At 57.0% G+C, this 114830-nt stretch carries 101 protein-coding genes, 2 tRNA genes and 3 rRNA genes (1 of these 106 running past the window's edge); 47 read left to right on the forward strand and 59 right to left on the reverse strand.

The annotated features are described in order from the left end of the window. The first annotated feature begins 35 nt into the window (after nt 1-35). Nucleotides 36-629, forward strand: coding sequence for an NAAT family transporter YhgN (gene yhgN, locus ACQG2Q_RS23885; protein ID WP_003861574.1), 594 nt, complete (start codon nt 36-38; stop codon nt 627-629). A gap of 105 nt (nt 630-734) precedes the next feature. Here yhgN and gntU read toward each other — a convergent pair whose 3' ends face one another. From gntU to ACQG2Q_RS23910, 5 genes are all read right to left on the reverse strand, one after another. Then, on the reverse strand, nt 735-2075 hold the full coding sequence (gene gntU, locus ACQG2Q_RS23890) for a gluconate transporter (RefSeq protein ID WP_017693851.1): 1341 nt from the start codon (nt 2073-2075) through the stop codon (nt 735-737). Between the two features lie 3 nt (nt 2076-2078). Continuing rightward, on the reverse strand, nt 2079-2606 hold the full coding sequence (gntK, locus tag ACQG2Q_RS23895) for a gluconokinase (RefSeq protein ID WP_003861569.1): 528 nt from the start codon (nt 2604-2606) through the stop codon (nt 2079-2081). Nucleotides 2607-2732: 126 nt separating this feature from the next. Next, nucleotides 2733-3728, reverse strand: coding sequence for a gluconate operon transcriptional repressor GntR (gene gntR, locus ACQG2Q_RS23900; protein ID WP_003861567.1), 996 nt, complete (start codon nt 3726-3728; stop codon nt 2733-2735). Nucleotides 3729-3819: 91 nt separating this feature from the next. Continuing rightward, on the reverse strand, nt 3820-4515 hold the full coding sequence (locus ACQG2Q_RS23905) for a pirin family protein (RefSeq protein WP_003861565.1): 696 nt from the start codon (nt 4513-4515) through the stop codon (nt 3820-3822). Between the two features lie 123 nt (nt 4516-4638). Next, a complete protein-coding gene (locus ACQG2Q_RS23910; protein ID WP_063152524.1) occupies nt 4639-5676 on the reverse strand; it encodes an oxidoreductase in 1038 nt (345 codons plus the stop codon). A 257-nt stretch (nt 5677-5933) separates the two neighbouring features. Here ACQG2Q_RS23910 and yhhY point away from each other — a divergent pair, with 257 nt between their 5' ends. Next, entirely contained in the window at nt 5934-6422 is a 489-nt protein-coding gene (gene yhhY, locus ACQG2Q_RS23915) for an N-acetyltransferase (protein ID WP_023298796.1), read from the forward strand. A gap of 100 nt (nt 6423-6522) precedes the next feature. Here the strand turns inward: yhhY and ggt are convergent, their stop codons facing one another. Next, entirely contained in the window at nt 6523-8268 is a 1746-nt protein-coding gene (ggt, locus tag ACQG2Q_RS23920; protein WP_074169659.1) for a gamma-glutamyltransferase, read from the reverse strand. Between the two features lie 122 nt (nt 8269-8390). Here ggt and ACQG2Q_RS23925 point away from each other — a divergent pair, with 122 nt between their 5' ends. Continuing rightward, on the forward strand, nt 8391-8762 hold the full coding sequence (locus ACQG2Q_RS23925; RefSeq protein ID WP_023298798.1) for a DUF2756 family protein: 372 nt from the start codon (nt 8391-8393) through the stop codon (nt 8760-8762). Here the strand turns inward: ACQG2Q_RS23925 and ugpQ are convergent. From ugpQ to livK, 10 genes are all read right to left on the reverse strand, one after another. Then, complete coding sequence (ugpQ, locus tag ACQG2Q_RS23930) at nt 8752-9492, reverse strand: glycerophosphodiester phosphodiesterase (protein WP_063850388.1); 741 nt, start codon at nt 9490-9492, stop codon at nt 8752-8754. The genes ACQG2Q_RS23925 and ugpQ overlap by 11 nt on opposite strands. Next, nucleotides 9489-10559: a sn-glycerol-3-phosphate import ATP-binding protein UgpC gene (locus ACQG2Q_RS23935; RefSeq protein ID WP_022649656.1), complete on the reverse strand. Its 1071-nt coding sequence runs from the start codon at nt 10557-10559 to the stop codon at nt 9489-9491. Before ACQG2Q_RS23935 ends, ugpQ begins: the two co-directional genes overlap by 4 nt. Nucleotide 10560: 1 nt before the next feature. Beyond that, a complete protein-coding gene (ugpE, locus tag ACQG2Q_RS23940) occupies nt 10561-11406 on the reverse strand; it encodes a sn-glycerol-3-phosphate ABC transporter permease UgpE (RefSeq protein ID WP_022649657.1) in 846 nt (281 codons plus the stop codon). Further along, complete coding sequence (gene ugpA / locus ACQG2Q_RS23945) at nt 11403-12290, reverse strand: sn-glycerol-3-phosphate ABC transporter permease UgpA (RefSeq protein ID WP_003861551.1); 888 nt, start codon at nt 12288-12290, stop codon at nt 11403-11405. Before ugpA ends, ugpE begins: the two co-directional genes overlap by 4 nt. 129 nt (nt 12291-12419) lie before the next feature. Continuing rightward, entirely contained in the window at nt 12420-13736 is a 1317-nt protein-coding gene (ugpB, locus tag ACQG2Q_RS23950) for a sn-glycerol-3-phosphate ABC transporter substrate-binding protein UgpB (RefSeq protein WP_022649659.1), read from the reverse strand. A gap of 246 nt (nt 13737-13982) precedes the next feature. Continuing rightward, the gene (gene livF, locus ACQG2Q_RS23955) at nt 13983-14696 is read right to left on the reverse strand and encodes a high-affinity branched-chain amino acid ABC transporter ATP-binding protein LivF (RefSeq protein WP_023298801.1); all 714 of its coding nucleotides are present in this window, start codon (nt 14694-14696) and stop codon (nt 13983-13985) included. A 1-nt stretch (nt 14697) separates the two neighbouring features. Then, nucleotides 14698-15465 (reverse strand): high-affinity branched-chain amino acid ABC transporter ATP-binding protein LivG, encoded by a 768-nt coding sequence (gene livG, locus ACQG2Q_RS23960; protein WP_022649661.1) that lies wholly within the window; start codon nt 15463-15465, stop codon nt 14698-14700. After that, nucleotides 15462-16739, reverse strand: a complete 1278-nt coding sequence (locus tag ACQG2Q_RS23965; RefSeq protein ID WP_063850385.1) for a high-affinity branched-chain amino acid ABC transporter permease LivM — start codon at nt 16737-16739, stop codon at nt 15462-15464. Before ACQG2Q_RS23965 ends, livG begins: the two co-directional genes overlap by 4 nt. Then, entirely contained in the window at nt 16736-17662 is a 927-nt protein-coding gene (gene livH / locus ACQG2Q_RS23970; protein ID WP_022649662.1) for a high-affinity branched-chain amino acid ABC transporter permease LivH, read from the reverse strand. The genes ACQG2Q_RS23965 and livH overlap by 4 nt, the downstream gene beginning before the upstream one ends. Before the next feature lie 46 nt (nt 17663-17708). Then, nucleotides 17709-18818, reverse strand: coding sequence for a high-affinity branched-chain amino acid ABC transporter substrate-binding protein LivK (gene livK / locus ACQG2Q_RS23975; protein WP_022649663.1), 1110 nt, complete (start codon nt 18816-18818; stop codon nt 17709-17711). 424 nt (nt 18819-19242) lie between these two features. Here livK and panM point away from each other — a divergent pair, with 424 nt between their 5' ends. After that, nucleotides 19243-19626, forward strand: a complete 384-nt coding sequence (gene panM, locus ACQG2Q_RS23980; protein ID WP_022649664.1) for an aspartate 1-decarboxylase autocleavage activator PanM — start codon at nt 19243-19245, stop codon at nt 19624-19626. Nucleotides 19627-19826: 200 nt separating this feature from the next. On the opposite strand, the gene livJ is transcribed toward panM, so the two are convergent. The 6 genes from livJ to ftsY all read right to left on the reverse strand — a co-directional run bounded on the left by livJ (nt 19827) and on the right by ftsY (nt 26796). Continuing rightward, entirely contained in the window at nt 19827-20927 is a 1101-nt protein-coding gene (livJ, locus tag ACQG2Q_RS23985; protein ID WP_015571474.1) for a branched chain amino acid ABC transporter substrate-binding protein LivJ, read from the reverse strand. Nucleotides 20928-21124: 197 nt separating this feature from the next. Then, nucleotides 21125-22390, reverse strand: coding sequence for a 4-aminobutyrate--2-oxoglutarate transaminase (locus ACQG2Q_RS23990; RefSeq protein WP_032626831.1), 1266 nt, complete (start codon nt 22388-22390; stop codon nt 21125-21127). 136 nt (nt 22391-22526) lie between these two features. Continuing rightward, a complete protein-coding gene (gene rpoH / locus ACQG2Q_RS23995) occupies nt 22527-23384 on the reverse strand; it encodes an RNA polymerase sigma factor RpoH (protein ID WP_000159624.1) in 858 nt (285 codons plus the stop codon). Between the two features lie 250 nt (nt 23385-23634). Next, nucleotides 23635-24690 (reverse strand): permease-like cell division protein FtsX, encoded by a 1056-nt coding sequence (gene ftsX / locus ACQG2Q_RS24000; protein ID WP_022649667.1) that lies wholly within the window; start codon nt 24688-24690, stop codon nt 23635-23637. Next, entirely contained in the window at nt 24683-25348 is a 666-nt protein-coding gene (ftsE, locus tag ACQG2Q_RS24005) for a cell division ATP-binding protein FtsE (RefSeq protein WP_006812284.1), read from the reverse strand. Before ftsE ends, ftsX begins: the two co-directional genes overlap by 8 nt. 2 nt (nt 25349-25350) lie before the next feature. After that, entirely contained in the window at nt 25351-26796 is a 1446-nt protein-coding gene (gene ftsY, locus ACQG2Q_RS24010) for a signal recognition particle-docking protein FtsY (protein ID WP_063850382.1), read from the reverse strand. A gap of 126 nt (nt 26797-26922) precedes the next feature. Here ftsY and rsmD point away from each other — a divergent pair, with 126 nt between their 5' ends. Together rsmD and ACQG2Q_RS24020 are read left to right on the forward strand one after the other, a co-directional pair. After that, nucleotides 26923-27525, forward strand: a complete 603-nt coding sequence (gene rsmD / locus ACQG2Q_RS24015; RefSeq protein ID WP_063850381.1) for a 16S rRNA (guanine(966)-N(2))-methyltransferase — start codon at nt 26923-26925, stop codon at nt 27523-27525. After that, nucleotides 27509-27790 carry a DUF1145 family protein gene (locus ACQG2Q_RS24020; protein WP_022649670.1) on the forward strand — a complete coding sequence of 94 codons (282 nt, stop codon included), beginning with the start codon at nt 27509-27511 and terminating at the stop codon, nt 27788-27790. Before rsmD ends, ACQG2Q_RS24020 begins: the two co-directional genes overlap by 17 nt. 95 nt (nt 27791-27885) lie before the next feature. On the opposite strand, the gene ACQG2Q_RS24025 is transcribed toward ACQG2Q_RS24020, so the two are convergent. Then, on the reverse strand, nt 27886-28245 hold the full coding sequence (locus ACQG2Q_RS24025) for a DUF2500 domain-containing protein (RefSeq protein WP_022649671.1): 360 nt from the start codon (nt 28243-28245) through the stop codon (nt 27886-27888). 129 nt (nt 28246-28374) lie between these two features. On the opposite strand from ACQG2Q_RS24025, the gene ACQG2Q_RS24030 reads away from it, so the two are divergent. Next, nucleotides 28375-29001 carry a lysoplasmalogenase gene (locus ACQG2Q_RS24030; protein ID WP_022649672.1) on the forward strand — a complete coding sequence of 209 codons (627 nt, stop codon included), beginning with the start codon at nt 28375-28377 and terminating at the stop codon, nt 28999-29001. Between the two features lie 76 nt (nt 29002-29077). Continuing rightward, nucleotides 29078-31249, forward strand: coding sequence for a Zn(II)/Cd(II)/Pb(II) translocating P-type ATPase ZntA (gene zntA, locus ACQG2Q_RS24035; RefSeq protein ID WP_063850378.1), 2172 nt, complete (start codon nt 29078-29080; stop codon nt 31247-31249). Nucleotides 31250-31338: 89 nt separating this feature from the next. Here the strand turns inward: zntA and ACQG2Q_RS24040 are convergent, their stop codons facing one another. The 4 genes from ACQG2Q_RS24040 to tusA all read right to left on the reverse strand — a co-directional run bounded on the left by ACQG2Q_RS24040 (nt 31339) and on the right by tusA (nt 34606). After that, on the reverse strand, nt 31339-32625 hold the full coding sequence (locus ACQG2Q_RS24040) for a TRAP transporter large permease (protein ID WP_022649674.1): 1287 nt from the start codon (nt 32623-32625) through the stop codon (nt 31339-31341). Between the two features lie 10 nt (nt 32626-32635). Further along, nucleotides 32636-33145: a TRAP transporter small permease gene (locus tag ACQG2Q_RS24045; protein ID WP_023298808.1), complete on the reverse strand. Its 510-nt coding sequence runs from the start codon at nt 33143-33145 to the stop codon at nt 32636-32638. Nucleotides 33146-33157: 12 nt separating this feature from the next. Beyond that, a complete protein-coding gene (locus ACQG2Q_RS24050) occupies nt 33158-34129 on the reverse strand; it encodes a TRAP transporter substrate-binding protein (RefSeq protein ID WP_063146801.1) in 972 nt (323 codons plus the stop codon). A gap of 234 nt (nt 34130-34363) precedes the next feature. Next, on the reverse strand, nt 34364-34606 hold the full coding sequence (gene tusA, locus ACQG2Q_RS24055) for a sulfurtransferase TusA (RefSeq protein ID WP_000130627.1): 243 nt from the start codon (nt 34604-34606) through the stop codon (nt 34364-34366). 169 nt (nt 34607-34775) lie between these two features. On the opposite strand from tusA, the gene ACQG2Q_RS24060 reads away from it, so the two are divergent. The 20 genes from ACQG2Q_RS24060 (at nt 34776) to acpT (ending at nt 51427) form a co-directional block, all read left to right on the forward strand. Continuing rightward, nucleotides 34776-35441, forward strand: coding sequence for a 7-cyano-7-deazaguanine/7-aminomethyl-7-deazaguanine transporter (locus ACQG2Q_RS24060; protein WP_045622192.1), 666 nt, complete (start codon nt 34776-34778; stop codon nt 35439-35441). A gap of 72 nt (nt 35442-35513) precedes the next feature. Next, the gene (locus ACQG2Q_RS24065) at nt 35514-36071 is read left to right on the forward strand and encodes a DcrB family lipoprotein (RefSeq protein WP_022649677.1); all 558 of its coding nucleotides are present in this window, start codon (nt 35514-35516) and stop codon (nt 36069-36071) included. Nucleotides 36072-36206: 135 nt separating this feature from the next. Further along, on the forward strand, nt 36207-37256 hold the full coding sequence (locus tag ACQG2Q_RS24070) for an AI-2E family transporter (protein WP_003861270.1): 1050 nt from the start codon (nt 36207-36209) through the stop codon (nt 37254-37256). 125 nt (nt 37257-37381) lie between these two features. Further along, the gene (locus tag ACQG2Q_RS24075) at nt 37382-38104 is read left to right on the forward strand and encodes a beta-ketoacyl synthase chain length factor (protein WP_023307137.1); all 723 of its coding nucleotides are present in this window, start codon (nt 37382-37384) and stop codon (nt 38102-38104) included. After that, on the forward strand, nt 38101-38916 hold the full coding sequence (locus tag ACQG2Q_RS24080) for a lysophospholipid acyltransferase family protein (protein WP_058677289.1): 816 nt from the start codon (nt 38101-38103) through the stop codon (nt 38914-38916). Before ACQG2Q_RS24075 ends, ACQG2Q_RS24080 begins: the two co-directional genes overlap by 4 nt. Further along, on the forward strand, nt 38897-39154 hold the full coding sequence (locus tag ACQG2Q_RS24085; protein ID WP_003861263.1) for a phosphopantetheine-binding protein: 258 nt from the start codon (nt 38897-38899) through the stop codon (nt 39152-39154). Before ACQG2Q_RS24080 ends, ACQG2Q_RS24085 begins: the two co-directional genes overlap by 20 nt. 11 nt (nt 39155-39165) lie before the next feature. Beyond that, nucleotides 39166-39417 carry an acyl carrier protein gene (locus ACQG2Q_RS24090; RefSeq protein WP_003861262.1) on the forward strand — a complete coding sequence of 84 codons (252 nt, stop codon included), beginning with the start codon at nt 39166-39168 and terminating at the stop codon, nt 39415-39417. Then, on the forward strand, nt 39389-39988 hold the full coding sequence (locus ACQG2Q_RS24095) for a hypothetical protein (RefSeq protein WP_058645921.1): 600 nt from the start codon (nt 39389-39391) through the stop codon (nt 39986-39988). The genes ACQG2Q_RS24090 and ACQG2Q_RS24095 overlap by 29 nt, the downstream gene beginning before the upstream one ends. Next, on the forward strand, nt 39981-41327 hold the full coding sequence (locus ACQG2Q_RS24100) for an AMP-binding protein (protein WP_063850376.1): 1347 nt from the start codon (nt 39981-39983) through the stop codon (nt 41325-41327). The genes ACQG2Q_RS24095 and ACQG2Q_RS24100 overlap by 8 nt, the downstream gene beginning before the upstream one ends. After that, nucleotides 41314-41664 carry a (3R)-hydroxymyristoyl-ACP dehydratase gene (locus ACQG2Q_RS24105; RefSeq protein ID WP_022649683.1) on the forward strand — a complete coding sequence of 117 codons (351 nt, stop codon included), beginning with the start codon at nt 41314-41316 and terminating at the stop codon, nt 41662-41664. Before ACQG2Q_RS24100 ends, ACQG2Q_RS24105 begins: the two co-directional genes overlap by 14 nt. Further along, entirely contained in the window at nt 41655-43346 is a 1692-nt protein-coding gene (locus ACQG2Q_RS24110; RefSeq protein WP_038416876.1) for a glycosyltransferase family 2 protein, read from the forward strand. Before ACQG2Q_RS24105 ends, ACQG2Q_RS24110 begins: the two co-directional genes overlap by 10 nt. A gap of 3 nt (nt 43347-43349) precedes the next feature. Continuing rightward, entirely contained in the window at nt 43350-43772 is a 423-nt protein-coding gene (locus tag ACQG2Q_RS24115; protein WP_096216871.1) for an acyl-CoA thioesterase, read from the forward strand. Then, nucleotides 43769-44374, forward strand: a complete 606-nt coding sequence (locus tag ACQG2Q_RS24120) for an outer membrane lipoprotein carrier protein LolA (protein WP_017384113.1) — start codon at nt 43769-43771, stop codon at nt 44372-44374. The genes ACQG2Q_RS24115 and ACQG2Q_RS24120 overlap by 4 nt, the downstream gene beginning before the upstream one ends. After that, nucleotides 44343-46664, forward strand: a complete 2322-nt coding sequence (locus ACQG2Q_RS24125; protein WP_063850371.1) for an MMPL family transporter — start codon at nt 44343-44345, stop codon at nt 46662-46664. The genes ACQG2Q_RS24120 and ACQG2Q_RS24125 overlap by 32 nt, the downstream gene beginning before the upstream one ends. Beyond that, nucleotides 46661-47239: a DUF3261 domain-containing protein gene (locus ACQG2Q_RS24130; protein WP_023307143.1), complete on the forward strand. Its 579-nt coding sequence runs from the start codon at nt 46661-46663 to the stop codon at nt 47237-47239. Before ACQG2Q_RS24125 ends, ACQG2Q_RS24130 begins: the two co-directional genes overlap by 4 nt. A 1-nt stretch (nt 47240) precedes the next feature. Further along, on the forward strand, nt 47241-48407 hold the full coding sequence (locus tag ACQG2Q_RS24135) for a beta-ketoacyl-[acyl-carrier-protein] synthase family protein (protein WP_063850369.1): 1167 nt from the start codon (nt 47241-47243) through the stop codon (nt 48405-48407). Then, on the forward strand, nt 48407-48880 hold the full coding sequence (locus ACQG2Q_RS24140) for a dehydratase (protein ID WP_022649690.1): 474 nt from the start codon (nt 48407-48409) through the stop codon (nt 48878-48880). The genes ACQG2Q_RS24135 and ACQG2Q_RS24140 overlap by 1 nt, the downstream gene beginning before the upstream one ends. Then, nucleotides 48874-49605, forward strand: coding sequence for a 3-ketoacyl-ACP reductase FabG2 (locus ACQG2Q_RS24145; protein ID WP_063850367.1), 732 nt, complete (start codon nt 48874-48876; stop codon nt 49603-49605). Before ACQG2Q_RS24140 ends, ACQG2Q_RS24145 begins: the two co-directional genes overlap by 7 nt. Further along, entirely contained in the window at nt 49602-50831 is a 1230-nt protein-coding gene (locus ACQG2Q_RS24150; RefSeq protein ID WP_063850365.1) for a beta-ketoacyl-ACP synthase, read from the forward strand. Before ACQG2Q_RS24145 ends, ACQG2Q_RS24150 begins: the two co-directional genes overlap by 4 nt. A gap of 2 nt (nt 50832-50833) precedes the next feature. After that, on the forward strand, nt 50834-51427 hold the full coding sequence (gene acpT / locus ACQG2Q_RS24155; RefSeq protein WP_022649693.1) for a 4'-phosphopantetheinyl transferase AcpT: 594 nt from the start codon (nt 50834-50836) through the stop codon (nt 51425-51427). Between the two features lie 59 nt (nt 51428-51486). Here acpT and ACQG2Q_RS24160 read toward each other — a convergent pair whose 3' ends face one another. After that, nucleotides 51487-51993, reverse strand: a complete 507-nt coding sequence (locus ACQG2Q_RS24160) for a phenolic acid decarboxylase (protein ID WP_022649694.1) — start codon at nt 51991-51993, stop codon at nt 51487-51489. 99 nt (nt 51994-52092) lie between these two features. Between ACQG2Q_RS24160 and ACQG2Q_RS24165 the strand changes: the two genes are divergently transcribed. The 3 genes from ACQG2Q_RS24165 (at nt 52093) to ACQG2Q_RS24175 (ending at nt 54570) form a co-directional block, all read left to right on the forward strand. Further along, complete coding sequence (locus ACQG2Q_RS24165; protein ID WP_023298821.1) at nt 52093-52974, forward strand: LysR family transcriptional regulator; 882 nt, start codon at nt 52093-52095, stop codon at nt 52972-52974. Between the two features lie 32 nt (nt 52975-53006). Continuing rightward, entirely contained in the window at nt 53007-53801 is a 795-nt protein-coding gene (locus ACQG2Q_RS24170) for an SDR family NAD(P)-dependent oxidoreductase (protein WP_022649696.1), read from the forward strand. A 106-nt stretch (nt 53802-53907) separates the two neighbouring features. After that, the gene (locus ACQG2Q_RS24175; RefSeq protein WP_063201337.1) at nt 53908-54570 is read left to right on the forward strand and encodes an HAD family hydrolase; all 663 of its coding nucleotides are present in this window, start codon (nt 53908-53910) and stop codon (nt 54568-54570) included. Nucleotides 54571-54653: 83 nt separating this feature from the next. On the opposite strand, the gene ACQG2Q_RS24180 is transcribed toward ACQG2Q_RS24175, so the two are convergent. Together ACQG2Q_RS24180 and ACQG2Q_RS24185 are read right to left on the reverse strand one after the other, a co-directional pair. Beyond that, entirely contained in the window at nt 54654-55679 is a 1026-nt protein-coding gene (locus ACQG2Q_RS24180) for a TerC/Alx family metal homeostasis membrane protein (RefSeq protein ID WP_023298822.1), read from the reverse strand. A gap of 87 nt (nt 55680-55766) precedes the next feature. Further along, a complete protein-coding gene (locus ACQG2Q_RS24185; protein WP_023307148.1) occupies nt 55767-56966 on the reverse strand; it encodes an NAD(P)/FAD-dependent oxidoreductase in 1200 nt (399 codons plus the stop codon). Between the two features lie 228 nt (nt 56967-57194). On the opposite strand from ACQG2Q_RS24185, the gene pitA reads away from it, so the two are divergent. Next, complete coding sequence (gene pitA, locus ACQG2Q_RS24190) at nt 57195-58694, forward strand: inorganic phosphate transporter PitA (RefSeq protein WP_022649706.1); 1500 nt, start codon at nt 57195-57197, stop codon at nt 58692-58694. Between the two features lie 54 nt (nt 58695-58748). Here the strand turns inward: pitA and uspB are convergent, their stop codons facing one another. Continuing rightward, entirely contained in the window at nt 58749-59084 is a 336-nt protein-coding gene (uspB, locus tag ACQG2Q_RS24195; RefSeq protein ID WP_003861224.1) for a universal stress protein UspB, read from the reverse strand. 283 nt (nt 59085-59367) lie between these two features. Here uspB and uspA point away from each other — a divergent pair, with 283 nt between their 5' ends. Continuing rightward, entirely contained in the window at nt 59368-59805 is a 438-nt protein-coding gene (gene uspA, locus ACQG2Q_RS24200; RefSeq protein ID WP_003861223.1) for a universal stress protein UspA, read from the forward strand. Between the two features lie 92 nt (nt 59806-59897). Here uspA and rsmJ read toward each other — a convergent pair whose 3' ends face one another. Continuing rightward, the gene (gene rsmJ / locus ACQG2Q_RS24205; protein ID WP_169809096.1) at nt 59898-60650 is read right to left on the reverse strand and encodes a 16S rRNA (guanine(1516)-N(2))-methyltransferase RsmJ; all 753 of its coding nucleotides are present in this window, start codon (nt 60648-60650) and stop codon (nt 59898-59900) included. 7 nt (nt 60651-60657) lie between these two features. Beyond that, nucleotides 60658-62700, reverse strand: a complete 2043-nt coding sequence (gene prlC / locus ACQG2Q_RS24210; protein WP_271079864.1) for an oligopeptidase A — start codon at nt 62698-62700, stop codon at nt 60658-60660. A gap of 208 nt (nt 62701-62908) precedes the next feature. On the opposite strand from prlC, the gene ACQG2Q_RS24215 reads away from it, so the two are divergent. From ACQG2Q_RS24215 to ACQG2Q_RS24225, 3 genes are all read left to right on the forward strand, one after another. Next, nucleotides 62909-63751, forward strand: a complete 843-nt coding sequence (locus ACQG2Q_RS24215) for a 23S rRNA (adenine(2030)-N(6))-methyltransferase RlmJ (RefSeq protein WP_045622206.1) — start codon at nt 62909-62911, stop codon at nt 63749-63751. Between the two features lie 71 nt (nt 63752-63822). After that, on the forward strand, nt 63823-65175 hold the full coding sequence (gene gorA / locus ACQG2Q_RS24220; RefSeq protein ID WP_063149597.1) for a glutathione-disulfide reductase: 1353 nt from the start codon (nt 63823-63825) through the stop codon (nt 65173-65175). 182 nt (nt 65176-65357) lie between these two features. Then, nucleotides 65358-67007: an alpha,alpha-trehalase gene (locus ACQG2Q_RS24225; protein WP_063850357.1), complete on the forward strand. Its 1650-nt coding sequence runs from the start codon at nt 65358-65360 to the stop codon at nt 67005-67007. Nucleotides 67008-67054: 47 nt separating this feature from the next. Here ACQG2Q_RS24225 and ACQG2Q_RS24230 read toward each other — a convergent pair whose 3' ends face one another. After that, nucleotides 67055-68641, reverse strand: a complete 1587-nt coding sequence (locus ACQG2Q_RS24230) for an STY4199 family HEPN domain-containing protein (protein ID WP_063850354.1) — start codon at nt 68639-68641, stop codon at nt 67055-67057. A gap of 146 nt (nt 68642-68787) precedes the next feature. On the opposite strand from ACQG2Q_RS24230, the gene ACQG2Q_RS24235 reads away from it, so the two are divergent. Continuing rightward, the gene (locus ACQG2Q_RS24235) at nt 68788-69327 is read left to right on the forward strand and encodes a GNAT family N-acetyltransferase (RefSeq protein WP_022649713.1); all 540 of its coding nucleotides are present in this window, start codon (nt 68788-68790) and stop codon (nt 69325-69327) included. 71 nt (nt 69328-69398) lie between these two features. Then, nucleotides 69399-69737 carry a lysozyme gene (locus ACQG2Q_RS24240; protein WP_022649714.1) on the forward strand — a complete coding sequence of 113 codons (339 nt, stop codon included), beginning with the start codon at nt 69399-69401 and terminating at the stop codon, nt 69735-69737. On the opposite strand, the gene ACQG2Q_RS24245 is transcribed toward ACQG2Q_RS24240, so the two are convergent. Both ACQG2Q_RS24245 and ACQG2Q_RS24250 read right to left on the reverse strand, forming a co-directional pair. Further along, entirely contained in the window at nt 69716-70318 is a 603-nt protein-coding gene (locus ACQG2Q_RS24245; protein ID WP_022649715.1) for a response regulator transcription factor, read from the reverse strand. The genes ACQG2Q_RS24240 and ACQG2Q_RS24245 overlap by 22 nt on opposite strands. Before the next feature lie 174 nt (nt 70319-70492). Further along, entirely contained in the window at nt 70493-71251 is a 759-nt protein-coding gene (locus ACQG2Q_RS24250; protein WP_063850352.1) for an SDR family NAD(P)-dependent oxidoreductase, read from the reverse strand. A 119-nt stretch (nt 71252-71370) separates the two neighbouring features. Here ACQG2Q_RS24250 and ACQG2Q_RS24255 point away from each other — a divergent pair, with 119 nt between their 5' ends. From ACQG2Q_RS24255 to ACQG2Q_RS24265, 3 genes are all read left to right on the forward strand, one after another. After that, the gene (locus ACQG2Q_RS24255) at nt 71371-72270 is read left to right on the forward strand and encodes a LysR family transcriptional regulator (RefSeq protein WP_032621978.1); all 900 of its coding nucleotides are present in this window, start codon (nt 71371-71373) and stop codon (nt 72268-72270) included. A gap of 50 nt (nt 72271-72320) precedes the next feature. Beyond that, on the forward strand, nt 72321-73346 hold the full coding sequence (yhjD, locus tag ACQG2Q_RS24260) for an inner membrane protein YhjD (RefSeq protein WP_022649719.1): 1026 nt from the start codon (nt 72321-72323) through the stop codon (nt 73344-73346). 260 nt (nt 73347-73606) lie between these two features. Then, entirely contained in the window at nt 73607-74929 is a 1323-nt protein-coding gene (locus tag ACQG2Q_RS24265) for an MFS transporter (protein ID WP_063850350.1), read from the forward strand. 93 nt (nt 74930-75022) lie between these two features. On the opposite strand, the gene ACQG2Q_RS24270 is transcribed toward ACQG2Q_RS24265, so the two are convergent. After that, nucleotides 75023-77065: an AsmA family protein gene (locus ACQG2Q_RS24270; protein ID WP_063850348.1), complete on the reverse strand. Its 2043-nt coding sequence runs from the start codon at nt 77063-77065 to the stop codon at nt 75023-75025. Nucleotides 77066-77130: 65 nt separating this feature from the next. Then, nucleotides 77131-77904 (reverse strand): cyclic-guanylate-specific phosphodiesterase, encoded by a 774-nt coding sequence (gene pdeH, locus ACQG2Q_RS24275; RefSeq protein WP_015571521.1) that lies wholly within the window; start codon nt 77902-77904, stop codon nt 77131-77133. A 230-nt stretch (nt 77905-78134) separates the two neighbouring features. On the opposite strand from pdeH, the gene ACQG2Q_RS24280 reads away from it, so the two are divergent. Further along, the gene (locus ACQG2Q_RS24280) at nt 78135-79064 is read left to right on the forward strand and encodes a sugar kinase (protein ID WP_022649722.1); all 930 of its coding nucleotides are present in this window, start codon (nt 78135-78137) and stop codon (nt 79062-79064) included. Nucleotides 79065-79371: 307 nt separating this feature from the next. On the opposite strand, the gene ACQG2Q_RS24285 is transcribed toward ACQG2Q_RS24280, so the two are convergent. The 9 genes from ACQG2Q_RS24285 to bcsR all read right to left on the reverse strand — a co-directional run bounded on the left by ACQG2Q_RS24285 (nt 79372) and on the right by bcsR (nt 95232). Then, nucleotides 79372-80862: a M16 family metallopeptidase gene (locus ACQG2Q_RS24285; protein ID WP_038416892.1), complete on the reverse strand. Its 1491-nt coding sequence runs from the start codon at nt 80860-80862 to the stop codon at nt 79372-79374. A 221-nt stretch (nt 80863-81083) separates the two neighbouring features. Then, nucleotides 81084-82370 carry a C4-dicarboxylate transporter DctC gene (gene dctA / locus ACQG2Q_RS24290; protein WP_022649724.1) on the reverse strand — a complete coding sequence of 429 codons (1287 nt, stop codon included), beginning with the start codon at nt 82368-82370 and terminating at the stop codon, nt 81084-81086. Nucleotides 82371-82529: 159 nt separating this feature from the next. Continuing rightward, a complete protein-coding gene (gene hmsP, locus ACQG2Q_RS24295; RefSeq protein WP_063850344.1) occupies nt 82530-84536 on the reverse strand; it encodes a biofilm formation regulator HmsP in 2007 nt (668 codons plus the stop codon). Between the two features lie 120 nt (nt 84537-84656). Continuing rightward, entirely contained in the window at nt 84657-88139 is a 3483-nt protein-coding gene (gene bcsC, locus ACQG2Q_RS24300) for a cellulose synthase complex outer membrane protein BcsC (protein WP_063151251.1), read from the reverse strand. Continuing rightward, nucleotides 88121-89227, reverse strand: a complete 1107-nt coding sequence (gene bcsZ, locus ACQG2Q_RS24305; protein WP_023298840.1) for a cellulose synthase complex periplasmic endoglucanase BcsZ — start codon at nt 89225-89227, stop codon at nt 88121-88123. Before bcsZ ends, bcsC begins: the two co-directional genes overlap by 19 nt. Nucleotides 89228-89233: 6 nt before the next feature. Next, a complete protein-coding gene (bcsB, locus tag ACQG2Q_RS24310; RefSeq protein ID WP_074169658.1) occupies nt 89234-91657 on the reverse strand; it encodes a cellulose biosynthesis cyclic di-GMP-binding regulatory protein BcsB in 2424 nt (807 codons plus the stop codon). A 10-nt stretch (nt 91658-91667) separates the two neighbouring features. Continuing rightward, complete coding sequence (gene bcsA, locus ACQG2Q_RS24315) at nt 91668-94283, reverse strand: UDP-forming cellulose synthase catalytic subunit (protein WP_023298842.1); 2616 nt, start codon at nt 94281-94283, stop codon at nt 91668-91670. Beyond that, complete coding sequence (gene bcsQ, locus ACQG2Q_RS24320) at nt 94280-95032, reverse strand: cellulose biosynthesis protein BcsQ (protein ID WP_023298843.1); 753 nt, start codon at nt 95030-95032, stop codon at nt 94280-94282. The genes bcsA and bcsQ overlap by 4 nt, the downstream gene beginning before the upstream one ends. 11 nt (nt 95033-95043) lie before the next feature. Beyond that, nucleotides 95044-95232, reverse strand: coding sequence for a cellulose biosynthesis protein BcsR (bcsR, locus tag ACQG2Q_RS24325; RefSeq protein WP_022649731.1), 189 nt, complete (start codon nt 95230-95232; stop codon nt 95044-95046). Between the two features lie 174 nt (nt 95233-95406). On the opposite strand from bcsR, the gene bcsE reads away from it, so the two are divergent. The 3 genes from bcsE to bcsG are packed head-to-tail and all read left to right on the forward strand — an operon-like array spanning nt 95407 to nt 98832. Continuing rightward, nucleotides 95407-96969, forward strand: a complete 1563-nt coding sequence (gene bcsE, locus ACQG2Q_RS24330) for a cellulose biosynthesis c-di-GMP-binding protein BcsE (RefSeq protein WP_063850335.1) — start codon at nt 95407-95409, stop codon at nt 96967-96969. Beyond that, nucleotides 96966-97160 (forward strand): cellulose biosynthesis protein BcsF, encoded by a 195-nt coding sequence (gene bcsF, locus ACQG2Q_RS24335; RefSeq protein ID WP_022649733.1) that lies wholly within the window; start codon nt 96966-96968, stop codon nt 97158-97160. Before bcsE ends, bcsF begins: the two co-directional genes overlap by 4 nt. Beyond that, nucleotides 97153-98832, forward strand: a complete 1680-nt coding sequence (gene bcsG, locus ACQG2Q_RS24340; protein WP_023298844.1) for a cellulose biosynthesis protein BcsG — start codon at nt 97153-97155, stop codon at nt 98830-98832. Before bcsF ends, bcsG begins: the two co-directional genes overlap by 8 nt. 33 nt (nt 98833-98865) lie before the next feature. Here the strand turns inward: bcsG and birA are convergent, their stop codons facing one another. From birA to pepQ, 11 genes are all read right to left on the reverse strand, one after another. Continuing rightward, nucleotides 98866-99828 carry a bifunctional biotin--[acetyl-CoA-carboxylase] ligase/biotin operon repressor BirA gene (birA, locus tag ACQG2Q_RS24345; RefSeq protein WP_003861169.1) on the reverse strand — a complete coding sequence of 321 codons (963 nt, stop codon included), beginning with the start codon at nt 99826-99828 and terminating at the stop codon, nt 98866-98868. After that, complete coding sequence (gene murB / locus ACQG2Q_RS24350) at nt 99825-100853, reverse strand: UDP-N-acetylmuramate dehydrogenase (RefSeq protein ID WP_063850333.1); 1029 nt, start codon at nt 100851-100853, stop codon at nt 99825-99827. The genes birA and murB overlap by 4 nt, the downstream gene beginning before the upstream one ends. A 134-nt stretch (nt 100854-100987) precedes the next feature. Next, nucleotides 100988-101103: ribosomal RNA gene (gene rrf, locus ACQG2Q_RS24355) — 5S ribosomal RNA — on the reverse strand. Between the two features lie 71 nt (nt 101104-101174). Beyond that, nucleotides 101175-104080, reverse strand: a 23S ribosomal RNA gene (locus tag ACQG2Q_RS24360). A gap of 170 nt (nt 104081-104250) precedes the next feature. Further along, nucleotides 104251-104326 (reverse strand) — tRNA-Ala (locus ACQG2Q_RS24365). A 105-nt stretch (nt 104327-104431) separates the two neighbouring features. Then, a tRNA-Ile gene (locus tag ACQG2Q_RS24370) sits at nt 104432-104508 on the reverse strand. Nucleotides 104509-104578: 70 nt separating this feature from the next. Continuing rightward, nucleotides 104579-106120: ribosomal RNA gene (locus ACQG2Q_RS24375) — 16S ribosomal RNA — on the reverse strand. The 16S, 23S and 5S rRNA genes sit together here with 2 tRNA genes alongside, the layout of an rRNA operon. Before the next feature lie 350 nt (nt 106121-106470). Beyond that, nucleotides 106471-107016 (reverse strand): menaquinone-dependent protoporphyrinogen IX dehydrogenase, encoded by a 546-nt coding sequence (hemG, locus tag ACQG2Q_RS24380; RefSeq protein WP_022649736.1) that lies wholly within the window; start codon nt 107014-107016, stop codon nt 106471-106473. A 10-nt stretch (nt 107017-107026) separates the two neighbouring features. Then, nucleotides 107027-108478, reverse strand: coding sequence for a Trk system potassium transporter TrkH (trkH, locus tag ACQG2Q_RS24385; protein ID WP_022649737.1), 1452 nt, complete (start codon nt 108476-108478; stop codon nt 107027-107029). A 41-nt stretch (nt 108479-108519) separates the two neighbouring features. After that, nucleotides 108520-109134, reverse strand: a complete 615-nt coding sequence (locus tag ACQG2Q_RS24390) for an IMPACT family protein (protein ID WP_063850297.1) — start codon at nt 109132-109134, stop codon at nt 108520-108522. Next, nucleotides 109134-110465 carry a Xaa-Pro dipeptidase gene (gene pepQ, locus ACQG2Q_RS24395; RefSeq protein WP_022649738.1) on the reverse strand — a complete coding sequence of 444 codons (1332 nt, stop codon included), beginning with the start codon at nt 110463-110465 and terminating at the stop codon, nt 109134-109136. The genes ACQG2Q_RS24390 and pepQ overlap by 1 nt, the downstream gene beginning before the upstream one ends. A 190-nt stretch (nt 110466-110655) precedes the next feature. Between pepQ and fadB the strand changes: the two genes are divergently transcribed. Beyond that, the gene (gene fadB / locus ACQG2Q_RS24400) at nt 110656-112845 is read left to right on the forward strand and encodes a fatty acid oxidation complex subunit alpha FadB (RefSeq protein WP_046620364.1); all 2190 of its coding nucleotides are present in this window, start codon (nt 110656-110658) and stop codon (nt 112843-112845) included. 9 nt (nt 112846-112854) lie between these two features. Beyond that, nucleotides 112855-114018 (forward strand): acetyl-CoA C-acyltransferase FadA, encoded by a 1164-nt coding sequence (gene fadA, locus ACQG2Q_RS24405; protein ID WP_000416981.1) that lies wholly within the window; start codon nt 112855-112857, stop codon nt 114016-114018. Between the two features lie 189 nt (nt 114019-114207). Here fadA and glyS read toward each other — a convergent pair whose 3' ends face one another. Continuing rightward, nucleotides 114208-114830: the 3' end of a glycine--tRNA ligase subunit beta gene (gene glyS / locus ACQG2Q_RS24410; RefSeq protein ID WP_063850295.1), read on the reverse strand. Its footprint extends 1447 nt past the window's final position; 623 of the gene's 2070 nt are visible here — the last part of the coding sequence; its start codon lies off the right edge, out of view; the stop codon is at nt 114208-114210.

Genomic DNA, 114830 nt, shown 5'->3' on the forward strand with positions numbered 1-114830 from the left:
GCAATGACCACAATAAGTATCAGGGATAATTTAAGATGAGTGAAATCATTTCCGCAGCGGTTTTATTGATCCTGATTATGGATCCGCTCGGTAATCTGCCGATCTTCATGTCGGTGCTGAAGCACACCGAGCCGAAGCGCCGTCGGGCGATCATGATCCGCGAGCTGCTCATCGCCCTGCTGGTGATGTTTATCTTCCTGTTCGCCGGTGAAAAAATCCTCGCTTTCCTGAACTTACGTGCCGAAACGGTCTCCATTTCCGGCGGGATCATTTTGTTCCTGATTGCCATAAAGATGATTTTCCCGAGCGCGGAAGGCAGCAGCAGCGGCCTGCCTGCGGGTGAAGAACCGTTTATCGTGCCGCTGGCGATTCCGCTGGTCGCCGGGCCAACGATTCTGGCAACGCTGATGCTGCTTTCGCATCAGTATCCGAATCAGATGAGCCATCTGGTCATTGCCCTGCTGATCGCCTGGGGCGGGACATTTATTATCCTGTTGCAGTCGTCGCTGTTCCTGCGCCTGCTGGGCGAGAAAGGGGTGAACGCCCTTGAGCGCCTGATGGGGCTGATTCTGGTGATGATGGCGACGCAGATGTTCCTGGATGGGATCCGGGCATGGATGAAAGGGTGAAGATGTAAAAAAGCCGGGTGGCGCTTACGCTTACCCGGCCTACGGGACCTGATTTTTTTGTAGGTCGGGTAAGGCGAAGCCGCCACCCGACAAAATACGGTCTCGTTAGCTCAGCAGCGTAAACGCAATCATCCCGACAACCGCACCCGTCGTGCCGAGGATAGTTTCCATCAGCGTCCAGGTTTTCAGGGTTTGCGCTTCGGTTGCGCCGGTAAATTTACCGAACAGCCAGAAGCCTGCGTCGTTCACGTGAGATACCACAATTGAACCGCCCGCGATACAGATAGAGAGCGCCGCCATCTGCGCGCCGGAGTAGTTCAGCTGTTCAATCACCGGCATCACCAGCCCCACCGCGGTTAAGCACGCCACGGTCGCGGAGCCCTGAATGATACGCACCGCCGCGGCCAGCACGAAGCAGGTGACCGCAATCGGCAGGCCCATTCCGGTCAGCGCTTCGCCCAGCGCCGGGCCAACGCCGGAATCCACCAGCACCTGCTTGAACACGCCGCCCGCCCCGATCACCAGCAGAATAATACCCGCCGGTTGTAGCGCGGCACCGCATATCTCCATCACGCGATCTTTTGGCATACCCTGACGCATCGCCAGCCCGTAAATCGCGACCAGACACGCCACCAGGATCGCAGTGAACGGATGGCCAATAAATTCGAACCATTCGTAAGCGGTTGACCCCACCGGCACAAAGCGGGCAGCGATGGTTTTCAGGCCCACCAGCACCAGCGGCAGCAGGATCAGCGACAGACTGAAGCCGAAGGACGGCATTTTGCCCTCGCCCAGGTGCGGCTCGGAGATGTCATCCGGAATGTGCAGCTCAACGTAACGGCTAATGAAGTTGCCCCACAGCGGACCGGCGATAATCATCCCCGGGATCGCCGCACACAGGCCAATCAGGATCATCCAGCCAAAGTCAGCATGCATCTGGGAAGCCAGCAGCATCGGCGCAGGCCCCGGCAGCAGAAACGCCGCCGCCGCCGCCACGCCCGCAAACAGCGGAATGACCAGCTTCACGAGGTTGGTACCGGTATGGCGTGCCATGGAGAACGCCACGCTAATCAGCAGCACCACCGCCACTTCAAAGAACAGCGGCAGCGCGCAAATCAGACCAGCCAGACCAATCGCGTAGTGCGCACGGCTGTGTCCGAAGGATTTCAGCATCTTGACGGCAATCTGATCGACCGCGCCCGTCTCGTGCAAAATCTTGCCAAACATCGCGCCGAGCGCGACTACGATGGCCAGGAAGCCGAGCGTGCCGCCCATCCCTTTTTCCATCGTCGCCGCAATTTTGTCGAGCGGCATTCCGGAAAAGAGACCGGCACCAATAGAAACTACCATCAAAGCAACGAAGGCGTGCATACGTGCCTTCATCACTAAAAACAGCAGCAGCAATACGGAACCCACTGCTGTCAAAACTAGCGTTAATGTACTCAAAACTTACTGCCTTTTATTAATAACCTCGATGGTGCTGGCAACAACACCTTCCAGCGGCTGATCGATATCAACCACTAAGACATCCTGTTCGTCAGCCCCCGGCTCCTGCAACGCTTCGAACTGCGTTACCAGCATCTGGGTTTTGAAGAAGTGGCCTTTACGCGCCTTCAGGCGGCTTTCAATTACCCCGAAATCGCCTTTCAGGTAGATGAAAGAGAGGTTCGGGTTGCCATCGCGCAGCAGGTCGCGATAGGTTTTTTTCAGCGCGGAACAGACTATCAGGGAGACTTTATTGGTGCGCTGCATCGCGAACGCGGCATCATTCAGCGCCTGCAACCAGGGTTTGCGGTCGTCGTCATTCAGCGGCTCGCCGGAAGCCATTTTCATGATGTTGCTGCGCGGATGGAGGAAGTCACCATCAAGAAACGCAGCCTGGAGTTGATGCGCCACTTCGCTCGCCACGGCAGATTTACCGCTACCGGACACGCCCATCAGGACGTAAACGTGGTGATCGTGATTAGTCGTGCTCAAAGGGTGTCCCTCAGTCAATTGTTACGGGTAACAGTTATCGGTAACATTGTCCTGCCGGGGCATAAGAGAAGCAATATCCAAACGTGCGCGAAGTGAATAAGTGTGAGCTACTTCAAATTTGTCGGATTAAATAGATCCACCCGGTGACAAGGTGAAACCTAAATCTAACATTTTAGGGGTAACTGCCTCACCACGAATGCGCGCCAGCAGGCGTTCTGCACCAATGCGGCCCATGCGTTCACGCGGGGTCAGGACGCTTGCCAGACGCGGCTCCATCACCTGGCCAATGTCGTGGCCGTGGAAGCCGGCAATCGCCATATCATCCGGGATTTTTAAACCCAGACGCTGACACTCAAACGCGGCGCCGACCGCAAGGTCATCGTTGGTACAGAAAATACCGTCCAGTTGCGGATACTCGCGTCGCGCCTGACGCATCAGCTCAATACCCGACGTATAAGAGGAAGATTGCTCCACCATCACGCTGTACGGGGTTAAACCGGCGTCGAGCATCGCCTGCTCGTATCCCTTCTGTTTGATGATAGTACGTTCATCCAGACGCGCACCCAGATAGGCCACATGGCGATGACCGCGGGCGATGATCGCCGCCGTCATCTGACGCGCCGCTTCAAAGTTATCGAACCCCACGGCGATGTCGAGGCACGGCGACTGGCTGTCCATCAGCTCCACCACCGGAATGCCTGCCACTTCAATCATTTTCAGCGTGCGCGGGGTGTGAGTACGTTCCGTTAAAATCAGGCCGTCAATGTTCCAGGAAAGCATCGATTCAAGACGTTCCTCTTCCAGTTCCGGCTTGTACCCATAGTGGGCGAGCATGGTCTGATAACCAAAGGCATCGGTCACGCTTTCGATGCCACGCAGCACTTCAGCGAAAACCTGGTTGGTTAAGGAAGGAAGCAGGACGCCCACCGCACGGCTGGTCGCATTAGAGAGAATATCGGGCGCGCGGTTGGGGATATAACCCAGTTCATCAAGGGCGGCGGCAATCTTGCCACGCAACGCCACGGAAACCTGCTCCGGGTTACGTAAAAAACGGCTGACCGTCATTTTGGTCACACCGACGCGATCGGCGACATCCTGAAGTACGGGGCGTTTCTTTTTCATCGTCCTGAGAAATCTTGAAGTGAGAGATTTGCTCAGTTTATCACGGACAAAGCTCAACCTTCCCCGTTTAAAGGGAAGGTTGAGAAATTATTTAGACCGGCGGCAGATCAAACAGCAGAATTTCACTTTCGCTGTCGGCATGCACGGAGAGCGCCTGCTCATCCCAGACTGCCAGGCCATCGGCGGTGGTGGCTTTGGTGCCGTTGATGGACACCTCGCCTTTCACCACCTGGATCCACACGCGGCGGTTGGCGGCGATCTGGTGCACAGACTGTTCATCTTTCGCCAGCGCCCAGCGGTACAGCTCCATATCCTGATGCACTTTCAGGGAACCTTCACGCGCATCCGGGGAGAGCACCAGCTGTTTACCCTGTTTCGCATCGAAGCGGCGCTGTTCGTAGCGTGGCGTGATGCCGGTCTCTTCTGGAATGATCCAGATTTGATACAGGTGCAGTTTTTCCGTTTTGCTCGGGTTGTACTCAGAGTGACGCACCCCGGTCCCCGCGCTCATAATCTGGAACTCGCCCGCCGGAACCTGCTCTTTATTGCCCATGCTGTCCTGGTGCTCAACCGCCCCTTCCAGCACATAGGTCAGGATTTCCATGTCCTTGTGCGGGTGGGTACCGAAGCCCTGGCCTGCATCAATCACGTCGTCGTTAATGACGCGCAGCGCGGAGAAGCCCATGAAGTTCGGGTCGTAGTAGTCGGCAAACGAGAATGAATGCCATGAGTCCAGCCAGCCATGATTCGCGTGACCACGTTCGTTTGCTTTGCGTAAGTAGATCATTGTTTTCACCCTCAGTTCGTTTCGATGGAGTAAGTGTGGACGCAAACGCTCAGGGATCATAGAGGGTGAAAATTGACTCCTCTGTTCAAAAATTTAGAACAAGCACAAAGGAGCCATTTTTGCTTATCTGGCGAGGGTTACCGTGGCAGGGGAAGCCTGTTCGAAGGCCCTTTCAAGGATTTCCAGGTTCGTCAGAACGTCAGATTCCTTGACGTAATTCGGCATGCCGCTGGAGAGGGTTTCATACAGCGCATCGTAGACGCGTCCATAATCGCCCGTTTCCGGCTTCAGCTCTTCCCTGACCGTCAGGCCCTCGTCGTTCACGTACTCCAGCACGCCCACGGAATCATCTGCCGCAAAGCCCGGTTCGCCCGGCATGATGTTGGCCTTCAGGCTGGTCTCCTGCTGGTCAATACCGTACTTGATAAAGGAGCCTTTCTTGCCGTGAACGATAAATTTCGGGTAGTCGATTTTCACCAGATGACTGGTTTTGACGATGGCTTTCAGGTCGCCGTAGAACAACTGTGCTTCGAAGGTATCGTCCGGATTGGCCTTATTGCGCAGGCTGCGGATGTCGTACGCCACGTGGTCCGGGCGGCCAAACAGGGAGATGATCTGGTCCATGGTGTGTACGCCCAGACCGTAGAACGAACCGTCCTGCGGCAGGCCGGGTTTGGTTTCTGCCACAGGGCGGTAGTAATCGAAGTGGCTTTCGATCTCCACGATCTCGCCGAGCTTGCCGCTTTCGATCGCCTTTTTCGCCGTCAGGAAGCAGCTGTCAAAGCGACGGTTCTGGTAGGGCGTGACGGTCAGCCCTTTGCTTTTCGCCAGCGCAAAGAGTTCCTTCGCTTCGGCGATGGTCGGGGTGAACGGTTTTTCCACCAGCACGTTTTTACCCGCTTCCAGCGCGCGTTTCGCGTAGTCAAAGTGGCTGTCGGCGTGGGTACAGACCACCACCAGCTTCACCTGCGGATCATTTAACACTTCATCAAGATCGCTGGTGAAATGAATATGGGAATACTGCGGAGACTGCTCTTCTGGCTTCGCGCGGCGGCGATAGATATGGGCCACGTGCCAGGTCTCTTTTCGGTTAAGAACATACGGAAGGTGGTAACGCGTGGTGCTTTTGCCAAATCCAATAAATGCACAATGTAGTGTCATGGCTCAGTCCTTTTGGAAGGTTACTGAGTCTAACCATAACAAAAAAAAAGCCAGCGAGAAGCTGGCTAAAGTAATACTGGAAGCAATGTGAGCAATGTCGTGCTTTCAGGTTCCCGTAGGAGGTCTTCCTGAATGCAGAGCAATAATAATCATTCTCATTCGCACTTGTCCAACACTTTTTGCAAAAAATAGCGATTGACTCAACTTTTAAAGTCACTGATGTTGGAAGGGACTTTTAACTGACTGAGGAACAAGGAATGAGTGAGATAGTGATACGCCACGCTGAACCGAAAGATTACGACGCCATTCGTCAGATCCACGCCCAGCCGGAGGTGTACCACAACACGCTACAGGTTCCTCATCCCTCAGAGCAGATGTGGCATGACCGGCTAACCGATCAGCCCGGTATCAAGCAGCTTGTCGCCTGTATTGATGATACCGTCGCCGGGCATCTGTGCATTGCCGTAGCCCAGCGTCCGCGCCGCAGCCACGTTGCCGATTTTGGAATTTGTGTGGGTGCGCAGTGGCAAAACCGGGGCGTCGCCAGCGCGCTGATACGCACCATGATTGATATGTGCGACAACTGGCTGCGCGTCGACCGCATCGAGTTAACGGTGTTTGTCGATAACGCACCGGCAATCGCGGTGTACAAAAAGCACGGGTTTGAGATTGAAGGCACCGGCAGGCGCTATGCCCTGCGCAACGGCGAGTACGTGGACGCGTATTATATGGCGCGTATGAAGTAACCCCTCACCCCGACCCTCTCCCCGAAGGGGCGAGGGAGAAAAGACCGCACCGTGCAATCCCCTCTCCCCTATGGGGAGAGGGTTAGGGTGAGGGGAGCCCTCAATACCCCGCCGTTAAATCATCCACCGACCGTGGGTCCGACGCGCCAAACAGGGCACCGTCCGGCCCGACCATAATGCTCTGGGTGCTGCCCATCGCCTCCTTCACCGCCACCTTCTGCCCGCGCTGCTCAAGCAGCTTGAGGGTATCCGGGCTAAAGCCCTTCTCCACGCGCAACTCGTCCGGCAGCCACTGGTGATGGAAACGCGGCGCATTGGTCGCTTCGGCGACGTTCATCCCAAAGTCGATGCTGTTCACCACCATTTGCAGCACGGTGGTGATAATCCGGCTCCCGCCCGGGCTGCCGGTCACCAGCCAGGTTTTGCCGTCTTTCACCACGATGGTGGGCGACATGGACGACAGCGGGCGCTTCTTCGGCCCGACCGCATTTGCATCGCCGCCGACCAGCCCGTAGACGTTCGGCACGCCCGGCTTGGCCGAGAAGTCATCCATCTCGTTGTTCAGCAAAATACCGCTGTTGCCCGCCACATTCCCGGTGCCGAAGGTGGTGTTGAGCGTGTATGTCACCGCCACCGCGTTTCCGTCTTTGTCCACGACCGAGAAGTGGGTGGTCTGGTTACTTTCATACGGCGCCAGCTTGCCCGGGCGGATCTCGCTGGACGGTTTAGCCTTGTTGATGTCGATCTCATCGGCAATCGATTTGGCATAGGCTTTGTTGGTCAGCGCCTGCCACGGCACCTTCACGAAGTCCGGATCGCCAAGGTATTCCGAGCGGTCCGCGTAGGCGCGCTTTTCCGCCTCCGCCATCACCTGCATGGCATCGGCACTACCGAAGCCGAACTTGTGCATATCGAAGTTTTCCAGAATATTGAGGATCTGCACAATGTGAATGCCCCCGGAGGACGGCGGCGGCATGGAGAAGACCTCGTAGCCGCGATAGGTGCCGCTAATCGGCTCGCGCTCCACCGCCTTATATTCCGCCAGATCCGCTTTGGTGATCAGCCCGCCGTTCTTCTGCATCTCATCCGCAATCTGATCGGCAATCGGCCCCTTATAGAAGGCATCCGGACCGTTTTCGGCAATCAGTTCGAGACTTTTTGCGAGGTTCTTCTGCACCAGCTTATCGCCCTTCTTCAGCGGCTCGCCGTCTTTCCAGAAGATAGCCTTGCTGTTCTCATGATTGGGAATAACTTCGCTGCCGTAGGTTTTGAGGTCGTCCGCCAGCGCGTCGTTGACGACGAAGCCGTCGCGCGCCAGCCTGATGGCAGGCTGCACCACTTTATTCAGCGGCAGCGTGCCGTATTTTTCCAGCGCCAGCGAGAACCCCGCAACGGTGCCCGGCGTGCCGGAGGCAAGGTGCGAGGTCAGGGATTTTTTACTGTCCGGATTACCCTGATCGTCGAGGAACATATCGCGGGAGGCCTGGTTCGGCGCCATCTCACGGAAGTCGATGGCCGTGGTTTTACCGTCTTTCGTGCGCAGCATCATAAACCCGCCGCCGCCCAGGTTCCCCGCCTGTGGATGCGTCACCGCCAGCGCGTACCCGACCGCGACCGCCGCATCCACCGCGTTACCGCCCTGTTTAAGAATATCGACGCCCACCTGAGTTGCCAGCGCGTCAACCGAGGCCACCATGCCATGCGTCGCCCGCACGGGATGAAAAACATCCTCCTCCACGCCGTAAGAGACCGGAGGAGCGGCGGGCGGGTTGGCCGCCACGGTAAATGTGCCGCCTGCCATCAGCGCAGCGATGGCGACCCAGCGCAAAAAGGTTGGTTTCATCATTATTGTTCTCCAGGTGAAGGGGCCTATATTCCCCGCTTAAGCCTGGTTCACAACTCTTAAAAAATCATCGTTATGCCGGAATCAGGATAAACTTAAGAGAAGCCTCAAAGGAGGAGATAACCATGAAACGATTACCGATCCTGATCGCGCTGCTTCCGTTCGCCGCGCTCGCACAGCCGATAAACACGCTGAACAACCCGAACCAGCAGGGCTATGTCATTCCGAGCCAGCAGCGTATGCAGACGGAGATGATGAGCCAGCAACAGCAGCAGAAAGGGATGCTTAATCAGCAGTTAAAGACGCAGACCCAGGTGCAGCAGCAGCACCTGCAAAACCAGATGAACGCTAATACCCAGCGCGTGCAGCAGGGCCAGATGCGCGAGCAGCCGCTGTCAAACTCAAACGGTGGGATGTTAGGGGGCGGGGTGTCGCAAAGCAGCGGTCAGCAGCATATGCTGCCGACCCAGCAGAACGGCAGTATGCTTAATAAATAAAGTTCGGCCCGATCTGGTCAATCGCATCGGTACAGATGCTGTCCACGCCCCAGCGCAGCAGCTCGGCTGCACGCTGGGGTTTGTTGACGGTGTAGACCAGGATATGCAGACCGGCCTCTTTTAACAGCATCACGCGCGCTTCATCCAGCAGCTTATGGTTGAGGTGGATCGACACGCAACCTAAGCGGGCAGTCAGCGCGCGCCAGTCTTCTCGCCACTCATCCAGCAGCAGCCCGCGCGGCAGCTCTGGTACGGCCGCCTGTGCCGCTTCCAGCGCGTCGATGTCAAACGACGACAGCAGCGGTACCGTCATCCCTTCCCACAGCTCACGCGCGGCCAGCGCGATGACTTTGCCCGTCAGCGGCCCGGTGCCGGTGGTCGGTTTGATTTCGATGTTAGCCGTCATGCCGTGCTGTCGGCAGCGGTCCGCCACTTCCGCCAGCAGCGGCAGCGGTTCACCTTTGAATTCCCCGCTGAACCAGCTTCCGGCATCCACCTTCAGCAGATCGCGCCACGGCAGTTCGCCCGCCACGCCCCAGCCGTTGCTGGTGCGTTCAAGGTTGTCGTCATGCAGCAGGAAAATTTCGCCGTCCTTCGACAGCTTGGCATCGAACTCGATCATCGTGTGGCCGTAGCGCGCGCCAGCGTCAATTGCCGCCAGGGTGTTTTCCGGCGCCAGTTTACCGCCGCCACGGTGGGCGACAATGTGGGGGTAAGGCCAGTTGCTCATACTCGTTGTCCTGTTTCACCGTCAAATAAGTGCAGGTGATTTTCCGGCATATGCAGCCACAGCGTGCTGCCTGCCTTCGGGCGCTCCTGATGCGGCAGGCGCACCACCAGCTTTTGTTCGCCCCAGCGTCCGTGCGCCAGGTTGTCTGCGCCCAGCATCTCCAGCGTGTCCATCACCAGCGGCACGCCGCCGTCCGCCTGAGACGTCAAACCAATATGCTCCGGGCGGATACCGAGCGTCATCTTACGCCCGGCGTAGCCACGATAGTACCAGTTGATCGGCAACGCCATCCCGCTTTCCAGCTCAAAATGGGTTCCTGCAGCATTGATCCGCCCGTCCAGCAGGTTCATCGCCGGGCTGCCGATAAAACTCGCCACAAAACGGCTGGCCGGTTTTTCGTAGACTTCCACCGGGGTGCCAATCTGCTCGGCGATGCCTTTGTTCATCACCATCACGCGCTGGGCGAGAGTCATGGCCTCTACCTGATCGTGGGTCACGTAGAGGGACGTGGTTTTAAGGCGGCGATGCAGCTGCTGTAGCTCAAGGCGCATCTGCACGCGCAGCTTGGCGTCGAGATTTGACAGCGGTTCGTCGAACAGAAAGACCGCCGGGTCGCGCACGATGGCGCGCCCCATCGCCACGCGCTGACGCTGGCCGCCGGAAAGCTCGCGCGGGCGACGCTTGAGCAGGCCGTCAAGCTCCAGAATGCGCGCGGCTTCTTTCACGCGCTCCTCGATATGGCCTTTGCCCATGCCGCGAATTTTCAGCCCCCAGGCCATGTTCTCTTCCACGCTCATGTGCGGATAGAGGGCGTAGTTCTGGAACACCATCGCGATGCCGCGATCTTTGGGTTCCATCTCGGTAACGCGCTGGCGGTCAATCCAGATATCCCCGGACGTCACGCGTTCCAGCCCCGCCACCATGCGCAGCAGCGTGGATTTCCCACAGCCGGACGGACCGACCATGACGATAAATTCCCCGTCCGCCACGTCGAGCGTCAGCGGCTGAATGACCTGGGTTTTGCCGTCCCAGCTTTTTGTTACTGCCTGTAATTTTAAACCTGCCATCTTATTTCTCACTGTCCACTAAACCACGCACAAACGCACGCTGCATGGCTAAAACGATAACGACCGGGGGGATAAGGGTGAGCAGCATCGCCGCCATCACCTGGTTCCAGAGGGTGGTGCCTTCGCCGGTGGCGATCATGCCTTTGATGCCTGCCACGGCGGTGCCGAGGTTGACGTCCTGAACGATCAGCAGCGGCCACAGGTACTGGTTCCAGCCGTAGATAAAGGTGATCACAAACAGCGCCGCGAGGTTGGTTTTCGACAGCGGCAGCACGATGTCGCGGAAGAAGCGCATCGGCGAGGCGCCGTCAATACGCGCGGCTTCAATCAGCTCATCCGGCAGGGTCATAAAGAACTGGCGGAACAGGAAGGTGGCGGTCGCCGAGGCCATCAGCGGCAGGGTTAAGCCCGCGTAGCTGTCGAGCATCTTCAGGTTGGCGATCACCTCCACCGTCGGGAAGATACGCACCTCCACAGGCAGCATCAGAGTGATGAAAATCATCCAGAAAAACAGGTTACGCAGCGGAAAGCGGAACCAGACGATGGCGAAGGCCGAAAGCATCGACACCGTGATTTTGCCGATGGTGATGCCGAACGCCATGATGAAACTGTTGAGCATCATCAGCCAGAACGGCGCGCTGTTGGCCCCCACGCCCTGGGTCCAGATAGTTTTCATGTTCTCGAAAAGATGCCCGCCGGGGACGAGCGTCATCGGCGTGTCGAACACCGCTTTGGTGTCCAGCGTGGCGGCGACGAAGGCCACGTACAGTGGAAACAGGATGACGAGGATGCCCAGGATCAGCAGGGTATGGCTGAAAATCGTCAGCCCGCGACGGTTCTCAATCATTGGTAGCGCACCTTACTTTCGACATAGCGGAACTGCACCACCGTCAGGATGATGACGAGGAACATCAGCACCACGGACTGGGCGGCAGAGGCAGAGAGATCAAGCCCGGCAAAGCCTTCGCGGTAAATTTTATAAATCAGCGTGGTCGTCGCCTGTACCGGACCGCCCGCAGTGGCGGCGTCGATCACCGGGAAGGTGTCGAAGAAGGCGTACACCAGGTTTACCACCAGCAGGAAGAAACTCACCGGGGCGATCAGCGGCAGCGACAGCCGGAAGAAGCGGCGCACTGGCCCTGCGCCGTCAATCGCGGCGGCCTCCACCAGCGAACGCGGGATAGACTGTAGCGCGGCGAAGAAAAACAGGAAGTTATAGCTGATCTGCTTCCACACCGAGGCGAACACCACCAGGAACATGGCCTGACCGCTGTTCTGGGCGTGGTTCCAGTCGTAGCCAAACTCGCCCAGGAAGTGGGTAATCAGCCCGCGCCCCGGGTTAAACAGGAAGATCCACAGCACGGCGGCCACGGCGGGAGCCACAGCGTAAGGCAGCAGCATCAGGGTCTGATACAGACGGCTGCCGCGCACTACGTAATCCACCAGCGCGGCGAAGAACAGCGACGCGACAAGACCGCTGACGGTGACCAGCGCGCTGAATTTGATCGTCGTCCAGAAGGAGTCCAGGTAGTAGCTGTCATGGAACAGCGCGGTAAAGTTGTCCAGCCCGACAAACTGGCTGGAAAGCCCGAACGGATCGACGCTTTGTACCGAGTACCACAGCGCTTCGCCCGCAGGCCAGATAAAGAAGATAACGGTGATGACCAGCTGCGGCGCGACCAGCAGGTACGGCAGCCAGCGGGAACGGAACACCGGACGGGATGATGACATAGGTTAGCTCAAGTAGGTTTTCGCCCCTCACCCCGGCCCTCTCCCCATAGGGGCGAGGGAGAAAAGACGGCTCCGTGCAGTCCCCTCTCCCCTATGGGGAGAGGGTTAGGGTGAGGGGTAAGATTTTAATTAAGACTTCGTCGACTGCTCAAAGCGGCGTAACAGTTGGTTGCCGCGCTCTACCGCTGAATCCAGCGCCTGCTGAGGCGTTTTCTTCCCGGTCCAGACGCTTTCCAGCTCTTCATCAACGATGGTGCGGATCTGTGGCATGTTGCCCAGACGCAGGCCTTTGGTGAACGGCAACGGCGGCTTGTTCAGCATCTGACGCGTCGCGATGTCCGCGCCCGGGTTCTTGCTGTAGAAGCCCTGCTCCCGGGTCAGGTCGTACGCGGCTTTGGTGATCGGCAGGTAGCCGGTCTTCTGGTGCCACTCGGCGGCGTTTTCCGGCTTCGCCAGGAAGTCGAGGAACTCGGCCACGCCTTTGTAGGTGCCGTTGTCTTTACCCTGCATCACCCACAGGCTCGCCCCGCCGATGATGGCGTTCTGCGGCGCGCCTTTTACATCAGCGTCGTACGGCATCATGCCCACGCCGTAGTTGAATTTGGCGTAGTGACGGATGTCCGCCAGCGAACCGGAAGACGCGGTAGTAATGGCGCAGTCACCGTTGTAGAACTTCTCGGTGGATTCGTCTTTGCGCCCGAAATAGCTGAAGTCGCCCTTCTTGTTCAGATCGGCCAGCAGCGCGATGTGCTTCACCTGCTCCGGCTTGTTAAATTCCAGAACCGCGTCGGTGCCATCGAAGCCGTTGTTTTTGGTGGCAACCGGCAGGCCGTGCCAGGCGCTGAAGTTTTCAATCTGGATCCAGCCCTGCCAGCCGCTGGCGTAGCCGCACTTCATCCCCGCCGCTTTCAGCTTCGCGGTGTACTCCGCCAGATCCTGCCAGGTTTTTGGCGGCTGTTCCGGATCTAAACCGGCTTTTTTGAAGGCATCTTTGTTGTAGTACAGCACCGGCGTGGAGCTGTTAAACGGCTGAGACAGCAGGTGGCCGGTTTTAGAATCGGTGTAATAACCAGAAACGGTCGGCACGAACTGGGATTCGTCAAAGTTGATGCCCGCGTCTTTGAACACTTCATAGACCGGCTTGATGGCTTTGGAGGCCATCATGGTCGCGGTGCCGACTTCATAAACCTGTAACAGGGCTGGCGCATTGCCGGTACGGAAGGCGGCGATGCCCGCGCTCAGGCTCTGCTCGTAGTTGCCTTTGTACACCGGCACAATTTTGTAATCCGGGTGGGTGTCGTTGAAACGTTGCGCCAGGGAGTCAACCTCTTTACCCAACTCCCCTTCCATAGAATGCCAGAACGGAATGGTGGTCACAGCCATTGCGTTCGTCGCAAAAGCCAGACCGATTGCCAGACCCAAAGCTGTGTGTCGTAACGATGTCATTGTCATCTCTCTTATTATGCCGGATGCGCGATATCACGCGTTTTGTGCTCGCGAGGTAACATGACATGCTCGAATGACAGAAAAATAACTGTTTGTTTACAGATAGGTGACAGCCAGGCGTCAGAGGGATGATGGTTGTGTGAAGGGGTTAATATGAAAAAAAGCCGGGTGGCGGCTGCGCCTTACCCGTCCTGGAGGGTATCCGTAGGCCCGGTAAGCGCAGCGCCACCGGGCGATACAGACGGCTTAGCCGCCCAAATACGCGCTCCGCACCGCTTCGTTCGCCAGTAGCGCATCGCCGGTATCGGAGAGCACCACGCGGCCGTTCTCCAGCACGTAGCCACGGTCAGCGAGCTTCAGCGCCTGGTTGGCGTTCTGCTCGACGAGGAAGATGGTCATCCCCTCTTTGCGCAGCTGCTCGATGGTGTCGAAAATCTGCTGAATGATGATAGGCGCCAGCCCGAGCGACGGTTCATCCAGCAGCAGCAGACGCGGCTGGCTCATCAGCGCGCGGCCAATCGCCAGCATCTGTTGCTCCCCGCCGGACATGGTGCCCGCGCGCTGAATTCGCCGCTCCCACAGGCGCGGGAAGAGTTCGTATACCCATTTGATGCGGGTCTGGTATTCATCCCGGTGGGCGAAGAAACCGCCCATCGCCAGGTTCTCTTCGACCGTCATGCGCGAGAACACGCGACGCCCTTCCGGGACGATCGCTACCGCTTCACGCATAATTTTAGCCGTCTGCCAGTCGGTAATATCTTTGCCGTCAAACACAATCCGCCCGCTGGTGGCGCGCGGATCGCCGCACAGGGTGCCGAGCAGCGTGGTTTTCCCCGCGCCGTTGGCGCCAATCAGGGTGACGATCTCGCCCTGATTGATATGCAGGCTGACGTCGTGCAGCGCCTGGATCTTGCCGTAGTGCGCATTGACCTTGTCGAACGTTAACATCGCTTTTTCCATCTTATGCCTCACCAAGGTATGCGCGGATCACGTCCGGGTTGCTGCGGATCTCTTCCGGCGTGCCGTTCGCCAGCGGCGTGCCCTGGTTAACCACGTAGATACGGTCCGAAATGCCCATCACCAGCTTCATGTCATGCTCAATCAGCAGGATGGTGGTGTCGTGATGATCGCGAAGCTCGGCAATCAGCTCGTCCAGCTCTTTGGTCTCTTTCGGGTTAAGGCCCGCCGCCGGTTCGTCGAGCATCAGGATCTCCGGCTGGGTCACCATGCAGCGCACGATCTCAAGGCGACGCTGGTCACCGTAGGCGAGGTTGCTCGCCTGACGGTTGGCGTGCTGGAGCAGGCCGATACGGTCGAGCCAGGTGGCGGCGCGATCGAGCGCCTCCTCCTGCGCGCGGCGGAAGGCCGGGGTTTTCAGCAGGCCGGAAAAGAGGCCGGTTTTGAGCTGCTGATGCTGCGCCACCAGCAGGTTCTCAATCACCGTCATCTCCCGGAACAGACGCACGTGCTGGAAGGTACGCACCACGCCCATGCGGGCAATCTGCTGGCCCGGCAGCCCTTCGAGGTGCTGGTCGCGCAGCATGATGGTGCCACCTGTCGGCTTGTAAAAACCGGTCAGGCAGTTAAATACTGTGGTTTTCCCTGCGCCGTTCGGGCCAATCAGGGAGACAATCTCTTTCTTGTGCAGATCCAGATTCACATTGTTGACCGCCAGCAGGCCACCAAAACGCATCATCAGACCGTTAACGGATAATAATGGCTGACTCATGCCTGCTCTCCTTTCGCTTCCGCGCTCTTAAGCTTCAGCTGTGGACGCGTCATCGGCAGCAAGCCCTGCGGACGCCAGATCATCATCAGCACCATCAAGCCACCCAGCATCAGCATGCTGTATTCGTTAAAGTCGCGCATCAGCTCGCGCGAGACCACCAGCAGGATGGCCGCGAGGATCACGGCGAACTGGGAACCCATCCCGCCGAGCACCACAATCGCCAGCACGAAGGCCGATTCGGCAAAGGTGAACGATTCCGGGCTGACGAAGCCCTGACGCGCGGCAAACAGCGTTCCGGCGAAACCGGCAAACGCGGCGCTGATGGTAAACGCGGTCAGCTTGATACGGGTCGGATTCAGGCCCAGGGAACGGCAGGCGATCTCATCCTCACGCAGCGCTTCCCATGCGCGGCCCAGCGGCATGCGCAGCAGGCGGTTGATCACAAACAGGGTAATCACCACCAGCAGCAGCGCCACCAGGTAGAGCCAGATCACGCGGTCGGACGGGTCGTATTTGATGCCAAAGAAGTTGCTGAAGGTATCCCAGCCGCCTTCGCGGGCGGTACGGCTGAACTCCAGGCCGAAGAAGGTCGGTTTCGGGATCTGGCTGATGCCGTTCGGACCGCCGGTCACTTCGGTATTGTTGAGCAGCAGGATACGGACGATTTCGCCGAAGCCTAAGGTCACAATCGCCAGGTAGTCACCGCGCAGGCGCAGCACCGGGAAGCCGAGCAGGAAGCCCGCGGCGGCAGAGACCAGCCCCGCCAGCGGCAAACAGCTCCAGAAGCCGAGGCCGTAATAATGGTTCAGCAGCGCGAAGGTGTACGCGCCGATGGCGTAGAACCCGCCGTAGCCCAGCACCAGCAGGCCAGACAGCCCCACCACCACGTTCAGACCTAGCCCCAGAATCACGTAGATCATGGTCAGGGTGGCAATATCCACCGTCCCGCGCGATACCATAAACGGCCACGCCACGGCAGCCACCAGCAGCGCCACAAGGAACAGCTTCTGCTTCACGGTTGTACCGTCGATCGCCGGCAGGACGAATTTCGGCCCGGAGACGTTCTTCAGCGTCTTCTGGAACAGCGGACGCAGCAGCTGGAACAGGAACACCACGGCGGTGCCGATAAACACCCACTGCCAGCGAATATCAGCGGCGGTGTCGACCACCAGCTTCGTGCCGTCCAGCCCTAACTGGACGCCCATAAAGACGCCCGCCAGGACGAAGAACATGGCGGCAGAAAGCAGCGCCATCGCAAAATGCATCGGTTTCATACTTTCTCTACCTCCGGACGGCCCAGAATACCGGTAGGCATCACCAGCAGAACCAGAATCAGCAGGGCAAACGACACCACATCTTTATATTCGGTGCTCAGGTACGCCGAGGAGAGCGCTTCGGCCACGCCCAAAATCAGGCCGCCAATCATCGCGCCCGGAATGCTGCCGATACCGCCCAGTACCGCGGCGGTGAAGGCTTTCATCCCGGCCATAAAGCCGATGTACGGGTTGATTACGCCGTAGAACTGGCCGAGCAACACGCCCGCCACCGCCGCCATCGCTGCACCGATCACGAAGGTCAGGGCAATCACGCGGTCGGTGTTGATCCCGAGCAAGCTCGCCATCTTCAGGTCTTCCGCGCAGGCGCGGCAGGCGCGTCCCATGCGGGAGTAGCGGATGAAAACGGTCAGGGCCAGCATCGCCAGGAAGGTCACAATCCAGATAACCAGCTGCATGGTGGTGACAGAGGCAGAGAAGTTTTCGCTGGCCCCCACAATCCACTGGCCGTTAAACAGGCTTGGCAGCGCCACGTCACGCGAACCTTCTGTCAGGCTGACGTAGTTTTGCAGGAAGATGGACATACCGATGGCGGAGATCAGCGCAATAAGGCGCTTGGAGCTGCGCACCGGCCGGTAGGCCACCCGTTCGATGCTCCAGCCGTAGGCGCTGGCAATCACAATCGCGCCGACAAACCCGGCGGCCACCAGCAACCAGCTGCTGTCGATGCCCATCATCATCAACGCGGCGATGATCATAAAGGAGACGTAGCTACCGATCATGTACACCTCGCCGTGGGCGAAGTTGATCATGCCGATAATGCCGTAAACCATCGTGTAGCCGATGGCGATCAGCGCGTAGGTGCTTCCCAGCGTGACGCCGTTAAACATCTGCTGCAAAAAGTAGAGAAACTGCTCGGACATATGCAAACCTTTTTATATCCGCCCGGTAAACCGGGCGGTGGGATTATTATTTGGCGACCGAGGACGAACCGTCGGCGTGCCACTTAAAGACACCAAATTCAAATCCCTTCAGATCGCCTTTCTCATCCCAGTTCAGCGGCCCAATCACGGTGTTCGCCCCGTGTGCTTTTAAATCTTTCACCAGATCCAGCGGCTCTTTGCTGCCGGTGCGATCCATGGCCGTGGCCAGCGACTGCACGGCCGCGTAGGTGATCCAGACGTATGGGCCACTCGGATCTTTCTTCTGTGCCTTGAGCGCATCCACGATAGCTTTATTCGCCGGATCCTGGTCATAGCGTTTTGGCATCGTCACCAGCATGCCTTCGGCAGAATCGCCCGCGATGTTCGACAGGGAGGCATTACCGACGCCCTCAGGCCCCATAAACTGGGTTTTCAGACCGGTGGCGCGCGCCTGGCGCAACATCTGCCCCATTTCCGGGTAGTAGCCGCCGTAGTAAACGAAGTCGATATTCTCTTTTTGCAGGCGGGCGATCAGCGCGGAGAAGTCTTTCTCACCGGCGGTAATGCCGTCGAAGAAGACGATATTCGCCCCGCCTTTTTTTAGGCCGTCCTGTACAGAGCGCGCCAGGCCTTCACCGTACTGCTGTTTGTCATGAATGATGGCAATGCGCTGTGGCTTAACGGTCTCGAGGATGTATTTGGCGGCGGTTGGCCCCTGCGAGGAGTCCAGACCGGCGGTACGCATAATGTGCTGGTAACCGCGCTGGGTCAGTTCCGGGTTGGTGGCGCCCGGGGTGATCATCAGGATGCCTTCGTCTTCGTAGATATCAGACGCAGGCTGCGTGGAGGAGGAACACAGGTGCCCGATGACGTACTGGATACCGTCGTTAACGATTTTGTTGGCGACCGCGACGGCCTGTTTTGGATCGCAGGCGTCGTCATACTCCACGCCCACCAGCTTGTCGCCTTTGATGCCGCCTTTAGCATTGATATCTTTGATGGCCTGACGCGCGCCGTTGAACTCCATATCGCCCCACTGGGCAACGGGGCCGGACATCGCACCCACTACCGCAACTTTAATGTCGTCTGCCATAGCGGCATGCGAGATCGACAGTGCGACCATCCCCGCGATTAACGTCTTCGCGTTCCTTTTCATCTCAGAATCCCCATTCGTGAAGTGATGTATATATTTTGTTTTATTATGGTTAAAAAGCATTCTGTACTTTTAATGAACAACGCTATTTTTACCAGTGCCTTTAATGGTTTAGCGCAGGTTTTTAACAAAAACCAGACTAATATCTCTATTTTTCAGGCGATTAAGCAAAGATAATATTCTGAAATCAGACGGAGATAAACAAATAAAAGCGCAGTTTGCAGCATAAAATAACGGTACAAAGCGCCGAATAAATCACTACCATTCAGGTTAAAATTCTGCTTATTTTTCGATCCATGTGTTTTCAAACTGCCCATCGCGTTGCCAAAAAACTAATCACCTGGTAAATGGGAAGAAAAAGAGAAAGTGCCTGAGCAATTAAATTGAGTACACTGGCCGTACTCTTTTTGATTTGGACAAGCAGCTAATGAAACTGACTATCGTGCGTCTGGTGACCTTTAGCGACCAGGATCATATCGACCTGGGCAAGATCTGGCCGGAATATTCTTCTTCATCGCTGGCCGTCGATGAGAACCACCGCATCTATGCCGCGCGCTTTAACGAGCGCCTGCTGGCCGCCGTCCGCGTAACGCTGAGCGGCACGGAAGGGGCGCTGGACTCCCTGCGCGTGCGCGACGTGACCCGTCGTCGCGGGGTCGGGCAGTATTTGATTGAAGAGGTGATCCGCGAAAACCCGAGCGTGACCTCCTGGTGGATGGCCGACGTGGGCGTAGAGGATCGCGGCGTAATGGCGGCGTTTATGCAGGCGTTAGGGTTTACGGCGCAGGCGAACGGGTGGGAGAAGCGCTAAAAGAAAGCCGGGTGGCGGCTGCGCCTTACCCGGCCTACATTCATTATCTGCCGCATTTTCCCAGGCTGATTGTAGGCCCGGTAAGCGAAGCGCCACCGGGCAAAAGCGGGGCTCTGCGGCCTGATGCCCTCACCCCGGCCCTCTCCCACGGGGAGAGGGAGAAAACATTAAAAAAGGCAACTTACGTTGCCTTTTTGCTTTTATTTGGCGTCTGTCGCCGTGCCGTTGGCATGCCAGTCAAACACGCCGAACTCGAAGCCCTTCAGGTCGCCCTTCTCATCCCAGGACAGCGGCCCCATCACGGTTTCCACCGAGTTCGCTTTCAGCCAGGTGGCAATCTCCGCCGGATCGGCTGACTGGTTCAGGCCCGCTTGCAGAGACTGCAACGCTGCGTAAGTGGTCCAGACGAACGCACCGCTTGGATCCTGTTTCTTCGCCTTGATGGCATCTACAACAGGTTTGTTCGCAGGCACCTGGTCGTAGTTTTTCGGTTTGGTCACCAGCAGCCCTTCAGCAGACTCACCCGCGATGTTAGACAGGGAAACGTTCGCCACGCCTTCTGGCCCCATGAACTGTGTCTTCAGACCCGCCGCACGCGCCTGACGCAGGATCTGCCCCATTTCCGGGTGGTAGCCGCCGTAATAAACGAAGTCGATATTCTCTTTCTTCAGACGCGCTACCAGAGTCGAGAAGTCTTTCTCACCGGCGGTGATACCGTCAAAGAACACCACGTTGGCATTCGCTTTTTTCAGGTTATCCTGCACCGCACGGGCCAGGCCTTCGCCGTACTGCTGTTTGTCATGAACAATCGCGATGCGCTGCGGCTTCACTTTTTCAACAATGTATTTCGCGGCGGTTGGCCCCTGATCGGAGTCCAGACCGGTGGTACGCAGGATCAGCTTATAGCCGCGCGCGGTCAGCTCTGGTGCCGTCGCAGCCGGCGTGATCATCAGAATGCCTTCGTCTTCGTAGATGTCAGACGCGGGCTGGGTGGAAGAGGAGCACAGGTGACCGATAACGTATTTGATCCCGTCATTTACCACTTTGTTCGCCACCGCGACCGCCTGTTTCGGGTCACAGGCATCGTCATATTTTACGATTTGCAGCTTTTCGCCCTTGATGCCGCCCTTAGCATTAATGTCTGCAACCGCCTGTTCCGCGCCCGTAAATTCCTGGTCGCCGTACTGTGCTACCGGACCGGACATCGCGCCCACCACGGCCACTTTAATATCGGCCTGCGCCATAGTGCTGAATGCCAACGCGATACATCCTGCCAGTAACGCTTTACCCTTCATGTTCATCCTGAGATTCCCCATTATTATGGTTATAACGATTGTTGTGATGTTGTTGTGTAGCGCTTTATTTCAATTATAGGCGTGCTGTTCGCGCTTTTTCAGCATACTCTGCTAAAACATACCCCATTTTTATGATTTTGGAATAGCTAATTTGAAATGAAAATATGATAAGCCCGACTGTCATTTGAGCCGGGCTTTTGGCTTTATCGTGTCAGCGAGGCGGAAATAATATCCAGCGCTTTACGGAACTGCGCTTCGGGGATGGTGAGCGGGTAGAGGAAGCGGATAACGTTGCCGTAGACGCCGCAACTCAAAAGCAGCAGCCCTTCGTTCAACGCGCGCTCCTGAACCTGACGGGTAAATTCCGGCGACGGCTGTCCGGTTTGCGGATCGGTAAATTCCACCGCCACCATCGAGCCCTGTCCACGGATATCGGCGATCCAGGGACAGCCATCCTTCGCTTTATTCAGCACCTCGACAAGATGATGGCCGAGATGAGACGCGCGCGTGCAGAGATCTTCCTCGTCAATCACGTCCAGCACCGCATGGGCCGCCGCAATCGCCAGCGGGTTACCCGCGTAGGTGCCGCCCAGTCCGCCCGGAGCGGGCGCGTCCATCACCTCTGCCCGGCCAGAGACGGCAGAGAGCGGCATTCCGCCCGCCAGGCTTTTCGCCATGGTGATCAGATCGGGCTTCACGCAGTGGTTTTCCATGGAGAATAGCTTGCCGGTACGGGCGAAGCCGGTTTGCACTTCGTCGGCGATCAGTAAAATCCCGTGGGTATCGCACAGGGCACGCAGCGCCTGCATAAAATCAGCGGGCGCGACGTTGAATCCGCCCTCGCCCTGAACCGGTTCAATAATGATTGCCGCCACCTGATCGGGCGCGATATCGGCTTTGAAGATGCGCTCCAGGCTTTTTAACGCTTCGGCGGTACTGACGCCGTGCAGGTTGTTGGGGAATTGCGCGTGGTACACCGAGCCGGGGAACGGGCCGAAGCCGAGCTTATAGGGCGCCACTTTGCCGGTCAGCGCCATGGTCATAAAGGTACGGCCGTGGAACGCGCCGCCGAAGGTGATAAGGCCGGGACGTCTGGTGTACGCCCGGGCAATTTTCACCGCATTTTCGACCGCTTCTGCACCCGTTGAGAAAAAGGCGGTTTTGGCTGGCCCCTCTATGGGTACGCGCTGGTTGATGCGCTCGGCAAGCGCCACATAACCTTCATAGGGGACGATCTGGTAAGCGGTATGGGTAAAGGCATGAAGCTGTTTTTCGATGGCGGCGATAACTTTTGGATGGCGATGCCCGGTATTCAGCACGGCGATCCCGGCGGCAAAATCAATATACTCGTTACCTTCTACATCCCACACCGTGGCGTTTTCGGCTTTATCGGCATAGAAGTTACACATGACGCCGATACCGCGCGGCGTCGCCTGTAAACGCCGGTCGTTCAGTTCGTTATTTTTCACCCTGTCACCCTCTGAAAGTCGCCTGCTTAGCGCATCAGTAAGTGTTTGCCAGGGGGGAGAAATTCGCCAGAGCGGGCGCTAAAAAAACAAAACCCCCAGACTCTCATCCAGGGGTTCTCGGTGTACTTCGCGGAAATTACGCTTCGATAGCGGCGCGAAGTTTTTTCATGGCGTTCTTCTCAAGCTGACGCACACGTTCAGCGGAGACGCCGTAGCGGTCGGCCAGTTCCTGCAACGTGGACTTGTTATCTTCGTCCAGCCAGCGGGCACGGATGATATCCTGGCTACGCTCGTCGAGGCCTTCCATCGCGAAGGTCAGCTTGTTCGCCGCCTGGTCTTCCCAGTTATCCTCTTCAATGCCGTCAGCAAAGTTAGAGGTTTTATCCTGCAGATACAGGACCGGGGCCATCGGCTGGCTGTCGGAGGCATCGTCGTCGGCAGACATATCAAACGTCATGTCCTGCGCGGCCATACGGGATTCCATCTCGCGGACGTCTTTGCTGGAAACGCCCAGCTCGCGCGCCACCATTTCCACTTCATCCTGGTTGAACCAGCCCAGACGCTGCTTGGTTTTACGCAGGTTGAAGAACAGTTTGCGCTGCGCTTTCGTCGTAGCGACTTTCACAATACGCCAGTTACGCAGGACGTATTCGTGAATTTCCGCTTTGATCCAGTGCACGGCGAAGGAGACGAGTCGCACACCCACTTCCGGGTTGAAGCGACGTACCGCCTTCATCAGGCCAATGTTACCTTCCTGAATCAGGTCCGCCTGCGGCAGGCCGTAGCCCGCATAATTACGAGCAACGTGAACAACAAAGCGCAGGTGAGACAGGATCAGCGTTTTAGCTGCTTCCAGATCGCCCTGGTAATGCAGCTTTTCAGCAAGCTCCTTTTCTTCCTCAGCCGTTAACATCGGCCAGGTGTTCGCAGCCCGGATGTAAGATTCCAGGTTACCAACAGGGGCTAAAGCTAAAGTTTGCATTTCTTTGGTCATTCATTCCTCTCAATGTTTCTTCTGGTCCAGGTTGTCCCCGTCAGGCAACAACCATGCCAAAGCGTTTGAGCAACGAGATTAGCATTCACTCTTTTATCAGACAGTGATTTTATCCACAAGTTCCAGGTGCAACAGTGAATAAATTACGCACAAAATGTGACATGAAGATGATTACAGGGGAAGAGACAACAGGGACGCTTTCCCTGCAAGCGAACATCTCGGTGCAGGGAAAGATTATATCACGCTTTTATTAGTCGGGAGTAAAGTGGCGTAAATGTTGAACCGTTGCCAGCCATGCCGCCACCCAGCCGATCATGGAGCAGACCAGCAGCAACAGCAGGCACTCATCGAACCCTAAGCCACTGATATCAAACTTCGTTCCGAAAACCTGCGCCACCTCAGTGACGGCAGACGACAGCCGCATCACCAAAATTTCTGACAAAATCAATGAAAGAAATGCACCAGAAAAACCTAATAACGCGCCGCCGTAGAGGAACGGGCGGAGGATGAAACCATCCGTTGCGCCAATCAGTTTCTGCACGTTGATGGTATCGCGACGGGCGAAGATGCTCAGGCGCACGCTGTTACCGATGACGAGGAACACCGCCGCCACCATCAGCACGCCGATCATCGCCGATACGCGCCCCACCAGCCCGGTCAGGGCGGCAAGGCGGGCAAACCAGCTGTCGTCCATGCGCACTTCATCAATCCCATTGATGCGGGTAATGCGGTCGCGCAGGGTGTTGAGCGAATCGGTGCCCTGGAAATCGAGCTTCGGGATCACCACCGCCACGGCGGGCAGCGGGTTCTCTTCCAGCATATCCAGCGCGCCGCCGAACCCGGACCAGTTGCGGAATTCGCCCAGCGCTTCATCGCGGGAAAGATAGTTCACTTTCTCCACGCCCTGCTCGGCCTGAATCTGCCCCACTACCTGAGCCGCAGCGTTATCGTCGAGGGCTTTATCCAGATAAACGGTAATCTGCGGCGACGGATAGTACTGGGACGCCGCCTGGTTCACGTTTTTGTAAACCATGTAGCAGACGCTCGGCAGCGTCAGGGAGATGGCAATCACCATCACCGTCAGGAACGTCGCCAGCGGTTTGCTTTTTAGATCCTGCAACGCGCCCTGGAAGGCGTAGCGCACCTGTTCGTTGAAGACGTTGGTTTTACGGGAGTTCGGTTTCGGTGTCGCTTTGGCACGCTTAGGCGCATGGCGATTGCCGTCCCCGCCGCCCTGAGGCTTGCGGAAACGGTCAAACCGGTTGCTGAACTGCCGTATCTGGTTCATTGCATCACGCTTATTCACCGTGGCCTCCGTGCAAATGCCCGTCGCTCAGGGTCAGCATGCGGTACGAACGGCGTGAGATAAGCCCCATGTCGTGCGTCGCCATCAGTACCGTGACCCCCACGCGGTTAAATTCCTCAAACAGACGCAGGATCCCTTCAGAGAGGGCATCGTCCAGGTTACCGGTCGGTTCATCCGCCAGCAAGACGGCAGGCTTGTTCACCACCGCACGGGCGATGCCCACGCGCTGCTGCTCACCGCCGGAGAGCTGGATCGGGAAGTTCTTCGCTTTGTCCAGCAGCCCGACCTTATCCAGCGCCGCCGAAACGCGTCGGCGGATATCATCGTAACTGGCGCCGGCAATAATCAGCGGGATCGCGACGTTATCGAAAACCGTGCGATCCATCAGCAGGTGGTGATCCTGGAAAATCATGCCAATCTGACGACGCAGGAACGGCACTTCACGGTTCTTAAGACGGCTAATTTCATGGCCGCTGAACCAGATTTTCCCGGCACTTGGCCGCTCGATCCCACAGATCAGCTTGAGCAGGGTACTTTTCCCCGCGCCGGAATGGCCGGTCAGGAATGCCATCTCGCCTGGCTGGAGGTGGAATGTTACCCCCTGCAGCGCTTGTCTCCCGCCGAGATAGGCCTTGCTGACGTGTTCAAAGCGAATCATTGTTAGTCCTCTCGGGCAAATAGTGCCTCAATAAAGTCGTCCGCTTTAAACGGACGTAAATCCTCAATACGCTCGCCCACACCGATGTAACGGATAGGAATGCCGAACTGGTCGGCCACGGAGAAGATCACCCCGCCTTTCGCGGTGCCGTCCAGCTTGGTCAGCGTGATCCCGGTCAGTCCTACCGCTTCATTGAACAGCTTCGCCTGGCTGATGGCGTTCTGTCCGGTGCTGGCGTCGATAGTCAGCATAATTTCATGCGGTGCATCTTCGTCCAGCTTCTTCATGACGCGAACGATTTTCTTCAGCTCTTCCATCAGGTGCGATTTGTTCTGCAAACGCCCTGCGGTATCTGCAATCAGCACGTCCACGTTACGCGACTTCGCCGCCTGGATGGCATCGAAAATCACGGACGCGGAATCCGCGCCGGTGTGCTGGGCAATGACCGGAATATTGTTGCGCTGGCCCCACACCTGGAGCTGTTCCACCGCTGCCGCACGGAAGGTATCGCCCGCCGCCAGCATCACCGATTTGCCCTGCTGCTCAAACTGGCGCGCCAGCTTGCCGATGGTGGTGGTTTTACCCACGCCGTTGACGCCAACCATCAGAATAACAAAGGGCATTTTGCCTTCAATATTAAGCGGTTCGTCAACTTTTGCGAGAATTTCACCCATCTCGTCTTTCAGCAGGCCGTACAGCGCCTCGGCGTCACGCAGCTGTTTGCGGTTCGCCCCTTCGGTCAGGTTGGCAATGATTTTCCGGGTGGTTTCCACGCCCACGTCCGCAATCAGCAGTTGCTCTTCCAGCTCCTCAAACAGATCGTCGTCGATCTTCTTGCCGCGGAACAGACTGATAAATCCGGAACCTAAGTTTTCTTTGGTTTTGAGCAGGCTGCGCTTCAGGCGCGCGAAGAAACCTTCTTTGGTCGGTTTTTCCTGCTCCTGAACGATCTCTTCTTCGGCCTGCTCTTCCACCGGCACGACGATGACCGCTTCTTCAGCCGCTTCCGCCGCCAGCGCCTGGGCCTCCAGCTCTTCGTCGGTCAGCTCTGGCTCAAGGGCCGCTTCTTCTTCCACCGCCTCAACAATTTCAACGGTTTCCGCTTCGGCCTGCCACTCTTCAGCTTTCACCTCCTCCGGCAGCGGCAGCGCTTCGTGTTCGATAGCGGCCTGCGGCGCTTCGGTAAGGGTTTCAACGATAACCGGCTCTGGTTTTTCGCTCTCCTGAACCTGTTCAGTAACCTCAACCACCTCTTCAGCAAAGGATTCAATCTCTTCTTTGCTGTGCACCGGCTCTTCCGCTTCGACAACCGCAGCGGTTTCGACAGGCGTTTCAGGCTGTGACTGCTCTTCTACAACCTGCTGTTCTTCGGTTTTCTGTTCTGTTTCTTGCTCTTTTTCACCGAAACCCAACCAGGAAAAGAAGCCACGTTTTTTTTGTTTTGCCATCTGCGACTACACTCCTCGCGGCGCTATATACAGGGAAGCTAAAAAAATGATGAAATAGTCTAACACTTTACTTAATTGACATCACCGCCCGCAATCGCAGGGCATTGTTAACAGAGCTTTCCTGAGATGAAGAAACCCACCCGCGCCCCGGCCGGTCAAATTCGCATTATCGGCGGTCAGTGGCGAGGCCGGAAATTACCGGTGCCGGACAGCCCCGGTTTACGCCCTACCACGGACCGCGTTCGCGAGACGCTGTTTAACTGGCTCGCCCCGTCAATGGTAGACGCCCATTGCCTGGACTGCTTCGCCGGAAGCGGTGCATTAGGGCTGGAAGCGCTGTCGCGCTATGCTGCGAGCGCCACGTTGCTGGAGATGGAGCGCGGCGTCGCGCAGACGTTGCAGCAAAATTTGGCTACGCTGAAATCAACCAACGCCAAAGTGGTGAATACCAACACGCTGAGCTTCCTCGCGCAACAGGGGACGCCGTTCAACGTGGTGTTTGTTGACCCGCCGTTCCGTAAAGGGCTGCTGGAAGAGACATTATCGTTGCTGGAAAAAAATGGCTGGCTGGCAGACGACGCGCTGATTTACGTTGAAAGCGAAGTGGAAAATGGTCTGCCGTCCGTTCCCGTTCACTGGGATCTGCACCGCGAGAAGGTCGCCGGCCAGGTGGCTTATCGTCTGTATCACCGTCAGGCACAAGGAGGATCCGATGCCAGTACTGATTAACGTAGGGCGCTTGCTGATGCTGGGCGTCTGGGCATTTTTGATTTTGAATCTGGTGCACCCGTTCCCGCGTCCGCTGAATATCTTCATTAACGTGGCGCTGATTTTCACCGCGTTCATGCATGCCTTGCAGATGGTGATGCTGAAAAACGGACTGCCGAAAGATAGCCCACCGATGACCGGCTGGCAGCAGCTACGGGTGTTTATTTTCGGCGTATTTGAGCTGCTGGTGTGGATGAAGAAGTTTAAGGCGCAGGTGAAGAAGTAAGGTGCGGCCTGATGCCCTCACCCTAACCCTCTCCCACAGGGAGAGGGGACGCTTACACCCTCTCCCTGTGGGAGAGGGCCGGGGTGAGGGGAAAATTACTGCTCCGGTTCAAACCCTTCAAACCGCGACCCTTTGTAGCTCAGCGTGCCTTTCTCCCCCACCGTCAACTGGTGGTACTGCTGCGCCTCCAGTCTGAAGGTCATCTCCAGCCCGCCGGTTTCCGGCTTAAAGCTCGCTTCATAGCGCATCGTTGTGCCCGCAGGCGTCACCTGCTGCTGGCGGGATCGGCGGTCATTAAGCGGTTTCTCGCGCTTGTTCGTCACCACCACGCGCTTTTGCATCAGCGGCGCGGCATCGTTGTCGGCCTTCTCACGGCGCTGCTGCACGAAGCGAAACGAGGCGGCAATGACGATAATCGCCAGCACGACAATAAAAAACAGCGGCATCTTGCTCATTGAAAAATCCCATCAGATTATGCGGAATTCAGGATACCTCGCCTGCCCCGGCATTGCCAAACGCCCGCTCGCGTCACTACACTGGATCAGAAACTGATCATTCAGCCTCAACAGTTACAGGGAGTTAATATGCTTTGGTCATTTATCGCTGTCTGTTTTTCCGCATGGCTTTACGTCGATGCGTCTTACCGTGGCCCAGCCTGGCAGCGCTGGTTGTTTAAACCCGTCACGCTATTGCTCCTGCTGTTGCTTGCCTGGCAGGCACCTATGTTTAACGCCATCAGCTATCTTGTCCTCGCGGGGCTGTGTGCGTCCCTGATTGGCGATGCCTTAACCTTGCTGCCGCGCCAGCGTCTGCTGTACGCCGTGGGGGCATTCTTCCTGTCGCATCTGCTCTATACCATCTACTTTGCCAGCCAGATGACGCTCTCCATCTTCTGGCCGCTGCCGCTGGTGCTGCTGGTGATTGGCGCCCTGCTGATCGCGGTGATCTGGTCGCGTCTGGAAGAGATGCGTCTGCCGGTGTGTACGTTTATCGCCATGACGCTGGTGATGGTGTGGCTGGCGGGCGAGCTGTGGTTCTTCCGTCCGACAGCGCCTGCGATGTCCGCGTTCTTCGGTGCCGCACTGTTGCTGTTGGGTAACATCGTCTGGCTGGGCAGCCACTATCGCCGCCGCTTCCGTGCGGATAATGCGATTTCTGCCGCCTGTTACTTTGCCGGACACTTCCTGATTGTGCGTTCGCTGTATATCTAAATAACGCTTGACTCTGGAGTCGACTCCAGAGTGTATGCTGCGGTTAATGAGAAAATTATCATTACCGGAGACTGCCATGTCGACTCCAGAAATACCTAAAAAAGTTCCCCAATTCTCGGCACTTAAGCTCAGCCCGGTTCCGCCAAAAGAGGACTGCTGCTGCGAGGGCGCATGCGAAACGCAAACTCAAACGCTGCCTGAAAGCGGCAATCACTACAGCTGGGTCGTCAACGGCATGGACTGCGCGGCCTGCGCCCGCAAAGTGGAAAACGCGGTGAAGCAGGTGCCGGGCGTGAGCCACGTTCAGGTGCTGTTCGCTACCGAAAAGCTGCTGGTCAGCGCCGAAAACGACGTCAGCAGACAGGTTGAAGCCGCCGTCAGCAAAGCGGGTTATACCCTGCGCAGCGAAACGGCGCCCGCAGAAAAAACGTCCCCGCTAAAAGAAAACCTGCCCCTTATCACCCTCATCATGATGATGGCCCTGAGCTGGGGGCTGGAGCAGATCAACCACCCGTTCGGCAACCTGGCGTTTATCGCCACCACGCTGGTTGGCCTGTTCCCGATTGCCCGTCAGGCGCTGCGTCTGATGAGAAGCGGCAGCTGGTTTGCCATCGAAACGCTGATGAGCGTGGCGGCTATCGGGGCGCTGTTTATTGGCGCGACGGCGGAAGCGGCGATGGTGCTGCTGCTGTTCTTAATTGGCGAACGCCTTGAGGGCTGGGCGGCGAGCCGGGCGCGTAAAGGGGTGAGCGCGCTGATGGCGCTAAAGCCGGAAACCGCCACGCGGGTTATTGATGGTCAGCGTGAAACGGTCGCCATCAACACCCTGCGACCGGGTGACGTGATTGAAGTGCCCGCAGGCGGACGTCTGCCAGCCGATGGGGCCCTCGTTACCGCCACCGCAAGTTTTGACGAAAGTGCCCTGACCGGGGAATCCATCCCGGTAGCGCGCGCGGCGGGTGAAAAGGTGCCTGCGGGCGCCACCAGCATCGACCGACTGGTGCAGTTGACGGTCCTTTCCGAACCGGGCGACAGCGCCATCGACCGCATCCTCAGGCTGATTGAAGAGGCCGAGGAGCGCCGCGCGCCGGTAGAACGCTTTATCGATCGCTTCAGCCGGATTTACACCCCCGCCATCATGCTGGTGGCGCTGCTGGTCACCGTCGTCCCGCCGCTGTTCTTCGGCGCGCCGTGGGAGGGCTGGATTTACAAAGGGCTGACGCTGCTGCTGATCGGCTGTCCGTGTGCGCTGGTGATCTCCACCCCGGCGGCGATTACCTCCGGGCTGGCGGCGGCGGCACGTTGCGGGGCGCTGATTAAGGGCGGCGCGGCGCTGGAGCAACTGAGCCAGGTCCAGCACATCGCCTTCGATAAAACCGGCACGCTGACCGTCGGCAAGCCGCAGGTGACCGGCGTGTATTCGCAGGACATCAGTGAAGACGCCCTGCTGACGCTGGCCGCTGCCGTGGAGCAGGGTTCCACCCACCCTCTGGCGCAAGCGATTGTGCGTGAAGCGAAGGGCCGCGGGCTGAACATCCCTCCGGCAACGGCCCAGCGAGCGCTGGTCGGGTCAGGGATTGAAGCTGTGGTCGAAGGCAAAAAAGTGCTGATCGCCGCGGCGGACGCGCGCTCTACTCCACAAGTTGAGGCGCTGGAGCAGGCCGGGCAGACGGTCGTTACCGTGATGCAGGACGGTATGCCGATGGGCATGCTGGCGCTGCGCGACACCCTGCGTGACGATGCGAAAGAGGCCGTCGACGCACTGCACAGGCTGGGAGTACAGGGCGTGATCCTGACCGGCGATAATCCGCGCGCGGCGGCGGCGATTGCAGGCGAGCTGGGGCTGGAGTTTAAGGCCGGATTGTTGCCTGCGGATAAAGTCAGCGCGGTAACCGAGCTGAACAGCAACGCCCCGCTGGCGATGGTCGGGGACGGAATAAACGATGCCCCGGCAATGAAAGCTTCCACCATCGGCATTGCGATGGGCAGCGGCACCGACGTGGCGCTGGAGACCGCCGATGCGGCGCTGACGCACAACCGCCTGACCGGGCTGGCGCAGATGATAGAACTTGCGCGGGCGACGCGCGCCAATATTCGGCAGAACATCGCCATTGCGCTGGGTCTGAAGGGGATTTTCCTGGTCACCACGCTGCTCGGCATGACCGGACTGTGGCTGGCGGTACTGGCGGATACGGGGGCGACGGTGCTGGTTACGGCGAACGCGTTGCGGTTGTTGCGTCAAAGGTAAAAGTGAAACGGCAACCGGGTTGCCGTTTCTCGTGTTTGCCACCTCTCCCCGCGGGAGAGGGCCGGGGTGAGGGCATCAGGCCGCACGCGTCACTGCATTCCTAACAGCCCCGGCAACCACAATGAAATCGCCGGAATGTACGTCACCATCCCCAGCACGACCAGCAACATACCGTAAAACGGCAGCATCGCCCGCACCACGTGTTCGATCTTCTGCTTACTCACCGCACTCGCCACAAACAGCACCGATCCGACCGGCGGCGTGATCAGCCCAATCCCCAGGTTAACCATCATGATCATCCCAAAATGCACCGGGTCGATACCCAGTGCATTGGTCACCGGCAGCAGCACCGGCGTCAGGATCAGGATGATCGGCGCCATGTCCATCAGCGTGCCAATCAGCAGCAGCATGATGTTGAGGTACATGAGGATCACGTACTTGTTATCGGAGAGCGATGTGAAGAATTCGGTGATGCGCATCGGCAGCTGCATGTAGGTCATCACCGCCCCAAACGCCGCGGCAAAGCCGATTAAAATCATCACGATGGTGACGGTTTTCACCGTGCGGCACATCAGCTTCGGCAGTTCGCTCCACTTGTAGTCGCGGTAGATAAACATGGTGACGAAGAACGCCCACAGGCAGGCCACGGCGGCAGATTCGGTGGCGGTAAAAATCCCGGACAAGATCCCGCCGAGGATAATCACCACCGTCATCAGCCCCCACAGGGCATCGAGCATAATTTTCAGCGCCTGCCTGAACGGGATTTTGTCCCCCTTCGGGTAGCCGCGCTTGCGGGCGAAGCACAGGCAGAGCACCATCAGGCTCACGCCCAGCAGCAGGCCCGGCAGCACGCCCGCGATAAACAGCGTGGCGATGGAGACCGTTCCCCCCGCCGCCAGGGAGTAAATCACCGAGTTGTGGCTGGGCGGGATCAGAATCGCCTGCACCGACCCGCTGGCCGTCACCGCCGCCGCGTATTCGCGCGGATAACCCTTCTTCTCCATCTCCGGGATCATCACGCTGCCGATAGACGCCGTATCCGCCACCGACGAGCCGGAAATCGCGCCGAAGAACGTCGAGGCGACAATGTTCACCAGCGACAGCCCACCGCGGATAAAGCCGACGAACACGTAGGCGAAATTCACCAGCCGTCGGGCAATGCCCCCTTCCGCCATGATCGCCCCGGCAAGAATGAAGAACGGGATCGCCAGCAGGGTAAATTTATTGACCCCGCTGGTGATCTGGATCATCAGCGCCTCCAGCGGCAGGTCAATCCACAGCGCGCCCGCCACGGCGCTTAAGCCGACGGCGAAGGCCACCGGCATCCCCAGCGCCAGCAAAATGGCGAGGGTGAATAACAAAACAAAAGCATCCATTGTTCACCCCTTAACTGTGATTGCCGATCAGCACGACCGGACGGTTTTCCTGCGAGCCAAACAGCAGGCGTTCAAGCACAAACAGGATCAAAATGGCCGACCCGACAGGCAGAGGCAGATAGCTTTCGCCGGAGGTCAGGAGCGGAAACTCCGCCACCGGCTGCTCCCACAGCTCGACGCACAGCCAGTAGCTGTACCAGCACATCAGGCCAGAAATCAGCAGCATCAGCAGATCCACTACCCGCGCGCACAGCCTTTGCAGCGACGCGGGCAGGCGGTCGGTAAGCATGTTGACCGCAATATGCGACCCGGCGCGGTAGCTTACCGCCGCGCCGATGAAGGTAAACGTCACCATGCAGATAATGGCGATCGGCTCCGGCCAGGATTCGCCGCGATTGAGCACGTAGCGTGAGAAGATGCCGATGGGGATGACAATCGTCATCACCAGCAGCGAGAGACCCGCCACCGCCATGGCGAGCAGGTACAGACGATCCATCCACTTCAGGTAGAGTTCGGACATACGTACTCCGGATTACTGAACGTCAGCGATGGCTTTCATCAGATCCTGATGCTTGTCGCCATACTGCGCGCGCACCGGCTCAGTGGCTTTGATGAACACCGTTTTGTCGATATCGTGGAACTTCACGCCGCCAGCCTTCATTTTTGCCAGCGCCTGGTCGTTATACGCATTCCACAGCTTACGCTGCTCGAACTGCGCTTCGCGGGCCAGCGTCAGGATCTTTTGCTGTTCGTCAGCGCTCAGTTTGTCCCATTTCACTTTGGAGTAGAGCAGCATTTCCGGAGTGATAAAGTGGCCGCTCAGCGTGTAGTTTTTGGCGATCGGCATGTAGTTGTGGGCGATAAAGGTTGGCGGGTTGTTCTCCGCGCCATCGATCACCCCGGTCTGCATGCCGCTGTAAACCTCGCTGACGCCCATCGCCACCGAGTTCGCCCCCATCGCTTTCAGCGTGGCCAGCGCCACCGGGCTACCCTGAACGCGGATCTTCTTCCCTTTCAGGTCTTCCGGTTTAACGATCGGCGCTTTGGTGATCAGGTTGCGGGTGCCGGAATCCATCCAGCCGAGAAAGACCAGGCGCGATTTCGGGTTGGCGGTCAGCTTGTCGCCAATCTGCTTGCCGATATCCCCGTCGATCACCTTATGCATGTGGTCTTCATCGCGGAATACGTAGGGCAGCGTAAACACTTCGATATCCGGCAGGATGGCGGCAACCGGCGCCATAGAGACGCGGATCATGTCTATCGCCCCCATCTGCGCCTGCTCAATCATCTGCTTTTCATCCCCCAGCACACCGCCGGGGAAGACCTTAATCTCCAGCTTGCCATCGGTTTGTTGTTTGAGTTTTTCACCCATCTGCTGAACCGCCACCACGTTCGGGTAGCCTTCAGGATGCACATCGGCGGCTTTGATGGTCTGGGCAGAAACGGTGCAGGCAAAAGCAGACAGGCACAGAGCAGCCAGTAACGGCTTGAGGGTCGTTTTCATTGAGTCAACTCCAGGGTAGTGAAATAAGCGTTAAAACGATGTTTTAGTTTTTGACGTTTAAAAATTAGACTACGGCTGGAAAAAGGAGGGTGAAGCGCCTCACAAAAAGCGCGAAATTTTGAAACGATGGTTCGAAATTGTGATGAGTACTTGTCGGGTGGCGGCTGCGCCTTACCCGACCTACTACACCCGTAGGCCCGTGCAAGCGAAGCGCCGCCGGGCGTCAGGCCGCACTTACCCCTTACGAATCAAATACCGGTACGGCAAGGTCTCGGTTTGCTGCGCCACCAGCTCATGTTCCATAAAGGTACAAAAGCCGGGGATATCACGGGTGGTAGCCGGGTCATCGGCGACGATCAGCAGCGTTTCGCCGCTCTGCATGTTACGGACGGTCTTACGCACCATCATTACCGGCTCCGGGCAACGGAGGCCCTGAGCATCAAGCGTGTGGTCTGGGCTGGAAAACAGGTCGGTCATGTTCTTCTCGTTCAGGTAAAAACGGCTGTAGTTTACGCCCCGCTATCGCCAATGCAAACCAGGTTAACGATTGCGTGAAAATTAGCCATTGCAAAGTGTCGTGAAAGCAGTATCATGCGGCGGCTTTATTGGGTTCCCTCACCCCAAATATTAATCAAAAAGGTACAATATGAACTCCTTTACACAATCGCAACGCGTCAAGGCGTTGTTCTGGCTTTCGCTATTTCATCTGCTGGTGATCATCTCCAGTAACTATCTGGTACAGCTCCCCATCTCCATTTTTGGTTTCCATACCACCTGGGGCGCGTTCAGTTTCCCGTTTATTTTCCTTGCGACGGATTTAACCGTGCGTATTTTTGGCGCACCGCTGGCGCGGCGGATTATTTTTGCGGTGATGATCCCGGCACTGTTTGTCTCCTACGCCATCTCCTCGCTGTTTTACATGGGAAGCTGGCAGGGCTTCGAAGCCCTGACGCATTTCAACCTGTTCGTCGCGCGTATTGCCGCCGCCAGCTTTATGGCCTATGCCCTGGGGCAGATCCTCGATGTCCACGTGTTTAACCGCCTGCGTCAGAACCATCGCTGGTGGATGGCACCAACGGCTTCCACGCTGTTCGGTAACGTGAGCGATACGCTGGCCTTCTTCTTCATTGCCTTCTGGCGCAGCCCGGACGCCTTCATGGCAGAACACTGGATGGAAATCGCTCTGGTGGACTACGCCTTTAAGGTGCTTATCAGCCTGGTCTTCTTCCTGCCGATGTACGGCGTGCTGTTGAATATGCTGCTGAAAAGACTGGCAGATAAATCTGAAATGTCCGCATTGCAGGCAGGTTAAGGGTTCGCTTTATCAGTTGTGATAAGATGAACGAATGAGCCGCTATGGCCGTTTATCGAAAGGAAGAAGTCAATGCGCAATCTGGTTAAATATGTCGGGATTGGCCTGCTGGTTGTTGGCCTTGCAGCCTGTGATAACAGCGACACCAAAACGCCTGCTCAGGGCGCGTCAGCAGAAAGCAACGCCACCGGTCAGCCGGTGAGCCTGATGGATGGCAAACTCAGTTTCTCTCTGCCCGCGGACATGACCGATCAGAGCGGTAAGCTGGGCACCCAGGCGAACAACATGCACGTCTACTCCGATGCCACCGGGCAAAAAGCAGTCATTGTGATTGTCGGTGACGATACCAGCGAAGATCTGGGTGTGCTGTCCAAACGTCTGGAAGATCAGCAGCGCAGCCGCGACCCGCAGCTTCAGGTGGTGACCAATAAGTCTATCGAGCTGAAAGGCCACACGCTGCAACAGCTGGACAGCATCATCTCCGCCAAAGGCCAGACCGCTTACTCCTCCGTGGTTCTCGGCAAGGTAGATAATAAACTGCTAACCATGCAGATCACTCTGCCTGCAGATAATCAGCAAAAAGCGCAGGCTACCGCTGAAAACATCATTAACACCCTCGTGATCCAGTAATTGTTCACCAGGATGACGTGGCCTCCGTCGCTTGCGCCGGGGGCCATTTTTTTTCCATGACTTTAAGACTAACGCTCCAGACGAAGCGAATCCGGCGCACTACAATTAGCAAGCCCCCCGGAAAAAGGAATTCTTATGACTGCCAGCCCGCCCGACAAAGCCGGACTTCATATTTTATTAAAACTCGCCTGCCTGGTGGTTATCCTTGCGGGTATCCATGCGGCGGCGGATATCATTGTTCAGCTTCTGCTGGCGCTGTTTTTCGCCATCGTCCTCAACCCGCTGGTGACGTGGTTTTTACGCCGGGGCATCAGCCGCCCGGTCGCGATTACCATTGTGGTGATGGTGATGCTGGTTGTCCTGACGGCGCTGTTCGGCGTGCTCGCCGCCTCGCTGAGCGAATTTTCCACCATGCTGCCGCAGTACAATAAAGAGCTGACGCGCAAGCTGGTCGATCTCCAGCGCATGTTGCCGTTCGTGAATCTGCATATCTCACCGGAACGGATGCTGCGCCGGATGGATTCCGAGAAGGTGATGACCTACGCCACCACGTTGATGACCGGGCTTTCCGGGGCAATGGCCAGCATTCTGCTGCTGGTGATGACGGTGGTGTTTATGCTGTTCGAAGTGCGCCACGTGCCGTATAAGCTGCGTTTTGCCCTGAACAATCCGCAGATCCACATTGCCGGCTTGCATCGCGCGCTGAAGGGTGTGTCCAAATATCTGGCGCTGAAAACGCTGTTAAGCCTGTGGACCGGCGTGATCGTCTGGCTGGGGCTGGTGCTGCTGGACGTGCAGTTCGCGCTGATGTGGGGCGTGCTGGCGTTTTTACTGAACTACGTGCCCAATATCGGCGCGGTGCTTTCTGCCGTTCCGCCGATGATCCAGGCGTTCCTGTTTAACGGTTTTTATGAGTGCATGCTGGTAGGGGCGCTGTTCCTCGTCGTGCATATGGTGCTGGGCAATATTCTCGAACCGCGCATGATGGGTCACCGTCTGGGCATGTCGACGATGGTGGTGTTTTTATCGTTACTGATCTGGGGATGGCTGCTGGGACCGGTGGGCATGCTGCTCTCCGTGCCGCTCACCAGCGTCTGTAAAATCTGGATGGAAACCACGAAAGGAGGCAGTAAACTCGCCATTCTGCTGGGTCCGGGTCGGCCAAAAAGCCGTTTGCCGGGATAACCGGGTGGAAAGGGTTAAAAGTGACGTTTATTCGCCAGCGCGACGACAACATTGTACGATGTGCGCAGCAAATCGCGCTGGCGAAGAAAAAGTCACAGAAACAGGTTTATCGCGGACGCGCGTAGATGAAATTTACACTTACCCTTATCGACTGGCAGGCAAGAGCGCCAGGACTCAGCGATGCCGACGAATGGCAGGCATGGTCACGCCGGTCTGACGCCATCGATCCTGATGCACCGCTGGCGAAACTGACCGATCTGCCGATGATGACCGCCCGCCGCCTGAATTCAGGCAGCAAGCTGGCCGTCGATCTTGGCCTGATGATGCTGCGCAAACACCGCATCGACGCCGTCGTCTACAGCAGCCGTCACGGGGAGCTGGAACGCAATTTTCGTATTCTCCAGGCCCTGGCGGCAGATCAGCCCGTTTCCCCCACCGATTTTGCCATGTCGGTACACAACTCGGCGGTCGGCAATCTCACTATCGCCGCGCGTCAGCCTGTTGTCTCTTCGTCGGTTTCCGCCGGTATGGATACCTTCCAGCAGAGCTTATGCGAGGTGCTGAGTCTGCTACATGCGGGCTACTCACGCGTGTTGCTGGTAGATTTCGACGGTCTGCTGCCGGAGTTTTATCACGCCGGGCTGCCGCCGCAGATGCCCGTCTGGCCCTACGCGCTGGCGCTGGTAATTGAGGCCGGAAATACGCTCAGCTGTGAAACGCACGCCAACCGCAGGCCTGAAGAGCCCGCGCTGCCGCAAAGCCTGCAGTTCCTGCGCCATTACCTGCGGGACGAGCGCCAGTTTACCCTGCCGGGCGAGCGCCTGCTGTGGCAATGGACGCGCCAATGAGAGGGTTACGTTCCCGCCTCGATCGGGTATGGCGCATGCTGATGACCGGATTGTGCTTCGCCCTGTTCGGCCTCGGCGGGCTGACGCTGTCGCTGGTGTGGTTTAACCTGCTGCTGATTTTCCAGCGTGACCGCACCCAACGTCGCCGCCTGGCACGCCGCACTATTTCTGCCAGTTTCCGCCTGTTCCTCGCGGTGGTACGCGGTGTAGGGGTACTGGATTACCGTTTCAACAACCTGGACGTTTTGCGCGCCGAGCGGGGCTGTCTGGTGATTGCGAACCATCCCTCGCTGCTGGACTACGTTCTGCTGGCGTCGGTGATGAACGAAACCGACTGTCTGGTGAAAAGCGCGTTGCTGCGTAACCCGTTCGTCAGCGGCGTGATCCGCGCGGCGGACTATCTGATTAACAGCGAAGCCGACACGCTGCTTGCCGCAAGCCAGCAGCGTCTGGCCCAGGGCGACACCCTGCTTATCTTCCCCGAAGGCACCCGCACCCGGGTGGGGGAAGCCATTACCCTGCAGCGTGGGGCGGCGAATATCGCCGTTCGCTGCAACAGCGCCGTGCGCGTGGTGGTGATCCACTGTAGCGAACGGATGCTGGATAAACAGAGCAACTGGTATAACGTGCCCCCCAACAAACCTGTTTTCACCGTGGATGTTCGCGAACGCATCAACATTCATGATTTTTATGATGCGAGTCAGCACGAACCCGCGCTGGCAGCAAGGCAGTTAAACCGGCATATGCAGCATCAGTTAACAACCGGTCTTCAATCTTTGTCAGGAACGAAAGATGCAAGCGCTCTATCTTGAAATTAAGAATCTCATTATCTCTACGCTGAATCTGGAAGAACTTACCCCAGAGGATATTGATACAGACGCCGCGCTCTTTGGCGACGGCCTCGGTCTGGACTCAATCGACGCCCTTGAGCTGGGGCTGGCGGTAAAAAATCAGTACGGCGTAGTGCTTTCTGCCGAAAGTGACGAGATGCGTCAGCACTTCTATTCCGTTGCCACGCTCGCGGCTTTTATTCATCAACAACGCGCCTGAGAATGACCGCTATGACAGAACAACAAACGATTTATCAGGAAGTCTCTGCGCTTCTTATTACGCTGTTTGAAATCGCCCCGGAGGATATTACCCCTGAGGCACGGCTTTACGAGGATCTGGATCTCGACAGCATTGATGCCGTCGATATGGTAGTGCACCTGCAAAAGAAAACGGGCCATAAAATCAAGCCCGAAACCTTCAAAGCGGTGCGCACGGTGCAGGACGTCGTGGACGTTGTGGAACAGCTTCAGCGCGACGCGTAACGTGCGTTCGATTCCAGTTCTTCCCGCCCTGACGGGGCTGATGCTGCTGGCATGGCCGTTTTTGATCGGCTTCGGGCTGGCGAATAATAGCCTGCACGGGATACTGCCCGTGATGGCGCTGGTGCTGCTGTTACGCGTCTGCCAGGCCCGTCGGCAGGGCGGTCCCCTGCGTTATCTTTTCGTGAGCGTGGCGCTGGCTGGCATAGCGCTTTGCGCGGCGAGCTACGTCCTGCACGCGCACCAGTGGGTGCTGTTTTATCCGGTGGTGGTGAATCTGGTGATGCTGGCGGTGTTTGGCGGTTCGCTGTGGACGGCAATGCCTGTCGTTGAACGGCTGGCGCGCCTGCGTGAACCGGATCTCTCCCCCGTCGGGGTACGTTACACGCGCCGGGTTACCCAAGTCTGGTGCGGCTTTTTTATTATTAACGGGGCGATCGCGCTGTTTACCGTATTACACGCCGATATCCGTCTGTGGACGCTGTGGAACGGAATGATAGCCTATCTCCTGATGGGCACGCTGATGGCCGGCGAGTGGCTGGTGCGACAACGGGTGATGAAAAACGATGCTTAACCCTCTCCCGCTTAGCCAGTGGCTCAGTGCCCCCCGCCCTGACGACACCCCTGTCGCCTGGCAGGACAACCATCTCTGGACGCTTGGCGATCTGCGCCACGACGTCACTCAGCTGGTCGACACGCTGCGTGATGAAGAAGGCGAGCGCTGGGCGCTGTGCATCGAAAACGGCTATCTGTTTATTGTCGCGCTGCTGGCGACGCTGCATGCGGGTAAAACGCCGGTCCTCCCCGGGCACAGCCGGGCGGCACAGCTTAACGAACAGCGGGCGCTGTTCAGCGGCGTCCTGAGCGACACCACGCTCGATTTTCAGGGGCGACAGCTGCGGGTGGCTTCCGTTCAGCGGGCAGGCCATCCCTTTTCACCGCTGCCTGCCATCGATGAGATGCGCACGATCGAGCTTTACACCTCCGGCTCGACCGGCACGCCGCAGCGGGTGAGTAAGCCGGTGGTCAGCCTGGATCGTGAGGCTCGTCTGCTGGCGGAACATTTTGGCGATCGTCTGGCAGGCTGTCACGTCGTCGCTTCCGTGGTGCTGCACCACCTGTATGGCCTGACGTTTCGTGTCGTCTTACCCATGGCGCTCGGCCTGCCGCTGCACGCCAGCCTGCTCAACTATGCCGAGCAGCTCTCTGCCCTTCCCGACGATAAACGCTATCTTTTCATCAGCAGTCCGGCGTTTCTCAAGCGGCTGGACGCGTCACTGACGCCGCCCCCCGTCAACCTACTCTTCTCCGCTGGCGGCGCGCTGCCCTGGCAGGAGGTCGCCGCGGTTCAGGCCTGGCTCAACGTCTGGCCGGATGAAATATACGGCAGCACAGAAACGGGGGTTATGGCCTGGCGCTACCGTCAGGAGGAAAGCATCCGCTGGCAGCCTTTCCCCGGCGTGACGTTTCACGGCGATCGCGTGACGTCGCCGCTGATCCCCGAGGCGGAGGGGGTCCTGCTGGATGATATCCTGCACTTCACGGCTGACGGGCAGTTCAGCCTCGTCGGGCGCCGCGGTCGGGTGGTCAAAATTGAAGATAAGCGCATTTCGCTCGATGACATTGAGCGCCGCCTGCTGGCGCTGGACGGCATCCGCGAAGCCGCCGCGCTGACGGTGACGCGCGGCGGGCGTCAGGGTATTGGCGTATTGCTGGTGCTGAATGAAGCGGTGCGTCAGCAACACGAACAGAGCAAAAAAGCGCAGGAGCTCGCCTGGCGTCGCGCCCTTCGCCCCTGGCTTGAACCGGTTGCCGTGCCGCGCTACTGGCGGATCGTTGATGAAATTCCGGTCAACAGCATGAACAAGCGCGTAACTGCGCAGCTACAGGAGTTGTTTCATGAAAATCCCTGAAATCGAACGCCGCGAGCCTGGCCCCGGGTATCTGGAGATAACCCTTTATCTTGATCCTGACCTGCTCTGGTTTAAGGGACATTTCGCCGTACAGCCGCTGCTGCCGGGCGTAGCCCAGCTCGACCGGGTGATGCATTACGCCGCCGCGCTGGCGCCGGGCTACCGTTTTCACAGTATTCAGAACGTAAAGTTCGCCGCCCCGCTGTTACCGGAGAACACGGTCACGCTGCTCCTTGCCTGGCAGCCCGAACGCCAGATGCTGACCTTTAGCTACCAGCGCCATGCGGGTAACGAGCGTCACACCGCCAGCAGCGGGAAGATTCGCTTATGTCAGTAACCTTCCGTCCCTGCGTCCTGATCCCGTGCTACAACCACGGGGCGATGATGGCTTCGGTGCTGGCGCGCCTGGCGCCTTTCGATCTGCCCTGTCTGGTGGTGGACGACGGCAGCGATGAAACCACGCGCCGCACGCTTGAAGCGCTGGCGGCGGATCGTCCGCAGGTCACGCTGCTGCGCCTCGCCGAAAACAGCGGCAAAGGCGCGGCGGTGATGCAGGGGCTGAAAGCCTGTGCCGATCGCGGCTTCACCCACGCCGTTCAGGTGGACGCTGACGGCCAGCACGCTATTGAAGACATCCCCAAACTGCTGGCGCTGGCCGAACGCCATCCCGATGCGCTCATTTCCGGTCAGCCCGTTTATGATGACTCGATCCCCCGTTCGCGCCTGTACGGGCGCTGGATAACGCACGTCTGGGTCTGGATTGAAACCCTCTCCCTGCAACTGAAAGACAGCATGTGCGGGTTTCGCGTTTACCCGATAGCGCCGGTAATGCGCCTGGCGGCGGGCACGCCGCTTGGCAGGCGGATGGATTTTGATACTGAAGTGATGGTGCGCCTCTACTGGCAGGGCAACACCAGCTATTTTCTGCCCACCCGCGTGACCTATCCGCCGGACGGGGTATCCCATTTCGATGCCCTGAAAGACAACGTGCGCATCTCGTTGATGCATACCCGTCTGTTTCTCGGCATGCTGCCGCGCATTCCTTCCCTGCTGATGCGTCGCCGCTCGCAGCACTGGGCGCAGCAGCAGGAGGTGAAAGGATTATGGGGCATGCGCCTGATGCTGCGCGTCTGGCAGTTGCTGGGGCGAAAGGCGTTTACCATCCTGCTGTGGCCGGTTACGGCCGTCTACTGGCTGACCGCCCGCGCTGCGCGTCAGGCGTCGCAGCAGTGGCTGACGCGGGTTAAAACGGTGATGGCACAGCGGCAAATGCCGCAACCCGCACGGCTTAACAGTTTTTCCCACTTCCTGCGCTTCGGTCATGCCATGCTGAACAAAGTGGCCAGCTGGCGCGGCGAAATGAAGCTTCATCGCGATCTGGTCTTTGCGCCAGGCGCGCAGGAGGCGCTGGGTCTTGACGATCCTCAGGGCAAACTGCTGCTCGCGTCGCATCTTGGCGATGTGGAAGCCTGCCGGGCGCTGGCCCAGCGCGAAGGGGCGAAAACCATCAACGCGCTGGTCTTTAGCGACAATGCTCAGCGTTTTAAACAGGTGATGGAGGAGATGGCGCCGCAGGCGGGCATTCACCTGATGCCGGTCACCGACATTGGCCCGGAGACCGCCATCCTCATTAAAGAGAAGCTGGATCGCGGCGAATGGGTGGCGATCGTGGGCGATCGCATCGCCGTCACCCCGCAGCGCGGCGGCAGCTGGCGGGTGATATGGAGCGAATTTATGGGCCAGCCCGCGCCGTTCCCGCAGGGACCGTTTATCCTGGCGTCCCTATTGCGCTGCCCGGTGGTGCTGATTTTTGCCCTCTGCCAGCAGGGAAAGCTGACCCTGCACTGCGAGCCGTTTGCCGACCCGCTGCTGCTGCCGCGCGGCGAACGCCAGCAGGCGCTACAGCAGACCGTCGATCGCTATGCGCAGCGGCTGGAGCATTACGCGCTCTTGTCGCCGCTCGACTGGTTTAATTTTTTCGATTTCTGGCAGCTGCCAGAGGTCAACGAGAAGGAGTAAAGGGTGCTGACCGATCCCCGCTTTACGGCTGAAGTTAAAATCACCGTTCCGTTCCACGACGTCGATATGATGGGCGTGGTGTGGCACGGCAACTATTTCCGCTATTTTGAGATTGCCCGCGAAGCGCTGCTCAACCAGTTTGATTACGGCTATCGCCAGATGAAAGCGTCCGGCTACGTCTGGCCGGTGGTGGATACCCGGGTGAAATACCGCGACGCGGTGACCTTCGAGCAGCGCATTCGCGTCCGCGCCCATATTGAAGAGGTTGAAAACCGTCTGCGCATCGCCTATCAAATCTTCGACGCGCAAACCGGGAAACGCACCACCACCGGCTACACCATTCAGGTGGCGGTGGAGGAAGCAAGCCGGGAGATGTGCTTTGTCAGCCCGGCCATTCTGTTCGAACGCATGGGGATCGCGCCATGAAGTGGATAACGCTACTCGCGCTGCTGGTAAGCCCGCTGGTGAACGCGGTCACGCTGGATGAACTGCAACAGCGGTTTGCGGAGCAACCGGTGGTGCGCGCACACTTCGAACAGACCCGCACGATCAAGGACATGCCTCAGCCCCTGCGCTCGCAGGGGGAGATGCTGATCGCCCGTGACAATGGCCTGCTGTGGGATCAAAAAGCGCCGTTCCCGATGACGCTGCTGCTGGATGACAAACGGATGGTGCAAATCGTCAACGGTCAGCCGCCGCAGACCATTACCGCCGACACTAACCCGCAGATGTTCCAGTTCAACCATCTGCTGCGGGCGCTGTTCCAGGCCGACCGCAAGGTGCTGGAAGAGAACTTCCGCATCGATTTCAAAGACCTGGGCGAAGGCCGCTGGTCGCTGGTGCTGACGCCCGTTACCACGCCGCTGGACAAGATTTTCTCCACCCTTGATTTGAAGGGTGCGATCTATCTGGAATCCATTCGCCTGAACGATAAGCAGGGCGACACGACGGATATCGCCCTCTCCCGCCACCAACTGACGCCCGCCCGCCTGACCGATGCAGAACGCCAGCGCTTTGCCGCACCGTAACGCTCTGCGCCCGGCGCTGCTGTGGGCCGTGGTATGCCTGATCCTGCTGGGCGTGCTGCTGTCGCTGCTGCCCGGCGCGCGGCTGAACAGCAGCGTGCTCGCCATGCTGCCGAAACAGACGCTCGGCGCGATCCCTCCCGCCCTCAACGACGGATTTATGCAGCGCCTCGACCGCCAGCTCATCTGGCTGGTCAGCCCCGGTAAACAGCCGGACCCGCGCGTGGCGCAGCAGTGGTTAACCCTGCTGCAACGCAGCCAGGCGCTGAGTGTCGTAAAAGGTCCGCTGGATGCCGCCGGGCAACAGGCCTGGGGAGATTTCTTCTGGCAGCACCGCAATGGCCTGGTCGATCCGGCCACCCGCGCCCGCCTGCAAAACGGCGGTGAAGCGCAGGCTCAGTGGATCCTGTCCCAGCTCTACTCCGCCTTTTCCGGCGTGAGCGGCAAGGAGCTGCAAAACGATCCGCTGATGCTGATGCGCGGCGCGCAGCTCGCGCTGGCGAAGAACAGCCAGAAGATGCAGCTGATGGACGGCTGGCTGGTGACAAAAGATGCGGCCGGGAACTACTGGTATCTGCTGCACGGCGAGCTGGCGGGCTCTTCGTTTGACATGCAGCAAACCCACCAGCTGGTGACCACCCTCAACGCGTTGCAGCAGACGCTGAAAAGCCAGTATCCACAGGCGCAGCTGCTCTCGCGCGGGACGGTGTTCTACAGCGATTACGCCAGCCAGCAGGCTAAAAAAGATATTTCCACGCTCGGCGTCGCCACGGTGCTCGGGGTGATCCTGCTGATTGTGTCGGTGTTTCGCTCCGTGCGTCCGCTGCTGCTGAGCCTGCTCTCCATTGCCATCGGCGCACTGGCGGGGACGGTCGTGACGCTCCTGCTGTTCGGTGAGCTGCACCTGATGACGCTGGTGATGAGCATGAGCATCATCGGCATCTCGGCGGACTATACGATTTACTACCTCACGGAGCGGATGGTGCACGGCGCGGAACACTCACCCTGGCAAAGCCTGGCAAAAGTGCGTAACGCGCTGCTGCTGGCGCTGCTGACTACCGTCGTGGCGTATCTCTTCATGATGCTGGCCCCCTTCCCCGGCATTCGTCAGATGGCGGTGTTCGCCGCCGCAGGGCTGAGCGCCTCGTGCCTGACGGTAATTTTCTGGCACCCGTGGGTGTGCCGTGGCATGCCGGTTCGCCCGATCCCCCTGAGAGGGATGATGCAGCGCTGGCTGAACGCCTGGCGCGACAGCAAAGCCCTCTCCGTCGGGCTGCCGGTAGCACTGGCGCTGCTCTCCGCCATCGGGATCGCCAGCCTGCGGGTGGATGACGATATCGCCCGGCTTCAGGCGCTGCCGCAGGACATTCTGGCGCAGGAAAAAACTATCACCGCCCTGACCGGGCAAAATGTCGATCAGAAGTGGTTCGTGGTGTATGGCGCGTCGGCTCAGGAAACGCTGGAGCGGCTGGAGGCGTTTACCCCGGCGCTGGCGCAGGCGCAAAAAGCCGGAGAATTAACCCGCTGGCGCACCTTGCCGCTGAACTCGCTGGCGCGGCAGAACAGCGATCTGCAACTTCTGCGTAACGCCGCGCCGACGGTGACGAAAATGCTGCAAAGCACGGGGCTGAATGCCGTCGCCCCGAATCTGAACGCCATGCCTGTCAGCGTGGAGGCGTGGCTCGCCAGCCCGGCCAGCGAGGGCTGGCGTTTGCTGTGGCTGACGCTGCCGAACGGCAAAAGCGGTGTGCTGGTCCCGGTCGATGGCGTCAGAAACAGCGCTGCGCTCGGTGAGCTGGCCGCCCGCCATCCCGGAGTCGTCTGGGTTGACCGTAAGGCCAGCTTCGACAGCCTGTTTGCACTCTACCGCGCGCTGCTGACGGGGCTGCTGGGCGTGGCGCTGGCGGTGATTACCTGCGGCGCGGTGGTGCGCCTCGGCTGGCGAAAAGGGCTGGTGGCGCTGGTGCCGTCCGTGCTGTCGCTGGGCGGCGGGCTGGCGGCGCTGGCCGTGACGGGCCATCCGGTGAACCTGTTTTCCCTGCTGGCGCTGGTGCTGGTCCTCGGCATTGGCATCAACTACACGCTGTTTTTCAGCAACCCGCGCGGCACGCCGCTGACCTCCATGCTGGCGATTACCCTCGCCATGATGACCACCCTGCTGACGCTGGGAATGCTGGTGTTCAGCACCACTCAGGCCATCAGCAGCTTTGGCATTGTGCTGGTGAGCGGTATCTTCACCGCGTTCCTGCTCGCCCCGCTGGCGATGCCGACTAACAAAGAGAACTTACCATGACCCGTTTCATTCGCCTGGCGGCAGTGATGATGGCCCTGTTGCTGGCGGGGTGTAGCCATACGACGAACCGCGATGACGCGCGCCCTCAGGCCTGGCTCCAGCCCGGCACCCGCGTCACGCTGCCACCGCCGGGCATCACGCCTGCCATCCGCGCGCAGCAGTTGCTTACCGGCAGTTTTAAAGGCCAGACCCAGTCGCTGCTGGTGATGCTTAACGCCGATGGCGATAAAGTGACGCTTGCCGGCCTCTCCTCCGTCGGGATCCGCCTGTTCCTCGCCACCTACGACGACACCGGGATCCACACCGAGCAGTCGGTTGTGATGCCGCAGCTGCCGCCCGCCAGCCAGGTGCTGGCCGACGTGATGCTCAGCCACTGGCCGCTCAGCGCCTGGCAGCCGCAGTTGCCGAAAGGCTGGACGCTGAACGATACTGACACCAGACGCGAACTGCGCAACCCCGATGGCAAACTGGTCACGGAAATTGCCTACCTGAACCGTAACGGCAGGCGCGAACCGATTAGCATTGTGCAGCACGCTTTTCACTACCACATCACCATTCAATATCTGGGTGACTGAGATGATTTACCTTTCTGCCGTTGGCATGGTCAACGCGCTCGGCAACTCGGCTGATGAAATAGCGGCAAACCTGAACGCTGGCGTAGCCCCCGGGACGCGCCAGCGTGCGGGCTGGCTACAGGGCCTACCCGAGGCCGTGCTGGGCGGGGTGGAGGGTGATCTTCCCCCTGTCCCCGGGTCTTTTTCTGCGCATCGAAGTCGCAACAACCAGCTGCTGCTGGCGGCGCTGGCGCAAATCCGGCCCGCCGTCGATGCGGCCATTGCGCGCGTGGGGCGCGACCGCGTGGCGGTGGTGCTGGGCACCAGCACCTCCGGACTGGACGAGGGTGATGAGTACGTGCGCCGCGCGCAGAACGGCGAGCGCAGTCCGCAGTGGCAATATCCGCAGCAGGAGCTGGGCGATCCGTCGCGCTTTCTCGCCAGCTGGCTTGCGCTGGACGGCCCGGCGTATACCATCTCGACCGCCTGCTCCTCCAGCGCACGGGCGATCATCAGCGGCCGTCGCCTGATCGACGCCGGTCTGGTGGACGTCGCCATCGTCGGCGGGGCCGACAGCCTGAGCCGCATGCCGGTCAACGGCTTCAACAGCCTGGAATCCTTCTCCCCCACCCTGTGCGAACCGTTTGGCCGCAACCGTCGGGGGATCACCATTGGCGAAGCGGCAGCATTGATGGTACTGACCCGCGAGCCGGGCGAGATTGCGCTCCTGGGCGCGGGGGAATCCAGCGATGCGTACCATATTTCCGCCCCACATCCGCAGGGCGAAGGGGCGATCCGCGCCATCACCCAGGCGCTGAACGAGGCGGGCATGACGGCGGCGGACGTCGGTTATATCAACCTGCACGGCACCGCCACGCCGCTGAACGATCGCATTGAGGCGCAGGTGATCCACGATCTCTTTGGCGACCGCGTGCCGTGCAGCTCCACGAAACATCTTACCGGCCACACGCTGGGTGCCGCCGGGATCACCGAGGCCGCCCTGAGCTGGCTGATCCTGACCCGAGACCTGCCGCTGCCGCCGCAGGATTTTTCCCGCTACGCGCCGGACGACACCCTGCCTGCCTTCGGCCTACTGCACCAGAGCGCACCGCTGAAAAAAGCGGTGATCCTGTCAAACTCCTTCGCGTTTGGCGGCAACAACGCCAGCCTTCTGCTGGGGAGAGTATGATGCGCTACTTACCACCCGGGGATTATCTTCCTCACGACACGCCGATGCTGCTGCTTGAGAGCGTGGAAAGCGTCACCGATGACCGCGCCATTTGCAACGTGACGGTGAACGAACGGGGCGTTCTGGCGCCGTTTCTGGACGCAGGCGGCAACCTGCCCGGCTGGTTTGCGCTGGAGCTGATGGCTCAGACCGTGGGCGTCTGGTCTGAATGGCACCGGATGCAAAAAGGGCTGCCGCACTGTGCGCTGGGTATGGTGCTGGGCGCGCGCGAGCTGGTGTGCGACGCAGGGCATTTTGCCGCAGGCAGCACACTGATCATCACCATCGAACGTCTGATGCAGGATGAGCGCTTTGGCAGCTTCGAGTGCACCATTCATGCGGATAATATTTCCCTCGCCACGGGCCGCGTAAACACCTTCCAGCCGAGCGAGGAAGAATTAACCACACTTTTTAACCAGGGAACACCATCATGAGATCCGTACTGGTCACCGGCGCCAGCAAAGGCATTGGCCGCGCTATCGCCCTTCAGCTTGCGGCGGACGGTTTCACCGTCGGCGTGCATTACCATCGTGATGAAGCGGGCGCGCAGGAGACGCTGGAAGCGATTGTCCAGGCAGGCGGCGCGGGCCGTTTACTCACCTTTGACGTGGGCAACCGCGAGCAGTGCCGTACGGTGCTGGAACAGGCGATCGCTGAGCACGGCGCGTGGTATGGCGTGGTCAGTAACGCCGGTATTACCCGCGACGGCGCATTTCCGGCGCTCAGCGACGATGACTGGGACAGCGTGATCCACACCAATCTCGACAGTTTTTATAACGTCATTCATCCCTGCATTATGCCGATGATCGGCACCCGCAAGGGCGGGCGGATCATCACCCTGTCGTCGGTGTCAGGCATTATGGGCAACCGTGGGCAGGTGAACTACAGCGCGGCGAAAGCCGGGATCATCGGCGCCACCAAAGCGCTCGCCACCGAGCTGGCAAAACGCAAAATCACCGTCAACTGCATCGCGCCGGGGCTGATTGATACCGGTATGATCGAGATGGATGAAGCCGCGCTGAACGCGGCGATGTCGATGATCCCGATGCAGCGTATGGGCCAGGCCGAGGAAGTGGCCGGGCTGGCGAGCTACCTGATGTCGGATAAAGCAGGCTATGTGACGCGACAGGTGATATCGATCAACGGAGGCATGCTATGACCCGCCGGGTAGTGATTACGGGCATGGGCGGCATCACCGCATTCGGCGAGGACTGGCCGACCATCTCGCGCCGTCTGCGCGAGTATGAAAATGCGGTACGTACCATGACGGAGTGGCAGGCGTATGACGGCCTGCAAACCCTGCTCGCCGCGCCGATTGAAGATTTCACTCTGCCCGCTCACTATACCCGTAAGCGCATTCGCGCTATGGGCCGCGTGTCGCTGCTCTCAACCCGCGCCACCGAGCTGGCGCTGGAGCAGGCGGGACTGATCGACGACGCGGTGCTGACCAACGGTCAGACCGGCATCGCCTACGGCTCGTCGACGGGCAGCACCGGGCCGGTCAGCGAGTTTGCCTCCATGCTCACCGAAAAGCACACCCACAACATCACCGGCACCACCTACGTGCAAATGATGCCGCACACCACGGCGGTGAATACCGGACTGTTCTTTGGCCTGCGCGGACGGGTGATCCCCACCTCAAGCGCCTGTACCTCTGGCAGCCAGGCGATTGGCTACGCCTGGGAAGCGATTCGTCACGGCTACCAGACCGTGATGGTGGCAGGCGGCGCGGAAGAGCTGTGCCCGTCGGAAGCGGCGGTTTTCGATACCCTGTTTGCCACCAGCCAGCGTAACGACGCGCCCAAAACCACGCCGTCGCCGTTTGACGTTCAGCGCGATGGCCTGGTGATTGGCGAAGGGGCGGGCACGCTGGTGCTGGAAGCGCTGGATCACGCCAGAGCACGCGGGGCGACAATCTATGGCGAGATCGTGGGCTTTGCCACCAACTGCGATGCGGCGCACATCACCCAGCCCCAGCGTGAAACCATGCAGGTGTGTATGGAGCAGTCGCTGGCGATGGCGGGCCTTCGCCCTCAGGACATTGGCTACATTTCTGCCCACGGCACGGCAACCGATCGCGGGGATATCGCCGAGAGTCAGGCGACCGCCGCTATTTTCGGCGACAGCGTGCCCATCTCATCCTTAAAGAGCTATTTCGGCCATACCCTGGGTGCCTGCGGCGCGCTGGAAGCCTTGCTGAGTCTGCATATGATGCGGGAGGGCTGGTTCACGCCGACGCTCAATTTAAGACAACCGGATGAGCAATGCGGCGCTTTAGATTATATTATGGGGGAAACCCGCCCGATTGATTGCGAATTTATTCAGAGCAATAACTTTGCCTTTGGCGGCATTAACACCTCGATAATCATTAAACGCTGGGCGTAACTATGTACCAGTTTGTACTGGGAAAGATCTCCACCCTTAGCGCGGACCCGCTGGCGTCAACGCTCGCAGACATGGCACCTCAGGGTGCGCGATACGCTTCCTGGCTTGCAGGCCGGACGCTGCTCGCCAGAACTTTATCCCCCTCACCGCTTCCCGAGATAATCTACGGCGAGCAGGGAAAACCGGCCTTCGCTAACGGCCATCCGCTGTGGTTTAACCTGAGCCACAGCGGGGACGATATTGCCATGCTGATAAGCGATGAAGGCGAGGTTGGCTGCGATATCGAAGTGATCCGCCCGCGGGAGAACTGGCAGGCGCTGGCGAATGCCGTTTTCAGCCTCACCGAGCATGACGAGCTGGAGCGTGAAGCGCCGGAAGAACAGCTTTCCGCATTCTGGCGCATCTGGACGCGCAAAGAGGCGATCGTCAAACAGCGTGGCGGCAGCGCGTGGCAGATTGTCAGCATTGACAGCACCGCCCAGTCGCTCCCGGTCAGCCAGCTGCGCTTCGGCTCGCTGAGTCTGGCGGTCTGTACCCCTACGCCTTTCACCTTAACGGCGGAATCGGTGACTTACTCCGGTATTTCTGCAGCATAAAAAACGGCCATTCCGGTTAAAACCGAAATGGCCGATGCGCATTTAACGCGTTGCTAAGCTTATTTTAAATTATCAGGAAAGTTTTTTGGCAACTCGCTGGCAGCACACGCAATAACGCTATCGTCATTCGCACCGCAGTCGCGTACAAAAGTAATCGTCGCAAATTCATCAATCACTTCGGTTGGATACGCTGGCCCGGCATCACGGTAGCTGTTCATCAGCGGAATGTGATCATTCTGGAAGCAGACGGTTTTTTCCGGATTATTCATGACCCAGCGTGGGAAGAAGATGGTGCCGTGGAACAGGCGGTCGCCCAGGTTCACAATCAGGCTCACGTCGGTACCAGTTGGCTCCGTCCAGGAAATTTTATAGATGCTTTCCCCGACGCGGACAATGTAGGCCTGCTGATCTTTCACCCAACGATTGCCCACCAGACCACTGTGAATACGGTAGTCGAGCGTGTTCTCGTTTTTAACGTAAATTTCGTAGTTCCAGCCATTGTCGTAGGTATATACAAGATGTTTGCCGACGAAGCCGCTTAAATCATGTTTATCGAAGGTGCTCATAAGATGTCTCCTTTGTTTTGATGAGACGATCGTACCCCTTCAAAAAATGAATGAATAACGCTATGTTTGAATCAAATTCATCCAAAATTTAGATTAATCATGCACAAGACGACGCTCGAACAGTGGGCCTTGCTGGAAAGAGTCATCGAGGCTGGCAGCTTCGCTAAGGCGGCGGAAGAGACCCATCGCAGCCAGTCCTCGGTCAGCTATAACCTGTCGCTTTTGCAGGAGCGGCTGGGCGTAGCGCTCCTGATGACAGAGGGACGCCGTGCCGTGCTGACCCCGGCGGGTGAGTTGTTGCTGAATCAGGTTAAACCGCTGCTGAAAGCCTTCGCCTACGTTGAAACGCGCGCTGCAACCCTGCGCAGCGGGATGCGAACCCGTATCGACCTGATGGTAGACAGTATTTTTCCGCGCAGTCGGCTGTTCGCGATTTTGCGCCAGTTTCAGCAGCTGTACCCGCAAACGCAGGTGCGGCTTACCGAGGTGCTGGAAAACAGCCGCGCAGATGCGCTCAATGATGAGGCCGACGTGATGGTCTTAACCCGCCGCCAGGACATTACCGGCCTGGGCGAATGGCTGATGAATATCGATTTTGTTGCCGTCGCGCATCACGCGCACCCGCTGTTTGCGCTGGATACACCGCTTAACGACGAGATGCTTCGACCGTGGCCGCGCATTCAGATCGCAGACAGCCAGCCCACCGTTCGCCCCACCGGGGAGTCGTGGACATTCTCCACCATCGATGCCGCGATCGAAGCAGTGATGTATCAGGTTGGATATGGCTGGTTACCGGAAGAACGCATTCAGACCCCGCTCCAGCAGGGCATCCTCAAAATCCTGCCCCTCAGCCACGGCGTTCGACGCGCCACGCCGCTGCACCTCATCGTTAAACGCTCCCTCAGCCCGCTGGACGAGCAGGTTGAGACGCTGTTGCGCCTTTTTAAACAGGAGCCGTCATCGTCAACTGCTACGCTTTAAGTTTTGAACCATAAAACGACAAGGAGTGAACGATGAAAATCGATTTAACGGGGAAAGTAGCGCTGGTGACCGCGTCCACCGGCGGTATTGGGTTTGCCATCGCCCGCGGACTGGCGGAGAGCGGTGCGGAAGTGATCGTCAACGGGCGCAGCGTCGACTCGGTGAACAAAGGCATTCAGGCGCTCCAGCAGGTGGTGCCAGGCGTACAGGTCCGTGCCGCCATCGCCGACCTGAGCTCGCAGGAGGGCGTTGACGAACTGCTCAGGGTCGCCACGCACGTCGATATTCTGGTGAATAACGCCGGGATCTATGGCCAGCAGGATTTTTATTCCACCGACGACGAGACCTGGGAACGCTACTGGCAAACCAACGTGATGTCCGGCGTGCGCCTCTCCCGTGCCCTGCTTCCCGGTATGGTACAAAAAGGCTGGGGTCGGGTAGTGTTTATCTCGTCAGAATCAGCCTGCAATATTCCTGCGGATATGATCCACTATGGCGTGACAAAAACCGCCCAGCTTTCGCTGGCGCGCGGTCTGGCGAAGTTCGTGGCAGGCAGCGGCGTCACGGTGAACAGCGTGCTGCCGGGCCCGACAATGTCGGACGGTTTTGCCGCAATGATGAAAGACGAGATGGAGAGAACCGGCAAATCGCTGGAGCAGCTGGCGAAAGCGTTCGTGATGGAGAATCGCCCCAGCTCGGTTATTCAGCGCGCCGCAACGGTAGAAGAAGTGGCGAATATGGTGGTGTATGTCTGTTCCATGCAGGCCTCCGCGACTTCCGGCGCGGCGCTGCGCGTTGACGGTGGCGTGGTGGATGACATAGTTTGACCCGTCAGGCCACAGGTTCGAGAAAAAATGAGATCGGATAGAAGGACTGTGAAGGTAAAGCAGGTAAACTAGTGAACAGAATGTGTATTTCAGCTAAGACGTATTTATGACCAATATGATTGCCGACGAAGCCGTGGCGAAGTCCAGCGTGCTCTCTGTCTTTGACTTTGATGGTACGTTGACGCACCACGACAGTTTTATTCCGTTCCTGCGCTTTGCCTTTGGCAAGCGCTACTTTGCGGGTCGCCTGGTGCGCATGGCCCTGCCTACGCTGCACTGCGTGCGTCGCAAGCTGACGCGTGATGAGCTGAAAGAGGTGTTGATCAAAACCTTCCTGACGGGGGTGGATGAGCACTGGTTACGTCAGCAGGCAGAGGCCTTCTGTGAAAAATACTGGAACAAGCTGATGCGCCCGGAAGGGGTCATGGCTGTCGCCAACGAAGTTAATTCCGGTGCGGAAGTGACGATTTGCTCCGCCTCCCCGGCGCTGGTATTGCAGCCGTGGGCCGATAAGCTCGGCATTAAGCTGATTGGCACGCAACTGGAAGTGAAAGACGGCAAGCTGACCGGGCGGATCACCGGCAACAACTGCCGCTGCGCGCAGAAAGTGGCGAGGCTGGAAAAGGTGTATGGCGATCTGAACGCATATCACCTGCGCGCCTGGGGCGACACGCGTGGCGACCACGAGCTGCTGGCGGCGGCGCAGGATCCGCACTGGCGCCATTTCCATCATCCGCGCAAGCGCCGAAACTCACCGATAATAAAGTAGCCTTTTGCCGGGTGGCGGCTGCGCCTTACCCGGCCTACATCCCAGTCGTAGGCCCGGTAAGCGAAGCGCCACCGGGCGATACATCAGGCCTCACGTTTCCCCGGGAACATCACGCTCGCAATAATCCCCAGCGCCAGTACCCCCAGCACCACAAACAGGCTTGCCGTGGCACCGATGTTATAACCGTGATGCCAGAAGTGATCGGTCGCATTCAGCCCCAGCTTGAACGCCACGAAGAACAGCAGTAACACTACCGCTTTCTCAAGATGCACCAGATACTGCTTCAGCGCTTCCAGCACGAAGTAGAGGGTACGCAGGCCGAGGATTGCGAACATCATGGCGCTGTAGATAATCAGCGGCTCGCGGCTGACGGCAATGATCGCGGGAACGGAGTCGAAGGCGAACATCACGTCGGACAGCTCTACCACCGCCACGCAGAGCAGCAGCGGCGTCGCGTAGCGCTTCGCCTTCTTCACGCGACCTACCATCACATCCTTGTTTTCAGGCTTCTCCAGCTCGGCGTCCACCTCTTTTTGGGTCAGGATAAACGCGTGGCTGCTGATTTTTGGCCAGACCGGATAGAAGCGTTTTACCAGGCGGTACGCCAGATGGTTGGAGTAATCCTCGACTTCATCACTCTCTTCATTGCGTTTCAGCATCATCACCGCCGTCCAGCCGACGACCAGCGCAAAAATCACCTCAACGTATGGCCCCAGGCTCAGCAGGCTGGTGCCGATGGCAACAAAAATACCGCGGAACACAATCGCCCCCAGCACGCCCCAGTAGAGCACGCGGTGACGATACTTATCCGGCACGCCGAACCAGGCGAAGATCGCCATCATCACAAACAGGTTGTCGACGGAGAGCACCTCTTCCAGTGCATAGCCGGTGAGGAACAGACTGGCCATCTCCGCGCCGTGGTGCACGTATAAGAAGCCAGCAAACGCCATCGCCATCATGACCCAGAAGATGGACCACATGGCCGCGCTTTTCAGCGAGATCGGTTTATCGTGACGGTGCATGAAGAGGTCGATAAACATCGCCCCAACGGCCATCACCACAAAGACAACAACGGTTTCCGTCGGGAAACCGAGATGAGCAGCAGACATAGACAACCCTTTTAAGAAGACAAAACACCATGCAGACAATAAAAAGCGTGGCCCCGTTAAGGACACAGCACGCTAAAATAATAAATATTAACCGTTCTTTTCAGCCAGCGCCTGCGCGCATGCCCAGGCACTGGCCCACGCCCATTGGAAGTTATACCCGCCGAGCCAGCCGGTCACGTCCATCACTTCACCAATGAAATAAAGACCCGGCACGTTGCGGGCTTCCATCGTGCGGGATGAGAGTTCGTTTGTATCCACGCCGCCCAGCGTCACTTCCGCCGTGCGGTAGCCTTCGGTGCCGTTTGGCTGCACGCGCCAGTTCGTCAGCGTCTCCACCAGCGTGTCCTGCTCGCGGCTGTTGAGCTGCTTAAGCGCAACATCCGGAATTTGCCCTAACACCTGCAAGCACTCCACGAGACGCTTCGGCAGCTGCATCGCCAGGGTATTTTTCAGGCTTTGATTCGGGTGCGCGGCGCGTTGCTCATTGAGGAAGGCGTCCAGATCGCAGTCCGGCACCAGGTTTACGGAGACAAACTCCCCCGGCTGCCAGTAGCTGGAGATCTGCAATACCGCTGGCCCCGAGAGACCGCGATGGGTAAAGAGCAGGTTTTCGCGGAACACCGTGCCGTCTTCGGCCGTAATGACCGACGGCACAGACACGCCGGAGAGCGTCTGAAGCTGTTCCAGCAGCGGCTTATGCAGCGTGAACGGCACCAGCCCGGCGCGCGTGGGTAATACTTTCAGGCCAAACTGCTCGGCGATTTTGTAGCCGAACGGTGAGGCACCCAGCCCCGGCATCGAGAGGCCGCCGCTGGCGATCACCAGGTTATCGGCGCTGACGGTTTCGCCGTTGAGTTGCAGCGTGTACCCTTGCTCGTTACGGGCGACGTCCAGCACTTCGGTGCGCAGGCGCATGACTACGCCGCCTTTCTCGCACTCGGCCACCAGCATATCCACGATTTGCTGGGCGGAGTCGTCGCAGAACAGCTGTCCCAGCGTCTTCTCATGCCACGCGATGCCGTGTTTACCCACCAGTTCGATGAAATCCCACTGCGTGTAGCGCGCCAGTGCAGATTTACAAAAATGACGGTTCTGGCTCAAATAGGCCGCAGGCTCGACATAAAGATTAGTGAAATTGCAGCGCCCGCCGCCGGACATCAGGATCTTGCGGCCAGGCTTTTTTCCGTTATCCAGCAGCAGCACACGACGACCCGCTTGTCCGGCCATTGCCGCACAAAACATACCCGCCGCACCGGCGCCAATTACTACGGCATCAAACCTTTCCACGTCAAAATCCTCTTCGTTAACTGCCGCGGATTGTAAAGTTTCCTCAGTGGTCGCACCAGCGTAAAAAGATATTACAAAGCCATTTCATTGATATTTAAAGATTATCTATTCAGGCACATTTCTCAAATCAGGTGGTATGTCAAAAAAAGTCTATATTTCACTTTGCCCGTTGCGCATTTGTCCTGGATAATGCGCCGCGTTCATGTCCTCAAAATGGCGTAACGTCCTATGCTACATTTGTTTGCCGGCCTGGATTTACATACCGGGCTTTTATTATTGCTTGCTCTGGTTTTTGTGCTGTTTTACGAAGCGATCAATGGCTTCCACGACACTGCAAACGCAGTTGCAACGGTTATCTACACTCGCGCAATGCGATCGCAGCTTGCGGTCGTTATGGCGGCGGTATTTAACTTTTTTGGTGTCCTCCTGGGCGGACTGAGCGTTGCCTATGCCATTGTGCATATGCTGCCAACTGATCTGCTGCTTAACGTGAGTTCCGGTCATGGCCTGGCCATGGTGTTCTCAATGCTGCTTGCTGCGATTATCTGGAACCTCGGTACCTGGTATTTCGGCCTGCCGGCATCCAGCTCTCACACCCTTATCGGCGCGATTATCGGTATCGGTTTAACTAACGCCCTGATGACCGGTACATCGGTTGTTGATGCGCTGAACCTTCCTAAAGTACTGGGTATTTTCGGCTCTCTGATCATCTCCCCTATCGTCGGTCTGGTGGTTGCGGGTGGATTGATTTTCATCCTGCGTCGCTACTGGAGCAACACGAAGAAACGTGCACGTATCCACCTGACGCCAGCAGAGCGTGAGAAGAAAGACGGCAAGAAAAAGCCGCCGTTCTGGACGCGTATCGCGCTGATCATTTCCGCTATCGGCGTCGCCTTCTCTCATGGCGCGAACGATGGTCAGAAAGGTATCGGTCTGGTGATGCTGGTTCTGATTGGCGTCGCACCGGCAGGCTTCGTGGTTAACATGAACGCCTCTGGCTATGAGATCACCCGTACCCGTGATGCGGTAAACAACGTTGAGACTTACTTCCAGCAGCATCCTGATTTGCTGAAGAAAGCGACCGGCGTAGACCAGTTGATCCCTTCTCCTGACTCTGGCGCACTGACTGCACCGGGCGAGTTCCATTGCCACCCGGCAAACGCGATTAACGCGCTGGAACGTGCGAAAGGCATGCTGGCCGATATCGAAAGCTACGACAAACTGGCTGTAGAACAGCGTGGTCAGCTGCGTCGTATCATGCTCTGTATCTCCGACGTGACCGATAAAGTCGCGAAGCTGCCAGAGGTCAATGCTGACGATAAGCGTCTGCTGAAGAAACTGAAAGGCGATATGCTCAACACCATTGAGTACGCGCCAATCTGGATCATCATGGCGGTCGCGTTGGCGCTGGGTATCGGTACGATGATTGGCTGGCGTCGTGTGGCGACCACCATCGGTGAGAAGATCGGTAAGAAAGGCATGACCTATGCGCAGGGCATGTCCGCGCAGATGACGGCGGCAGTGTCTATCGGTCTGGCGAGCTACACCGGTATGCCAGTCTCCACCACCCACGTACTCTCTTCGTCCGTGGCAGGTACCATGATTGTTGACGGCGGCGGTTTGCAGCGTAAAACCGTGACCAACATTCTGATGGCCTGGGTGTTCACCCTCCCGGCGTCCATCCTGCTGTCTGGCGGTCTGTACTGGATTTCGCTGAAGCTAATTTAATCGGCTGAAGGCGACAAAAAAGCGGGTCAGGAAACTGGCCCGCTTTTTTTATGCTCAGTGCCATATCATCAGCGCAATCATACTCACCACAACCAGACCACACAGGGCGCTGGTCAAAATGAACTGACGACGCAGGCGCTCGCAGCGACGGATAAACTCTTCATCGTGGTGATCGCGGTAGCGCTGGTAGTAGATATACCCCACCAGACGCATCTGCTTGCTGGGCTGTCCGTGCGAGGTGAAGAACCCTCCACCGTCCACATATTGATAAAGCAACGGATCGCAACCACGAAGTACCACTAACAGCGCACGTAACGATGAGAAGTAGCGCGCCATATTCACTATGCAAACCACGCATAACGCCCAAAACAATGCGACGGTGCTAATCATACATCCTCCCCGGCGTCCACCCACGAAGCAAGGCTCCTGAGCTACCGCACCCCAATGCCCTGACAGACAGTTCAGTGAAAGAATGACTAAAAGTCGATCCGGTTCGCGTTTTAATATCCGAACGGCTCATTAAATAGTGTAGGAGATCCGTTAATTTTTTTGCCACAAGGTTAATCGTTATCAACACCAAAGCTTGAAAAATATGTTTAACTGGGCCGTAATGAAAGCATCAGACGACGGCTTTCCCATTTAGTCATCGATAACTTAAGGAAGGAGTAACACTATGGCTTACAAACACATTCTTATCGCGGTAGACCTCTCCCCGGAGAGTAAAGTGCTGGTTGATAAAGCAGTATCCATGGCACGTCCCTACAACGCGAAAGTTTCGCTGATTCACGTTGATGTGAATTACTCCGACCTCTACACCGGTCTGATCGACGTGAATCTCGGCGATATGCAGAAACGCATCTCCGAAGAGACTCACCACGCGCTGAGCGAGCTTTCTACCAACGCGGGCTATCCAATCACTGAAACCTTAAGCGGTAGCGGCGATCTGGGCCAGGTGCTGGTTGATGCGATTAAGAAATACGATATGGACCTGGTGGTATGCGGTCACCATCAGGACTTCTGGAGCAAACTGATGTCTTCCGCACGTCAGCTGATTAACACCGTACACGTGGATATGCTGATTGTTCCACTGCGTGACGAAGAAGACGAGTAAGTGCAAAAAAGCCCGGTGGCGCTAACGCATACCGGGCCTACAAGCGGCACTGAATGTAGGCCGGGTAAGGCGAAGCCGCCACCCGGCTTTTTTTATTCCGGCGTACCTGAGTAGATATCAAAGCGATGCCCTTTGGTGGTCACCGCGTTAGTGGTCGCAACGTCCGCCAGCGGCGGCGCATAGTCAGGACGTTTCACCACCACCCGCTTCGTTGCCAGTTGACGAGCCGGCTCCAGCAGGCCATCGGCATCTAAATCTGGCCCCACCAGCGACTGAAACACCCGCATCTCTTTCTTCACCAACGCGCTTTTCTGCTTATGCGGGAACATGGGGTCGAGATAGACCACCTGCGGGCGCGGGGTGATATCGGTCAGCGCCGTCAGGCTGGAGGCATGAATAAGTTGCAAACGTTCCTGTAACCACGAGCCGATTTCCGGGTCCGCATAGCCTCGCGTCAGCCCGTCGTCGAGCAGCGCGGCGACAACCGGATTACGCTCCAGCATCCGCACACGGCAGCCCACCGAGGCCAGCACAAACGCATCGCGCCCCAGCCCCGCCGTGGCGTCCACCACGTCCGGAAGATAGCTCCCTTTAATGCCAACCGCCTTGGCCACCGCTTCGCCGCGACCGCCGCCGAACTTACGCCGATGCGCCATCGCGCCGCCGACAAAATCGACAAAAATCCCGCCAAGCTTTGGCTCATCGCGCTTGCGCAGCTCCAGATGTTCCGGCGTCATCACCAGCGCCATCAGGTTCTCTTCATCATGTTCCAGCCCCCAGTGGGCCGCCAGAACAGATAAGGCGCCGTCACCGGCGCCTGTTTCATCTACTAAGCAGATCTTCACGTAGCAATCAGCCTTTGATTCCGTAATGCTCCAGCATCGCATCCAGCTGCGGCTCACGGCCACGGAAGCGTTTGAACAGCTCCATAGGCTCTTCTGAACCGCCGCGGGTCAGGATGTTGTCGAGGAACGACTGACCGGTTTCGCGGTTGAAAATCCCCTCTTCTTCGAAGCGCGAGAAGGCATCCGCCGCCAGCACGTCGGCCCACAGGTAGCTGTAGTAGCCTGCGGCGTACCCGCCTGCGAAGATATGGCTGAACGCGTGCGGGAAGCGTCCCCAGGTCGGGCCTGGAATGACGGCAACCTGCTTTTTAATCTCAGCCAGGGTTTCGAGGATTTTCGCCCCCTGCTCCGGGCTGAACTCGGCGTGCAGGCGGAAGTCGAACAGGCCGAACTCCAGCTGACGCAGGATAAACATCGCCGCCTGGTAGTTTTTCGCCGCCAGCATTTTATCCAGCAGTTCTTTCGGCAGCGGTTCGCCCGTTTCGTAATGACCAGAGATAAACGCCAGCGCGTCCGGCTCCCAGCACCAGTTCTCCATAAACTGGCTTGGCAGCTCGACCGCATCCCATGGCACACCGCTGATACCGGCGACACCAGCGGTTTCGATGCGGGTCAGCATGTGGTGCAGGCCGTGACCGAACTCGTGGAACAGGGTGATCACTTCATCGTGGGTAAACAGCGCAGGTTTGCCGCTCACGGGACGGTTGAAGTTACAGGTCAGGTAGGCGACAGGTTTTTGCAGGGAACCATCCGCTTTACGCATCTGGCCCACGCAGTCGTCCATCCACGCCCCGCCGCGCTTGTTCTCACGCGCGTAGAGATCGAGGTAGAAGCTGCCGCGCAGTTCGTTTTTCTCGTCATACAGCTCGAAGAAGCGCACGTCCGGATGCCAGACGTCGATGTCGGTACGCTCTTTCGCGGTAATGCCGTAGATGCGCTTCACTACCTCGAACAGACCGTTGACGGCTTTGTTTTCCGGGAAGTACGGACGCAGTTGTTCGTCGCTGATGCTGTAGAGGTGCTGTTTCTGTTTTTCGCTGTAGTATGCGATATCCCACGGCTGAAGCTCGTCCACGCCGAACTCCGCTTTCGCAAAGGCGCGCAGCTGAGCTAACTCTTTTTCACCCTGAGGACGGGCGCGTTTCGCCAGATCGGTCAGGAAGTCGAGCACCTGCTGTGGGTTCTCGGCCATTTTGGTGGCGAGGGATTTATCCGCGTAGCTGTCGAAGCCCAGCAGCTGTGCCAGCTCGTGGCGCAGGGAGAGGATCTCCGCCATCACCGGGCTGTTATCCCACTTACCGGCATTCGGCCCCTGATCGGAGGCGCGGGTGCTGTAGGCGCGGTACATCTCTTCGCGCAGAGTCTGGTTGTCGCAGTAGGTCATCACTGGCAGATAGCTTGGGATATCCAGCGTTAACAGGAAGCCTTCCTGCTCTTTCGCTTCGGCCTGGGCTTTTGCCGCCGCCAGCGCACTTTCCGGCATACCGGCCAGTTCGGATTCATCGGTAATCAGCTTCGTCCAGCCCATGGTGGCGTCGAGGACGTTGTTGCTGTACTGGTTGCCCAGCTCGGACAGGCGCGCGGCGATTTCGCCGTAGCGAACCTGTTTTTCTTTTGGCAGGCCAATCCCGGACAGTTCGAAATCACGCAGCGCGTTATCAACCGATTTTTTCTGCGCCGTGTTCAGTTCGGCATAATGGTCGCCGTCGCGCAGGTCGCGGTAGGCTTTGTAGAGCCCCTCGTGCTGGCCGACCCAGGTGCTGTACTCGGAGAGCAGCGGCAGGGTCTGTTCGTAGGCTTCGCGCAGCTCCGGGCTGTTTTTCACCGAGTTCAGGTGGCTCACCGGGGAGAAAATGCGCCCCAGCACGTCGTCCACTTCGGCCAGCGGCTGACACAGATTTTCCCAGGTGTACGGCGCGCCCTGCGCGACCACGTTCTCTACCGCCGCGCGGCAGTTTTCCAGCGACTGGGTAACGGCTGGAACCACATGCTCAGGGAGGATTTTAGAAAACGGTGGCAACGAAAAAGGCGTCAGTAATGGATTGGTCATAAACGCTGTCCTGTTGAAATAGATGAATGAAGCGCGCATCCGGCGCTGTGCATATTGTTTTCTGTAATGGGGTTAAGTGTAGAGGATTTCAATGCCGGAGGTTGTCGAAAAACGCCCTGTGGCGCTGCGCTTACCGGGCCTACGGGTAATCTGTGCCGTTCTGCTGTAAACTGTGGAAAATCGTCAATTCAGCGGAAAATCATTACCCATGCTCAGTTATCGCCACAGCTTCCACGCTGGCAACCACGCCGACGTCCTTAAACACACCGTTCAGAGCCTGATCATTGAAGCGCTTAAAGAGAAAGACAAGCCGTTTCTCTACCTGGACACCCACGCGGGGGCGGGCCGTTATCAGCTGAGCGGCGAACATGCCGAGCGTACCGGTGAATATCTGGAAGGCATCGCCCGTATCTGGCAGCAGGACGATCTGCCTGCCGAACTGGAGCCGTACATCGGCGTGGTGAATCATTTCAACCGCAACGGCCAGCTGCGCTATTACCCTGGCTCTCCGCTGATTGCCCGCCAGCTGCTGCGCGAGCAGGACAGCCTCCAGTTGACCGAGCTGCACCCAAGCGACTTCCCGCTGCTGCGCGCTGAGTTTCAGAAAGATAACCGCGCCCGCGTGGACAAAGCCGATGGCTACCAGCAGCTAAAAGCCAAACTACCGCCGGTTTCGCGTCGCGGCCTGGTGCTGATCGACCCGCCGTACGAAATCAAAACCGACTATCAGGCGGTGGTGACCGGTATCAACGAAGGTTACAAACGCTTTGCGACCGGAACCTATGCCTTGTGGTATCCGGTAGTGCTACGCGCGCAAATTAAGCGCATGATCAAGGATCTGGAGGCGACCGGCATCCGCAAAATCCTGCAGATTGAGCTGGCGGTGCGCCCCGACAGCGACCAGCGCGGCATGACCGCGTCCGGCATGATTGTGATTAACCCGCCGTGGAAGCTCGAAGCGCAGATGAACAACGTGCTGCCGTGGCTGCACAAAACGCTGGTGCCAGCCGGTACGGGTCACGCCACCGTAAGCTGGATCGTGCCGGAGTAATCGCAGCCATCGGTGGAACCTATTGATTTCAGGTATACAATCGCGGCAATTCACGATTAAGGACAAAAGCTATGACTAAGCATTATGACTACATCGCAATCGGCGGCGGCAGCGGCGGCATCGCCTCCATCAACCGTGCGGCCATGTACGGCCAGAAGTGTGCGCTGATTGAAGCCAAAGAACTCGGCGGCACCTGCGTAAACGTGGGTTGTGTACCGAAGAAAGTGATGTGGCATGCCGCGCAAATCCGTGAAGCTATCCATATGTATGGCCCGGACTACGGCTTTGACACCACCATCAACCACTTCGACTGGGATAAGCTGATCGCCAGCCGTACCGCCTATATCGACCGTATTCACACCTCGTACGATAACGTGCTGGGCAAGAATAACGTCGACGTGATCCGCGGCTTCGCCCGTTTCGTGGATGCGAAGACGATCGAAGTGAACGGCGAGACGATCACCGCCGATCACATCCTGATCGCCACCGGTGGCCGTCCGAGCCATCCGAACATTCCGGGCGCGGAATACGGCATCGACTCCGACGGGTTCTTCGAGCTGCCTGCTCTGCCAGAGCGCGTTGCCATTGTAGGCGCGGGTTACATCGCGGTTGAGCTTGCTGGCGTGATTAACGGCCTTGGGGCGGAAGCGCACCTGTTTGTGCGTAAACACGCGCCGCTGCGTAGCTTTGATCCGCTAATCGTCGACACGCTGGTCGAGGTGATGAACGCCGAAGGCCCAACCCTGCACACCAACGCCGTGCCAAAAGCGGTGGTTAAAAATGCGGACGGTAGCCTGACCCTGGAGCTGGAAGATGGCCGCAGCCAGACCGTTGATTGCCTGATCTGGGCGATTGGTCGTGAACCGGCCACCGACAACTTCAACCTGGCCGCAACCGGGGCGAAAACCAATGAAAAAGGCTACATCGTCGTTGATAAGTTCCAGAACACCAGCGTACCGGGTATTTATGCCGTTGGTGATAACACAGGTGCCGTAGAACTGACGCCGGTTGCCGTGGCCGCGGGGCGTCGTCTTTCCGAGCGTCTGTTTAACAACAAGCCGGACGAACATCTGGATTACAGCAACATCCCGACCGTGGTCTTCAGCCACCCGCCAATCGGCACCGTCGGCTTAACCGAGCCGCAGGCGCGCGAGCAGTACGGCGACGATCAGGTGAAAGTGTATAAATCGGCGTTTACCGCGATGTATACCGCGGTCACCTCGCACCGTCAGCCGTGCCGCATGAAGCTGGTCTGTGTGGGCCCGGACGAGAAGATCGTCGGCATCCACGGCATAGGCTTTGGCATGGACGAGATCCTGCAGGGCTTCGCCGTGGCGCTGAAGATGGGCGCAACGAAAAAAGACTTCGATAACACCGTGGCGATCCACCCCACTGCGGCAGAAGAGTTTGTAACAATGCGTTGATATTGATGCCCCTCTTCAAAGGGGCATTTTTTTAACATTCATAAATCGTTGCAAAACGAATGCTCCGAAAATCGTGATCTAACGCACATATCCCTCCACATCCACCGAAGCGAATGTCTACGCTTATAAGACGCCCGGAAAAACCTGTCTTTTAGAACACACAACCGGAGGTCCTTATCACCATGTTCAACCAGAAACTACAGGCTACCGAGAACATCGAGTTCGAGATTGCAGAAGAGCTGCGCTACGAGACCGATCCCTGCGAGTTGAAACTGGATGAAATGATTGAGGCGGAGCCGGAACCCGAAATGATCGAGGGGCTACCTGCCTCCGATGCCCTGACGCCTGCCGATCGTTATCTTGAACTGTTCGAACATGTGCAGTCGACACGGCTGTTTGCGGACAGCAAAACTTTCCCAGACTGCGCGCCGAAAATGGACCCGCTGGATATCCTGATCCGCTACCGTAAAGTGCGTCGTCATCGGGATTTTGACCTGGCGCGCTTTGTGGAGAATCACTTCTGGCTGCCGGAGGACTACAGTAAAGAGTATGTCTCTGATCCCGGCTTCTCCCTGAAAGAACACATTGATAACCTGTGGCCGGTGCTGACGCGCGAGCCGCAGGATCATATCCCGTGGTCGTCGCTGCTGGCGCTGCCGCAGGCCTATATTGTGCCCGGCGGGCGATTCAGCGAGACCTACTACTGGGATTCTTATTTCTCCATGCTGGGGCTGGCAGAAAGCGGTCGTAACGATCTGCTGAAATGCATGGCCGACAACTTCGCCTGGCTGATTGAGCGCTACGGACATATCCCGAACGGCAACCGCACCTACTACCTCAGCCGCTCCCAGCCGCCGGTTTTTGCCCTGATGGTGGAGCTGTTTGAAGAGGACGGCGTGCGCGGGGCGAAGCGCTATCTTGAGCATCTCAAGATGGAGTACGCCTTCTGGATGGACGGGGCGGAATCGCTGCTGCTCAACCAGGCCTATCGCAGTGCGGTGCGCATGCCGGATGGCTCATTGCTCAACCGCTACTGGGACGATCGCGATACGCCACGGGATGAATCCTGGATTGAGGACGTTGAAACCGCCCGTCATTCCGGTCGCCCGCCGAACGAGGTGTATCGCGACCTGCGCGCCGGGGCAGCCTCAGGATGGGATTACTCGTCCCGCTGGCTGCGCGATCCTGCGCGGCTGGCCAGTATCCGCACGACGCAATTTATCCCCATCGATTTGAACGCATTCCTGTTCAAACTGGAGAGCGCTATCGCCAATATCTCAGCGTCGAAAGGGGATAAAGAGACGGCTGAACTATTCCGCCAGAAAGCCAGCGACCGGCGCGCGGCGGTGAACCGCTATCTGTGGGACGAAGAGAACGGCTGTTATCGTGATTACGACTGGCGCCGTGAAGCCCTGGCGCTGTTCTCTGCGGCCAGCATTGTGCCGCTGTATGTGGGCATGGCGACGCATGAGCAGGCTGAACGGCTGTCCGATGCCGTTAAAGCCCGTCTGCTCACGCCGGGCGGTATTCTCGCCACCGAATATGAAACAGGTGAGCAGTGGGATAAGCCGAACGGCTGGGCACCGCTACAATGGATGGCGATCCAGGGGTTCAAGCAGTACGGCAACGACTCGCTGGGGGATGAGATCGCCTGGAGCTGGCTGCACACGGTAAACCATTACTACAAAACCCATCATAAGCTGATTGAGAAGTACCACATCGCCAGCAGCACGCCACACGAAGGTGGCGGGGGGGAGTATCCGTTGCAGGATGGCTTCGGCTGGACGAATGGGGTGGTGCGGCGGTTGATTGGGTTATATGGTGAACCTTGAGCCTTGCCCCTCACCCTAACCCTCTCCCCTGAGGGGAGAGGGAAAAGTTAACGAATCACCTCATAAATGGCAGTCTGGATGGACTGCCATTTTTTTGTACTGGCATCGGGCTGCGTCTTCGCGCGGCGCGTTGCCATATCGGCGTCGTGCTGCTGACGTTTCACTACCGCCGGGACGGTACAGAATGCTTTCAGGTACTGCTTACGCATAGACGTCAGCGATTCGCCGTTCGCCATCGCATGGCTAAGCGTATTAATAAAGCGTCGGCAGGGCTTTTGCTCTGTCATTTGCAGGCGGTAGCGCAACATCACTTCCAGCACGTCATCGTAGCCTGCCGACAATGCCTCCTCCGTCCATGACATTTTCCAGTCCATGCCACCCTGCAAGAACAGGAGCGCCACGCGGGTATCGTTGCGGCTAATCGCTGAACGGAAGTTGTTTTCATCCCAGGTGACACCCATGCGCGTCAGCGTTTCTCGCGAGGAAGGCGTTTCGCGCATCTCCTGCACCGGCGCGGGAGATGCCGTGCTGGCCACAGTCGGCTGCGGTTTACTGCTGATTACCAGCCAGGCTCCTCCCACGACAATCGCGATAACCATCATGCCAACCGCTCCCCACAGCACGCCGGAAATCAGCTGTTCGCGCTGCTCTGGCGTACGCGCGGCGCGCTGAGTCGGTTTCTCTATGCTGTCACGCACTTCAAACAGATCGCCGCCTGTGGTGCGGTCTATTTTTTGCGCCTTTTCCCAGAATGCATGCAGCTCGCTTTCATCCACCGCCATCAGCGCCGCCGGGTTAACGCGTGTCCGCCCTTCCTCAAACGCGCGCTGAACGGAGCGGGTGATCTGCGTGTAATAGCTGTCGAGCAGCTGGATTTGCGCCCCGCTCAACGGCTGCTGCACGGTGATGCTGTTGCGGATTTGACGGATATCTTCGAGGAAGGTTTGCAGGGTTTTGCGGGGTTCTACCAGCAGCGTCAGCATGTCCGGGGCGTTAAACAGCGACGCGTAGTAGCGGCTAAATTCTTTCTTATCCACCAGCAGCTGGGCCAGCTCACTAAATAACATGCCGCTCAGAACATCATTAATTTCACCGTTTTTCAGCCAGCGACGCACACGTTCAGCATTAAACAAGGTCTTAAGATGATTATTCAGCCGCACCGGATCGGGCCATGCCTGCTGTATCAATCCTTTTATCATCAGCTCAATGGCACGCACCTGTTTCTGCGCCTGGAGCTGGCTCGCCTTGTCTGGCACCCTCCCGGTATCGTAGGTCAGAAGGGGCTGTTGCAGACGCAGATATTCAAGGGATGTGACGAAGCGCATCGCCGCAATCAGCTGGTTTTCGCTGACATCCTGCCCGCTTTCATACTGGGGAACGCGCTGCTGAAGCAAGCGTAATTGCAGCGTAAAGGCTGTCATTTCCGCATCATTCAGGTTCAGCTTTCTGGCTACGGCGCCCCACCCGCCCAGCCCCAGGCGGGCGCTATCCAGTTGTTCCAGAAACCAGCGTGGATCTTTTCCTTCAGAAACATGTACATTCAACAGAAGTAAGATTTCAACAGACGCCTGGCGGATCGCCGCCAGACAGTGTTCAAACTGTTCGCGGGTATGATGCGATGAGCTAATCATCATTGTTTTCCTTGAGAGACAATGAGTACCGCCAAAGCGGCATTAAAAGTCGTTTTTCTTTTTATTTATAGGAGGTTAAACATACCTGACTTTCTGTTGAAATAAAGTGACAACCCTATAATCATTTGCAATGTCTCCGGAGGATCGTCATGCCCGCCTTAACCACCGCGCGTCTCACCTGCTTGCCGCTGCAAGAGCAAGACTGGCCCTTTTTTCTGTCGCTACAGCAAAATCCTGACGTGATGCGTTTTGTCGCCCATGAGCGTAGCGAGGCTGACATTCGGGAGGCCTTTGTGTCTCGTCTGTTGCCGTGGGCACCGGGCAGCTCGCACTGGCTCTGCCTTGTGGTGCGTGAGACGGCCAGCCAGACGCCGCTGGGCGTAACCGGCTATGTGCACCGGGAAGCAGATTGTGCCGAAGTCGGTTTTCTCTTTGCGCCCTCTGCGCAGGGGAAAGGTTACGGCTTTGAATCTCTGCGGGCGGTGTGTGATTTCGCGCTGACCCAGGGCAATATCCGTCGGCTCACCGCGACCGTGACGGCGGGAAATATCGCCTCAAGGCGACTGCTGGAAAAAACAGGTTTTCAGCTGGAAGGTGAGTTGCGCGAGAGTTATTTCCTTTCAGGGCAATGGCATAACGACTGGCTATTCGGTTTACTGAAAAAGGAATATCCGTTCAGTAAAACCTGATCAACGGCCATTTGGCGGATATTCCCCGGGCTGTTTTCCCTTTATAGTTCCGCCATAAAGAGGAAACGCTTATGACGGGTTATGCAATGCAGATATCTTCTGCTGCAATCGCATTAATTAAAAAACAGCAGGGTCTTTCCCTGGAGAAATACCGTGACGAAAAGGGAATATGGGTTATAGGTTACGGTCACGTGATTCGCCAGTGGGAAAAATTTAACGGCCTCATCACGCCGACTGAGGCGGAGAATTTGCTTTTCAATGATATTCATTTATGTGAGTCGCTGCTGCGGGAAATGAACAAACGCCCATTAACCCAACAGCAGCATGATGCACTGGTATTAACGCTCTTCAGTTTTGGGGAAGATTCCCCTCTGCCAGAGAAGATCCTTCAGGCCGTCGCCCGGGTATAGTACATCGCGGCCTGCGTCCGGTTTTTGACATCAAGACGACGGAAAAGCGTCTCAAGATGGGCTTTTACCGTTGCCGCACTGATATTGAGATTACGACCTATCTCTTTATTTGACTCTCCGGCCGCCAGTAATTTCAATACCTCACGCTGGCGCTCACTTAACAATGACAGCTCATCATGAGAGGAGTGCTGGTTCATCCACTCGCCGGGAAAACAGACCATCCCTCGCGATACAGAATCCAGCACGGCGGAAAAGCGTTCGGGATTCGCATTACGAGGGATTATTGCCACCACGTTGCGCTGTAGCATTTGCTCAACCCAGCGAGGCTCTTTTTTCGTTAACACCAGCACCACACGCGCTGTTGGAAAACGATTCATAATCTCTTCCGGTAAAGCCACACCGTTATCATGAATTAAATACCCATCTATCATGACGATAGCGGAAGGTGACGCGGATAAGTGTGCCCATAATTCATCAGTCTGACGAGTTCCTGTCAAATCTATTTCCGGAATTAATTTCTGCAAACTGCACTTCGCTCCATGAATAAATAATGACTGCCTGTCAAACATGATTACTCGCATCGTATTACTCCTCTGAGAATAGCGAAGGGGGATTCTACAGAGGCATTTTTTAAGAAAAAACTCAATGAATGGAGAGGTTACAATTCACCCAGCTCTCTTTATATCTTTCATCATTTAGACACACCTGCTTTAAGGATTTCCTTAAGAGGGTTCCCTCCCCCTTAAGTCTGAACATTACAGGAACATACCGCCTGAAACTTCAATACGTTGCGCATTCATCCAGCCCAGTTTGTCACTGAGCAACGCCGCAATGGCGTCACCGATATCATCGGGCAGGCCCACCCGTCCCAGCGCCGTCTGCGAGGCCAGCAGCTGGTTAAGCTCCGCATTATCCCTTACGCGTCCGCCTCCAAAGTCGGTTTCAATCGCGCCAGGCGCGATGATATTGACGGAAATTCCGCGCACGCCAAGCTCTTTTGCCTGATAGCGGGTCAGCACTTCCATCGCCCCTTTCATTGCCGCGTAAGTCCCTGAACCTGGCTGAGTAAAACGGGCCAGTCCGCTTGAGACATTCAGGATCCGTCCTCCGTCTTTTATGAGCGGCAGCAGCTGTTGTGTGAGGAAAAACGGACCTTTGAAGTGAATATTCACCGCATCATCAAACTGCGCTTCTGTCGTCTCGGTATAGGGTGCGTATAACCCTGTACCTGCGTTGTTCACTAAATAGTCAAAGGTGTAACGTTGCCAGACGTGTGTAAGGGTTTCCTTCACCTGTTGAGCGAAGCGCGCAAAACTTGCCGTATCGCCGACGTTAAGCTGCAATGCTGCCGCTTTTCTACCTTTTCCCTCAATTTCGCGTACAACTTCCTGCGCCTCCTGCTGACTGCTGTTCCAGGTCAGGATGATATCTGTCCCTTCCGCAGCAAGCTTCAAAACCGCATTTTTACCCAGGCCGCGGCTACCGCCCGTCACTAATGCAATACGTTCACGCATAATTCACCTCGTTTCGACTGCGATGAAGATTGAGAATGAGCTTATTAGATGGTAGAAAATCAATAAATAGTGCCGCCAACGCTTCACTGTTTCATTTCAAACAACAATGACCCATATCTATGGATAAAATATACGCAATGCAGCTTTTCCTTCGCGTCGCGGAACTGGAGAGTTTTACCCGCGCGGCGGAGACGTTAAGCCTGCCGAAGGGGAGTGTCTCGCGGCAGATCCAGGCGCTGGAGAACGCGCTTGGCACTCAACTGCTGCACCGCACTACCCGCCGCGTCAGCCTGACGCAGGACGGCATGGTTTATTACGAACGCGCAAAAGATCTGCTGATGAATCTGGACGAACTGGACGGCATGTTTCTGCACGACCCTTCCACCATCAGCGGTCGGCTACGTGTGGATATGCCCGTTGCCATTGCACGAAATGTCGTCATTCCGAAACTGCCTGCATTTTTACAACAGTTTCCCGGCATTGAGCTTGAGCTGAGCAGCAGCGATCGTCTGGTCGATGTCATCCGCGAAGGATTTGACTGCGTGGTTCGCGTGGGAAACTTGAAGGACTCCGGGCTTATCGCCCGCCCGCTTGGGAAGCTTTCAGTGATTAACTGCGCCAGCCCGGATTATCTCACGCGATTCGGCTACCCTGAGACGCTGGATGATTTGGGCTCACACGCCCTCATTCATTACTCCGCCACGCTGGGCACCCGTCCTCTGGGGTTTGAGTATTTCAACGGCAGCGCGACCCAGTGGATAAAAACGGGAGGCGTTTTGACGGTTAACAGCACGGAAACCTACCAGGCCGCCTGTATCGCCGGGCTTGGCATTATTCAGGTCCCGCGCGTCGGGGTGCGTGATGCCCTGCGCACGAAAAAACTCGTTGAGATCCTGCCGCAATATCGGGCTGAACCAATGCCCGTCTCCCTCATTTATCCCCACCGCCGTAACCTCTCCCGTCGGGTGCATGTGTTTATGGAGTGGCTTACCGAACTCACAAAAAGTTACGTGGACTAGTCGCAAGCTATAATTCAGTAACATCCAGCTCAACGAAAAGGAAAATGCGCGTGACGCCGGAAAATAACCCGCAACGACCAACTCAACATTTAGATTATGAACCCATCAAAAAGATGGATAACGAGCCTGAAGCGCCGAAGGAGCCTGGAACGACCAGCAAAGCGCTGGGCACCGTGACCGGCATAGCCGAAAAAATTCAGCAGATACCCGCGATTGCTCACCTGATCCGCGCCGCTGAGCGCTTTAACGACCGCATGGGAAATCAGTTTGGCGCGGCGATCACCTACTTCTCTTTCCTGTCGATGATCCCCATCCTGATGGTGTCGTTTGCTGCCGCCGGTTTTGTTCTGGCGTCTCACCCGACGCTGTTGCAGGACATCTTCAATAAGATCCTGACCAACGTCAGCGACCAGACGCTCGCCACGACGCTCAAAAGCACCATCAATACCGCCGTGCAGCAGCGTACCACCGTGGGTATCGTCGGGTTGCTGATTGCGCTCTATTCCGGGGTTAACTGGATGGGCAACCTGCGTGAAGCCATTCGCGCCCAGTCGCGTGACGTCTGGGAGCGTACGCCGCAGGATCAGGAGAAGATATGGGTGAAGTATTTGCGCGACTTTATCTCGCTGATTGGTCTGCTGGTGGCGCTGGTCATCACGCTCTCTATCACCTCGGTCGCCGGTTCTGCGCAGCAGATGATTATCTCCGCGCTGTATCTGGACTACATTGAATGGCTGAAACCGGCCTGGCGCGGTATAGGGCTTGCTATCTCCATCTTTGCTAACTACCTGCTGTTCTTCTGGATCTTCTGGCGTTTGCCCCGCCATCGGCCGCGCAAGAAGGCGCTGATCCGTGGGACGTTGATTGCCGCCATTGGCTTTGAGGTGATCAAAATTGTGATGACCTATACGCTGCCATCGCTGGTGAAGTCCCCCTCCGGCGCGGCCTTTGGTTCGGTGCTGGGGCTGATGGCCTTCTTCTATTTCTTCGCACGCCTGACGCTGTTCTGTGCCGCGTGGATCGCCACCGCAGAGTATAAAGACGACCCGCGCATGCCGGGAAAAACCCACCACTGATGTCCTGTCGGGCTGATATTTCAGCCCGATTCATCATTTCAGCATATAAATCCAGACCGTAACTTTTATTTAACTCAAAACCAGTTTTAATTACTGATATTTAAAATGTGTGAAGCATTTCATGGAAGTGTTTTCGCTGGCCTGAAAATTATCCGCTTTTTGTTGCTTTTATGACCGCATCACGCCTTTGTTACAGATTGAAATGTCGCTTTTGCTATGCCTAATATGGCCCTTCGTTCGTCCAAAAATAAGAAAATATTATGCAAGCAACAGCCACCACACTTAACGAAGGGGCGGAACACGTTCCGGTCAACTCCCGCAATAAAGTCGTCGTCGCATCGCTGATTGGCACCGCCATTGAGTTCTTCGACTTTTATATTTACGCCACCGCTGCGGTCATTGTCTTTCCGCATATTTTCTTCCCACAGGGCGACCCGACGGCAGCCACGCTACAGTCTTTAGCTACCTTTGCTATCGCCTTCGTTGCGCGTCCTATAGGTTCAGCGGTCTTTGGCCACTTTGGCGATCGCGTCGGTCGTAAAGTGACGCTGGTTGCCTCGCTGCTGACGATGGGGATCTCCACCGTCGCCATCGGCCTGCTGCCGACCTATGAAACTATCGGCATTCTGGCGCCTGTGCTGCTGGCGCTGGCGCGCTTTGGTCAGGGCCTGGGGCTGGGCGGGGAATGGGGCGGCGCGGCGCTGCTAGCGACCGAGAACGCCCCGGCGCGTAAGCGTGCCCTGTATGGCTCTTTCCCACAGCTGGGCGCGCCGATTGGCTTCTTCTTCGCGAACGGCACCTTCCTGCTCCTCTCCTGGCTGCTGACCGATGAACAGTTCATGAGCTGGGGCTGGCGTATTCCGTTCGTCTTCTCTGCCGTGCTGGTGCTGATTGGCCTGTACGTGCGCGTGTCGCTGCACGAGACGCCGGTCTTCGCTAAAGTCGCCGCGGCGAAAAAGCAGGTTAAAGTTCCGCTGGGGACGCTGCTGACCAAACACCTCCGCGTGACCGTGCTGGGTACGTTCATCATGCTGGCGACCTACACGCTGTTCTATATCATGACCGTGTACTCCATGACCTACAGTACCGCCGCCGTACCGGTCGGACTGGGCCTGCCGCGTAACGAAGTGCTGTGGATGCTGATGATGGCGGTTATTGGATTTGGCGTGATGGTGCCCATCGCGGGCCTGCTGGCAGATAAATTTGGCCGTCGTTCAAGCATGATCGTCATCACCTCGCTGATCATCCTGTTCGCACTGTTTGTCTTCCCGCCGCTGCTGGGTTCAGGTAGCCCTGCGCTGGTGATGGCGTATCTGCTGATTGGTCTGAGCCTGATGGGGCTGACCTTTGGCCCAATGGGCGCGCTGCTGCCGGAGCTGTTCCCGACTGAAGTGCGTTATACCGGCGCGTCGTTCTCCTATAACGTTTCGTCTATTCTGGGCGCCTCGGTGGCCCCGTATATCGCCACGTGGCTTCAGGCGAACTATGGTCTGTTCTATGTGGGTGTCTATCTGGCGGCCATGGCAGCGTTGACGCTGATTGCGCTGCTGCTGACGCACGAAACTAAGTATCAGACTCTGTAAGCGAATGCCGGGTGGCGGCTACGCCTTACCCGGCCTACGATTCACATGTAGGCCGGGTAAGCGCAGCGTCACCCGGCAAGAACAGGCCACACCTTACTTCTTCATCTGCGACAAAATCGTCCGACACTGATTCGCTTCGCCTTCTGACGGCGAAATCAACGCCAGCAGCGCCGCCGCAGGGGTGACCAGCGTGGCGAGGGCGGCGGCAACCGCACCGCGCGCAATCAGCGGTCCGGCCTTCACGCCCGCCTGCGGATCTTTGAAGGTCCCGCGAACGTAGAGCGGCGAGCGCAGGGTGATGATGCGAATGCCTTTACTTTCCGGATCGATGGTTAAATCCAGCTGCTCGGACGCCATGCTGGCGGTACCGGTGATGTTGATAACCGCGTTTTCCGTGTCGAATGCGAAAATCTGCGGACGCGCCACACCGTTGACCAGGTCCACGTTTGCCGCCGCGCAGTTCACGCGCACTTCATCGTCTCCGAAGATTTGTCCGACGATGAAGTTACCGACGTTCAGCCCCAGGATCTCCATAAGGTTACGGCTCACCAGCCCGTCGTTCATTAGCAGCTTCAGGTTGCCGTTTCCGCTGCCTAACAGCGCGGCCACAGAGTTACCCGTGCCGCGAATGTCCGCATCACCGTTCATCTCACCGAGGGTTTTCTGCATCAACTCCACGTCCGGCATCAGCTCTTTCAGCTTCAGACGACGCGCCTGGATCTCCGCCCTTCCCTGCATCGGCTTTTTATCCCCCTCCAGGTGGATATTCGAGGAAATGGTTCCCCCGGCCATGCCAAACTTCAGCGGTTGCAGGCGCAGATCGGCGTTTTTCAGGATGATATGGGTCGAGAGGTTGCTCAACGGCAGCGTGCTGCCATGCTCAATTTTACGTCCTTTGAAGCGCACGTCCGCATCCATTACGTCCCACTTGTCGGTTTCGAAGCGGTCATAGGGCAGCACTTTACCCGCAGGCTGAGCGTCCTTTTTGACCTCTTTTGACTTCGTGCCTTTACCCGAATCTACGCCAATCAGCGGACCAAGATCGGCCAGACGCAGCTGGCGGGATTCAACGTCCCCCTCCAGTTTCGGGCGCGGTTTTCCGGTGGTGTAGGTCAGCGTGCCGTGTATATCGCTATCGCCGATGCGGCCGTTGAACCCCCGGTAGTCAAAGACGGACGATTTTTCAGCGTCGATTTTTGCGACCAGCCGCCCGTCCGTTTCAAACGGCGGGGTATCCGGCAGCAGCACGCCGGTGAGATCGTACAGTTCACCCAGCGAATCCCCGGCAAACTTAAGCTGGAGGTCGACGCCGCCCATGTTCATCGGGTCGTTAACCGTGCCCACGAACGCCACGCGGGTATTGCCCGAGCGGAAGTCCGCCTGCACCGGGAATGGCGTACCCTCGCTCCTGAGCGCCAGCATACCGCCGATTTTGCCTTTACCGGTCAGTGGCTGGCCGTTGTAGCGCCCTTTCGCTGTCAGGCCGAAGACGTAATCGCCAGCTTTGCTGTCATCGCCTTTGGCTTTGCTGCCCGTCACTTCGCTAAACGGCAGCGGCTTGCCCAGCGGATCGACGAGGATCTCCACGTCAGCCTTACTTACTTTATCGTCAATGGCGATCCGCCCCCGATCGAACAGAATATTGTCGAGGCGGAAGGACCATGAAGAGGGCTGCGCATTCGGATCTTTATCGCCGCTGCTGGCGAGATCGAACGTCCAGTTATTGGTTTTCTCCGACAGGCGAATCAGCCGCGCGTCGGGCTGCTGAAGTTTGATCCACGGCAGATACACCGTTTTGGTTAACAGGGCTAACGGCGCCAGCGTGGCTTCCACGCGCGGCAGGTGGATCATGGTCACTTCGGGGATGTCCGGCGGGTTGCCAAGAATGATGTCGTCAGCGTGAACGTGCGGCCAGGGCACCCAGCTTCGCCAGCCGGTTTCCTCTTTCTGACGCTCCCACACGACCCCCAAATCGCCACGTATTGCGAAGGGGCGGTTTAGCTCGGTCGAGACTTTCTGGTTGATGGTCGGTTTGAGGCGGTTCCAGTCAAACGTGGCGATAATGATGATTAAGAACACGATCAGCAACAAGAAAATCCCTGCTGTCCAGGAAATCACCCTGGTTGTTTTTGTCATTGTTGTCCCCTTTCCTGATGAACTTGCCTTTAAAACTATAGTTCAGACAAAGGGAAGCGGGCAGATCAGAGGGTGGTTATCACCTTTTCCAGGGTATCCATGGGGACAGGACGAGAGAGGAAATAACCCTGTGCCGCCGCTGCCGGAGAATTTTGCACGTCGCGCCACTCTTCCAGCGTCTCTACGCCTTCCACAATGACGCCCTGGCAATAGCGGTTCATCAGTTGCAGGAGCATCGTAAACAGGTTCCGTCCTTCCGGTGTCTGGCGCAGCATGATAAACAGATCGCGGGCCACTTTGATGTAGTCATAACGCACTTCGCTCAGGGCGGAGAAGTTGGCCATACCGGTACCGAAATCATCCAGCCACAGCGGGCCAAACTCACACATCGAGGCAAATGAGGAGTCCTGCGGCAGCTGAACATGTTCCACCAGCTCGAAGCGCATCCACGGCAGGGTGGCAATCAGCGCCTGCAGCGTCGCATTCTGACGTAACGCCATCAGGGTTGGGCCATCCACGTTCACCGAAGCCAGAATACCGTGCTGCTCGAAGAACGCCTGCTTCGTCGCCAGCATTCTCAACTGCTCTTCCAGCACGTCGATGCGCTGACGCACGGCAACCTCCGCAAAATAGCGGTCCGGCGCGATACGCTGCGAAGGGTTCGATGGATGAGTGACGACCGTTAACACCTCAATTGCCATTAACCGACCGTCAGTACGGTAGATAGGCTGATAGGTGTACGCTCGCTCACATTGCAGCCAGTAGCGATGCTCCTGCAAGTTCTCAATACTTGCCTCAGGCGTAGTGCTCAGCCGCTGGATAACCTGCTCTGACTTCATTTCGGATGTCCTGTTGTATGGGATAGCCTTTCTGGACTCGTCACTGAGTTATCGGCCCGCCAGGTGAGAACTTTATGTTCAATTCAGCGGGAAAATGAAATTAAGATGACAGAAATATGCCGGAACACGCGCTGGCTCAAAAAAAATAATGGAACGTCGTTTTAATATGGTTGACCGTAAAAAACACACAGCGCACACTACCCTTAATTACTCTGTTCAGGTTCACGACTATGTCTAAGAAAATTGCCGTGATTGGCGAATGCATGATTGAGCTGTCCCAGAAAGGCGCGGAAGTCAGCCGCGGTTTTGGCGGCGATACATTGAACACCTCCGTTTACATTGCCCGTCAGGTCGCCCCCGACGCGCTGAGCGTGAGCTACGTTACCGCGCTGGGAACGGACAGCTTCAGCCAGCAGATGCTGGAGGCCTGGCAGGGTGAAAACGTTGAAACTTCGCTGATCCAGCGAATGGAAAACCGTCTGCCGGGTTTGTACTACATCGAAACCGACAGTACCGGCGAGCGCACCTTCTATTACTGGCGTAATGAAGCGGCTGCCAAATTCTGGCTGGAAAGCGATGCCGCCGCTGCGATTTGCGAAGAGCTGGCCACCTTCGATTACCTCTACCTGAGCGGGATCAGCCTGGCGATCCTGAGCCAGCAGAGCCGTGAAAAGCTGCTGTCACTGCTGCGCGAATGCCGTGCCAATGGCGGTAAGGTGATTTTCGATAACAACTACCGTCCACGTTTGTGGGCCAGCCGCGAAGAGACGCAGCAGGTCTACCAGCAGATGCTCGAATGCACCGATATCGCCTTCCTGACGCTGGATGATGAAGATGCTCTGTGGGGCGAAAAACCGGTTGATGAGGTCATCGCCCGGACGCAGGCTGCCGGGGTCAGCGAAGTGGTGATCAAGCGCGGGGCGGAGTCTTGCCTGGTGGCGGTTGCAGGTGAAGCCGTGACAGAGGTCCCGGCGGTGAAGCTGGCGAAAGAGAAAGTGATCGATACCACTGCGGCGGGAGATTCTTTCAGCGCGGGGTATCTGGCGGTACGTCTGACGGGAGGTACGCCGGAAGCGGCGGCGCAGCGCGGTCATTTAACGGCCAGCACGGTGATTCAGTATCGCGGAGCGATTATTCCGCGCGAGGCGATGCCTGCTTAAGGAATGGGCGGGCTGATGCCCTCACCCTCTCCCACAGGGCTGAGGGTTCCCCACAAATTAATGCGAGCACTGAGCAATCCCCTCGCCCCTCCGGGGAGAGGGTAGGGTGAGGGGAACATACGGAGGTGGTGGTCATTCCGTTCACTTTATGTTCCTTGCTACTCTGTAACGACATGACCGGTGAACGTGCCAGGGTGGCTCAGGGCATCGCTGACAGCCCTCAGTCATTTAGAAAGCAACTTTATTGCTTCTGCATAAAAAAATTACTGGGGATCCCTCAGCCCACAAGGAGAGGGAACGCAGGGCCTTACTGGCCCTGCGGAATATCGCTCGCATCCTGGTGCAAATCATCGGCCGCCGCCTGTACTGGCTGCGACGGCGTCGCCATGATGGCGTTCCAGGTGGCCTTTAACTCTTTCATGTCATATTCCGGCTCACCTTTCGGCTGCAACAGAATCAACGCCATATCCTGAGACAGCTGCTGCCGCAGATCCTGATTCAGCATCTCCACGGTCAGACCGTTCAGGAAATCCTGACGCAATTTCTGATACTGCTCCGGCGCGATATCCACGACCTGATTCTGTAAGGAGCGAATGCGCTGGCTGATTAAGATATCGGTATCGGCGCGGGCATAGGTGGCAAACAGTTTCTGCAATTCGAGGGATTTCTGCGCCACCAGCGCGTTAAATTCCTCTTCAGACAGGCCCTCTTTACGCACTTTAGCCAGCTCTTTCGCCACCACGCCGAGATTGGCATTCAGCTTATCACCCGGCGATTCGACGTTAATGGCGCACTGGGCGCGCTGGAACAGCACGCGGCAGTCAAAGCCCAGACCAATGTCTTTCACGTTGTTCTTGCTGAGCGTCTGCTGAACATGCCAGAACAGCGCTTCACGCGCCAGGTCCGCACGCCAGTAACGCAACAGCGCCGAGGACTCGCGGATCGGCTGCCAGGCGGTATCCCACATCATCGAAAGACGATCCTGACGCACGGTATCCGTCATGATACTGACCGTCTCAGGACGCAGCGGGGACAAAGTAGGAACAGGGGCGGGCGTTTCACGCTTCCCTTTTAGATCGCCAAAGGCTTTGTTGATCTGCTCTATCACCGCACGGCTGTCCACGTTGCCCACTACAATGAGGGTCATGGCATCCGGGGTGTACCACTGCTGGTAGAAAGATTTCACCTGCGCGGCATCAACCGGCTGTTTCAGCGGTTCTGCCGGGTCGTGTCCAAGCAGCGTGGACCCTTTCAGGCGGTAGCGCCACCAGCCTTCTTTGGTATCCGTCGGCCAGGTCGCCACCATGTCGCTGTTGCTCAACGCATAGTTTACGGTCTCAGGCGTAATCGCCAGTTTGCCGGTGGCATCGGATAGATAGGTAAGCGCTTCTTTAAGCAGATCGTTACGGTTGTTGGGCAGGCTCAGATTAAACATGGTGTAGTCATAGGAGACCACAGCCGGGGGCAGCGGGCGTTTAGGATCGATGGCCTGTTGCCATAAAGAACGCACCTGAACCGCCTGCAAACTGCCGCTCTGGGTGAGCGCCAATCGAGGAATAAAATGGCTTAAGCCGGTCTGCTGGGTGCTTTCTGTGAGGGAGCCGGTATTCACAGCCAGACGAATTTCAATGCGATCGCTCGGACGTTGCGGAGTGGATAACACCTGCCACTGGAATCCGTTCGCCAGTGTTCCCTGTTGCCAGGCCGGGTCTGGCTGGAGCGCATCTGCCTGCACATAACTGGCTGCTGCCATCATCAGCAAACCGCCGGTTAAGAGTCGAATTTTTGTGCCCTGCATGTGAACCCCTGATCAACATTCCTGGTTAAAGAGAGTGTCTCGCGACGTGAGCACTCAAAGATGACGATGAAAACCTTCCGATTAGACAGCGTGTTCGGCTAAACGTCACGGGCGGAAGCGAAATATACCCAAAAAAATTTTGTCGAAATATGACAGGTATGAGCGGTTATTATGCGCAGGTGCCCGCATCCCCACAAGGGAATACGGGCATTTATGAGGGATTAAGAGGATAAACCGGGGGTTTTGTCCTCAGATGTGCGATTATTCAGCGTATCGTTAAGTTTCTTGTGATCCAGCTCTTTTACCCACTTCGCCACCACAACCGTCGCCACACCATTACCAATCAGGTTGGTTAACGCGCGGGCTTCAGACATAAAGCGGTCGATACCGAGGATCAGGGCCAAACCCGCCACCGGCAGATGGCCAACTGCTGAGATAGTGGCCGCCAGCACGATAAATCCGCTACCCGTTACGCCCGCCGCCCCTTTCGAGGAGAGCAGGAGGACGACCAGCAGCGTAATCTGATGGAAGATATCCATGTGGCTGTTGGTGGCCTGAGCAATAAAGACCGCCGCCATCGTCAGGTAAATCGAGGTGCCGTCCAGGTTAAAGGAGTAGCCCGTAGGAATAACCAGCCCCACCACTGACTTACGGCAGCCCAGCTTTTCCATTTTATCGAGCATACGCGGCAGCGCGGACTCAGAAGAGGATGTGCCGAGGACAATCAGCAGCTCTTCACGAATGTAACGGATAAATTTGAAGATGCTGAAGCCGGTCGCACGAGCGATGGAGCCGAGCACCACCACCACAAACAGAATACAGGTGATATAGAAGCAGATAATCAGCTGGCCAAGCTGTACCAGCGTGCCGACGCCGTATTTCCCGATGGTGAAGGCCATCGCGCCAAAGGCACCAATCGGGGCCAGACGCATAATCATGTTGATGATGCCGAAGATAACCTGCGAGAAGCTTTCAATGACGTTAAAAATCAGCTGACCTTTGCTGCCAAGACGGTGCAGGGCAAAGCCAAACAGCACGGCAAACAGCAGTACCTGGAGGATATTTCCGCTGGCGAACGCGCCAATCACGCTGCTCGGGATCACGTCCAGCAGGAAGGCAACAATCCCCTGATCTTTCGCCTGTTCAGCGTAAACCGCCACCGCTTTCGCATCCAGCGTGGCCGGGTCAACGTTCATGCCCGCGCCAGGTTGTACCACGTTGACAATAATCAGGCCGATAATCAGCGCGATGGTACTGACAATCTCGAAGTACAGCAGGGCAACCGCCCCCGTACGCCCGACCGCCTTCATGCTTTCCATGCCAGCGATACCGGTCACCACGGTACAGAAGATGACCGGCGCGATGATCATTTTGATGAGTTTAACGAACGCGTCGCCAAGCGGTTTCATTTGCGCGCCCAGCTCCGGGTAGTAGTGACCGAGCAGAATACCGATGGCGATGGCTGTCAGGACCTGGAAGTAAAGACTTTTGAAGAGTGAGGTTTTCATAGGGTGTCCCTGGAAAGAATAACTACAGGCTTTGTAAGGTTATGGTTAACCTGCGGCTTTAAAATAACACCCACATAACAGGACAGAAATAAACGGGGTTCAAATTTGAAACACAAATGTTAAGAACTTTGAGCTGGCTCGCACAAGCCAGCAACAAAATTACACTTTTGCGTTATTGCCAGCGTCGGCGAGATAGCGTCGCTCAAAGGTATCCGTCGGCACGGCGCGGCCAAACAGGAAGCCCTGACCGCTCTCCACACCCGCCGCAGCCAGCCACTCGCGCTGGGCTTCGGCCTCAATACCTTCGGCAGTCACGTGCAGGTTCAGGCTGTGCGCCATCTGGATAATGGCCTGCACCAGGCTGCAATCCTCCGGCAGCCCTTTCACAAAGGTTTTGTCGATTTTCAGGACGTCCACCGGCAGGGTTTTCATGTGCTGGAGCTGACGCAGGCCGGAATACCCCATACCAAAATCGTCAAGCGCAATGCGGATCCCGGCATTACGCAGCGGTTTCAGAATGGCGACAGCGTCGTCAGGATTGTCAATACAACGGCTCTCGGTGACTTCCAGGATCAACGTGTGGGGCTGGATGCGGTAGCGATGGATCAACTCGAGCATATCCGGCACCATAGTCGGGTGCATCAGCTGTAGCGCAGAAAGATTCACCGACAGCGGCAGCGTGATGCCCCGTTGTTGCCAGGCCGCAAGCTGGCGGCACGACTCTTCCAGCACCCAGTATCCGACGGTGACCATCAGTCCGCAGGACTCGATACGTTCGATCATCCCCTCAGGCAGCTCCCACGTGCCGTCCGGCTGCTGCATGCGCAGCAACGCTTCGGCGCTGGTCACTTCACCCGTGCGCAAATCCACCTGCGGCTGTAGCCAGAGCGCAAACTGGCGATTGTCCATCGCCGTCAGAATGTCGCTCTCTTCCGTCAGGCGCTGCTGGGCTTTTTCCATTTGCTCCGGATCAAAGAACTGGATCTGGTTTTTGCCTTTTCGGCGCGCGGTAAACGCTGCTGAGAAAGCCCGACGGTATAACTGCTCGGCGGTCAGACCACCGTGGTACATTGCGATACCAATGCTGGCACTTGGGCGTAGCTGGATACCCTGAATGGGTAGCCGCTCATTTATGACAGTGAGTACTTGCTGACCTAGCGTAATAGCGTGCCACGGCTCTTTTACACCGTGCGCAATCACCACCAGGTCATAGCCGCTGACCTGGGTAAGTACCATGCGCGGCGCCAGCACAGATTTGATTTTTTCCACCAGCGTCAGTAATAGCATCTCGCGCTGGCTCTCTTTCAGCACGCCCGTCTTGTCCTGCAAGGTCTCGCAGGCAATCACCATCAGCGCGGTAGTCTGCTGGCGAGCGACGGTCTGCTCCAGCAGGGCCATTAAAAACGCTTTGTTTGGCAGGTCGGAAACCGGGAAACGGGTGGCGTTATTACTGACCTCTTCCTGCTGACGCAGGACACGCTGCTGGTTGATATTGTAACTGCGGACCAGCATGCCGATTTCATCGTCGTGATGCAGACGCGGCAAGGGAAGCTGATGCCCCATATGCTCCTGCGGAGAGAGGTCATTCAGCTCCCGGGCTATGCGGCGCAACGGATGCACAATTAACCGGTTGATGCACCACGTCAGCGCCACGCTCAACATTAAGGTTAAAAGTAAGTAAGTAGTCACTAACGTAGCAACCCAACTCATGACGAATTTATACATGCGGTACGAGTCCGCCTGTAGTACCAGATAGGCCAGCGGCTGCGGGTTAGCCGGTCTTTCCAGGGAATAGAGAGGCAGGGAAATCTGCACCGGCAGTTCAAACAGGCGCATCACCATCATCGGGACGGGACGCTCCGGGATAAAGCTCATCCGCAGCGCCTGGAACTGGTTCGGCAGCACGACGTCGGCGCGGCTCACGATACCGGCGGGCTGAATGCGCTTCAGGATGGATTCCGCCTCGGGGATATCCCCTTTCAGGATCGAGGCCGACAGGGGTTCCCGCACCGAGCGGGCAATACTTTCCAGTTGCGAAGCCGTGTTATAGCGATTCTGCTGTACGGAATGAAACAGCAAAATGACGCAGAAGATGAAGACAAACAGCATTGTGACGGCAGACACCATCGCCATCTGTTTGATCGTTAAGGAACGGCTGACACGCAAAATGACTCTCCACAAAACTCGAAGCGCAGGGCGCACCAGGGCGTAAACCTGGTGCGCCCGAGTATACCCGATAGCTGCACTTTTAAGAGAGACTTACAATTAGATTAAGCAAAAATCCGATCACCAGTCTGCATAAGGCACCAGCGGTTCCGGCGGTAAGTCCATATCACCCTGCCAGCCTGCGGCAGAATACCGAACATAGAGCAGCGCATGGCTCGGGGTATAGTCTTTCGCTTCCTGAATATCGACGCCCAGACCGACAAACCAGTTGGACGTCACACGGCGTTCAACAATCGCCCTTGCGGTATAACCCGTCCCTGACGAGCTACTTCCGGTTCCCATCACACCTTTATCGGTATAACGGCCTGGCTCATTGTCCGGGATCAGCCCCTGCAACGGATAACGCATCACATCTTTTGTTTTTGAATGGGACCATGAGACGGAACCGCCCAGTTCCCATGACCAGTTCTCTGTGCGTTTACGCCAGTTCACCGGTAAGGCGAACGACACATACTCCTGGGGACTGTAGTAACCGCCCTGGCCCAGCGAATAGCCACTTAAATCCTTATCGTAATGCCAGAGCATGTTGGACACACCGACCGTCAGACGCTCGTTGTTCTGATTGATAAGCTTGTAGTAATAGCCGGTCATCCAGCGGACCCGCCAGTTATCTTCGACATTCTTCCCGGTGAGGCTGTCGGCACTCAGGCTTGACCAGATCCCGTTAGCTTCGCCTTTGTCGTAGCTCATGCTCACGCCGCCACCGGTAGCACGCACGCCGCCCCAGGTGGTGTCGGTATTGGGATCTTTTTGCCCGGCGAAGGCCAGCACAGAGCTGGAAATCGGACGACGATGGGCGTTCAGGGTGTAGCCAATCGGCCCCAAGTCGTTGCTGTAGCTCAGGCTGCCCACCACATCGACCACGTCGAAGCCCATCGGCGTTGTACCGATGTCCCACGCCCAGGTGTTGTTCTGCCAGCCGACGGCCACGCTGGCGCCGTTGGCCGACTGGTTCGTGCTGCCGTGACATGGCGTTTCGGCGCAGGTACCCCACGTTGGATCGTAGGTTCCATTGTCCGTATCAAAGGAACCGGCGTTCATATTGACCAGATCGCTACGGAAGAACATGCGGCCATCCGATAGCGGCGCATCCACCTGGAGCATAGTGGTGTGCGCTTTCAGGTCGGAATAGCCCCCCGTGCCGCTGGATCCCCAGTAGTCGTGTTGCAGCGTGACGTTCAGATCCTGCTGACGATAAAGATCGCCTGCATCGCTGCGCACGCCGCGCTTCAGCCAGTCATCTTTCTCATCGTTACGCGTAAGACGCGTAAAGCTGTCGTTATCGGTCGGACGGGTCGTCGTGATGCCCGATGAGACCATCGCATCCTTCCAGGTGTCCAGCGCCTGCTGAGGCTGACCATTTTGTGCCTGGAAGCGGGCGGCATCACGCATCACCAGCGCACTTTCCATAGAAGGCGGCTGCGATTTTGCCTGCGGAAGAATGGTGTTGAAGGTCTTTTCTGCCGCGGCTGAATCGCCCAGACCGGCCTGCGCCATGGCGATCCGGCGCTGCATATTGAGGGAGAGCGGTTCGCCGTTTTGTGCCGCGGGCAGTTTCGCCAGCTCAGCGCGAGCGGCGTCCCTGTTGCCCTGAGCAAGATTGACTTCGGTCAGGCCGAGAATTGCGTCTTCGTTCTGCGGTTCCCGTTGCAGGACGGTGTTGTAGGCGGTTTTCGCGGCCTCGTGATCGCCACGCTGTTCAGCCCAGTCCGCCAGCGTTAAGTCAATACGGGTGGACGGGGGCTGCTGGCGAAGCAGCGCTTCCGCCTCCTGCTCTTTTCCACCGTCGCGCAGGCGGTTGGCGTTTTCCAGCACCTGGTTACTTTGCAGGCGGTCCGCCAGCGCCTGGATGTTGCCGTTCCACTTGTCGCGCGGCAGCGTGTTCAGATGCGCCAGCGCGGCCCGGTCCCGATCGTTACCGGACAGGTACAGCCCGCTGGCGTAAACCTGATCCGGATCGCCCGGTTTCTGGCTTGCCAGCTGACGCATCAGGTTATCCGCCTGGCTGCGCTGACCCGCGCTATACAGATCGCGTGATAGCCGGTAGGTGATCCACACGTCGCCCGGGGAAAGCGCAAGGCGTCGGCGCTGAATTTCTGCGGCCTGCGCATAGTTTCCCTGGCTTTCCAGCTGTTCAGCCTGAGCCGAGAGCTGCTCGTTCGTCAGGCTACGTTCAATATCATCAATGCTGCGGCGCTGGCTGGCAGAGAGCGACTGAATAAACTGCGTCGCCTTCTCCGGAGACTGCTCGCGATAAATATTGGCAAGACCGCGTACCGCGTTGCTGTTGCCGCTGTCCATCCGCAATGCCTGGCGATAATAGCGTTCAGCCGCGTCGTTATCTTTGCGCGCCGCCGCCGCGTCACCCAGCCCCAGGACCGCGTAGCTGTCCGTATTGTCAATGTTGCGCGCCTGCTGATAATAGCGTTCCGCCTGGGCTGTCTTGTTGGCTTTCAGGGCGTTATCACCCTGCTGGATCAGCAGCCAGTATCGGTTAACCTTCAGCAGGCTGTCCCATTTGCCCCGGTTGTCGCTCTGCGGATCGAGGGCGATCGCCTTTTCAAACTGCGCAACCGCGCGGGCGCGATCGCCTTTCTGCGAATAGGCCTGCCCCAGCGCGCCTACGGCTTCACTGTCGGCGTGGTTGGCGCTGACTGCTTTCTGCAACTCCGTTACCGCTTTACTGCCCTGCCCGGCATCCACTGCGGCTAACCCTTCGGCTTTGGCGCGAAACGCCGGATCGGCGAGCTGTTTTTGCTGCGCTTCAAGCTGGGCGCGCGCCGCCGTCACGTTATCGCCATCGCTGAACACGCTCAGGTATTGTTGCAGCGCGGTAACGCTGGCGCTGCTGGCCGGCTGATCTTTGATCTGCTGGTACCACATGTCCGACGCCTGACTGCGGCCATTGTTCGATTTGGCCATCTCCTGTAAAACCGCAAACCCTTCATCACGCCGTCCACTCTGGAACAGAAGCTGCGCCAGCGAAGCCTGTAGCGGGGCGTTGCCCGGACTGCTGGCGTTGATTTTCTTCAGCTGATTAATGGCCAGATTGCGGCGGGCAGGCTCTTTCGCCACCACGTTCCAGTACTCCGTCGCGATGTCGCCGCTGGGCGGATTACCGTCAAACAGTTTGTCATACGCGGCAATAGCTTCCTGCGTGTGCCCGGTGGTGGCGAGCAGGCGAGCCTGCTGGAGGGCCTGGCGACCATCCGGCGTGGAGAGCAGCATGGTCGTACGGGAGGACTGGTACGCACTGGAATCGGGTGCCATTCCTTTCAGGCGATCCAGCTCTTTTTGCGCGCCCGCCGTATCCCCCTGTCGTAACAGGTAGCGGAAGCGAGCGGCAATCACGTCCGGGTTGTTGGGGTCGATCAGCTCAAGGCGATAGAGCGACTGGCGCACCAAATCCTCACGCTGGGTGGATTCCCCCAGACGAACCTGTTCCAGCAGCTGTCTCTGCTGCGGGGAGTTGGCGGCCTGGGCCAGGGGCATGAGCGCCAGGCCAAGCGATAAGGCGAGTAGATTTAGTGTGAACGTGCGCATTCCTGGCCCCAATCCGGTAGTAATTCACCTTGCGCGGTGAAACGAAAACGATGCTGATCCCACCCTTGTCCAAAGAGGGTCAGAACGTAGCTGTAATAAGCATTGTTATCGGGAAAACGATCGGCGACACGCTGGCGTTGCACCGCCTGCGCGTCCCGTTCTTGTAAAAATGGAAGCAGGGAGGCAGAAAACCCTACCGGCCCATCTCCGGTACGTTTTCCGGTCGCTACGTCCACTTTTTCCGGCGGTAAGCCTTGTTTGATTGTGGTGGTCGCCATGGGCTTGAAACGCGCCAGTAGCCGGGCTTTCTGCGGATCGTTATCGTTCATCATACCTACCCACAGATAGACGCGAATCGCATCGTAACTGCCGATCAGGGTCGTATCCTGCTTCAACTGCCAGCCGCCCTTTTTCTGGTATTTCACCCAGTTCGGGGAAAATCCTTTTGGCGCGGTCTCCAGCAGCAGACGCAGGTTGGTTTCACGGAGCGTTGTCCACGGTGCGCCGAAACGGGTGAAATAGCTCGCAAGCTGCGGCGGCAGGTAGCTGGGGTTGAAGCGCCAGACACTCTCTTCGGCAAAACCGACTTTACCCGGCAGCAGCATAGAACCCAGCCCCGGCACCTTCACCACTTCCTCACTGGCAATGCGCGTCAACAGCGCCTTACCCGTGCGCGTGTAATCGGGATTTTTCCACAGCCGCCCGGCTTCCAGCAGCGACCAGGCAATCCAGATATCGGCATCGGACGCGGAGTTAGGGTCGATAACCGCCCAGGTGTTGTCGTCCTTTTTCCCCCACAGCCACGCCGGGAGATGTTGGGCTAAATCCCCCTCGGCAAGGTTATCGCGCGTCCATGTCAGCAGCAGATCGAACGCCTTGCGATCGTTTGCTGCCAGGGCAAAGAACAGTCCATAGCTTTGCCCTTCGGAGGTGGTGATTTTGCGCGCGTCACTGGGATCAATGACGCGCCCACTTTCGCTCATATAATCCTGCTTGAACGTCTCCCAGGCAGGCCAGCGACAGGCGGCATGCAGATTCGCCGCCGCCAGCATCAACGCTGCGACTACACACCCGCGAAAGATTTTCATCACGGCTTACTCATGGTCCGGGTTAAGACGACGACGGCTGATGATTCGCAGCAGACGCCACAATACCCACGCCAGCAATACAACGCTGAGCGCAGCCAGCACGGCCAGCAGCACCGGGTGGTTAGAGAGGGCGTACCACAGGCGTTCGAACCACGGCAGATGACCGACGTAGTAGACATCCCCCACGCGCAGGCTGTTTACCCCCGACTCACGGATCACCGAGACGGAACCGAACATTGCCGCCCGTTTACCGCTGTCGTTCATGGCCGTGTTGAGCAGCTCATAGCCGCGCGGGCTGTCCGCAAGCAGGGCGATCACGCTGCGCTGGTCGTTATACGGAGACTGGAAGCCGACAATCGCAGCCATTGGACCCGTTGAGCTTACGGTCGTCCTGATATTGGCCTGACGATCGCCGCTGTCCGGCATGATGCTCGGGAACTCGGTCTGACGCAGCGGCGTGTTGACCCATGACTGAGCCGCCTGCACCAGCAGATCGACGCGCTTCTCGTCTTTCAGCTTGTCCGGAATGTTGCCGATGACCATGATATCGGCATCTTTGTTCTGGATCTGGCTACCGTCATCCGTCACCGTCACGTTGATAGCCGGTAAGCCGGTTTGCGCCCCGACGGTGCCCATGGTGTCCAGCAGCGTGGCAACCTGGCCTTCGTTGGCCGCTTTTGGCATCACGATAATCGATTCAGAGAGATCAGCCATGCGGCTGAACGGGAAACTGGCGTTAGCAAACGCACGCAGATCCGGCATCGCGATAAAGTGGTAATACTTCGAGAAGTCGATTGTGGAATCATCACCAATCACCACGTGGTTTTGCACCGGCTGGAAGGTAATACAGTTTTCCACCGATCCACCCGGCATCGGGTTCATGTACTGGAAGTTAAACCGCAGCTGGTTCACCGCACCGAGCTTCAGCGCCGGGATCGACACATCGGTTTTACCATCCAGCAGCCCCTGCAATACAGGCAGACGAAGCATCAACCGGTTTGTCTCCTGGCTGCTGGTCAGGCTGAAGGATTGCAGGAACTGGTTGTTGAGGCTGATATCCATGCGCGAGCTGTCTTTGGTTACCGGCGCGGTGTAACGGTAGTTCAGGTTGATATCAATACCGTTGGTGCGCAGCAGATAGAGATCCGGCGGCAGGTTCAGCGACAGGCTGACAGGAGAAGGTTCAAGCCCGGTTGACTGCAATTGCTCTTCATAGGTTTTCAGCTCGCCGAAGGTAATCGCGCGGTCGGTGCGGACCCAGTTCGGCGCATCATAAGGCTTACGTGCCAGCAGCGGTTTCACCTCATCCACCACGACGCTATTACCGCGGAACAGGATATTGCCCTGCGCAATGCCTTTTGCCGCCTGCACCAGATCTTTATCATCACGCCCGAAGATCACCAGCAGCTTCACGTACGGATTGTCGGGATGGCTGATCATCTCGATGGTGGGCGCTTTCACCTCTGGATGGTCCCGCAGGAATGCCGGGCGTTTGGCGTTGGTGGCAAACACAATCGCGTTTTTGTCCGGCATTTTGTCGTACATAACCGGGAAACTCTGGCCACGCCAGCCGGAGCGGGAACCAAACCAGGATGCCACGATAGAGGCCGCCAGCTGTTCGGTCACATCAGGAGAGCCCGCAAACACCATTGGCAGGTTCAGTGGACGGTTATCACGCGGGTCGAAGAACGGCACCGGGAAGGCGGAGAGATCGTTTTTCAACGCCAGCGGCTGATAGGTCATCTGAAGCGAAGAGTTACGACCAACATCCAGCCACAGGGTGCTGCTGGCCGGGTTTTCACAGACATCGCGGTAATGGCCGACAAATTCCAGACGCACGCGGTTAAAGTCGGTGATAAACAGCGGGTTAATCGGCACCTGAGCCAGGGTTTTCTTACCCAGTTGCTCTTTGGTGACGGGCAGGACGTCCATCAGCTCATCATTCAGATAGACCTTAAGCTGGGATTGCACCGGCAGCAGCGACGGCGATGGCGTGTATTCCAGGTTGAGCATCGCTTTCGACACGACTTCATCGCTACGCATACCGAATTCGACACCGCCATTTGGGTTGATGCCGCGCAGAACCATGCTGCCCGGAGGAGGCGCGATCTGGGCGAACGTCAGCTTAACGTCACGCGACGGCGTATTTTCCGCAACCACCGGTGCACTGGCTCCCGGCACGCCAGGCATAACCTGCCCAACCACCGGGTTGTCGGCGGGCAGCGTATTCCCCGTCGTCGGCTGATTCGGGACGACGTTTTCCGTCTGCCCCGGCGCCGCCGTCACTACCGGATCGGTCGCTTGCGCGACGACAGGCACCGTTGGCGCGGGTGTGGTCGCTGCGTTATCAGGCGCCGCGTTAGCCACTGTTGCAGGGAGCGCACTCATCCCCATTGCCACTGCACATAACCAGGAAAGTTTTGTTTTCATCGCGTTATCATCATTGTTGAGCCATAACCGGGTCCGCCTGCTTCGCTTCATCTCGCTCAGGTCGACGCGGAATGAACGACACGACCCAGGAAACCAGTGAAGTAAGTGACCGGAAAATTAATTTCACCGACGACGGGGCAAATTCTGCAAGGTGACGATAGCCACGGAACCCCAGCTTAAGAATATCCAGCAGGCTTTCCAGAGGCTTATCCTCAGGGAAGCTGTCCTGCCAGAGAGCCCACGTATCCGCGCGGGCAAACGTACACTGCACAAAATCAATGTGTTGCTTTTTAGTCAGCGGCATCAGTTGCAGACCCACTTCATTTCCTCTCACACGCACCACCTGCGTCGGGAAGACATACTCCTGCTGGCCGCGCTTAAGCAATAGGTTGACCTTCTGCCCCTCAAGCACCTTCGCCTGACCGTTGATCTTGATACCCAGACCGCCATCCGAAAAGTCATGTACGGTACAGGAGAAGAGATGTCCATCGTCGCGGGCAATGGCCGCTGGCATGCTGATTTCGACGCGATGCGCGCGGCGAACCTGTTTGCTCTCCACTGATACCGCCACCGCGCCACCGAGGATAATCAGGTTATAAAACACCCACGCCATACTCACGAAGACCGTCAGAATTTCGTTTTCCGGGCCGTAGAAGTAGCGCCAGACCCCAACAATTACGCCCACAATATTCAGCAGCACCAGGAAGATATAGGGCCGGGAGATCACCCAGTCGACATACTCCTCTTCCACCAGCCCGCCCTTCGCGGTGACGTTGAATTTCCCTTTATGCGGGTTAATCAGCGCCACCATGGTTGGCGGCGCGATATACCAGGCCAGCACCGTTTCGTAGATTTCACTCCAGAACGAATGGCGATATTTCCCCTGAATTTTCGAGTTCGTCAGGCTGGCGTGGATCATGTGCGGCAGAACGAACAGGGCAATCATCAGCGCAGGCGCATAGATGATGTAAGCGTGAAGAAGCAGGAACGCCAGCGGCGCAGTGAGGAAGATAAGCCGAGGAATACCCGACAGGAAGTGGAACATGGCGTTGACGTAGCACAGCCGTTGCGCCAGTTTCAGTCCTTTACCCATCAGTGGGTTATCGAGGCGGAAAATTTGCACCATGCCGCGCGCCCAGCGAATACGCTGGCCGATATGCGCCGACAGGGATTCCGTGGCCAGCCCCGCCGCCTGAGGAATGCGCATGTAGGCGGAGGTATAGCCAAGACGGTGCAGACGCAGCGAAGTGTGCGCATCTTCCGTGACCGTCTCGACGGCGATCCCGCCAATTTCATCCAGCGGTTTACGGCGGATCACCGCACAGGAGCCGCAGAAGAATGTTGCGTCCCACATGTCGTTCCCGTCCTGCACCAGACCATAGAACAGTGTGCCCTCGTTCGGGGTTTTACGAAAACGACCGAGGTTACGTTCAAACGGGTCCGGCGAGAAGAAGTGGTGCGGCGTCTGCATCATCGCCAGCTCTTTCTCCTTCAGGAACCAGCCCATGGTCATTTGCAGGAACGAGCGCGTTGGCACGTGGTCGCAGTCGAAAATAGAGACGAACTCCCCTTTGGCATATTTCAGCGCATTGTTGATGTTACCGGCCTTAGCGTGTTCATGCGTGGTACGGGCGATGTACTCGACCCCTACTTCGTCCGCGAACTGGCGGAACTCGGCGCGGCCACCGTCATCAAGGATCCAGATTTTGATTTTATCCTTCGGCCAGTCGATACCCAGCGCGGCGTAAATGGTGTTTTTCACCACCGACAGGTCTTCGTTGTAGGTCGGCACGAAGAGGTCCACCGTTGGCCACTGGGTCGTGTCTTTTGGCAGCGGCACCGGCTGTCGATTCAGCGGCCAGATAACCTGGAAGTAACCCAGCACCAGCACGATCCAGGCGTAGGTCTCAGCGAACAGCAGCACTAACCCACACACCAGGCTGACCGGATCGTCCCAGTTCAGCGTTGAGGTATATCGCCACCAGATGTAGCGGCAGGAAACGGTCAGCGACAGCACGATCAGCATCAGGGCAGAAAAACGCCCCGGAATGCGCCGCACCAGCAGCGCCACGCCCCACAGCAGGATCAGGAAGGTAAACTGTGCCAGCGGGTTGAAGGGCTGGGTAATACAGACCAGCGCCAGTATGAGCGAGAACACCACCACCACGCCGAGAATAAAACGCCGTAAGCCCGGGTGAAGGTGCCCGAGCTCTTTGTGATTATCTAAATGACCTGTTCTATCGCCAACCCGGTCGGGTAGCCGGTTAAGCCACTGGTGATAGTGTTCACGTAAGTTCTGCACGCGATCGAAGCTGCGCCAGCGTGACGTTTTTTTCTCCGCACCCGTTGAGGTCGCCAGAAGCCAGATGGACTGTATAGCGTAGCGCGCGGGATCGAGCGGACGCGGCTTGTCAGGGTTGATATGCGGATAGAGTTCACCGTGGCGCGCACGAATACGTTGCCAGCGTGGATGTTCGAGGGGGATGAACATCCACGCCAGAATCATCCAGAAGCAGCCCAGCGCAGCGCTCAGCGATGAGGCGCCGTGATGACGGTAATGGCGGTAGCGTTCACTTAAGCGCGAACTGACCGGCGGGATGAGCAACCAGTTGGTCAGGCGGCTCATACTGAACTCCCGGCAGGCTCCGGCCGTTTAGCAAAGTGCAGCAGACACCAGTTGGCCAGCGTCAGGATCTCTTCTGCCGCCAGTGAATCACTACGGTACTCCCCAAGCGGTTGTTTGGAAGCGAGGCACTCCGCCATCGCTTCGTCACGATGAATAACCATTGGCAACAGGCGGCGCTGACTCTGGAGCCAGACCTGGTACAGATCGTCCTGGATCTGGCTGCCAATGCGCAGATCGTTAATCAGAATATGGGCATTGGCAGGCATTGCCTGTTGATGCAGACGGATATGACAATTCGCATCTACGTTCGCAATGGAGAGCACATGGTCGCACTGCGACAGAAGCTGGCGGGTCAGCGACGCGGCGCCGTGCGGCAGGTCCAGCAGGATCCACTGATAGTGTCCGCTCTCTTTCAGACTCTGCAAAGCGGTGGTGAAGCGAGAGAACAGGCGCTGAAACGCAGCTTCATTCCCGCGTTCGGTTTCCGTCATCTGACCAAAGGGAAGCAAATCGAGCTGGGAGGTATAGCGCAAACCCGCATCCCGCCAGTCTTTATCGTCCAGAAGCGCGCGCCCCCAGCCGTTTTCATGCGTAAAGTCGACATTGAATGACATGCGCAGCAAATTATCGGAGCAGGCATCAATAACCAGTACTGATTCACCTAAAACCTGTAATGACCACGCCAGCGCCGCGGTTACGGAAGTTGTACCCACTCCACCACGGACGCCCTGTAATCCTAGTACGGCCATCAATGGCTTCCTTATTGTTGTTGGGCAAACTCAGCTAATAACGGCCAACGTTTAATAGCCGCAGCCAACTGTTCCCGCTGGGAAATATCGGTGTAATCTATTTCAGGCAATGAAAAAGCCTGCGTGAGCGCCAGAAAATCGTTTTGGAATGTGTAACCCAGGCTTGGGTCGACTGGAGTTGCGGGTTCGTTATTTTGCATTCTTATTTCATCCCTTTGAGTAAAATCATAAGATTCAGATGCAGCGAGGCGTCCTGCCCACGAAATTTCATTTACATGCTAAATCTGATGTTCTTTAATTTCAATGTTAGGTTTATTTCTACGCTTTCGCTAGTAAACTGAGAGACATAGAAATTCGACGAAAAGAGGGACACCGTGGACTCCATATTTTCTATTGGCATCCAGTCATTATGGGACGAATTGCGCCACATGCCAGTCGGAGGAGTCTGGTGGGTTAATACGGATCGTAATGAAGATGCCATCAGTCTGGTAAACCAGACGATAGCGGCGCAGGGTAAGGATTACCGCGTGGCCGTCATTACGATGGGCGATGAGCCAAAGTCAATCATCAGGCTCGAAACTGACCGTGGACCCCAGACAGTACGATTATTTTCCATGCCAGCGGAGGCCGACAGTTTATACTTTTTGCCCCGCGATATTCAGTGCTCTATTGTTCCTGAACACTATTTACTGATTCTTAAATGTTCTCAAAACGGTCTACAAAATATCCCGTCTGAAAAACTGCTGAAATGGCTGGGAAGAATCAGCAGATGGGCAAAAAATCAAAATTGCACCTTATTGGTTGTTAACCCGGGCAGTAATAACGACAAACTTTTTTCACTTTTAATGAGTGAATACCGTTCCCTCTATGGCCTGGCCAGTATTCGTGTCCAGACTGACAGCCATCTTTACGACGTGGCTTTCTGGTGCAATGAAAAAGGGGTGAGCTCCCGACTGCAGTTTACCCTCAAAAATGTCGGGGACGAGTGGCATCTTGCTCAACAGGAAGAGACGGTGGTTCAGCCACGCAGTGATGAAAAGCGCGTTCTGAGTCATATTGCGGTACTGGAAGGTGCGCCTGCACTGTCTGAGCACTGGTCACTATTCGAAACCAACGAGGCCTTATTTGATGAGGCGCGCACCACGCAGGCGGCGACCATTATCTTCTCGTTGATCCAGAATAACCAAATCGAAACGCTGGCACGGCACATTCACACATTACGTCGCCAGCGCGGCAGCGCGTTAAAAATCGTGGTACGTGAAAATAATACCAGCCTGCGCGCCACCGATGAGCGCTTATTACTGGGCTGCGGCGCGAATATGGTCATTCCCTGGAATGCTCCCCTGTCGCGCTGTCTGACGCTGATCGAAAGCATTCAGGGCCAGCAGTTTAATCGATATGTTCCGGAAGATATCAGCACCCTGCTTTCAATGACGCAGCCGATGAAACTGCGCGGCTACCAGAAATGGGACACCTTCTGCGATGCGGTGGGCAACATGATGAGCAATACGCTTTTACCGGCAGACGGAAAAGGGGTGATGGTTGCCCTGCGTCCTGTGCCGGGCATTCGCGTTGAGCAGGCGCTCACCTTGTGCCGCCCTAATCGTATCGGGGATATCATGACCATTGGCGATAATCGCCTGGTGCTGTTCCTCTCCTTCTGTCGGGTGAACGATCTGGATACCGCCCTGAACCATATCTTCCCGCTGCCTACCGGGGATATTTTCTCGAACCGCATGGTCTGGTTTGAAGATAATTTGATCAGCGCTGAGCTTGTCCAGATGCGAGCCCTGGCACCTGAAAAATGGGCCAAACCGTTGCCTGTAACAAGTGGTGCCAAACCGGTTCTGAACGCGAAACATGATGGGCACGTATGGCGTCGGGTTCCTGAGCCGCTACGCTTAATGGATGAGAACAAGGAGAGCGTTCCATTATGAATATCAGCGATATCATCCAACTGGTTGTTCTGTGCGCGCTGATTTTTTTGCCGCTTGGCTACTATGCACGCCATTCCCTGCGCCGTATTCGCGATACGATCAGATTACTGTTCGTCAAACCTCGCTATATTAAACCCGCCGGAACACTGACTCGCGCTTCAAACGTCAAGGCAAACCGAAAACATGACTAATTCTACCTATACCTCTTCAGCGCCATCGCCACTCTGGCAATACTGGCGCGGTCTGTCCGGCTGGAATTTCTACTTTCTGGTGAAGTTTGGTCTGCTGTGGGCAGGCTATCTTAATTTCCACCCGCTGCTTAATCTGGTGTTTATGGCATTCCTGCTGATGCCAATCCCGAACCTCAGGCTGCACCGTATACGTCACTGGATTGCTATCCCTATCGGTTTCGCCCTGTTCTGGCATGATACCTGGCTACCCGGCCCCGAAAGCATTATGAGCCAGGGCTCCCAGGTCGCAGGTTTCAGTGCGGACTATATGCTCGATCTGGTTGAGCGCTTTATTAACTGGCAGATGATTGGCGCGGTATTTGTCCTGCTGGTTGCCTGGCTGTTCCTGTCTCAGTGGATCCGGGTGACGGTGTTTGTCGTCGCGATTATGATCTGGCTAAACGTACTGACGCTGACGGGCCCGAGCTTCTCGCTGTGGCCAGCCGGTCAGCCGACGACAACCGTAACCACCACGGGCGGTTCCGCCGCCGCTACCGTCGCGACAGCAGGGGATACGCCTGTGGTTGGGGATATTCCAGCGCAGACGGCACCGCCGACATCTACGAACCTGAACGCGTGGCTCTCCAGTTTTTACGCTGCGGAAGATAAGCGTCAGACGAAATTCCCGGACGCGCTGCCTGCCGATGCTCAGCCGTTTGAGTTGCTGGTCATTAACATCTGTTCTCTGTCCTGGGCTGACGTTGACGCGGCTGGTTTGATGTCGCACCCGCTGTGGTCGCATTTCGATATTCAGTTCAAAGACTTCAACTCGGCCACGTCGTACAGCGGCCCGGCGGCTATCCGCCTGCTGCGCGCGAGCTGTGGGCAGCCCTCGCATAAGAACCTCTACCAGCCGGCAGCTAACCAGTGTTACCTGTTTGATAACCTGGCAAAACTGGGCTTTACCCAACACCTGATGATGGGCCATAACGGTCAGTTCGGTAACTTCCTGAAAGAAGTGCGTGAACAGGGTGGCATGCAGGCCCCACTGATGGACCAGAAAGGGCTGCCAGTGACGTTACTGGGCTTCGATGGCTCGCCGGTCTATGACGATACCGCCGTACTTCAGCGCTGGTTCGACACCGTCGGTAAAGAGGAAGGGACGCGTAGCGCGACGTTCTATAATACGCTGCCGCTTCACGACGGGAACCATTATCCGGGCGTAAGCAAAACGGCCGATTACAAGGCCCGTGCGCAGAAGTTCTTTGACGAGCTGAACGCGTTCTTTAACGAGCTGGAAAAATCAGGTCGTAAAGTGATGGTGGTGGTGGTCCCGGAACATGGTGGAGCGCTGAAAGGCGACAGGATGCAGGTGTCTGGTCTGCGCGATATCCCAAGCCCGTCCATCACAAATGTTCCGGCCGGGATTAAGTTCTTTGGCATGAAGGCACCGCATCAGGGCGCGCCAGTTGAGATCACCCAGCCAAGCAGCTATCTGGCCATCTCGGAACTGGTTGCTCGCGCTGTAGACGGTAAGCTGTTTGTGGAAGATAGCGTGAACTGGGATCAACTCACCAGCGGGCTGCCGCAGACGGCGGAGGTATCGGAAAACGCCAATGCGGTGGTGATCCAGTATCAGAATAAGCCTTATGTCCGACTGAATGCCGGGGATTGGGTGCCGTATCCGCAGTGACCTGCTACACCCTCTCCCCCTGTGGGGAGAGGGTTACTCTGCACTTCGTAACGAAATTTCACCGCCCACCCAGGGCTTAATCACGCCATCCTGTTCAAGCAGCAACGCGCCCTGCGCGTCAATGCCGCGTGATGTGCCGTAAATCTCTTTATCCCCAATCAGCAGCTTCACCGGTCGGTTAATAAAGTTATCCAGCTTTTCCCAGCGGGAAAGGAATGGCGCTAACCCCTCTTGTTCAAAGAGCGTCAGCGAACTACGCAACTCATTGATCATGCGGACGGCAAGCGTATTGCGATCGATGGTGATCCCCGCTTCCTGTAGGTTGGTCCAGGCCTGGTTCACGACATCGTTCTGCACGTTTCGCATCACCATGTTCAGCCCCGCCCCAATGACGATCTGTGCGGCATCGCCTGTTTTTCCTGTCAGTTCGACCAGGATCCCCGCCAGCTTTCGATCGTTGAGATACAGATCGTTGGGCCATTTTACCCGCACCTGATCGGCACCCAAATCATGCAGCACCTCTGCCATCACAATGCCGATGACCAGGCTCAGCCCGATGGCCGCAGCTGGCCCCTGTTCAAGCCGCCAGTACATGGAAAGGTAGAGGTTGGCGCCAAATGGCGAAAACCACTTACGCCCCCGGCGGCCACGTCCTGCCTGTTGGTACTCGGCAACGCAGGCATCACCGGATTTCAGCTCGCTCAGGCGATCCAGCAGATACTGGTTCGTCGAATCAATGACCGGCAATACCGCGACGTTACCGTGTCCAATCTGGCTGCGGATGATCTCTTCATTCAGTAACTGGATTGGTTCCGGCAGGCTGTAGCCTTTTCCCGGCACCGTAAACACATCCACGCCCCAGTCGCGGAGCGTTTGAATATGTTTATTGATGGCAGCGCGGCTCATGCCCAGCTGTTCGCCCAGCTGCTCGCCAGAATGAAACTCGCCATCAGCAAGAATACCGATGAGAGTTAACGGAATAGTATTGTCCTTCACGCAATGGTCTCCACGGCATTCACTTCGCCCGTTCGGCCAATAAAGCGAACTTCAGGCTCCAGCCAGACGTTAAATTTTTCGCCCACACGCTGGCGAACATGATGCGCCAGGTTGACGACATCCTCACTTGTCGCGTTGGACTGATTGATCAGCACCAGTGCCTGCTGACGATGAACAGCAGCGCCACCGAGCGTAGTACCTTTTAATTCACATTGATCGATAAGCCAGCCTGCGGCCAGCTTCACGCTGCCATCCGCCTGAGGATAATGCGGGGCCGTTGGCCAGCCAGCGAGAAACGCTTTCGCATTTTCGCTGCCGATCACCGGATTTTTGAAGAAACTGCCCGCATTTCCGTTAACTTTCGGGTCCGGTAGCTTGGTCATTCGCATGTGGCAAACGGAATCAAAAACCTCACGCGGTGTGACGGTAGCCGGATCGAGACGGGCCAGATCGCCGTAAGTCAGAACGGGTTTCCATGCTTTCGCCAGACGCAGGCCAACGGCCACAATGACAAAACGATCCTGATAGTCGTGCTTGAAAATGCTGTCGCGATAGCCAAAACGGCACTGCTCTGCGGTTAAGCGTTGAGCATTTCCCGTAGCCAGTTCGATGCAGTCGACATATTCGCAGACGTTTTTCAGTTCAATGCCGTAGGCGCCGATGTTTTGAATAGGAGATGATCCTGCACAGCCCGGGATGAGGGCCAGGTTTTCCAGTCCGGGCATCCCTTTTTCAAGGGTATATTGCACCAGATGGTGCCAGTTTTCGCCAGCACCCACGTGTAAATGCCAGCTGTCAGCGCTCTCTTTACGCTCAATCCCCATGATGCGATTAACGATTACCGTCCCCGCAAAATCATCGAGAAACAGGACATTACTTCCTTCGCCCAGAATAAGTACGGGTTCACCGTTTTCTGTTGCGTTTTGCCAGGCATTCAGCAACTGCTGAGCACTGTCGGCACATACAATTTGATTAGCATTCCGTTGAATACCAAAGGTATTCCAGGGCTTAAGGGAGTGATTCATAGACGCTATCCTGATGCAAAAACCGGGATAGTTTACCGTATATACGAAGGGATGGGTGATTAGTTTATGGAAAGGAAGCAGGTGCAGAAACGCAAAAAGGCCATCCTTGCGGATGGCCTCTTCACTTGTTTGATGCCTGGCAGTTCCCTACTCTCACATGGGGAGACCCCACACTACCATCGGCGCTACGGCGTTTCACTTCTGAGTTCGGCATGGGGTCAGGTGGGACCACCGCGCTAAAGCCGCCAGGCAAATTCTGTTAATCTGTATCAGGCTGAAAATCGTGTCTGTCTCTCTTCGCCAAAACAGCTTCGGCGTTGTAAGGTTAAGCCTCACGGTTCATTAGTATCGGTTAGCTCAACGCATCGCTGCGCTTACACACCCGACCTATCAACGTCGTCGTCTTCAACGTTCCTTCAGGAGACTTAAAGTCTCAGGGAGAACTCATCTCGGGGCAAGTTTCGTGCTTAGATGCTTTCAGCACTTATCTTTTCCGCATTTAGCTACCGGGCAGTGCCATTGGCATGACAACCCGAACACCAGTGATGCGTCCACTCCGGTCCTCTCGTACTAGGAGCAGCCCCCCTCAATTCTCCAGCGCCCACGGCAGATAGGGACCGAACTGTCTCACGACGTTCTAAACCCAGCTCGCGTACCACTTTAAATGGCGAACAGCCATACCCTTGGGACCTACTTCAGCCCCAGGATGTGATGAGCCGACATCGAGGTGCCAAACACCGCCGTCGATATGAACTCTTGGGCGGTATCAGCCTGTTATCCCCGGAGTACCTTTTATCCGTTGAGCGATGGCCCTTCCATTCAGAACCACCGGATCACTATGACCTGCTTTCGCACCTGCTCGCGCCGTCACGCTCGCAGTCAAGCTGGCTTATGCCATTGCACTAACCTCCTGATGTCCGACCAGGATTAGCCAACCTTCGTGCTCCTCCGTTACTCTTTGGGAGGAGACCGCCCCAGTCAAACTACCCACCAGACACTGTCCGCAACCCGGATTACGGGTCTACGTTAGAACACCAGCCATTAAAGGGTGGTATTTCAAGGTTGGCTCCACGCAGACTGGCGTCCACGCTTCAAAGCCTCCCACCTATCCTACACATCAAGGACCAGTGTTCAGTGTCAAGCTATAGTAAAGGTTCACGGGGTCTTTCCGTCTTGCCGCGGGTACACTGCATCTTCACAGCGAGTTCAATTTCACTGAGTCTCGGGTGGAGACAGCCTGGCCATCATTACGCCATTCGTGCAGGTCGGAACTTACCCGACAAGGAATTTCGCTACCTTAGGACCGTTATAGTTACGGCCGCCGTTTACCGGGGCTTCGATCAAGAGCTTCGCGTTGCCGCTAACCCCATCAATTAACCTTCCGGCACCGGGCAGGCGTCACACCGTATACGTCCACTTTCGTGTTTGCACAGTGCTGTGTTTTTAATAAACAGTTGCAGCCAGCTGGTATCTTCGACTGATTTCAGCTCCGCCCGCAGGGGCTTCACCTACCTATCAGCGTGCCTTCTCCCGAAGTTACGGCACCATTTTGCCTAGTTCCTTCACCCGAGTTCTCTCAAGCGCCTTGGTATTCTCTACCTGACCACCTGTGTCGGTTTGGGGTACGATTTCGTGTTACCTGATGCTTAGAGGCTTTTCCTGGAAGCAGGGCATTTATCACTTCAGCACCGTAGTGCCTCGTCATCACACCTCAGCGTTAATAAGGTACCGGATTTACCTGGAACCTCCGCCTACATGCTTAAACCGGGACAACCGTCGCCCGGCTGACATAGCCTTCTCCGTCCCCCCTTCGCAGTAACACCAAGTACAGGAATATTAACCTGTTTCCCATCGACTACGCCTTTCGGCCTCGCCTTAGGGGTCGACTCACCCTGCCCCGATTAACGTTGGACAGGAACCCTTGGTCTTCCGGCGAGCGGGCTTTTCACCCGCTTTATCGTTACTTATGTCAGCATTCGCACTTCTGATACCTCCAGCACCCCTCACAGGACACCTTCAACGGCTTACAGAACGCTCCCCTACCCAACAACGCATAAGCGTCGCTGCCGCAGCTTCGGTGCATGGTTTAGCCCCGTTACATCTTCCGCGCAGGCCGACTCGACCAGTGAGCTATTACGCTTTCTTTAAATGATGGCTGCTTCTAAGCCAACATCCTGGCTGTCTGTGCCTTCCCACATCGTTTCCCACTTAACCATGACTTTGGGACCTTAGCTGGCGGTCTGGGTTGTTTCCCTCTTCACGACGGACGTTAGCACCCGCCGTGTGTCTCCCGTGATAACATTCTTCGGTATTCGTAGTTTGCATCGGGTTGGTAAGCCGGGATGGCCCCCTAGCCGAAACAGTGCTCTACCCCCGAAGATGAGTTCACGAGGCGCTACCTAAATAGCTTTCGGGGAGAACCAGCTATCTCCCGGTTTGATTGGCCTTTCACCCCCAGCCACAGGTCATCCGCTAATTTTTCAACATTAGTCGGTTCGGTCCTCCAGTTAGTGTTACCCAACCTTCAACCTGCCCATGGCTAGATCACCGGGTTTCGGGTCTATACCCTGCAACTTAACGCCCAGTTAAGACTCGGTTTCCCTTCGGCTCCCCTATACGGTTAACCTTGCTACAGAATATAAGTCGCTGACCCATTATACAAAAGGTACGCAGTCACCCCATAAAGAGGCTCCCACTGCTTGTACGTACACGGTTTCAGGTTCTTTTTCACTCCCCTCGCCGGGGTTCTTTTCGCCTTTCCCTCACGGTACTGGTTCACTATCGGTCAGTCAGGAGTATTTAGCCTTGGAGGATGGTCCCCCCATATTCAGACAGGATACCACGTGTCCCGCCCTACTCTTCGAGTTCACAGCAAGTGTGCTTTCGTGTACGGGACTATCACCCTGTACCGTCGGACTTTCCAGACCGTTCCACTAACACACAAGCTGATTCAGACTCCGGGCTGCTCCCCGTTCGCTCGCCGCTACTGGGGGAATCTCGGTTGATTTCTTTTCCTCGGGGTACTTAGATGTTTCAGTTCCCCCGGTTCGCCTCGTTAACCTATGTATTCAGTTAACGATAGTGCAACGGATTGCACTGGGTTTCCCCATTCGGACATCGCCGGGTCAAAGGTTCATATCACCTCGCCGGCGCTTTTCGCAGATTAGCACGTCCTTCATCGCCTCTGACTGCCAGGGCATCCACCGTGTACGCTTAGTCGCTTAACCTCACAACCCGAAGATGTTTCACTTCTGATTGCGAAAATTTGAGAGACTCGAACACACATGAGCTGTGTGTCGTTTCAATTTTCAGCTTGATCCAGATTTTTAAAGAGCAAAACTTCGCAGTGCACCTTTTCAGGTTCACTCTGAAGTTTTCTTGTGTTCGCAGTAAAGGATGGTGGAGCTATGCGGGATCGAACCGCAGACCTCCTGCGTGCAAGGCAGGCGCTCTCCCAGCTGAGCTATAGCCCCATCGTAGTTATCTCTCTACCGGTAATTTTTGTTGAGGCAAGGCGTGGTGACACGAAGCATACTCAGGTATGTGAGTGTCGCCGCAACGCAGCATCAGCAAAAATTTGGTAGGCCTGAGTGGACTTGAACCACCGACCTCACCCTTATCAGGGGTGCGCTCTAACCACCTGAGCTACAAGCCTGCAGAGATTTTTTACTGCTGTTTTTCATCAGACAATCTGTGTGGACACTACAAAGGCAGGTTCTTTAAGGTAAGGAGGTGATCCAACCGCAGGTTCCCCTACGGTTACCTTGTTACGACTTCACCCCAGTCATGAATCACAAAGTGGTAAGCGCCCTCCCGAAGGTTAAGCTACCTACTTCTTTTGCAACCCACTCCCATGGTGTGACGGGCGGTGTGTACAAGGCCCGGGAACGTATTCACCGTGGCATTCTGATCCACGATTACTAGCGATTCCGACTTCATGGAGTCGAGTTGCAGACTCCAATCCGGACTACGACGCACTTTATGAGGTCCGCTTGCTCTCGCGAGGTCGCTTCTCTTTGTATGCGCCATTGTAGCACGTGTGTAGCCCTACTCGTAAGGGCCATGATGACTTGACGTCATCCCCACCTTCCTCCAGTTTATCACTGGCAGTCTCCTTTGAGTTCCCGGCCTAACCGCTGGCAACAAAGGATAAGGGTTGCGCTCGTTGCGGGACTTAACCCAACATTTCACAACACGAGCTGACGACAGCCATGCAGCACCTGTCTCAGAGTTCCCGAAGGCACCAATCCATCTCTGGAAAGTTCTCTGGATGTCAAGAGTAGGTAAGGTTCTTCGCGTTGCATCGAATTAAACCACATGCTCCACCGCTTGTGCGGGCCCCCGTCAATTCATTTGAGTTTTAACCTTGCGGCCGTACTCCCCAGGCGGTCGACTTAACGCGTTAGCTCCGGAAGCCACGCCTCAAGGGCACAACCTCCAAGTCGACATCGTTTACGGCGTGGACTACCAGGGTATCTAATCCTGTTTGCTCCCCACGCTTTCGCACCTGAGCGTCAGTCTTTGTCCAGGGGGCCGCCTTCGCCACCGGTATTCCTCCAGATCTCTACGCATTTCACCGCTACACCTGGAATTCTACCCCCCTCTACAAGACTCTAGCCTGCCAGTTTCGAATGCAGTTCCCAGGTTGAGCCCGGGGATTTCACATCCGACTTGACAGACCGCCTGCGTGCGCTTTACGCCCAGTAATTCCGATTAACGCTTGCACCCTCCGTATTACCGCGGCTGCTGGCACGGAGTTAGCCGGTGCTTCTTCTGCGGGTAACGTCAATCGACAGGGTTATTAACCCTGTCGCCTTCCTCCCCGCTGAAAGTACTTTACAACCCGAAGGCCTTCTTCATACACGCGGCATGGCTGCATCAGGCTTGCGCCCATTGTGCAATATTCCCCACTGCTGCCTCCCGTAGGAGTCTGGACCGTGTCTCAGTTCCAGTGTGGCTGGTCATCCTCTCAGACCAGCTAGGGATCGTCGCCTAGGTGAGCCGTTACCCCACCTACTAGCTAATCCCATCTGGGCACATCCGATGGCAAGAGGCCCGAAGGTCCCCCTCTTTGGTCTTGCGACGTTATGCGGTATTAGCTACCGTTTCCAGTAGTTATCCCCCTCCATCAGGCAGTTTCCCAGACATTACTCACCCGTCCGCCACTCGTCAGCGAAGCAGCAAGCTGCTTCCTGTTACCGTTCGACTTGCATGTGTTAGGCCTGCCGCCAGCGTTCAATCTGAGCCATGATCAAACTCTTCAATTTAAGTTTGATGCTCGTGAATTAAACTTCGTAATGAATTACGTGTTCACTCAGAGACTTGGTATTCATTTTTCGTCCGAGGACGTTAAGAATCCATGTCACTTTGAGTGCCCACACAGATTGTCTGATAAATTGTTAAAGAGCAGTGCCGCTACGTTTTCGCTGCGGCGCGGGGTGTGCATATTACGCTTCCCCGCTTCAGAGTCAAGCGTTTATTTTGCTTTTCTCTGCTGACCCGGCGGCTTGCGTGCCGTTGTTCCGTGTCAGTGGAGGCGCATTATAGGGAGTTCTTCTGAAGTGACAAGCACTAAATACAAAAAACTTTTCGTTCGCTCACTTTTCAAACTCAACGCTTATTTAACCCGCGAATCGTCCGTTAAACGTGCAATTTCACGGGCAAAACTGGCCACTTGATCCCAGTCGGTATAAACCACTTCTTTACGCGTATCCGTTTCCCCGCCCGTCATCTTCATGATCAGGCGGATCATAAAGCGGTCATACCAGCGGTAACGCGGGTAACGCAGCGCGCCCGCAAAGACAGAACAGATATCGGGCTGCCATGGCGAGCTCAGCAAAAACTTGCGCGTATAGCTGTTAGTCTGCGGTGTACGCTTCTCTGCTTTACGGGCAACCAGGTTGACCGAGTAAAACGCGCCGGGCAGCTTAGCGAGCTCCGCCGTATGCTTTTTCACAAAGCGATCCAGCGCCGGATGGAAATGACCGTAACGAATTGAAGCGCCAATGACCACACGGTCGTAATCCTGCCAGGCAATCTGTTCAGTGCGATTCAGGTTCACCACATCAGAATAAATGCCCAGCTCTTTGAGTTCAGAAGCCAGATATGAAGCAATCTCACGCGTTTGCCCATCACGCGTTGAGAATAGAATTAACGTTTTCACCAATGTCTCCTTACTCACGCCAGAATGTTGGGGTAAACAGCACCAGCAGCGTAAAGACCTCAAGACGACCAAACAGCATATTGGCGATTAAGATCCACTTTGCCACCGGGTTCATACTGGCGAAATTATCCGCCACGACACCCAGCCCCGGCCCCAGGTTGTTTAACGTTGCCACCACAGAGGCGAAGGCAGAGAAATCATCCACGCCCGTGGCGATAATCGCCAGCATACTGACAATAAAGACCAGCGCATAAGCGGAGAAGAATCCCCACACCGCTTCGAGGATACGCTCCGGCAGTGCACGATTGCCCAGCTTGATGCTGTAAACCGCATTCGGGTGGACGAGACGTTTAAGTTCACGGTTCCCCTGCTTGAACAGCAGCAGAATACGGATCACCTTCAGGCCACCGCCCGTCGACCCGGCACAGCCGCCGATAAACGCAGAGCACAACAGCAGCACCGGCAGGAACAGCGGCCAACGCGCAATACTGTCCGTGGTGAAACCGGCGGTTGTCGCCATCGATACCACCTGGAAGAAGGCCTGGTTCAGGGTCGTGACCGCCGAGTTATAGACATCGTGGAACCATAGTACCAGGGTACAGATGATCACCAGGGTCAACTGGACGCCAATAAACATCCGGAATTCCGGGTCGCGCCAGTACACCTTCAGGCTCCGGCCGCTAAGCAACGAGAAGTGTAGACCGTAGTTACAGCCTGAGATCAGCAAAAAGATGGCAATGATGGTATTGATCGTCGGGCTGTCGAAGTACCCAACGCTGGCATCGTGGGTGGAGAACCCGCCGATAGCGATAGTGGCAAAGCTGTGCCCGATGGCATCAAACGCAGGCATCCCGGCAAACCACAGCGCCAGCGCGCAGGCCACCGTCAGCAGGACATAAATAAGCCAAAGGGTTTTCGCCGTCTCCGCAATACGCGGGCGCATCTTGTTATCTTTCAACGGGCCAGGCATTTCAGCCCGGTAAAGCTGCATCCCCCCGACGCCCAGAATCGGCAGGATAGCCACCGCCAGCACGATGATCCCCATACCGCCGAACCACTGGAGCATCTGCCGGTAAAAGAGAATTGCATGCGGGAGTGAATCCAGCCCCACAAGCGTGGTGGCCCCGGTGGTCGTTAATCCGGAGAACGATTCAAAAAACGCATCCGTGACGGTGAGATTCGGTTGTTCAGAGAAGATAAACGGCAGCGCACCCACGCTTCCCAGTACCGTCCAGAACAGGACCACGATCAGAAAACCCTCCCGGGATTTCAGTTCACCTTTCTCACGGCGGTTTGGCCACCACAGCAGGGAGCCAATCGTCAGCGCGACAAAAAAGGTTTGCGTAAATGCACGCCCCGCGCCGTCCCGGTAGATGAGCGCCACCAGTCCGGGAATGATCATTGTCCCGGAGAAAAGTATGACCAGCAATCCAACGATTCGGGTAATGGCACGAAAATGCATCTCTGCCGCTTCCTTAGGTATTCAAAATTGTGAGGTGGGGATTATTCTTCAATCGGCAGTAATTGCAATGAACCGCGACTAAAATCAGCGAGTTTTGCTGAAAAAGCAGCCAGTTCCGCCTGAGGAAGCGCCACGCGTAATTTCACCATTGCCTGATAATCACTGTGTGCGATGACGCCGTTAAACTGTTTAAGCAGTGCTTCGATACCCGATAGCTGGGCGTAATCGCATAACAAAGTATATTCCGTAAGTGGCGTTTTGCGGGTTGTTATCAGCAGATTAAGCGCCTGCTGGACACCCCCTCCGTAGGCTTTAACCAGCCCTCCGGTGCCTAACAAAATGCCCCCGTAGTAGCGGACCACGACGGCGGTGATTTCACCCACGCCGCTGCCCATCAACTGGGATAGCATCGGTTTTCCGGCCGTACCCGCCGGTTCACCGTCGTCAGAAAACCCGAGCTGCTGTGAGTCGTCTGGCGGCCCTGCGACCCACGCCACACAGTGATGGCGGGCATCGGGGTGCTGCGCGCGGACGGACTCGACGAACGCCTTCGCCGCCTCCACGCCGTCAGTATGCGCCAACAGCGTGATAAAGCGGCTTTTCTTGATTTCCTCAACAAAGGTGACCGGCTCGGCCGGTATCAGCCAGCTTTCCATCAGGCCAGCTTCAGATCTCGCGTCATGTTCTCAATGCTGTTCTCGTGAATAACCACATTATCCTCGATACGAATGCCGCCAAACGGCTTCAGCGCTTCAATTTTCTCCCAGTTGAAGTGCTTGCTGAACTGCCCTTCGCGCCACGGCGCCAGCAGGGATTCAATAAAGTAGATACCCGGCTCGATGGTCAATACCATACGCGGCGCCAGAACGCGGGTGCAGCGCAGATAAGGATATTTAGACGGTGCCGCCAGGTGCGTACCGGTATCATCCTGCATAAAGCCCGCGACGTCATGAACCTGTAAACCCAGCGGGTGGCCGATACCGTGCGGCATAAATGGCCCGGTCAAATCGTTCTCAACCATCGCCTCTTCGCTCATGTCTTTGACAATCTGATGCTTACGCAGCAGTTTAGCGATGCGCTGATGGAACTGGATGTGATAATCCACGTAGCTGGTTCCGGCCTTCATGGTGCCAATCAGCGCCAGCTGTTCGTCGTTCACGTCTTTGATCAATTGCGCAAAATCAGTATCCGCATTCGCCGCCCAGGTACGGGTCAGGTCTGCCGCATAGCCATTGTACTCAGCCCCCGCGTCCAACAGGAAGCTGCGCATCTCAGCCGGAACCTGATGATCCAGTTTGGTGTAGTGCAGAACCGAGGCATGTTCATTCAGCGCCACGATGTTGCTGTAAGGCACGTCGGTATCGCGGTGGCCGGTCGCCGTCAGGTAGGCCTGATTGATATCGAACTCGCTCATACCGGACTGGAACGCTTCGTGCGCCGCACGGTGGCCATTCACCGCCGTTTTTTGCGCTTCACGCATGCAGTAAAGTTCGTAGTCGGTCTTGTAGGCGCGATAGTAGTGCAGATAATCCAGCACGCCTTTCGGGTTGAGTTTATCTGCCGGAATATCCAGACCCAGCGCACGCTCAGGAACCGGACCAATGTAGCCGATGTTCCCACGCGCCGCTGGCAACTGGCTGCCAATGCCGTCTGCTTTTGGCAGCGCAATCACGTCAATTTCTTCGGTCCAGAATGAGGTCGGCAGCGGCTCCACGTTGTGCCAGTAATCGACCGGCAGGTAGAACCACAGTTTCGGCTTGTTCACGCCATCCACCAGCAGCCAGCAATTTGGAACCTGCGTGACAGGCACCCAGGCTTTAAACTGCGGGTTAACCTTGAAGGGATAAGCGTGGTCATCAAGAAAAGTATTCATCAGCTCGCCGGAGTGGATCAGCAGGGCATCCAGCTTGAAGCGGGCCAGTACATCGCGGGTACGTTCCTGTAGGGTAACGATATGATTTTTATAAAGCGAAGCCAGTGAGTCCATCATTCTTCCTTTCGTTTTTTTGACCTCAAGTCATCGCATCTTAGCACACCTCACTCCGGCTGCGTGATTTCCACCGACCGTGATCAGCGCAGCAATTTCTTAATGACTAATTTGCATTTTATTAACATAAATTCCACACTCCGTTTCATCTGGTATGACCAGATCCAATTGCTGGATTCAGGAGACCGACATGCTCTACAAAGGCGACACCCTGTACGTAGACTGGCTGGAAGATGGCATTGCCGAACTGGTGTTCGATGCCCCCGGCTCAGTGAACAAGCTTGATACCGCGACGGTGGCCAGTCTTGGCCAGGCGCTGGATGTACTTGAAAAGCAATCAGATTTAAAAGGGCTGCTGCTGCGCTCCAACAAAGCGGCCTTTATCGTTGGCGCGGATATCACCGAATTCCTGTCGCTGTTCCTGGTGCCCGAAGAACAGCTGAGCCAGTGGCTGCACTTTGCGAACAGCGTCTTTAATCGTCTGGAAGATCTGCCTGTCCCGACCCTTTCTGCCGTTAACGGTTACGCGCTGGGCGGCGGCTGCGAATGCGTGTTAGCCACTGATTACCGTCTGGCGACCCCAGACCTGCGCATCGGCCTGCCGGAAACCAAACTGGGCATTATGCCGGGCTTTGGTGGCTCGGTGCGTATGCCGCGCATGTTGGGTGCCGACAGCGCGCTGGAAATCATTGCCGCAGGTAAAGATGTCGGCGCGGAACAGGCGCAGAAAATCGGTCTGGTGGACGGCGTGGTTAAGCCTGAAAAACTGATTGAAGGCGCTGTCGCCATACTGCGTCAGGCGATTAACGGCGATCTCGACTGGAAAGCCAAACGTCAGCCAAAGCTGGAGCCGTTGAAGCTCAGCAAAATTGAAGCCACCATGAGCTTCACCATCGCCAAGGGCATGGTGATGCAGACGGCGGGTAAACACTACCCGGCGCCGATCACGGCGGTGAAAACCATTGAAGCGGCAGCCCGTCTGGGCCGTGATGAAGCCCTGAAGCTGGAAAACCAGAGCTTTGTCCCGCTGGCGCACACCAACGAAGCCCGCGCGCTGGTTGGTATCTTCCTTAACGATCAGTTTGTGAAGGGCAAAGCCAAACAACTCACCAAAAACGTTGAAACGCCAAAACACGCGGCGGTACTCGGCGCGGGCATTATGGGTGGCGGCATCGCCTACCAGTCTGCCTGGAAAGGCGTGCCGGTAGTGATGAAAGACATCAACGAGAAATCCCTGACGCTGGGCATGACCGAAGCGGCCAAGCTGCTGAATAAACAGCTTGAGCGCGGCAAAATTGACGGTCTGAAGCTTGCAGGCGTGATCTCCACCATCCAGCCAGTACTGGAATACAGCGGTTTCGACCGTGTGGACGTGGTGGTTGAAGCGGTCGTCGAGAACCCGAAAGTGAAAAAAGCGGTGCTGGCCGAAACCGAAGACAAGGTACGTCCGGAAACCGTGCTGGCCTCTAACACCTCCACCATTCCTATCAGCGAACTGGCGAGCGTACTGAAGCGTCCGGAAAACTTCTGCGGGATGCACTTCTTTAACCCGGTACATCGCATGCCGCTGGTCGAAGTGATCCGTGGGGAAAAAACCTCCGACGAAACCATCGCCAAAGTGGTGGCGTGGGCGAGCAAGATGGGCAAAACGCCAATCGTCGTTAACGACTGCCCGGGCTTCTTCGTTAACCGCGTGCTGTTCCCGTACTTCGCCGGTTTCAGCCAGCTGCTGCGCGACGGCGCAGACTTCCGCAAAATCGACAAAGTGATGGAAAAACAGTTCGGCTGGCCGATGGGCCCGGCGTACCTGCTGGACGTTGTCGGCATCGACACTGCCCATCACGCGCAGGCGGTGATGGCGGCGGGCTTCCCGCAGCGCATGCAGAAAGATTATCGCGACGCCATTGACGCCCTGTTCGACGCCAACCGCTTTGGGCAGAAAAACGGTCTGGGCTTCTGGCGCTATAAAGAAGACAGCAAAGGCAAACCGAAGAAAGAAGAAGATCCGGCGGTGGATGGCCTGCTGGCCGACGTCAGTCAGCCAAAACGCGACTTCACTGACGATGAGATCATCGCCCGGATGATGATCCCGATGATCAACGAAGTAGTGCGTTGCCTCGAAGAAGGCATTATCGCCAGCCCGGCAGAAGCGGATATGGCGCTGGTGTACGGCCTCGGCTTCCCTCCGTTCCACGGCGGCGCGTTCCGTTGGCTGGATACGCTCGGCAGCGCTCGCTATCTCGATATGGCTCAGCAATATCAGCACCTCGGTCCGCTTTATGAGGTGCCGGAAGGTCTGCGTAACAAAGCGCGCCATAACGAACCCTACTATCCAGCAGTTGAGCCAGCCCGTCCGGCTGGCACGCTGAAAACGGCTTAAGGAGTCACAATGGAAAAGGTTGTCATTGTTGATGCAATTCGCACCCCGATGGGCCGTTCAAAAGGCGGTGCATTCCGTAACGTGCGTGCGGAAGATCTCTCGGCGCACCTGATGCGTAGCCTGCTGGCGCGTAACCCGGCGCTGGACCCTGCTGCGCTGGACGATATTTACTGGGGCTGCGTCCAGCAGACGCTGGAGCAGGGTTTCAACATCGCCCGTAACGCGTCTCTGCTGGCGGAGATCCCGCATTCGGTTCCGGCGGTCACCGTCAACCGTCTTTGCGGTTCGTCGATGCAGGCGCTGCACGACGCGGCACGGATGATCATGACCGGCGATGCGCAGGCCTGTCTGGTGGGCGGCGTGGAGCACATGGGCCACGTGCCGATGAGCCACGGGGTCGATTTCCATCCGGGCATGAGCCGTAACGTGGCGAAAGCCGCCGGTATGATGGGCCTGACCGCCGAGATGCTCTCCCGTCTGCACGGCATCAGCCGTGAAATGCAGGATGCCTTTGCCGCGCGCTCGCATGCCCGCGCCTGGGCCGCCACGCAGTCTGGTGCCTTTAAGAATGAGATCATCCCAACCGGCGGTCACGACGCAGACGGCGTACTGAAGCAGTTCAGCTACGACGAAGTTATCCGTCCTGAAACCACTGTTGAAGCGCTTTCTACCCTGCGTCCGGCGTTTGATCCGGTCACCGGCACGGTAACGGCGGGCACCTCGTCTGCCCTGTCCGACGGTGCCGCCGCCATGTTAGTGATGAGCGAAAGCCGCGCCCGCGAATTAGGCCTGACGCCACGCGCCCGCGTGCGTTCGATGGCAGTCGTGGGCTGCGATCCTTCCATCATGGGTTACGGTCCGGTCCCGGCGTCAAAACTGGCGCTGAAAAAAGCGGGGCTGAGCGCAAGTGATATCGACCTCTTTGAGATGAACGAAGCGTTCGCCGCGCAGATCCTGCCGTGCATTAAAGATCTGGGGCTGATGGATCAGATCGACGAGAAAATTAACCTCAATGGCGGCGCGATAGCCCTCGGTCACCCGCTGGGCTGCTCCGGGGCGCGTATCAGCACCACGCTGATCAACCTGATGGAACGCAAAGATGCCCAGTTCGGACTGGCGACGATGTGTATCGGGTTGGGTCAGGGGATCGCGACGGTGTTTGAGAGAGTGTAAATGTAAATAAGGAAAAGTATCTTAAAGCCAATGACGTCAGAACAAGGCGGCAAGCGAGCGAATCCCGATGAGCTTACATTAGTAAGTGATTCGGGTGAACGAGCGCAGCCAACGCAGTTATGGCGCCATTGGCGAAGAGAGACAGTTTAGTTGCCGTTCTTCCCGCCTGTCAGGGGCGGGTTTTTTACATTATTGCAGCAGCGAAATATCCGCCACGCGCAGGAACAGCTCACGCAGTTTCTCAAGCATCGAGAGACGGTTAATACGCAGCTCTTTATCTTCCACATTCACCATCACCTTCTCGAAGAAGGCATCGATGACGTCACGTAGCTCCGCCAGCTCCACCAGTGCTTCCTGGTAGCGACCTTCCGCGAAATACGGCTCCAGCTTGTCGCGTAGCACCACAACCTGCATCGCCAGAGAAATCTCTTCCGGCTCTTTCAGGGTTGCAGCGTTTACGCGTTCGTTCAGCGTCTCGTCGGATTTCGCGAGGATGTTGGATACACGCTTGTTGGCCGCGGCCAGCGCAGACGCCGCTTCCAGCGTACGGAAGTGGGATACCGCCTTCATACGCGCATCGAAATCTGCCGGACGGGTCGGACGACGCGCCAGCACCGCCTGAATGGTATCAACGGAGTAACCTTCGTCCTGATACCACGCGCGGAAACGACCGAGCATAAAGTCGATAACATCATCCACAACCTTCGCGTTGGTCAGCTTATCGCCGTACAGACGGACCGCTTCTTCGGTCAGCGTTTGCAGATCGAGATTGAGGTTCTTCTCTACGATGATGCGCAGCACGCCCAGCGCAG

Origin of the sequence: Enterobacter cloacae complex sp. 370H10, from assembly GCF_050031535.1 — a bacterium.
Classification (GTDB): Bacteria; Pseudomonadota; Gammaproteobacteria; order Enterobacterales; family Enterobacteriaceae; genus Enterobacter; species Enterobacter intestinihominis.

Excerpts from the sequence above, each read along its gene's own strand:
- yhgN (WP_003861574.1), top strand. The coding sequence starts at position 36 with ATGAGTGAAATCATTTCCGCAGCGGTTTTATTGATCCTGATTATGGAT.
- gntR (WP_003861567.1), bottom strand. The coding sequence starts at position 3,728 with ATGAAAAAGAAACGCCCCGTACTTCAGGATGTCGCCGATCGCGTCGGT.
- ACQG2Q_RS23905 (WP_003861565.1), bottom strand. The coding sequence starts at position 4,515 with ATGATCTACTTACGCAAAGCAAACGAACGTGGTCACGCGAATCATGGC.
- ACQG2Q_RS23910 (WP_063152524.1), bottom strand. The coding sequence starts at position 5,676 with ATGACACTACATTGTGCATTTATTGGATTTGGCAAAAGCACCACGCGT.
- yhhY (WP_023298796.1), top strand. The coding sequence starts at position 5,934 with ATGAGTGAGATAGTGATACGCCACGCTGAACCGAAAGATTACGACGCC.
- ggt (WP_074169659.1), bottom strand. The coding sequence starts at position 8,268 with ATGATGAAACCAACCTTTTTGCGCTGGGTCGCCATCGCTGCGCTGATG.
- ACQG2Q_RS23925 (WP_023298798.1), top strand. The coding sequence starts at position 8,391 with ATGAAACGATTACCGATCCTGATCGCGCTGCTTCCGTTCGCCGCGCTC.
- ugpQ (WP_063850388.1), bottom strand. The coding sequence starts at position 9,492 with ATGAGCAACTGGCCTTACCCCCACATTGTCGCCCACCGTGGCGGCGGT.
- ACQG2Q_RS23935 (WP_022649656.1), bottom strand. The coding sequence starts at position 10,559 with ATGGCAGGTTTAAAATTACAGGCAGTAACAAAAAGCTGGGACGGCAAA.
- ugpE (WP_022649657.1), bottom strand. The coding sequence starts at position 11,406 with ATGATTGAGAACCGTCGCGGGCTGACGATTTTCAGCCATACCCTGCTG.
- ugpA (WP_003861551.1), bottom strand. The coding sequence starts at position 12,290 with ATGTCATCATCCCGTCCGGTGTTCCGTTCCCGCTGGCTGCCGTACCTG.
- ugpB (WP_022649659.1), bottom strand. The coding sequence starts at position 13,736 with ATGACATCGTTACGACACACAGCTTTGGGTCTGGCAATCGGTCTGGCT.
- livF (WP_023298801.1), bottom strand. The coding sequence starts at position 14,696 with ATGGAAAAAGCGATGTTAACGTTCGACAAGGTCAATGCGCACTACGGC.
- livG (WP_022649661.1), bottom strand. The coding sequence starts at position 15,465 with ATGAGTCAGCCATTATTATCCGTTAACGGTCTGATGATGCGTTTTGGT.
- ACQG2Q_RS23965 (WP_063850385.1), bottom strand. The coding sequence starts at position 16,739 with ATGAAACCGATGCATTTTGCGATGGCGCTGCTTTCTGCCGCCATGTTC.
- livH (WP_022649662.1), bottom strand. The coding sequence starts at position 17,662 with ATGTCCGAGCAGTTTCTCTACTTTTTGCAGCAGATGTTTAACGGCGTC.
- livK (WP_022649663.1), bottom strand. The coding sequence starts at position 18,818 with ATGAAAAGGAACGCGAAGACGTTAATCGCGGGGATGGTCGCACTGTCG.
- panM (WP_022649664.1), top strand. The coding sequence starts at position 19,243 with ATGAAACTGACTATCGTGCGTCTGGTGACCTTTAGCGACCAGGATCAT.
- livJ (WP_015571474.1), bottom strand. The coding sequence starts at position 20,927 with ATGAACATGAAGGGTAAAGCGTTACTGGCAGGATGTATCGCGTTGGCA.
- rpoH (WP_000159624.1), bottom strand. The coding sequence starts at position 23,384 with ATGACCAAAGAAATGCAAACTTTAGCTTTAGCCCCTGTTGGTAACCTG.
- ftsE (WP_006812284.1), bottom strand. The coding sequence starts at position 25,348 with ATGATTCGCTTTGAACACGTCAGCAAGGCCTATCTCGGCGGGAGACAA.
- ftsY (WP_063850382.1), bottom strand. The coding sequence starts at position 26,796 with ATGGCAAAACAAAAAAAACGTGGCTTCTTTTCCTGGTTGGGTTTCGGT.
- rsmD (WP_063850381.1), top strand. The coding sequence starts at position 26,923 with ATGAAGAAACCCACCCGCGCCCCGGCCGGTCAAATTCGCATTATCGGC.
- ACQG2Q_RS24020 (WP_022649670.1), top strand. The coding sequence starts at position 27,509 with ATGCCAGTACTGATTAACGTAGGGCGCTTGCTGATGCTGGGCGTCTGG.
- ACQG2Q_RS24025 (WP_022649671.1), bottom strand. The coding sequence starts at position 28,245 with ATGAGCAAGATGCCGCTGTTTTTTATTGTCGTGCTGGCGATTATCGTC.
- ACQG2Q_RS24030 (WP_022649672.1), top strand. The coding sequence starts at position 28,375 with ATGCTTTGGTCATTTATCGCTGTCTGTTTTTCCGCATGGCTTTACGTC.
- zntA (WP_063850378.1), top strand. The coding sequence starts at position 29,078 with ATGTCGACTCCAGAAATACCTAAAAAAGTTCCCCAATTCTCGGCACTT.
- ACQG2Q_RS24040 (WP_022649674.1), bottom strand. The coding sequence starts at position 32,625 with ATGGATGCTTTTGTTTTGTTATTCACCCTCGCCATTTTGCTGGCGCTG.
- ACQG2Q_RS24045 (WP_023298808.1), bottom strand. The coding sequence starts at position 33,145 with ATGTCCGAACTCTACCTGAAGTGGATGGATCGTCTGTACCTGCTCGCC.
- ACQG2Q_RS24050 (WP_063146801.1), bottom strand. The coding sequence starts at position 34,129 with ATGAAAACGACCCTCAAGCCGTTACTGGCTGCTCTGTGCCTGTCTGCT.
- tusA (WP_000130627.1), bottom strand. The coding sequence starts at position 34,606 with ATGACCGACCTGTTTTCCAGCCCAGACCACACGCTTGATGCTCAGGGC.
- ACQG2Q_RS24060 (WP_045622192.1), top strand. The coding sequence starts at position 34,776 with ATGAACTCCTTTACACAATCGCAACGCGTCAAGGCGTTGTTCTGGCTT.
- ACQG2Q_RS24065 (WP_022649677.1), top strand. The coding sequence starts at position 35,514 with ATGCGCAATCTGGTTAAATATGTCGGGATTGGCCTGCTGGTTGTTGGC.
- ACQG2Q_RS24070 (WP_003861270.1), top strand. The coding sequence starts at position 36,207 with ATGACTGCCAGCCCGCCCGACAAAGCCGGACTTCATATTTTATTAAAA.
- ACQG2Q_RS24075 (WP_023307137.1), top strand. The coding sequence starts at position 37,382 with ATGAAATTTACACTTACCCTTATCGACTGGCAGGCAAGAGCGCCAGGA.
- ACQG2Q_RS24080 (WP_058677289.1), top strand. The coding sequence starts at position 38,101 with ATGAGAGGGTTACGTTCCCGCCTCGATCGGGTATGGCGCATGCTGATG.
- ACQG2Q_RS24085 (WP_003861263.1), top strand. The coding sequence starts at position 38,897 with ATGCAAGCGCTCTATCTTGAAATTAAGAATCTCATTATCTCTACGCTG.
- ACQG2Q_RS24090 (WP_003861262.1), top strand. The coding sequence starts at position 39,166 with ATGACAGAACAACAAACGATTTATCAGGAAGTCTCTGCGCTTCTTATT.
- ACQG2Q_RS24100 (WP_063850376.1), top strand. The coding sequence starts at position 39,981 with ATGCTTAACCCTCTCCCGCTTAGCCAGTGGCTCAGTGCCCCCCGCCCT.
- ACQG2Q_RS24105 (WP_022649683.1), top strand. The coding sequence starts at position 41,314 with ATGAAAATCCCTGAAATCGAACGCCGCGAGCCTGGCCCCGGGTATCTG.
- ACQG2Q_RS24110 (WP_038416876.1), top strand. The coding sequence starts at position 41,655 with ATGTCAGTAACCTTCCGTCCCTGCGTCCTGATCCCGTGCTACAACCAC.
- ACQG2Q_RS24120 (WP_017384113.1), top strand. The coding sequence starts at position 43,769 with ATGAAGTGGATAACGCTACTCGCGCTGCTGGTAAGCCCGCTGGTGAAC.
- ACQG2Q_RS24125 (WP_063850371.1), top strand. The coding sequence starts at position 44,343 with ATGCAGAACGCCAGCGCTTTGCCGCACCGTAACGCTCTGCGCCCGGCG.
- ACQG2Q_RS24130 (WP_023307143.1), top strand. The coding sequence starts at position 46,661 with ATGACCCGTTTCATTCGCCTGGCGGCAGTGATGATGGCCCTGTTGCTG.
- ACQG2Q_RS24135 (WP_063850369.1), top strand. The coding sequence starts at position 47,241 with ATGATTTACCTTTCTGCCGTTGGCATGGTCAACGCGCTCGGCAACTCG.
- ACQG2Q_RS24140 (WP_022649690.1), top strand. The coding sequence starts at position 48,407 with ATGCGCTACTTACCACCCGGGGATTATCTTCCTCACGACACGCCGATG.
- ACQG2Q_RS24150 (WP_063850365.1), top strand. The coding sequence starts at position 49,602 with ATGACCCGCCGGGTAGTGATTACGGGCATGGGCGGCATCACCGCATTC.
- acpT (WP_022649693.1), top strand. The coding sequence starts at position 50,834 with ATGTACCAGTTTGTACTGGGAAAGATCTCCACCCTTAGCGCGGACCCG.
- ACQG2Q_RS24160 (WP_022649694.1), bottom strand. The coding sequence starts at position 51,993 with ATGAGCACCTTCGATAAACATGATTTAAGCGGCTTCGTCGGCAAACAT.
- ACQG2Q_RS24165 (WP_023298821.1), top strand. The coding sequence starts at position 52,093 with ATGCACAAGACGACGCTCGAACAGTGGGCCTTGCTGGAAAGAGTCATC.
- ACQG2Q_RS24170 (WP_022649696.1), top strand. The coding sequence starts at position 53,007 with ATGAAAATCGATTTAACGGGGAAAGTAGCGCTGGTGACCGCGTCCACC.
- ACQG2Q_RS24175 (WP_063201337.1), top strand. The coding sequence starts at position 53,908 with ATGACCAATATGATTGCCGACGAAGCCGTGGCGAAGTCCAGCGTGCTC.
- ACQG2Q_RS24180 (WP_023298822.1), bottom strand. The coding sequence starts at position 55,679 with ATGTCTGCTGCTCATCTCGGTTTCCCGACGGAAACCGTTGTTGTCTTT.
- pitA (WP_022649706.1), top strand. The coding sequence starts at position 57,195 with ATGCTACATTTGTTTGCCGGCCTGGATTTACATACCGGGCTTTTATTA.
- uspB (WP_003861224.1), bottom strand. The coding sequence starts at position 59,084 with ATGATTAGCACCGTCGCATTGTTTTGGGCGTTATGCGTGGTTTGCATA.
- uspA (WP_003861223.1), top strand. The coding sequence starts at position 59,368 with ATGGCTTACAAACACATTCTTATCGCGGTAGACCTCTCCCCGGAGAGT.
- prlC (WP_271079864.1), bottom strand. The coding sequence starts at position 62,700 with ATGACCAATCCATTACTGACGCCTTTTTCGTTGCCACCGTTTTCTAAA.
- ACQG2Q_RS24215 (WP_045622206.1), top strand. The coding sequence starts at position 62,909 with ATGCTCAGTTATCGCCACAGCTTCCACGCTGGCAACCACGCCGACGTC.
- gorA (WP_063149597.1), top strand. The coding sequence starts at position 63,823 with ATGACTAAGCATTATGACTACATCGCAATCGGCGGCGGCAGCGGCGGC.
- ACQG2Q_RS24225 (WP_063850357.1), top strand. The coding sequence starts at position 65,358 with ATGTTCAACCAGAAACTACAGGCTACCGAGAACATCGAGTTCGAGATT.
- ACQG2Q_RS24230 (WP_063850354.1), bottom strand. The coding sequence starts at position 68,641 with ATGATGATTAGCTCATCGCATCATACCCGCGAACAGTTTGAACACTGT.
- ACQG2Q_RS24235 (WP_022649713.1), top strand. The coding sequence starts at position 68,788 with ATGCCCGCCTTAACCACCGCGCGTCTCACCTGCTTGCCGCTGCAAGAG.
- ACQG2Q_RS24240 (WP_022649714.1), top strand. The coding sequence starts at position 69,399 with ATGACGGGTTATGCAATGCAGATATCTTCTGCTGCAATCGCATTAATT.
- ACQG2Q_RS24245 (WP_022649715.1), bottom strand. The coding sequence starts at position 70,318 with ATGCGAGTAATCATGTTTGACAGGCAGTCATTATTTATTCATGGAGCG.
- ACQG2Q_RS24250 (WP_063850352.1), bottom strand. The coding sequence starts at position 71,251 with ATGCGTGAACGTATTGCATTAGTGACGGGCGGTAGCCGCGGCCTGGGT.
- ACQG2Q_RS24255 (WP_032621978.1), top strand. The coding sequence starts at position 71,371 with ATGGATAAAATATACGCAATGCAGCTTTTCCTTCGCGTCGCGGAACTG.
- ACQG2Q_RS24265 (WP_063850350.1), top strand. The coding sequence starts at position 73,607 with ATGCAAGCAACAGCCACCACACTTAACGAAGGGGCGGAACACGTTCCG.
- ACQG2Q_RS24270 (WP_063850348.1), bottom strand. The coding sequence starts at position 77,065 with ATGACAAAAACAACCAGGGTGATTTCCTGGACAGCAGGGATTTTCTTG.
- pdeH (WP_015571521.1), bottom strand. The coding sequence starts at position 77,904 with ATGAAGTCAGAGCAGGTTATCCAGCGGCTGAGCACTACGCCTGAGGCA.
- ACQG2Q_RS24280 (WP_022649722.1), top strand. The coding sequence starts at position 78,135 with ATGTCTAAGAAAATTGCCGTGATTGGCGAATGCATGATTGAGCTGTCC.
- ACQG2Q_RS24285 (WP_038416892.1), bottom strand. The coding sequence starts at position 80,862 with ATGCAGGGCACAAAAATTCGACTCTTAACCGGCGGTTTGCTGATGATG.
- dctA (WP_022649724.1), bottom strand. The coding sequence starts at position 82,370 with ATGAAAACCTCACTCTTCAAAAGTCTTTACTTCCAGGTCCTGACAGCC.
- bcsC (WP_063151251.1), bottom strand. The coding sequence starts at position 88,139 with ATGCGCACGTTCACACTAAATCTACTCGCCTTATCGCTTGGCCTGGCG.
- bcsZ (WP_023298840.1), bottom strand. The coding sequence starts at position 89,227 with ATGAAAATCTTTCGCGGGTGTGTAGTCGCAGCGTTGATGCTGGCGGCG.
- bcsB (WP_074169658.1), bottom strand. The coding sequence starts at position 91,657 with ATGAAAACAAAACTTTCCTGGTTATGTGCAGTGGCAATGGGGATGAGT.
- bcsA (WP_023298842.1), bottom strand. The coding sequence starts at position 94,283 with ATGAGCCGCCTGACCAACTGGTTGCTCATCCCGCCGGTCAGTTCGCGC.
- bcsQ (WP_023298843.1), bottom strand. The coding sequence starts at position 95,032 with ATGGCCGTACTAGGATTACAGGGCGTCCGTGGTGGAGTGGGTACAACT.
- bcsR (WP_022649731.1), bottom strand. The coding sequence starts at position 95,232 with ATGCAAAATAACGAACCCGCAACTCCAGTCGACCCAAGCCTGGGTTAC.
- bcsF (WP_022649733.1), top strand. The coding sequence starts at position 96,966 with ATGAATATCAGCGATATCATCCAACTGGTTGTTCTGTGCGCGCTGATT.
- bcsG (WP_023298844.1), top strand. The coding sequence starts at position 97,153 with ATGACTAATTCTACCTATACCTCTTCAGCGCCATCGCCACTCTGGCAA.
- murB (WP_063850333.1), bottom strand. The coding sequence starts at position 100,853 with ATGAATCACTCCCTTAAGCCCTGGAATACCTTTGGTATTCAACGGAAT.
- trkH (WP_022649737.1), bottom strand. The coding sequence starts at position 108,478 with ATGCATTTTCGTGCCATTACCCGAATCGTTGGATTGCTGGTCATACTT.
- ACQG2Q_RS24390 (WP_063850297.1), bottom strand. The coding sequence starts at position 109,134 with ATGGAAAGCTGGCTGATACCGGCCGAGCCGGTCACCTTTGTTGAGGAA.
- pepQ (WP_022649738.1), bottom strand. The coding sequence starts at position 110,465 with ATGGACTCACTGGCTTCGCTTTATAAAAATCATATCGTTACCCTACAG.
- fadB (WP_046620364.1), top strand. The coding sequence starts at position 110,656 with ATGCTCTACAAAGGCGACACCCTGTACGTAGACTGGCTGGAAGATGGC.
- fadA (WP_000416981.1), top strand. The coding sequence starts at position 112,855 with ATGGAAAAGGTTGTCATTGTTGATGCAATTCGCACCCCGATGGGCCGT.